The sequence below is a fragment of the Methylobacterium sp. AC832 genome (assembly GCF_979256025.1).
The window spans coordinates 1-112,848 of record NZ_CEEDMV010000001.1 but is presented as its reverse complement, the minus strand read 5'-3'; the positions used below and the strand labels follow the sequence as shown (position 1 = coordinate 112,848).

Below are 112,848 nucleotides of genomic sequence, written 5' to 3'. Positions count from 1 at the left end.
GCGACGTGGCCGAGCGCTTCCTGAGCAGCATCGCCGAGAGCCATACCGACCCGGCCAATCCGCCCGGCTGCCTTCTCGTCCAGGGCGGACTCGCCTGCGGCGCCGGCTCGGAGAACATCCCGTTCGAGCTGGCCTCGCGCCGGGCCGAGTCGGAGACGGAACTCCTCGGGCGTTTCATTCAGGCAAAGGCTGACGGCGATCTGCCGGAGGACGCGGATCCTGCGGCGCTGGCGCGATTCCTGTCGACGGTGGCCTCTGGCATGGGCGTCATCGCGTCGTCGGGGGCCAATCGCGAGGCTCTGCGAGAGGTGGCGCGCGTCTCGCTCGGGGCCTTCGCCAGGAGCGGTAGGGACTGAACGCTCGGTCGAACAGGGCTGCAGGCCGCAGATTCCGGCACTTTCCTTTCTGAAAGCTGCATGCCCGCAAACTACCCGCTCCGGCAGTAGAGAAGACCAGCAAGTCCCGACCCTACTCAGACCGACCTTGCAATACAGAGCATTGGCCGGAAGTGATTCGACGGGGTCACACTGGCGGCCGCAAGCGTAGCCCTAAAGCGGACCGAAGCATGGGCTCTTTTCGACAAAGGATACTGACCCGATTTCAGCCTTCAAGGCCGCATACTGCAACGCCTGGATTCGAGGCAAGGCGGAACTTCAATCATGCATCTCGAGTGCATCGCCAGTTTCAATATCAAAGGAGGCGAATTCACTTGAGCCGCCTAAGGAAATGCCTGTCCGCATAAAGGTGTTGATCCGCTGGGAGCCATATTTGGCATCTTGCAGTTACCTGGGAAGAAGCCTGTCATGGCGCGGAGGTAGAGCATCGTGAACAAGCTGGTGGCCAAGCGTGACGAGATCCGCGTAGCAATTGCTGATCGAATGGGATTGGGATCGCTGCAGACATTGAGCTCTGCGCAGACGGCGGATGTCGACCGGGAGGCGGACCAAGAGATCGCCAAATGTCGTGCGGCCATGAAACGTGAGAACACTTACCCTGAGGCGACCGACCTCGCTCCCTTTCAGCGTTTACTGGTCGATTACTGCAGGTTGGAGCGGGAGGAAAACGGTCCGGAGGATGGCGATGCTACGGAAGGATTTGGCGCTCGTCATTGAGGTGGTCCGCTGAGGCGTTTCTTGTCGTGCCACAGTGTTCGAGCATGCCACCACCCCATATATTCGCCCGAGGCGCTCACGATAATGATAATATCCTGGAAATAAGCATCTCATTCAAACGTGCTCGCTAGCTGTTCTTTCTTCACAGGGTGCTTCGCGTCCGCTACGCTTCGCGCGCCCAGGCCGGTGATCGCTATAATGCGCCATAGACGGTCGATCGGCCTGAGGAAAACGCCGTTCTCAGTGCTCGGAAGGCTGCAGAGTGTATGTTGGGGGTCGAACCCTACTCGTCTTGAGCCCAGGTGAAGCGGGCGTTGCCCAGACCTGTGCCGATGGTCAGGATGTCCCAGCGCTGAACATCACGCATGTAAGGAAACTCGCTCAAGCCCTGGACCATAGCATCGTTGTGCAAAACGATGACGGTTTCGGCGCCAGCAATGACTGGCAGGGCAGAGCGAACGCGTTCCGGGAGGTGGAAGCCGTCCGCCTCTCAGTCACCGGGAAGGTTCTGCGTACCGCAGGCGATGGTGCCGTCCGAGCGGATCTCTCCGGGGCGACCGATCCCAATGAAAGGAGCGAGCCGAACATCCGCCGCCATTGCTTTCTCGACCAACCGCCGGAGCATGTCGGTCAGGCGCTGCACGGTCCGGTCTCCTGGAATGCCTTGCTGCGCATTCTCACTCAAGGAGCGTGGCGAGGACGAGCGGCCGGTTGCAACCTTCCCTAAAAGGAAAGGCAAGAGAGACCGGAAGGCACGAAGGCTGAGAAGGCATCCGTCTAACCGTTGCCTTCAGCGCATTTAGGCGAGTTTGCTGCATAAGGCCGAGGCATACTTTTGCCGCCAGCGTTCGCGAATTTTTCCAGGGACTTTGGCCCAAATTGGCGGAAGCAAGACGAGTATCTCGTGAGCCAAAGGGCGCCACTCCAGCAGCATGGTGCAGCTCATTAAACGGGTCGTACGGCCTTGCGGAGATAGCAGGCCATCGGTCTAACCAGTGGGAAGGATTCGACTGCGTCTCCACAATCTTAACCTACCAAGTCGACCCCATTGGAATATCGCCCCGGCATCGATAGCCACCGCCTATTCCCTGCTGGAACGCGCTCTAACCGCTACCCATCGGTTTTGAGGCGCGGCGCCGCTTCGACCGCCTGGGCAACTGTCTCCACAGCTGACATCACTTCACTGGGAGCGGTATGATGCACCATATGACCGCAATCCTGCACGACATGCAGGCTGCTATTCTGTAGCACGCGATGCAGGCGCACGGCTTGAGTGGCAAGATCCACCATCTTGTCCCCAGCTCCGGCGACAATGGCCACCGGCATTGAGAGTTCGGCGTAGCGGTTTTGGACCGCCAGCGCATCTGGGATCATCAATGCAGACTCGGCCGCGCTGGCCCGCAACTGTGAGGGACGGATTGCCATCTCGGAGGGGACGCCTTCGAACGTGGCGGCCACCGGTGCAGGGCTGAACAGCTTCCGGATCATTGACGGCCAGAGAAGACGAGCGACGGGAGGCGAAACGGTGTAGCGCAGGATGTCGCCGATGAGCGGCAAGGCGGGACCGGACATCAGTACGACGTCCGCACGGACTGAACCGTAGTAGTACCCGCTCTCTAAGATAAGGCCCCGGACCATGTCCGGGTGGTCGAGCGCGAGGGCGATGGCGACAGAGGCACCCCAGGAGTGGCCCAGCACGAGGGAGTGCGAGACCCCAATTTGCTGCAGCGCCGTGCGAAGTAGATCTGCCTGGGCGGAGGGTGTCCAGATGGTGCTGCGGGGTCGCTCGGTATAACCATAGCCCGGTCGATCAAAGGCGATGACGCGATAGCGCTTGGCTGCTGCCTGGACGAAGCCGCTCGACATAAAATCTTGGAGCATGCTGCCGTTGCCGTGCAGGAGCACCAGAGGTTCGCCGTCGCCCACCTCGGCATAGTGAACTTGAAGGCCATCAACGTCGATGATCCGGCCGGTCGGCGGGTTGTCCCGCTCCGCCTGTCGTGCTCTCGCACTCACCACAACGGCGGTAAGACCGAGAGCCGCGGCTCCCAACGTCATGAGAGCAGCGGGACGTGCGAAGTCGCGGCTCTGAGCCATGGCAGGTGTCCGATCAAAGTGGCCAGCAGCATCAGCAGGCGGGTTCGCCCGTAGCACGCTGCAATGGAACGAACGGTCCTGGTATGCCGTCGTTCCGCGCGACGTAGGCGGATCGCCAGATCAGCTGTATTGCCTTTTTCCACACCGGATCATTCGGGCTATTAAGCCGGGGTAGCCGTGGCGAGAGCAGGACGGGTTAGCGGCCTCGCCGCGTCCCGGCATGGCGGCAGATCATCACGGTCACGAGGGGCTGGGCGGACGTCTCGAAGTGGGTGCATGCAAGTACGTAGACGGCAACGCATATGAGTTCGAACCCATCAATGCCGTAGCGTCCGCCAGCCGTGGGATTAGGTCGCGCCGGCCGCTTCATTGAGCCATGATGTGGTCCGAACCTCAGGCGCGACGTCTACGGTCCGCCTGTCTCGTCGGGACCGGAAAAGGCACCGGTGCAGCGGCCAGGATCGGCTTCCAGGTCACGTTCCATTCCTCCATTGGAGCGGGATCGGAGCGATGAACGAGGTCGAGGAAGGCTATGCCGGCTTCCATCGTCGCACGCTTCACCAGAGGGTTCAGCGGCCCGCCGTTCCTAAGGGATCGATCGGTGAAGACGCTATGCGAACCGCCCTGGAACACGACGAGGGCCTTTCGTGCCGTAGGGATGGCGTTGAAGACGTCGATGCGGTCCTGCACCGGCGAGAAACGGCCGGGGATGCGGATCGTGTCCTCGGTCGTGGTCACGTGGAGGGAGGGGACATCCGCGGAAGCGAGAACTGCCGCGAGGTCTGCCTCGCCGTAGAAGGGCGGGGCTGAGATCACGATACTCGCCGTGAAGCGTGGGTCCCGGCCCCCGATGGGCTTCCCGTTGCGGATCACCTGAGCGCCGGTCAGGATCAGGGTCGTGTTCGCCCCGTATGAGTGACCGGCCGCGACAACGCGTTTCCTGTCGATGGCGGCTTGGAAGGGATTGTCACGATGGAGCAGGCGGTCGAGGCCGAAGCTCACGTCCCGCGTCCGCTCTATGGCTTCCTGCTCGTCCGCTGCCCCATCGAGACGGTCGAGGAGCAGTATCGGGTTGCCCTCCCAAAGCGTCTGGTCGCTGCCGACGTGCTGGATGTGCAGGCTCGCGATCCCGCGCGCCGACCACCCCTCGCCGAGGTAGCTGTAGCCTTTTCGCGAACCGCCGAGCCCATGGGAGAAGACGATGAGCGGGACCGGTCCCTTCCGGGTCGCGGAGGCTGGCCAGTAGAGCCGCGCCGGCACCGCGCGGCCGCGTGTCGGATCGACCCATTCGAAGTCGATGACCCGGGCTTCCTCGGATGCCGGCAGCGCCTGGGCCGACAGGGACGAGAGCCAGGCTGCGGCACCCGACGCCAGGGCCATCGTGCCGAAGCGGCGGCGGCTGAGGCTACGATTCGTCGGTGCCGGGAAGGCGTCCGTGCGTTGCGGGACATCGGCGGTAATGGGCATGAACGTCTCACGGTGTTTGACGGCAGGTTGATCGGGCGAGAGCCTGGTGGCCTTCGTCGGAAGCATTCGGGGTCGGGATGGACATCTAGAGCTGCGCCCGACCACGTTGGGTCGGGACACATCTCTAAGCCTCTGTTTTGCCGCGCTCTTTTTCGCCGAACCGGCATCCACTTCGGCGGAGAGCGCTCTAGCCGTCATCCAGCGGCGCTTACGGTACACCCGTTCAAGACAAGCGATGGGACGCCGCAACCCCGCGCCCATGATGGGGTTGACCGACGACCTCGCCAACGACCGAGAATTTCCGCCGTTCGGTAAGCGCGTGGACGACCATCTCCCCGCTACGCCCCCTCAGAACATGCTGCCCCAAGGCCTCCGCCTCGATGCCGTCTGGAAGCACGGGAATCCTGCAGAGCACGGCTTCCGAGACGAGCACGGACCGGCTTGTCTCCCGGCACAGACCTTCCAGTCGGGCGGTTGCGTTCATGACGTCGCCGAAGTAGGCGATCTTGTGCCGGTCGATCCCTATCTCGGCCGTGACGACACTGCCGCCATGGAGCGCCGCGCGGAGTTCCGGGACGAGTCCGAATCTCCTAGTCCATCGGTAGCGGTCATCGCGGAGCATTCGTTGGATCGCGAAGATGCATTCGATGCACCTGGCCCGCTCGATGCCGCGCATCAGTGGCCAGGAGATGATCACCTGATCGCCAATGTAGTCGTCGATCTGACCGCGATGTCGGCGAACCGGTTCGGCAATCGTCTCGAACACGTCCTTCAGCAGTTCCTGCGCCGCGAAGTCCCCGTGCTTCTCCGCATAGGCGGTCGAGCCGACGAGATCGAGGAACAGGAAGATGCGCTCCTCGCTGCGCGGGCGATGATAGCGACCGAGGATCAGGTTGGTGAATGTGCTGCGGCCGATGAGGTCGCGCATGCGCAACACGCCGATCAGGAGCGCCGACACAGCCATCGCGTAGATGACAGCCTGGGGCCGAGGTATCACGACCTCCGCCAAGCTCTTGTCCGTCAGGCCTAGGGCTCGGACCACGATGCCCATCACGCCCATTCCTATGATGATCACGAGGAGCAAGCTCATCTCCGCCGCGGCGAAGTAGGCCAGAGAGGGCAGGCGCCGGAGGCAGGTCGTGTAACGCGGGAACAGGGCACCGCGCTCGTAGGCGATGGCGAGGACGCCGATGCACGTCCCATACGTAACGCCGAGTACGGCCGGCCCCTCGTGGAACAGGATGCCGTACAGGGCACCGAACGCGGCACTGGCGGCGGCGATGACGATCCAGAACGTGAGCGAGCCGTTCGACATCGTTTCCATCCAAGTGGGAGCTGCTCTGGAATGGCCGAGGAAGGCCACGGGCATGGGATCTTGGGAATTAGGCCGGTCGAGGCGACTTACTGTGCCCGACGGAGGGTCACCGTTTGGCCGGGCAGTGGGACGCCCAGGCATCCGGCGGCTCCTTCGCTTCGCTACGTATGATCGGGAAGGTCCGTCCGACGACCGGGATCTACTGGAACACCGCGCCGGACAGACGTTCGGATTCGGCCCATAACCGAGCCGCAACGGCCTCGTCCCGAGCTTGGACCGGAATGGCGGCGGGCCCCGGCGCGCCGCGGGTCTCACCCAGTCGCGTCGGACCGTAGTACCCCCCGCTCAAAGCAAATGGCGAGGACGCGGCATACAGGGTCGGCAATGCCCCCTGCGCTGCCGGCTGGAACAGGAACCACATGTAGGTTCGCATGATGCCGGCGAAGCTCCAGCGACCTGAGCCGTTCGGCAACAGGTCTGTCCGCGAGATCCCGGGATGCGCCGCAAGGCTGGTGACCCCCCAGCCGTTCGCTTCGCTGCGGCGCTGAAGTTCGAGCGCGAACATCAGGCAGGCGAGCTTGGACTGAGCGTAGGCCGCCATCGGGCGATAGGTGCGCTCCGTCTGCAGGTCGTCGAAGTCGATGCGGCCGCTATGGGCCGCCACGCTGGACAACGTGACCACGCGGGGTGTGCGCCCCCGGCGCAGCAACGGCAGCAGATGGGCGGTGAGCGCGAAGTGTCCGAGGTAGTTCGTGGCGAACTGCAACTCGAAGCCGTCGCCAGAGACCTTGCGCACCGGCGAATTCATCACTGCGGCATTGTTGATCAGTAAGTCGACGCCGTTGAGATCGCCCGCCATGCGCTGAGCGAAGGCAGCAATCGAAGCGAGGCTTGCCAGGTCGAGGATTTCGAAGCGAACCCTGGCGTCAGGCGACTTCTGCCGTATCAACTTGATGGCTTGTCCGCCCTTGTCCGAATTGCGCCCAGCGATGATAACCTCGCTCCCGCCCCGCGTGAGTGCGAGCGCATTCTCGAAGCCGAGGCCACCTGTCCCCGTCACGATGGCAACCCGTCCCGACTGGGAAGGAAGGTCTTTCAACGTCCAGCCAGACATCCAGGTCTTTCCCGCCCCACACGCTAAATCGCACTCGGTGCAAAGATATATTCGCACTGAGTGCAGTTTTGTATGTGCGAAATCGCATGCGAAAACGCTGGTATGGAAATCGTGTCATCAAAGCCGAGTGGCCTGCGCGCGCGTAAGCGTCAGGAGACGCTGGAGAGGATCGCGGAGACAGGCCTTAAGCTGTTCAGCCGGAACGGCTACGAGGCGACGACGCTGGATGCCATCGCCGAGGCGGCCGGCATCTCGCGTCGGACTTTCTTCTACTACTTTAAGTCGAAGGAGGAGATCCTGCTGGATTGGCAGATGCGGGGGTTCAGCGCATCCCTGCACAAGGCGATCCTGGCCCAGCCTTCCGACAAGGTGCCGGTGGATGCGGTCCGCGATGCGATGCTGACGCTATCCGCAGGCTTCCGGACCCAGGAGTTCATCAGCATCGACCGCGTCCTGCGGTCCAGCGAAACCCTCAGGGTGCGTAAGCAGGCAACCTACGGCCTGCATGAGCAGGCCCTGTATGCGACGCTTATCGAGCGGTGGCCGAGTCCCGATCGCAGCACGCCCTTACGCCTCCTCGCGATGGCCTCGCTCGGCGCCATGCGCCTGGCCATTGAGGACTGGATCCAGGTGGGCGGAGATCAGCCGCTGGACTCCTTCCTGCACGCCGCGTTTGATGGGCTCGCAGCTGAGTTCTGCCAACCCCTGCGATAGCTTCGCACCAACGTGCCGAAGATTCGGGCTGCCGAGATCCGACAGCTCCGGTACGCCCTCTACGTGACCTCCGCTTCGTGGAAGCTGACAGTCGCAAATCCACCCAGCCCGGTCTTGGAGCGGACGGACGGGTCCCGACCCAACCTAGTCGAAGACGCAACTTCCAATGGTCGCCGGAAGCATACGTTCGCTAGGCGAGCTAACGAGAGAGTGCCTCACAATAATCCCGTCCAGGCGATGATGACCCGGCCATGCGGCTCAGCCAGAGCCCCTACTTCATGGCATTGGTCGCCAGTTCATGGACGGCCAGCGTGAGGACTTCCGCGGCCTTTGGAGCCAGTAGGAGTTCCGGTCCGGAGAGACGGTACTGGTCGTCGTGCTCCGCCTGGCCCCCGATCTCTTCTCGGACCAGGGTGGCCAGACCCACGCCGGCATTGGCTGTTCGGGTGAGCAGCGCCTGCGTCCGGGCGAGTGCACGAAAGCGGCCCTCCAGGCGGTTACGGTAATCCTCGACGCTGTCTGCCGTGTCGCCCATCAGAGCGACAGCCCAAGGATATTAATCCGTCCACACAGCCCAGTTCGAGGCCGCCCGTTCCGAACACGAGCATCCGTGAATCACCTAGTATGTTCAAGAGATACTGAACCAAACTTCAAAAACGGGGTTCTTTTAGCGAAACAGGAGGTTCAATGGCTCCCATCGATAAAAAACCGTCACCGGTCAAAAGTAACCGCTTCGGCCTGATTGCGGCAGGTATCTTGTTCGCAGCGCTGGTGGCATACGCGATTTACTTTATCTCTATCCCATCGCCGTTGCCGCCGCAGTGAGGAGGACACCCAAATTAGGTGACGCCTCATGTCATCTTTAGCCAAATTCAAATTGATCACTCGCGCATGCACATAGGTAGTCTCCATCCGGTTAGGTGGTTTAGATTGCCTGCTTTTGGCGTGAATTCGCCCGGCCGCACATGAGCCCAAAGACCCTCAGCCGGACTACGCGTAAACGCCGTCGGCCCACCGAACTGCTTGGTAAGTTCCGATCGCACGCACGTGTAATCGGAACCGGAAAAGCCGTGGCCTTGGTTATCGGAGAGGGGTAGTAGGATTTTGATCGGATGGTGCGGCATCACGGGTCCATGGGGTCGGGCGAAGCTAGCAATAGGGGCTTTGTGCATCCGCCGCTATCTGGCGAAGGCCCTGGCACCTTGCATCTCAGGTCGCGCATGAAGAAAGGCCGCGATAGCCTTGGCAATCTTCTGCCCGCCTTTGACCGACGGCTCGATGGGGTTGGCAAAGTCAGCGTCCTCGTTGCACAGAACGCGCAGGTCGACCAGCGAGAGATCACGCGTGAAGGCCTCGCGCGTGATTACGTCATTCAGCAGCGTGAGGGCTGTCGTGATCAGCCGTCGTCGTTGAGGGTCTGGATAGCGTGGGTCGTAGATCGTGCAGAGTGCCGTGGGGCGTGCCGCCGCCAGGACCGTGTCCAGCATGGCGCTATACGCGGTCTGAAAGCGTTCTCTTACCTCAGCCAACAGGTAGAGAGCCTCAGCTACTGATCGGGTGGGATGCTCGATCACACCGGAGGCTCTCAGCGCGTCGTTACCGCCCACACTCACCACGAGGTGGGTCGCGCTGTCTGGAAGCCGGCTCAGCTGGCGCGGCACGTCCGTGATCACGTGACCATCGACGGCCAGCAATGTGGACTGTGAGCCCTCAGGCAGAACTGTTCGCAGTTGCTCTACCACATCTGGCGCTCCGCCCACGTAAGCAGAGTTATCAAAAACAGAGTCGCCGAGCAGTACAACGTGCAGCATGGATGTCTCACCTGATATGCACATCTAGTATGTGAGGGCAGAGGAAGTATCAGGGCCATTGCGGCCAAGTCTTGCTATGGCCGATAAGCAAGACCAGAGAACGCATCGCATGGTTTCCGAGCTATCACGAGCCCGCTTCCTTACACCCACCCCCGAAGCAGGGTATCAGTCGTGACGGTCTCGACCTGCTGGCCATATCGGCCATGGTAGAGGGTGAGCATCGCATCATGCGCCTCGTCCGAAGAGCTGCAGAGCCCGTCTGTGACGACGACAATGCGGTAGCCGCGATCGACAGCGCCTAACACGGCACTAAGCACGCACACGTCCGTCTCACCACCTGTAACCACGAGCGTGTCGATGCCCCGCCCGCGCAAACGTTCGTGCAGGTCTGTGCCCAACCATGGCGAGTAGACGTGCTTGTCGATCATCTCGGCAGGCGGCACGAAACGGCTAAGCTCTGGGACAAGGTTGACCCTGTCTACTCCGAGGTGCGCAATCGTCATAGAAGTCCAGCGCTCGTAGTAGCGCTTCCACGTTCCTTCCCCATTGCCCGGCATTTGAGCTGGCACGAAACGAGTGAACAGGGTCTCTTTGGGATGAGCCTCGACGATCTGCACCACCTTCGGCAGAACGCGAGGCATCCAGGGCGTGCACCAATCGGTTTGCTCAGCGAACATACGCTGCATGTCGACACACAGATGCGCGCAGCTACGGCCGAGTGGTCCGAAACGAAGCTCGTCGGTTCCTACCATATTGCGCCCGTCAGAAGTTGTTTCTCTCTGTGGGCTATGCAAACGGGAAGGGCTGGAGGAGAGTTCCGCAGCAAGCATCGGTCAAGCTACTGTCGCACAGCAGCACGGACGCATGTACTAGCAAGTGAATAAAGATCTCCTCGCAACACGCGGTAGCAGTTCAGGTTGTTTTCGGTCAGCGGGCCTCGCTGAGGGGTACACGAAGGGCGTCCACTGGCTGAGAAAGGTCATAGGCGCATTGTCAGCGTCCTACCCTTCTCATGGTGCAGCCAATGCGTTGCGCCAGGCAGCAACTCGGTTCTCTCTTGCACGCATAGGTTAAGGCTCTCGGCCGCGGGCTTAGAGCTGGATGCTAATTGCCCCATATCCAGGGTAGGTGAGCGGATCGGCCTCAACTCCGGCACCCGTTCGATCCGTCGGCATTGTCCCGCATCGGCGCCCTGATCATCTCGGCGTCAATGCCGCCCCGCCGATCGTAGGTTGCGTCGAAGAGCAATGCTGCTACCGACTAGTTCAAGCCCCAGGTGGCAGGATCGCCTGCTAAATTACTCCAAGCCCCGTTCTTGGCGAAGGCGCGGTTGGGCCTCATCGTGCGAAGCGCGCCGCCACCCGCGCGTCGGTAACGCAGCCCCGAGGCGGGCAAGCGCCTCCATGAGGAGTTCGATCGTGGATCAAGCATGTTTGCGAGCCACCACTCCGCTCCTTCCGCCCAGCGAGCGGGTCTTCTCCTCGTGGCCGGCAAAGCGCTCCTGCAGATCTTTTCTTCGATGGCGCGGACGTTTCCGTCGATGAAGACGAACTGCCGAACGGCCCCGTAGACTTTCACAGCAAACATTCGGTGTATCGAGTGCGCCAGCTTCGACCGGGCCGGTGACACCGAGGCCGATGCCAACGGAAGCTCGGGCAACTCACTCGTGCAGTGCTGCGAGTTTCCTACGGGCGATCATGGGCGGTGGATCTGCAACCATGGGCGAAACATCGGCCGCGCAGGCTCAACCGGAGTCGGCACAGTTCCCGGACCTGCTCGGCCCCATCGGCGGCCAGACGCAGCCGTTTGACGCGCAGCGGTTTTGAAGCCTGCTCACAAAACGCGGATGAGAGACCCTAACCGGCCAAAGCCTGCATCTCGGCTACGCCATCGTGGAGCACGTAGCCACGTCCCCAGACGGTCTCGATGTAGTTCTTGCCGGAGGAGGCGTTGGCCAGCTTCTTGCGCAGCTTGCAGATGAAGACGTCGATGATCTTGAGCTCGGGCTCGTCCATGCCGCCATAGAGGTGGTTGAGGAACATCTCTTTCGTAAGGGTCGTGCCCTTCCGCAGCGCGAGGAGTTCAAGGATCTGGTACTCCTTGCCGGTGAGGTTCACCCGGTTGCCCGCAATGGCCACCATCTTCTCGTCGAGGTTCACCGTCAGGTCACCGGTGGTAATGACCGATTGGGCATGGCCCTTCGAGCGGCGGACGATCGCGTGGATGCGGGCGACCAGCTCGTCCTTATGGAACGGCTTTGTGAGGTAATCGTCGGCTCCGAAGCCAAGGCCCTTCACCTTGTCCTCGATGCTGGCCATGCCGGAGAGGATCAGGATCGGTGTCTTGACCTTCGCCACGCGCAGATTGCGGAGCACCTCGTAGCCCGACATGTCGGGAAGGGTGAGGTCGAGCAGGATGATGTCGTAGTCGTAGAGCTTGCCGAGGTCGATACCTTCCTCGCCGAGATCCGTCGTGTAGGTGTTGAAGCTCTCCGACTTGAGCATCAGTTCGATGCTCGCGGCGATCGAAGCGTCGTCCTCAATCAGCAGCACGCGCATGGGAAGATCCTCAAAAGATTGAGACTTCCTAACCGGACGTTGGCAACAAACCGTTAAGGTGCGGGAGAAAGACTCGCTTCTCTATGCAGGCACGGCTCGGCTGCGCACCAGGCCACGGACGGCTCGGAACGGAAGCGTCACAACCGTGAGGCAGGCGCCCAGCGCCAGGACCACGATGACCGACAGGATCGCCGTCAGGATTTTGATCATAGGCTTGCTCACTCCGGCGTGCAGCGGCATACGCCCTGCACCACCGCCACGATCCTCCTGAAGTTCGGCGAGAGTGTGTGCGAGCCAACCCAAGCCATCGCGATGCGCGCATCGGCCCTACTGGCCAGCCACATCCACTCATCGGCATGACCAGGATTGATGCCCATACGAAAAACGCCCCAGGAGAAGCTCCTAGGGCGTCTGTTGGCCGAGCGGCCGGCTGGATCGGGCTGGGGATGCTCAGTCAGAGGATATAAGGCGAAGCGCCTTAGTAAGATCCGAACTTGTAGTTCAGGCCAGCGCGGACGACGGCGAACTCGCTCTCACGAGCGGTGACCGAACGGCTGAGCGTAAGAACGTTGGTGGCTGGGTTGAACACCGAGCGATTGCCGGCCCGGCCTTCGTTCTCGAGGTTCACGTACAGGCCTTCGACCTTCAGCGTCACTGCGGACGACTTGAAGAAGTTGAAGAACGAGTCGGTAGGCATCGCGTACTCGAAACCACCACCAGCGGTGTAGCCGGTGCGGAAGTCGTCGCCACCCGTGCCACCGTCGCCATAGGCAAAGCCGCCGGTGCCGTAGAACAGGACGCGATCGAACGCGTAGCCGAGGCGACCGCGGACGGTGCCGAAGAAGTTCATCTCGTTGCCCGGGACGCGGACACCGACGGGGCTGTTGAGAGCGCCGGCGACAGGGCTGATGGTGCCGGTCACGGTGCGGCTCTTGTTGCCGAAGTCGGTGTACTGGGCGTCCGCCTCAACACCGACGACCACGCCCGAACCCGGGGTGAACTGGTAGTTGTAGCCAACCTGACCACCGCCGACGAAGCCTTCGAGATCGTTGCCGCCGTTGGTGGAGACGACCACCGGGGTGCGGGTGAAGGAGTTCAGCACCGAACCACCCGGCAGGGCGTAGCGGTCGCTGTTGCTGCCGGCGTCGAAGCCGTAACCGGCGTTGATACCGAAGTAGGCACCCGTCCAGGTGAACACCGGCACCGGCACGAAGACCGGGGGAGCGGCGCGACGCGGAAGGTCGGCGGCCGAAGCGGCGCCAGCCAGGAGAGCGGTGGCCGCAGTGGTGAGGAGAAGCTTCTTGAACATGGAAGTCATTGGCCCGTGCGATGAATTTGAACGACACAGAGCCTCGAAAGCGTCAGCAGCGATAGTGCGATCTTGCAACACTGGGAATTTACAGCGTATCAACCGAGTGCCGATTCCCTATGTTGCAAAGACAAATACGCAGTGGCCCTCATATGGAATGCCATCATACTTAATCATTACTTAATATAGTGGGTGGCCACTGTGACTGTAAAATCCACGACAGACGTTGATTGTACCGTCGGCCTACGCATCGCAACGCTGCGAAAGGCGAAGGGATTGTCGCAGACTGAGCTAGGCCAGCACGTCGGCGTCACGTTTCAGCAGATCCAGAAATACGAAAAAGGGGCGAACCGCGTCAGCAACGGCCGGCTGCAGCAGATCGCTCAGTTCCTCGAAGTGCCGATGTCTACCCTGTTCGGCGATCATGAAGCCGAGGAGCACAACGATGCCTTCGGCTTCTTCCGCGAGGCCGGCGCTGTCGATCTGCTTCGTGCCTATGCCACCATCGAGAACGATCAACTGCGCTGCGACGTGCTGCAGCTCGTTCGTTCAGCGGTGGGCTTGAGGGCGAGGCAAACCCAAGGCGTGGAAGAACCTAACCAGATTGTTTTGACAGGTGACAGGCCAAACTCTCACTCCTGATCGCCCTTGGCCTTCTCCAGCCCAATCTCCCTGTCGGGCATTTCCCAACCCCGTTTCCAGGTGGCATGCTCCTCAGTGTCCAAGGGGTAAGGATTGGCGCTGCTTGGGTCGCCACGATCACGGGCGTGACGCCCTTCCTGGCTAACGGCTGAAGGCGATCGCTGAGGAAAAGACACGGTTGACCTCCTCGTCCGCCCCTACAGAACATGAACCGCACCGGGTTTCACGGAGGCCATTTGGTTTGGGTCAGGCCGCCAAGGCTTGGACCTCGGCCTGGGCATAGTAGCGCGCTTCGGCTTCGGCGGGAGGGATATTCCCGATGGGTTCGAGCAGCCGGCGGTGATTGAACCAGTCGACCCATTCGAGGGTAGCGAACTCGACGGCCTCGAAGCTCCGCCATGGGCCGCACCGATGGATGACTTCGGCTTTGAATAGGCCGTTGATCGTCTCGGCGAGGGCATTGTCGTAGGAGTCTCCGACGCTGCCGACGGAGGGCTCGACCCCGGCCTGGGCGAGCCGCTCGGTGTAGCGCAGAGCGAGGTATTGCGAGCCCCTGTCGCTATGGTGTGCACGAGCCCGCCGCCCTGGAGGGGGCGACGCTCGTGCAGGGCCTGCTCCAGGGCATCGAGCACGAAGGCAGCGTGAGCCGTCCGAGAGACCCGCCAGCCGACGATGCGGCGGGCGAAGACGTCGATCACGAAAGCCACGTAGACGAAGCAAGACCAAGTCGCGACGTAGGTGAAGTCGCTGACCCACAGGGCGTTGGGGCGCGGTGCCTTGAACTGTCGATTGACCCGGTCGAGCGGGCACAAAGCTGCCGGATCGGGGATCGTCGTCCGGACTGTCTTACCCCGCACGACACCCTTCAGTCCCATCGCCCGCATCAGCCTCGCCACGGTGCACCGAGCCACCACGATCCCTTCCCGGCCGAGCTGCCGCCAGACCTTGCGCACCCCGTAGACGTGGAAGTTCGCCTCGAACACGCGCTGGATCTCGACCATCAGCGCCGCGTCGCTCCTGGCTCGTGCCGGTAGCTTACCGGGATCGGCTCGCCGCGCGGCATGGGCATGGTACGTCGACGGGGCGATCGGCAGGACCTTGCAGATCGGCTCGACCCCGTAGGCATCGCGGTGCTCGTCGATGAACGCCTTCATCGTTTGAAAGGGCGGTCGAGCTCCGCCATCGCAAAATATGCGCTGGCCTTCCGGAGGATCTCGTTGGCCTGACGCAACTCGCGGTTCTCCCGCTCCAGCGCCTTGATCCGCTCGCGCTCCTCCGTGCTCGGGCCGCCCCGTTGTCCCGTGTCCCGCTCGGACTGACGGATCCAGTTCCGGAGCGTCTCGCCCGAACAGCCGATCTTGGCCGCAATCGAGCTGATCGCCGCCCATTGCGAGGCATGCTCGCCTTGATGGTCCAGCACCATCCGCACCGCGCGGGCACGGACCTCAGGAGAATACGGTGGGGTTCGCTTCGTCATGGCTCCATCCTCTCAGGAGTTGGAGCCTCCGGGAAACCCGGGGCGGTTCACCTTCCGGGGACGCGCCATCTGGGAGGCCGCCGTGTGAGACCCGGCCAGCCTAAGTCCGCCAGACAGCGTAACCTATTGCGCTTACACACGAAAGCGTGGTGCCGGCGGAGAGGATTGAACTCCCGACCTTCGGTTTACAAAACCGCTGCACTACCGCTGTGCTACGCCGGCCCGACGCGTTAGCTACCAGTCGGAGGCGCGGCATTCAACCGGGGATGACGGAGCGTCGGTGATCTGCCTTGCGACGCCCCTCCCGCAGGGGGCGATGCAGGGCATCCGCCTGCCGGGGCCTCGGATGGACTCATGTGGGCATGCCGTCTTGGCAACATGTTAATCTGTGGCTGCCATGCTGAAACACAGCGCTAGAAATCGGGCGAGTGACCAACGCCATGCACATTGTCATCGTCGACACGAGCCGTGTTGTCCTGAAGGTCGTCGCCGGACTTCTGGAACCGCAAGGCCATACGGTCGACGTCTTTACCGATTCTCAGGCAGCACTCGACTTCGTGACTTACACGACGACTGTGCGAGTCCTGATCACGAGCCTGGAAGTCCGCCCCTTGAGCGGGCTCGAACTGTGCTGGTCAGCGCGCCTGATCGCCGAGACCAATCGTCCTCTCTACGTGATCACCATGTCTTCGGCCCGTAACTCCCGCAATCTGGCCGAGGCCCTCGACAGCGGAGCCGACGATTTCATCGAGAAACCGCCCGGCGCCGAGGAACTGCATGCCCGCATGCGTGCCGCGGAACGGCTGACGACCATGCAAAGCGAGCTGATTCGCCTTGCCGAGACCGATCCGCTCACCGGTCTCCTCAATCGGCGCGCCTTCCTCCAGCGGGTGCGGGACGCTGCCGACCGCGTCGGCAACCACGGCGACATGTCGGCGATCCTGGTGGATATCGACCATTTCAAGCGCATCAACGACGAGTACGGCCACGATGTCGGCGATGCGGCGATCCAGAACGTCAGCAAGACTATCGCGGAGGAAGGCATCGTCGGGCGGCTCGGAGGCGAGGAGTTCGGCATCGTGCTTCCGCACCGGCCGGTGGCCGATGCCGAGGCTCTCGCGTCACGCCTGCGCCGCCTCGTCGAAGGCATGCGTATCCGTGGGGCACGCACGCCGATCCGGCTGACCTGCAGCTTCGGGGTCAGCCAATGGAGCGAGGGCGACACGATCGAGGCCATGATCAAGCGCGCCGACATCGCCCTCTACGAGGCCAAGACCACGGGCCGCAACCGGGTGATTTCCGCCGCCTCCGACCTCGTCCTCGCCCGGGCAGGCTGATCCCGGATCTCACTGCCCCCTACCGATGGGTCGGTGTCAGTGAGGCATGGAATGAGCCGATCCCATTTCGGACCGGGCTGTTCCTGATAGGGACAGGCGTGGTCGGTCGGCCAGCATGCATTCGCCCGCGTTAACCGAGATAAGGCGATTTTCGCGGCTGTTTTCGCGATATGCGTCCTTGTATTCATCGCGCGACGCGGAATCGCGACGAATAAACCGATGGAATGGGATTTGAACTGCTCTTGACCAGCCCGGGCGCGATGTATCGCGATGGGACAGAGGGGGGAGCGGCATGAACCAGGCCGTTGGAGTTTTGATCGTCGACGAACCCGTGGGGCTCGGGCCTGTCCTGAGGGCCTTCCTGGAGCATGAGCCCAGCCTGCATACGGTGAGCGAGGCCGATCTGCCGCTCGACGGTCCGGGAATCGAGAGCGTCGTCGCCCTGGTCTTCTTGCGAGAGAACGCAAGCGAGGCCGACCTCGCCCGGATCACCGCGCTGAAGAATCATCCGAGGCTGCGCGTGCTGGCGGCCTTCCAGAGCCTGCCCGCCGACACCCTGCGCCATCTGCTCGTGGCCGGTATCGATGCGGTGGTCGCCCAATCGGCGACCCCGCGGGAGATCAGCGCCACCATCGTCCGCTTGGCCCAGGCGGGCAAGGCGGACGCCCCGACCTCCAATGTCGAAACGTCCGATGCGGCGGATGCCGGGGAAGGGCTCACCCCCCGCGAGGCGGAAATCCTGCGGTTTCTCAGCGCCGGTTTCAGCAACAAGGAGGTGGCACGACGCCTCAGCCTCAGCGTCCGCACCGTGGAGACGCATCGGCTCAACCTTCGTCGCAAGACCCAGACGGGCCGGCTGAAAGACCTCGTCTGCCTCGCACGGCAACTGGGCCTCGCCCCCGTCGTCGAAAGCGAGATGCCGCGCCAAAGCAAGGGCGACAAGGGCAAGTCCGAGAAAGGCAAAAGCGAGACCGGCCTGCACGGCCGCTCGACCATCATCGAAGCGATGGCGCGACACTGAGGAAGCGTGACGGGACGGCTCGCGGGGTCGGCCGTACCCGCGCCCCCGAAGAAAATCCCGCCAGACGCAGGCAGGACCGGATTCGCCGAACGGGCGCTTTCGCGTCGATGCCAGCGGTAAAAATTCGACGTTGGGTGACCGCCGCTGGGAGCAGCCCGCTTTCAGCGTCGTTTATTTAACCGCAGTGGAACCCCCATCATCTCGAAACACGGCGATCCCGAGGTGCTCCAATCGTTGCCGAGCTTCCACGCAGCCGAAGGTCCGCTTCCAGGCAGATTGGTGGAACTGATGGTAGGGCCGAGTTGGGTAGGTTTGCGACCGTCCTACCGCGAGTTTCTCGAAGAGCGAAGCGGACATGGCCTGAGTCAACCGCGGGCCTCCGGCGAGGATCTTTACTCACCGGTGATTCACGTCAAAATCGGGCCGCGACACCGCCCATGATAGTGCGGGGTGTGCCTGGAGTGGCGTACCGGTTTTGCCAAGCGCGATCAAAATAGTTTGCGTCGAACAGGTTGTCGACGTTGAGGTAGACCCGCACCTGAGGCGTGATCCAGTAATACGAGATTAAGTTGAAGATCGTGTATTCCGGCAGGCGGAAGGTGGAAAGAGCGGTCCCAGCCACCCGCTGGCTGACATAGGTCATGCCGCCGCCAAGGCCGAGACCGCGCAGATCGGCGTTCTGAAACTCGTACACGCTTTGTAGAGCGACGCTATCGGCCGGGATGTTCGCGATGCGTGTCCCGACGGCCAATGTGTTGTCGCGCGTGACAGCGGCATCGGCATGAGTGTAGGTGCCGAATACCCGCCAGCCGGGGGTCAGATAGCCCGCGACGGTCAGATCGAAACCACGGCTGCGTACCTCGCCAGCCGCAACACTGAAGTTCGAATCGCCTGGATCGACGGTGAGGACATTGGTCCTGCGGATGTCGAACACGGCGGCCGTAGCGCTCAGGCTTCCGTCGAGCAGGCTAAGCTTCGCTCCGGCCTCGTATCCCTCACCCTGCTCGAAGGCAAAGGGGTTCCCGCTGCGGTCAGTGCCGGTGTTTGGGCGGAAAGAGCGACCATAATTGCCGTACAATGCGATTGCGTCGGTGAGATCGTAGACGAGGCCGAAACGCGGGGTCGCGACCGTCCCCTGCAGGCTGGTGGTGCGGCCAGTCCGATAATCGGTCGAGACGAGTCCGAGATCCTCCATGCGCACGCCGAGGAGGGCGTGAAGCCGCGGAGTTATATCGATCTGGTCCTGGATATAGCCTCCGTAGCTTTGAGTGTTTTGGAGGAAGTTGGTAATCGAGCCGAGCGGCGGCAGCGGAGATTGCCCGTAGCGAGGCGCGAGAAGGTCGAGGGTGAACGGATTGACGTTCACATTCGAGCGATCGAAGATCTCCCGGTAGCGATAGCTGTCGTACTCGAAGCCCATCAGCAGGGTGTGGCGGAAAGGTCCGGTCTCGAACTTGCCCGCGAGATTGAGCTGCAGGTTGAGATCCGACCAGCTCAAATCGCGGTGTTCGAAGGTGCGCCGCAGGGTGCGGCCGTCGCCCAGCACGTTCACAGCACCGACGCCGTTGCCGTAAAGCTGGCCGCCGAGCGCCTGCGCGCCCGCGCTCACCACCCAGTTCGAATCGAGCCGGTGCTCGATGCGGAGCTGCCCGAGCGCGTTGTCGTTGCGGACGGGCGGGATGCCGGGCTCGCCGATGAAGCGGCTGCGCGGCACCGCACGCAAGTTGCCGTTGATAGGCACGATACCTCGGTCGAAGGTCGCCGCGGTGCTCACCACCTCGCCCTCGAGCGTAATCGTGGTGTCGGCCGACGGCTTCCACGCGATTACGGGCGCGAGATAGTAACGGTCGCTATGCACGAAGTCTCGGAAGCTGCCGTTGTCCTCGACTGCACCTGTGACGCGGGCGAGCACGCGCCCCTCCTGATCGAGCGCACCGGTAGCATCGAAGGTGGTGCGTTTCTGATTGAAGCTTCCGAACTGTGTTCCGATGGCGAGAGAGCGTTCGGCCTGAGGCTGTTTGGTAACGATGTTGAAGGTGCCGCCTGGATCGCCACGACCATAGAGGAACGCCGAGGGGCCTTTCAGGACCTCAATCCGCTCGATCGAGACGACATCAGGCGAGTTTGGATAGCCACGGTTCATGGGGAAGCCGTTTCGATAGTACTCCCCCGTAGAGAAGCCGCGGATCGTAAATTCCGTCAGCCCGAGACCTGCGAAGTTATTCGCTCGGCCGACTCCGGCAAGATCGAGCGCCGCATCGACGCGGGTTGCGGCGACGTCCTTGAGGATCTGGTCTGGCACGACAACGACTGTTTGTGGCACCTCGCGCAGGGGCGTGTCAGTGCGCGTTGCGCTGACACTGTTTCTGGCGAGGTAACCATCCACTTTGCTTGCCGGCCCGCCATTGCCGACCACTGATAATTCGTCGAGCTGCACTTCCTGAGAGGAGTCTGCCGCAAGCTGTGCTAAAGCGGAACTTGGCCCGAAACCGTTCAATGATCCGGATTGCGCCACAAAACCAATGGCAACCGAAGTAACCAGCGGAAAGATTTTTTTATTGTTTTTGAAAGATTTGGACACGAACAAAAGCTAGCCTGTTATGGTTTTTCGTCCGTTACAATTCAGAAACATATGACGTCAAGCTTGATTTGCCCTGCGCGAGAAGTGACGTTTATAGGCATTTCAATCTGGATGCCAAAAAATCTAGAAGCATTATAAACTGAGACGCCCTTTTGACTATTTGTTGCACTGGGGTCACAGCACATCGACGCTATCTCATTGTAATTTACGCGACCTTCGGTTGAATAAATGAGATTTTACCAAACAAACCCGGGAGCCTTTAGGTAAGATTATATGGGCTGTCCGAGATTTTGTATGGGGCAGCTGCCGTTTTCAATATAGACATGTCGCTTATGGCGCATGCGCAGCGGCAATCACGGTCGAGGCGAAACGTCTGCTTCGGGACGTACCGTCAGAGTCCGCTTCCACTCATCGCGGACGTTCAGGGCGGATACCGTCCGGTAGATTTCGGTCATGCGATGTCCGGTCCCCGCCTATGCCGTCGCTCGGGCCTCGGGCTTCACCGAGCCGGAACGTCGCTTGCGCGACGTCACTTCGCCCGTCGCAGCCCCCATGGCCTTGGCCTTCGTCGAACTCTTGGCTTGCGTCGAACTCTTGGCCTTTACCTTGGCCGGCACCTTCGTCTTGACCGAGACGGTGCCCTTTGCCTTTTCGAGACGCGCCCGCAGCAATCCGAGAACCGCAGCCTCTTCGGGCTTCAACCGGGCGATATCGTCCCGCAACTCGTCCTCCACCGCATCCGCCACCTGGATCAGCAGCGCGCCCTCCAGATACCCGTCGAGAATTTCGGGGTGGATGTAGCATTTGCGGCAGATCGTCGGCGTGTTGCCGAGCCGCGCCGACACGCTCTCGATGGCCGCGCGCAGGTTCTTCTTGGCCTTGGCCTCGCTGTCGAACGCCTCGAATTCCTGCAAGGCCAGGGCGGCCAGCACCGTGCCGGCCCAGGTCCGGAAATCCTTGGCGGTGATCTCCTGCCCGGTGATCTCGCGAAGATAGGCGTTCACGTCGGCCGAGGTGACGTCGCGCGTCTCGCCCGCGTCGTCGATATACTGGAACAGTTCCTGGCCCGGCAGGTCCTGGCAGGATTTGACGATGCGGGCCACGCGCCGGTCCTTCACCGACAGGTTCCACATCTTGCCGCTCTTGCCCTTGAAGCGGAACGTCAGCTCCGCGCCAGCGACGGTCACATGGGGATCGCGCAGGGTGGTGAGGCCGTAGCTTTTGTTGGTGCGGGCATAATCGTCATTGCCGACACGGATGAGGGTCGTCTCCAGGAGATGGACGATAGTGGCGAGCACCTTCTCGCGGGACAGGCCGCGGCGGCTCATATCCTCGTCCACCCGCGCCCGGATGGCGGGCAGGGCGTCGGCGAAGGCCATGATGTGCTCGAACTTGGTCGAGTCGCGCGCCTGCCGGAAATCGGGGTGATAGCGATATTGCTTCCGCCCTTTGGCGTCCCGTCCCGTGGCCTGGATATGGCCGTCGGCGCGGGGGCAGATCCAGACATCGGTATAGGCGGGCGGGACCGCGAGGGACCGGACCCGCTTCAGGATCTTCGGGTCGCGGACGGGCTTGCCCTTGGCATCGCGATAGGAGAACCCGGTTCCGCTCCTGCGGCGCGTGAGCCCCGGACGGTCGGCATCGACATAGGTCAGGCCTGCCTCGATGGCCGCATCCCGCGGATCGGCGACAACGCCGTCCTCTTCGCGATCCATCGCCATCACCCGCCTCCCGTCGATCGTCAGGAACCGTCAACCGGCCGGGCACGGGCGGCGTTCCGAACCGGGGCGGCGGCGCGATGTCTCGCCGGGGCGATGCCTGACAGGCACGTCCTCGTTCAACCTGTCTCCCTCTTGCCATAACACTCCTGCCATTCGCCTCGCCCCGGAGCGGCGGCGTGCTACAGCCTCTCTCATGGCCACGTCCCCTTCGCCCTCCTCCGCGCCGATGAAGCGGCTCGTCTTCGTCGTCACCGAGGACTGGTTCTTCGCCTCGCACTTCCTGCCCATGGCGCGGGCCGCCGTGGCGATGGGCCTGTCCGTGGCGGTGGTGACCCGCGTGCGCGACCACCGGGCGGTGATCGAGGCGACGGGGGCGCGCGTGGTCGAGTTGGAGGCCGAGCGCTCCAGCCTCAACCCCATGGCGGCGGGTTATGCGGCGGGCCAGCTCGCGGCGATCCTGAAGGCGCTGAAGGCGGATATCGTCCATTGCATCGCGCTGCGCTCGATTCTCGTGGGCGGGACGGCGGCGGCGATGGCGGGTATCTCAGGCCGGATCTATGCCCTGACCGGGCTCGGCTTGATGGGCGCGCGCGCCGACGTCGCGGGACGCATGGCCCGCATCGCCCTGCGCCAGCTGATCCGTGGACCGCTCGCCTCGAAACAGACCCGGTTCCTGTTCGAAAACCCGGACGACGCCATCGCCCTCGGCCTCGATCCGGCCGACACGGCCGTCACCATCGTCGGCGGGGCCGGCATCGACCCGGCCTTGCTCGCAGAGACGCCGCAACCGCCCTCCCCGCCCCTGCGCATCGCCGTCGTGGCGCGGATGCTGTGGTCGAAGGGTATCGACACTGCCGTGGAGGCGACGCGCCTCGCACGCGCGGAGGGCGCGGCGGTGGAGCTCTCCCTCTACGGTGCTCCGGACGCCTCGAACCGGAGGGCGATCCCGCAAGAGACCCTGCGTTCCTGGAGCCGGGACGGCATCACCTGGCATGGCCCGACCCGCGATGTGAGCGCCGTCTGGGCGGAGCACCATGTCGGATGCCTGCCCTCCCGGGGCGGCGAAGGCCTGCCGCGTACGCTTCTGGAGGCGGCGTCCTGCGGGCGCGCCCTCCTCACCACCGACGTTCCCGGCTGCCGGACGCTGGTTCGCGAGGGAATCGAGGGCATGCTGGTCCCGCCGGACGATGCGCGGAGCCTCGCTGCCGCGATGATCCGGCTCGCCGCCGATCCGCTCCTCGTGGCGCGGATGGGAGAGGCCGCGCGGCGGCGCGTGGTCGAGGGCGGCTTCACGGAGGATGCGGTGATGCGGGCGGTCTCGGGGCTCTACGCGGATCTCATCCGCTCATGACGCCCTCGGTCGATCCACTTCGCTTCATCCGCGCCAATACGCGGCTTCTGCCCGTCCCCCACGCACCGGAGATCGTGCTGCATGTGGCCGACGAGGCCACCGATCTCTGGCAGAAGACGGAGGACGAGCTCGATTCCATCGGCCTGCCGCCACCGTTCTGGGCTTTTGCCTGGGCGGGCGGGCAAGCCCTGGCCCGGCATATCCTCGACCGTCCGGACCTCGTGGCCGGGCAGCGGATCCTCGATTTCGCCTCCGGCTCCGGGTTGGTGGCGATCGCGGCGACGCTGGCCGGCGCCACCCATGCGACGGCGAGCGACCTCGACGCCTTCGCGATCGCCGCCATCGGTCTCAATGCCGAGGCCAACGGCGTCGGCGACAGGATCACGCCCGTCCTCGACGACCTCATCGGTTCGCGGCCGGCCGATCTCGGCGTCACGACGATCCTCGTCGCGGACATCTTCTACGAGAGCGACATCGCCGGCCGGGTCACCGACTGGCTGGCGGCCCTGCACGAGCAGGGCGCCACCATCCTCATCGGCGATCCCGGCCGTTCCTACCTGCCGAGGGACCGGCTCGACATCCTCGCGACCTACGAGGTGCCGGTGAGCCGCTCCCTCGAGGATGCGGAGATCAAGCGCAGCAGCGTCTGGCGCTTCAGGGCTTAGGAGCCGGGGGCGTCGCCTCCGGTATCATGCCGGAGCCGGTGCCGGTGCCGGTGCCGGTGCCGGTGGGCACGGTCGAGCCGGGCGCCGTCGGGGCGGGTACATTCGGGGCAGGCGCATTCGCTGCGGGGGCCGTGGGGGCGGTGGTCGCTCCGGAGGCGTCGTCGCCCTTCAGGCAGGATTTGATGAAGGCATGCCGGTCGGCCTTGTCCACGCCGGCGGATTTCAACTCCTCCTTGCACGCCTTGAGCGCGTCGTCCCTGCAGGACTTCATGAACGTCTTGCGCTCGTCGCCCTTCAGGCCCTTGGCCTTCAGCTCCTGCTTGCAGGCGCCGATGCGGCCACCCACGGCGGCGGAGGCGTCCGTCATGGGCAATCCGGTGAGCATCCCGGCAAGCAGGACGAGTCGCAACGTCGAGTTCTTCATAATCGCACTCGCTTCAACGGATGGAGGGGGGGATGGGATCGCGACGGACCGGAGCGTGGCCGCGATCGGTGTGGCGACGCGCCCCGTGCGTCGGTCGTCGCACCACACTCCGTCATCGACCATGCCCGCCATGGATGCAACATCCGGCCCCCTGCCCTTCGCCCGCCCCCGGGCACATTCCCGTGAGGATCGGCCCCGGGACGGCGCGGTTCGGCCGAGAGGCGGGATCCGCGCTCACCCCGCCTGCGGGGCACGGATCTGGTCGAAATCGAGCAGGGCCGTCTCGATCACGATCTGGGTGCGGCTGATCACGTCGAGCTTGCGCAGGATCTCGGAGACATGCGCCTTGACGGTGGAATCCCCGACCTGAAGCTCGTGCGCGATCTGCTTGTTGAGCTTTCCCTGCCGGATCATCAGGAGGACCCGTAATTGCTGCGGCGTCAGGCGGGCGATCCGCTCGGCGAGCTGCGTCGCCGGAGGGGCCAGATCCGCCGCGGGCCCGGAAAGCGCCGCCGGGATCGACAGGCCACCACCCAGAACGTCCGCGATGGCACGGGTCAGCGTCGCCTTGTCGACCGCCTTCGGCACGAACCCGGCCGCGCCGTGCCGCAGCGCCTCGCGCATGATGCGCGGATCTTCCAGGCCGGACACGACGAGGATCGGAACGCGCGGAAAACGGGAGCGGATGGAGATCAGGCCGTCGAAGCCGACGACGCCCTGCATCGACAGGTCCAGCAGCACGAGATCGATTCGGCTGTCGGCCGTCAGGGCCGCCATGGCGCTGACGATCCCCTCGGCCTCCGCGATCGCCGCTTCGGGAAAGGCGAGCTTGACGGCGCTCGCCAACGCATCGCGGAACAGCGGATGGTCGTCGACGATCAAAAGACGCGTGGCCGCCCCGCCCCTGCCCTCTTCCCCCGGCATCGAACCCATCCCGCACCGATCTCGCACGCGAGCCCTGCGGTGACCCTACCAGATCGGTGTCGAACGCGCCAAAGCGAGGGGAAGCGCCGCGCCGACAACGGCATCGGAGGGGGCACCGAGGCCCCTCGTGCCGCATCCCCTCGCCCGGCCCGATCGGTGCTACTTTGCGGTGATCTTGACGCCGGTCTTCTCCACCTCGGCCCGTACCATCGTCTTGGTCTCCTGGGGAGCAACGGACCAGGCTACCGCACAGACCAGGCAGAGTGCAGCGAAGCTATAGGCAAGCCCGTGCATCACTCCCAGCAGTCCGAGCAGGAGAGGGATGAGAGATAGCGTCACTGCCATCGTCGAATTACCGGTCAGATAGTAAATCGAAACAAAAGCAATCACCGTCATGACGAGTGCTTTGAGGAAATTAGGCACTGACATCTCCGTTTCAAAAGTCGGATCTATGATCTTTCGGCCATAGACATGTATCTGCGGCGCCTTAACCCCAGAGGCTTCAAACGGTTAAGCTTATCGCAGTGCCATGACAATTCGACATTCCTCATACAGGCCATGCAAGAATCCCAGGGCCATGAATCCGAGGGCCATGAATCCGAGGGCCACGGCACGCCGGTCGACGTGACAATCCGCATGCCCGACGGCCGAAACGAATCTCCCATCATCCGTGACGCGCCTGGAAACCGGCCCTTCCCCGCCCCGTGAAACCACGGCTGCAATTCCCGCGCCGCGATGACGGAATCTCGCCCGGCAGCAACATGATCCCTCCGGGCGGCATCGCCCGAAAGCGTATTCGGACCCGCAATCCCTTCGTCCGGCCCGGCCGGAAAAGGAAATCGAGGCGAGCGGCCAAGGATGCCAATCGTCTCGATCGGGCGCGTCAGAGATCCCGAGACAGGGACTCGATCATGCCGAATGTCGAATTACGCACAAAGAACGCCAAAAACGCTCATAATCCACAAATCACCGCCTATCATTTGTTGGACCCGTGACGCAGTTGCTATGGTACGTTCGGCGTTTGGGGTTGATGAGCGGCGCGTAAACCGGACGCCGACTCTTCGGGGCAATTGCATGGTCATTCCTTCTCAAAAACACGTTCGCAACAGCCTTCTCTCCCGGATGCACCCCGACGATTATGCGGCCATCGAAACCGTTCTCGAGCCGGTCACGCTGAAGCGGAAGGACGTCCTCATCCAACCCGGCCAGCCCTTGACCCATATGCGTTTCATCGAGAGCGGCGTCGCCTCGGTGGTGGTCGGCACCCGCGAAGGCAGGCGCATCGAGGTGGGGATCATCGGCTCGGAGGGAGCCAGCGGCCTACCGCTGCTGTTCGACGTGGAATCCACGCCCCACGAAACCTTCATGCAGATCGACGGCGAAGCGCTGCAGGTGGACAAGGCCTCGTTCCGCAGCTTGGTCGAGGAAAGACCTGCCTTCCGCAAGTTGATGATGCGCTATGCTCACATCTTTCAGCTTCTCACCGCCCAGACAGCCTTGTCGCACGGTTCTTATACTTTGGAAGAACGGCTGGCTCGCTGGCTGCTGATGTGCCACGACCGTGTCTCGGGCGATGAGTTTCCCATCACGCACGAATTCCTGTCCGTCATGCTCGGCGTCCATCGCCCCGGGGTGACGACGACGATCCATATCCTCGAAGGCGCCGGCACGGTCCGGGCCCGGAGGTCTCACATCGAGATCGTCAATCGCGACAAGCTCAAGCTCATCGCGGGCGAAAGCTACGGCATACCGGAGGCGGAGTACCGCCGCCTCATCGCCGAGGATGCCGCGGAGAGTTGATCCCTGGACCGCCCCCAACGTGTTCAGGCTTCGATGAGCGTCGATCTCCCCTCCGGCGATGGTCATGATCCGTACCAAGCGTCTGGCCGACCTTATTCACCGCCTTCCTTTTGCGTATCACCGTCCTAGAATCGACATCTCGTCTTCGATATGATCGAGGCGCTCGCCCCGTGGCCTGAACTAGAACTTTCGCGATCGATGCCTCACCTTCCCTACAGCTGCTATCGGAGCCGTCTTTACGGTCATGTGGCCCACCAGGAGCTTTTGGCACTTTTGCGAGGACGTATAGTCAAAGAAGACGAGAGCATGCGGCAAATGATCATCCCCATGGATCTGGCGGTCGAGCAAGCCCCTTTCGCCTTGACGATCCACGGTTTCGGGAATCGATCAGTCACAGCAGGAGGTGGGGGCGGCGCCCGCCCGGCTCGAACCTCGCGTCGAACCGGGGCATGACTACGACTTTAGTACGAGAGCGATTATCTTAAGATAATCGCGGTTCGCGTCCTTCAATTGTCATAGATCATTGAAAGCGCGTTTCGAAGAATGCTACTTTTGGCGAAAGCCGATGTTGATCGCATAGAGATATCGACCATTGTCGCGGAATAGATTCTCGAATACGGCGGATAGCGTGTTCAATCCTCTGATCCAGAAGCTGGAAGGCTTCGTGGAACTGAGCGACGCCGATAGGGACGCGCTTCATCGGCTCGCGTCCGTCGCCCGCGACGTTCCCGCCCGCACCAACCTCGTCCGCGAAGGCGAGCCGCCGAGCGATATCATCTTCATCACCGAAGGGATCGGTTGCCGGTTCAAGCAACGCGCCAACGGCGCCCGACAGATCACGGCCTATCTCGTTCCGGGCGATACCTGCGATCTCGACATCGCCCTGCTGAACCGGCTCGACCATACGATCGCGACCCTATCCCCCTGCAAGGTCGCACGCGTTTCCGCCACGACCCTGAGAGAGATCACCGAGAACCATCCGGCGATCGCCCGGGCGATGCGCATCTCCGCCTTGATCGACGAGGCGACGTTGCGCGAATGGCTGGTGAATATCGGCTGCCGGTCGGCTCTGGAGCGGATCGCGCATCTCTTCTGCGAGTTCCTCGTCCGGCTGCGGGCTGTCGGCCTGGCCACGGAGGATAGCTGCGATCTCCCCATGACGCAGCACGAACTGGCGGACACGACGGGAATGACGACCGTCCACGTCAACCGCTCGCTGCAGGAGCTGAGACGGCGGGGGCTGATCGAACTCAAGGGCAAGAACCTGAAGGTCCTGGACTGGCCCAGGCTGAGGTCTCTTGCCGAATTCAAGGCCGGCTACCTTCGGGTGGATGGACAGACCATGTTCTGAGCAGGCTCGCCGCCCCCAAAGGCGGGGCTGCGTCCGGTTTCCTGCCCGTGGTTGCTTGCGTACATTTTCTTGCCTGCGGTTTCTTGCCTGCGGTTTCCTGCCCGATCTCCCTTGCGGCAGCCGCATGGCACACCCAGTCTAGGCTTGGCCGTTACGGTAGGAGATCGGCATGCCGCGATACTTTCTGAACCTGCGCGATCGCGACGGGCTCCATCTCGATCCGGACGGAGACGAGTTCGGCGGCCTGGACGACCTGCGCGACGAGGTCATGATCGGCGTCAAGCAGATCGTCGCCAACGCCCTCGTCAGTGGCTCCACCCTGAGCGACGCTCTGGATCGCTCGTTCGAAATCATCGACGAAGCGGGCGAAACCGTCCTGACGGTCCCGTTCTCCGAAGGTGTCGCGACGAACACCAAGCGATGACGCGACGGGACGTCGCCCGCCTTCGTGGCAAAGGAGGCGCGACGAGACGATTCCGAAGAAAGTTTCCGTCTCGACCCATTCAGGGTGGTTGACCGGAACGGACCAGCCGTTGTGTTGTCCCCGCCGACAACGAGGGGCTTTCGCGGATGACTTCGAGGCACGTGCCGACTTCGCCATTCTCTGACCAGAAGCCGGGGACGTCGGGCCTTCGCAAGAAGGTCCCGGTCTTCCAGCAGCCCCGCTACGTCGAGAATTTCGTCCAATCCATCTTCGACATCATCCCCGACCGCGAGGGCGCGACCCTGGTCGTGGGCGGCGATGGCCGCTTCTTCAACCGCGAGGTGGTGCAGACGACCCTGAAACTTGCCGCCGCCAACGGCTTCGCCCGGGTTCTCGTCGGCCAAGGTGGTCTCCTCTCCACACCGGCGGCCTCCTGCGTCATCCGCAAGCACGGCGCGATCGGCGGCATCGTCCTCTCGGCGAGCCACAATCCCGGCGGACCGGACGGAGATTTCGGGATCAAGTTCAACGCCGCCAATGGCGGTCCGGCCCCGGAATCCGTCACCGCCGCCATTTACGAGCGCACGAAGGCGATCACCCAGTATCGCATCGCCGACGTGCCGGATCTCGACCTCGATAGCGTGGGCGAAGCTCGGATCGACGGCATGGTCGTGTCCGTCATCGACCCGGTGGCCGATTACGCGGCCCTGATGCAGGAACTCGTCGATTTCGATGCGATCCGCCGCCTGTTCGCCTCCGGCTTCCGCATGCGGTTCGATGCCATGAGCGCGGTGACCGGTCCCTACGCCGTCGCCATCTTGGAAGGGGCGCTGGGCGCCCCTTCCGGCACGGTGGTGAACGGCACGCCGGAGGAGGATTTCGGCGGCCACCACCCCGACCCCAACCCGGTCCATGCCCACGAGCTCTACGAGCTGATGCTGAGCGCGGACGCGCCGGATTTCGGCGCGGCCTCGGACGGGGACGGCGACCGAAACATGATCGTGGCGCCCGGCCTCTTCGTCACCCCGAGCGACAGCCTGGCGATCCTTTCCGCCCATGCCCATCGCGCGCCGGGCTACGCCTCCGGCTTGGCGGGCATCGCCCGTTCGATGCCCACGAGCCGTGCCGCCGACCGGGTCGCCGCATCGCTCGGCATTCCCGCCTACGAGACCCCGACCGGGTGGAAGTTCTTCGGCACCCTGCTCGATGCCGGCCTCATCACCCTCTGCGGCGAGGAGAGCGCCGGCACCGGCTCGAACCACGTCCGCGAGAAGGATGGGCTCTGGGCCGTGCTGCTGTGGCTGAACATCCTGGCGGCGACGGGCAAGCGCGCCGACGCCATTGTGCGCGAGCATTGGGCCTCGTTCGGCCGCGATTACTACACCCGCCACGATTACGAGGAGATCGAGTCCGAGAGCGCCAACCGTCTCATGGAGGGGTTGCGCGCGCAGGTAGCGAGCCTGCCCGGCCGCCGGATCGGCGATCTCACCGTCTCCACGGCGGACGATTTTCGCTATGTCGACCCGGTCGACGGCTCCGTGACGGCGCAGCAGGGCATCCGTATCAGCTTCGCCGAGGATGCGCGCGTGGTCTACCGCCTCTCCGGCACCGGCACGGCGGGGGCGACGCTGAGGGTCTATATCGAGCGCTACGAGAGCGACCCGGACCGGCTCGACCTAGCGCCGGATGTCGTCCTCGCCCCTGTCGTCCAGGCGGCGCGCGACATCGCCGACATCGCCGGCATCACGGGGCGCAGCGAGCCCAGCGTCATCACCTGAGCCCGGAGAGGGACGTCCCTCCCCGCCGATGCCGCATTCCGGGAACCGCGTTTTCCTCGGCCCATTGTCCTGAAGATCACGGGTGATCGCCGGCCGCGCAATGGCCGCGCACCCCTTCTCGCACAGATGGGACAGACATGAAGTTGCAGGGCAAACGCGCTCTGATCACCGGGGCGGATTCCGGTATCGGACAGGCTGCGGCCGAGTTGTTCGCGCGCGAAGGCGCGGACGTGGCGATCACCTACAACACCGACGCGGACGGCGCGCGGGAGACCGCGCGCCGGGTCGAGGCCGCCGGGCGCAGATGCCTGGTGATCCAGGACGATGTCGGTGACCCGGCCTCCGTCGAGGCGACCTTCGCCAAGGTGGCGGCCGAGTTCGGCGTTCTCGACATCCTCGTCAACAATGCCGGCCAGGCCATGAGCGGGATGCCGGTGGCCGAGATGGATAACGGCAAGCTCGAACAGATCCTGCGGGTCAACCTGATGGGGCCGGTCTTCTGTGCCCGTGCCTTCATCAAGGTCCGGCGGGCCAATGGCGGGCGGGGGAAGATCGTCATCGTCTCGTCGGTGGCCCAGCACCTGCCGACGCCGGAAAGCGCGCCCTACGGCATGTCGAAGGCCGGTGTCGGCTCGCTCTGCCGGAGCCTGTCGCGCGAGCTCGCCGAGGACAAGATCAACGTCAACAACGTCGCCCCAGGCCTGATCGAGACGCCGATGACCAGCGACCGGTTCGAGAACCCGGAGAAGCTCGAAGCCTCCCTCGAACGCATCCCGTGGCACCGCGCCGGCCAGCCCGACGACATCGCCAAGGCGATCCTCTACCTCGCCTCGGACGACGCCGATTACGTCACCGGCCATACCCTCGTGGTGGATGGCGGCCTGACCATGCAATGGGGCGGCGCGTAGGGCGGGTCTCTCTTTGGGAACGGAATATCGAAAAGGGCCGGATCGCGATCGATCCGGCCCCTCTCAGGTCTGGTCTCACGTCGCCGCCTTGGGTTCGGCGGGTATTGCCGTTTACGCGGCCGGCGGAGCGGTGGCCTCGACCGCCGTGAACTCTTCGAGGATCGTGTAGGTGTGCTCGGCCTCGGCCGGGACGAGCCAGGAATCGCCGGGCTCCAGGGTCACGGTCTCGCCGCCGACCGTGAGTTCGGCGCGGCCGGAAATGACGTATCCCACCGTCTCGTAGGGTCGACTGGCACTCGGCTTGTCGTCCGTCGGCGGCTCGTGACGCCACATCCGCATGGCGACCCGCTCACCCTTGGCGAGGCGGATCTCGCCATGCGCATCCGCGCGGGCATTCGTCGTGGAGATCTTCGTGGTCATGGCGCTTGAAACCTCGTCGCGTTGCGGTGAATCCAACCGGGGAATGGCGGTGGCGTTCCTGATGAATCCTCAGGAGGGATGCCCGAGGAACGCCTCGGCCGAGCGGAGGGCCAGCGCCATGATGGTCAGGGCCGGATTGGCGGCCAGCGAACTCGGGAAGGTCGATCCGTCGCTGATCCAGAGGTTCGGAATCTCGAAGCTCCGGCCATGGGGATCGACCACGGCGCTGTCGCCATCCATGCCCATCCGGCAGGTGCCGATCGTGTGCGCGACGCGCTCCAGCACCCAGATGTCGGAGGCGCCGGCGGCTTCCCAGATCGCCTTCATGGTCCGCGTCGCATGGGCGTTCAGCCGATCCTCGTTGGAGGAATAGCCGAAATCGATCTGCGCCTTGCGCATCCCGAACGCGTCCACCTCGTCGGCGAGGACCAGCACGTTGGCGTCGCAGGGCAGGGTCTCACCGTTGATCCCGATGCCCGCCATGTGGTTGTAACGATTGAGATGTTCGGTCAGCGCCCGCCCCCACAGGCCGCGCCCCCGCGCCACCGAGTTGCCCCAGGTGACCGGCAGGACGCCGAGACTCTGCATCAGGTAGCCGCCCGCGAAATCCGCATCATCGGGCCGGACCATGTCCTCGCTGATGAGCGACGAGGGATAGCCGCGGTTCATCCGCATCTCGGCCTCGAACGTCCCCCAGACCTGGGTCGCCACATGGCCCATATAGTTGCGGCCGACCTGACCGCTGCCGTTGGCGAGCCCGAGATGCAGGAGGAGCCGGGGCGTCTCCACGGCCCCGGCGCAGAGGTAGACCGCCGCGCAACGCTGCCGATGATCGATGCCGCCATGCCGGTAGATCACCGACGTGATCCGGCCCTCACGGTCGCGCTCGAGCCCGTGCACGCGACAATCGGGGCGGATTTCCGCGCCATTGGAGACCGCATGCGGCAGGTAGGTCACATCCATGCTGGTCTTGGCGCCGGTGCGACAGCCCTGGTGGCAGTAGCCGCAACTGATGCAGCCCCGGCGCAGACCGCCGCCCTCCTGGGAGAAGTCGCGCGAGACGACGGCGGCAGGCGAATCCGCGGTCCGAATGCCGAGCCGGTCGCAGGCTTGGCCCATCACCTGCGCCGGCGCGTTGCGCGGGACCGGTGAGAGAGGATAGCGCCGGCCGGGATCCCAGGGGTACTGGGAGGAGCCGGACACGCCGATAAACGCCTCGACGCGCTCATAGAATGGTAGCAGGTCGTCGTAATCGAGCGGCCAATCCACGCCCATCCCGGTCTCGGAGTGAAGACGCAGGTCGCGCTCGTCGGCGCGCGGCGTGAAAGCCCCCCAATGCAGGGTGGAGCCACCAACCCCGGTCCCGCTGTTGTTGGCGCCGAAGGCCTCCGGTGTCGAACCGCCGCTGAGGCGCTCCTCGGTCCAGTAGATCTCATCCGCGAGCGTTTCGTCGAACGCGAACTGCGTAGGATCGAAATTCGGCCCCGCCTCCAGGGCGACGACGGTGAGCCCTGCCGCTGCGAGACGGGCGAGCACGGGCGCGCCGCCCGCCCCCGTGCCGATGACGACCACATCGACGATGTCATCGGTTGCGTAGCGACGCATCGCATCGAGCTTCACAGACCGATCTCCCCGCCGGTCTTACCCAGGGCGGCAGATTCCCATGGTTCCTGTTCTCCGATCCCCACCCGCACGAAGCCGGGCATACGATCAGTGTCGTCGCCACCCGCACCGATCCCGCCGAAGCCGATCCGCGCGAGGCTGGCGGGATGGGCCAGATATATCCGTACCGCGTCACTGCGCAGATCCTCGAACCACAGGTTCATTCTTTCGGCGTCGAACCCCTGCCTCGGTTCTTCGGGCGAGAGCCGCTCGCCGGCTGAGGCCGCGTGCAGGAGGGCGTCCTGATCGGCCCCGCCCAGGGACAGGAAACCCGTCTCGTGGACGGATCTCGCGGCGGCATCGAGCATGCTCAGCGCGACACGGTAAGCCTCGCCGTCCTCCGGCAGCTTGGCGAAGCGCCAACCATCCCCGGTTCCAGCAGCGAGCCGGGCCTCGATCCGCGCAGCGATGTCGATCCTGCCGGCATCGCCCTGCGGGAGCACCCGGTCGAGGACGGCGCGAAGGAGGGCGAGTTCCATCGGATCGAACCATGTGGACCGGTACTCCGAAGCATCGGGCTCGGCGCGAGCGAGGAGCGCCGCCCTCAGACGGCTATTCACCCGCTCGGAATCGATCAGCGCGCGGTAGGGCTGCGGCACCTCCGGTGAGGTAGACCGTCGCGCCGCCCCCTCCGCAACGAGATCTGTAATCAGCTCGGCCACCGCCTCCGGTCGCTCCAGGGGCAGGAGATGTCCTGCACCGTCGAGGGCAACGAGCCGGCCGGATGCCAGGTGAGGAAGCGTCATTGCCTCCTGCGCTGTAGCGCCGAGATCGGCATCCTCGGTTCCGCCCACGACCACGGCCGGTATGCGCAGGATGCCGATCCGGCGGCTCCAATCCTCTCGGGAGCCGTCGCGAAGCCATGCCGTCCAGGCGGCGGGAGCAGCACGCAGCACATCCTCGATCGCCCGGGTTCGACGCGGTTCGTCGAGGCGCGCACCGGTATTCTGGTCGATGAACTCTCCTGCCTTGCGACGGCGGGTCTCCGCATCCGCGGAAATCCAGTCCAACATCTCCTGCCGCTTGTCGTCGGACATCGGCTCGGGACTCGGTGGCGAACCGCCGAGAAGAACCAGCCCGGCGAGCCCCGCCAGATCCGGCGCCCCGTCCTCGGCGCGCCGGGCGAGGGCCAGGGCCACCTTGGCGCCCATGCTATGTCCGGCGAGATACCATCGTTCTCCGGGATCGGCGGCCGTAATGCGGGCGGCCACATAATCCGCCATCGCATCCACCGTGTAGCCCGGGACGTCAGCCGCATCTCCGAACCCCGGTAGGTCGAGCGCGACCAGACGAACGACGCCATCGAGACAGGCTGCGACCGGCCCCCATTCCCGCGCGCTTCCGCCGAGGAAATGCAGGCAGACCAAAGTGGATGGGCCGCCGGTACCCAGGCCCGCGATGGCCGGGGCAGCGGCGGTGGTATTGGAAGCGGGACGATTTGGCATCAGCCCGAACTCGGGCGCGTGCCCTCCCGATCAAGGGCTTAATCCCCCACCGGGCTTGCGGCATGGCGTCCGTCCACTCCGATCCGCATCGTGAGCGTCAGGGGGCCGACCCCTCTCTCAATCCCGATCTCAGTTCGAGGAAAGGGGCCTCCGAGATGGAATCGTAGCCCTAATACGGCCAGTCGATGGCGACGATCATCATCATGGCCAGAGCGATGGAGAAGGACAGGAGGCAGCTCATCAAGAGATGAGCCGTGAAATTTTCGACGCCGAACAGGACGGCGAAAGCGATCATCGAGATCGAGCCGAGAAGCACGACGGCCCAGACGATCCGGTCGACGCCATTGATGGCCAGATCGCTTCGTCCGCGATGGAGATCGTAGAGATCGTCGATGTGCTTGCGAAAGTCCTTCACCGTGAGAACGTCCGCCAGATCCTTCAGCGGCAGCGCTGCAGCATCGAGCCATAGGCGGTGGAGCACCCGAGTTGCTGCGACGGGCCGCTCCGCCCGTCTCATCTGGGGCCACTCCTCCTCGATCACCACCTGAACGTCAGTCGCCAGATGAGCAGGCATGGCAGCACGGTTCGGTTCGGGAAGGGTCGTCACCTCCCGCGCCAGTCTCGCGACTTTATCCGCCTCCTCGAAAACGAGGGTTTCGGCACGGTCCTTCCGCGTCATGACGGTGATCGCCAGGGAAGAGATCAAGATCGCGTAGATGACACCGACGACGGCGATGAAGAAGCCGGCGATACCGTTGTGGGACCGCCGACGATCCTTCTTCCAAACCCTGTCGACCATCAGGACGGCCGACACCGTGCCACCCACGGAGATGGAGCTGATGATGCAGGCCATCTGCCAGATCGGCGCGCCATAGAGGAAATTGACGAAATCCATCATGCTCCGAGCCAGCGGTCTCGCATCGGCACGACGTCGCCCTGGCAAAGTGACATTCCGGCAAGTTCCGGATTCGGCAGTGGCTCAAACGGGGGCTCACCTGCCCATGCGCACATCGACTGTGCAACCGAATGCGGTTGGGCGGAACAAACCCGCGCTCCTCGCACTTTCGCCTGTCGTCCCTTGAGGTTTTCAAGGATTTCAAGGATTTCGAGGATAGCCGGATACCCCTCGCCGGACCATGGCGAACCCGTTAAGATCTTGCGGCGCACCATCGGGTGTTGCCCATCTTCGCAGAGAGCCCGCTCCGTGCCGACCCGGCCGCCCTTCCTGTCCTCCGCCGAAGCATCGACATCCCTGCCGACGTTGCGCCGCGGCTCGCAGCTGCACGAGACCGAGCGCCGTCTGAACGCTGTGCTGAACAATGCGTCGGTGGCCATCTTCCTGATGGATGACAGGCAGCACTGCGTCTACATGAACCGCGCCGCCGAACTGCTCACCGGCTTCACCGTCGGGGAAGTGCTCGCGCGCGATTGCCCGCTTCACGACATCGTCCACCACACCTATCCCGACGGCCGCCCGTTCCCGCTGGAGGAATGCGCCATCGACCGTGCCTTCCCGGAGAACAACCAGGAGCGCGGCGAAGAGGTGTTCGTCCACAAGGACGGTCATTTCTACCCAGTCGGGTTCACCGCGAGCCCGATCCGTGACGACGCCGCCAAAATTATCGGCACGATCATCGAGGTCCGCGACATCACCGAGGAGAAGGCGGCAGCCGAGCGGCAGCGGCTGCTGACTAACGAACTGAACCACCGGGTGAAGAACACGCTGGCCACCGTCCAGTCCATCGCGGCGCAGACCTTCCGCGCCATTTCCGACCAGCCGGCCCGCGCCGTATTCGACGCTCGTGTCACGGCCTTGTCGAACGCTCACAACGTCCTGACCGAATCCAACTGGGAGAGCGCCAGCCTCATCGGCGTCGTCGAGCGGGCGATCGCGCCCCACGCGGTGGCGGAGGCCGACGCGAACCGGTTCCAGATCACCGGCCCGGATACCCGTCTTCATCCCAAGGTAGCTGTGACGCTGGCCATGGCGTTGCACGAACTGATGACGAACGCCGCCAAGTTCGGTGCTCTTTCCGTGCCCGAGGGCAGGGTCACCGTCGTTTGGACGCTGAAATCCGATGGGGCGCGCGAGCGCCTTTCCCTGACCTGGACGGAGACGGGTGGCCCGGAAGTGGCTCCCCCGACGCGCAGGGGTTTCGGTTCCCGTCTTGTCGAGCGACAATTGCCCTTGGAGTTCGACGGCAACGCCGCGATCGATTTCGCGCCAACCGGAGTTGTCTGTCGCCTCGATATCCCCCTGACGGCCTTGGGCTGGCATGGGCAGGAGATCGTGACGGGGCGACCGGGCTCATGAGCATGCTCGAGGGGCGCCGCGTCCTGCTGGTGGAAGACGAAAGCCTGGTGGCGATGCTCGCCGAGGACATGCTGCTCGATCTCGGCTGCGAGGTCGTGATCGCCATGCGCCTCGAACAGGCATTGAGGAACCTGCAAGCGGAGACATTCGATCTCGCTGTCCTGGACGTAAATCTCGGTGACGCGCGCAGTTATCCCGTAGCCGACAAGCTGTTCGAGCGCTGCATCCCGTTCCTCTTCGCCACAGGCTACGGGGCGGCCGGTGTCGAGCCCGCCTATCGCACCGTCCCGGTGATGCAGAAGCCCTACCAGAAGGACGACCTGGAGACGCTGTTGCAGCATCTCCTGACCTGCGAGACGTCGCAGCGGAAGACCGAAGCCGGATCGTTCGGTTGCAGTTGCACGCCCCACTTCAATGGGTCTGGCCGGAATCAGATCCGGGCAGACTGCCCCCCGGTTCCAACCTCCTAGCGCGCGTCGGTGCGCGATGCCGGCCGCCTAGTGGAAATCGGGCGGGGTATCGACGGCTTGCAAACCCTTCAATGAAGCTTCGAGCGTGCAGACCACGCCGGACATGCGGTAATCGAGGGAAACCTCACCGCCGAAATTGCCGGCCAAGCCGCGCGATATCAGCCGCGTGCCGAACCCCGTCCGCGTCGGCGGCTGCACTGGAGGCCCGCCGGCTTCGACCCAGCGCAGCAGCACCCGGTCGCTGCCGTCGCTCTCATGCGGGCGGATCTCCCAGAGGATGGTGATGCTACCCTTCGCGGCGGAGAGCGCGCCGTATTTGGCTGCGTTCGTCGCGAGTTCGTGGAGGATGAGAGCGAGCGACATCGCGGCCTTGGCGCCGACATTCAGCGCGGGTCCACGAACGGCGAACCGGTCCGGCTTGTCCTTGTGAGGCTCCAGCGTGCTCTCGATCAGCGTCTTGAGGGGCGTATCGCCGAGCGAGCCGCCGAGGAGCAGGTCGTGGGATTTGCCGAGAGCGATCAGACGACCCGCCAGCACGTCCTTCGCGGTGGCGATGTCGGTGGCGTTGCGCATGGTCTGCGTGGCGATGGATTGCACCATCGCCAGCATGTTCTTCATGCGATGGCTGAGTTCGAGGTTGAGCACGCGCTGCTGCGCTTCCGCCTCGATCCGCGCGATCGCAGCGCGGGTCCGGTCGGCGACGTTGCGGACGAAACCGATTTCCTCGGTCGTCCAGGAATGGGGCACGTCCTTGGCCGCGTACAGCAAGGCCATGAAACGTCCGTGCTCCATGACGGGCAAGTTCAAGAGCGATCGGATGCTAATGGAGATGAGCGAGGCTGCATCCGCCACCGTTCGCGGATCTGAGGTGACATCCTCAATCAGGACTGTCCCGCCGGTCTTCAGCTCATCGATGTACGAGCCGTATTCCCGGAAGTGATGAAGTCCGTCGATACGGGGAATATTCTGGGCGGACCAGCCCCGGCCGATGAGGATGGTCTCGCGATCCTGGTCCACCGCGCCGTAGCCGGCATGGGACAGTCCGAGGGTACGGCCAACGATCTCGGCCGCGGTGAAGGAGATCGTGACAGGATCGCTCAAATGGCGAAGGCGGTCACCGAGTTCCGCGATGGCGAGGCGGCGGGTCTCGTTCTGTGCGCGTTCGGTGACATCGAGAAAGAGACAACTGAAGCGCTGGTCGCTCTCATGGCCAGCTCGAACCTCGAAGCTGCGGTCGAGAGCGGCGACCGTGATCTCGAACAGGGTTGGCTCGCCCGTATCGACGACGGTCGCATAGCGGTCGATCACCCATTGCTCGATATCGGGCACGAGTTCGCGGATGGTCCGGCCGACACTGTCATCGGGAAGGCCCGATTGCCGAGCAAAAGCCTGGTTGATCTCCAGGAATCGGTAATCCAGCGGCCGTCCCGCCGCGTCGCGGATAAGCTCGGCAAGAAAGAAGCCTTCCTGCATGCTGGTAAACAGGCCGCGCCAGCGTGCCTCGCTGGCGCTGATCAGCTGCTCGGCATTCTTTTGGACGGTGATGTCGCGCGAGACCGACAGCAAACGCTCCGGCTGCCCTTCGGCGTCGAGGATCGGCGTAACCTGCACATCCCACCACCGGAGATTTCCCGCCATGGTGTTGGCGAGGCCCTGGAAATGGCCCGTGCGCCCGGCCTTGGCGGCAGCGACAGCCTCCCGAGCCTGGATGTGACCTTGATCTTGCCAGAAATCGGGCCAGGGACAGTTCTTGATCGCGTTGAAGTCGCTGACTTCCATCACGCGCATCCCGCCTTCGCTCATGAAGGTGAGCCTCGTGTCGAGGTCCAGGACCTTGATGCAATCGGCCGAGGAGGCCAGGACGCTGCGCATGAACTCGGCGTCGTTGTGCTGCTTCTGGCTCGCGAGACGCTGTTCCGTGCGATCCCGCAGGATCTTGATGAAGCCCTCGGGATTCCCGTCTTCGTTCCTCAGCGGCATCATCTCGCCGAGCCCCCAGAACAGGGACCCATCCTTCCGCTTGTGCCAGCGCTCGTCGCTGGCCCGGCCATGCATCAGCGCCGCTCCCATCTCCTGCTCGGGCAAGCCGTTCTCGACGTCCTCCACTGTGAAGAAGACATGGGCGTACTCGCCGCACATCTCCGCCTCGGTCCAGCCGAGGACGCGCTCCGCCCCGGTGTTCCAGCTCGTGACCTGGCCGGACAGGTCCATCGAGATGATGCCGTAATCGACAGCGCTCTCCAGGATCGCCTTGTTGAGCCGGTCGCTCTCGCGCCGGTCCTGTAGGGCCCGCCGTAGATCGAGGAGGGCCATCACCTGCTTGGCCAGCGTGCGCAGGATGAGCATCTGCGCTGGGGTGAGGCTGTTCGGCTTGGTGTCGAGGACGCACAGCGTTCCGAGGGTCACGCCGTCCGCCGTCTGCAGCGGTACGCCAGCATAGAAGCGAACGTGCGAATCGCCGGTAACAAGCGGGTTCGTGGCGGTCCGCTCGTCGCGGGTCGTGTCGGAAATCTCGAACACCGCGTCCTGTTCACTGACGGCATAGCGGCAGATCGAGGAAGAGATCGGAGTCTCCCTCTGGCCGAAACCGGTCTCGGCCTTGAACCATTGCCGTTCGCCATCGAGCAGGGAAATCAACGAGATCGGCACATTGCAGGCCGCCGACGCCGCTTTCACGATATCGTCGAAATCAGCCTCGGCCTCGGTATCGAGGATGCCATAGCGTGCGAGGGCCGCACGACGGTGGGCCTCGATGCCCGCACTGTTGTCGTCGTGGTCCACAGAGCTTTCCTGCCCGCATTCGTCTTATTCGGACCGAAAAGCCGAGATCCGCCGGTTCATGCGCCGAAATTCCAAGACGGGCAACCGGCTGCGATATGTCCCTCACCATGCTTATCATCAAGAGCGATCCAGGTCGAAAGCGGCGCAGGACGGCCGCTCTCGGACGACGGTTGGGTCGAGGAGCGAAACGACACCTCGCACTCATGGGCTCCCGGAAACCGGCCGGGAGCCTTCCGTCAGCAGTCGAGCGTGGTGTCGCGCTCCCACTGCGTCAGATGGCGCGAATAGGCGTTCCATTCCTCGGTCTTGAGCTTGAGGTAGCTGGGCACGAAGCTGCCGAGGGATTGAGCGAGGACGTCCGACTGTTCGAGCGCCCGCATGGCGTCGAGCATGTTGAGCGGCAGGCGCTTGACGCCCTCGACCATGTGACCGTCCGTGTACATGTTGATGTCGAGCCGCTTGCCCGGATCGCGCCGGTTGCGCAGGCCATCGAGGCCGGCAGCGAGGAGACCTGCCTGGAGCAGGTAAGGGTTCGCGGCGCCGTCGGCGAGACGGAACTCGAAGCGCCCGCCATCGGGGATGCGGATCATGTGGGTGCGGTTGTTACCCGTATAGGTCACCGTATTGGGGGCCCAGGTCGCGCCGGATGTGGTGCGCGGGGCGTTGATGCGCTTGTAGGAATTGACGCAAGGGTTGGTGATGGCAGCGAGCGCATCGGCCGAGTGAATCAGGCCGCCGATGAAGTGGTAGCCCTCCCGCGACATCCCGATCTCGTCCGACGGATCGGAGAAGACGTTGCGCTCCCCGTTCCACAGTGAGACGTGGGCGTGGCAGCCGGAGCCGGTCAGGTCCATGAAGGGCTTGGGCATGAAGGTCGCCCGAAGTCCGTGCTTCTCGGCGATCGAGCGGGTCATGTACTTGAAGAAAGCGTGCCGGTCGGCCGTGACGAGGGCGTCGTCGTAGTCCCAATTCATCTCGAACTGGCCGTTCGCGTCCTCATGGTCGTTCTGGTACGGCTTCCACCCGAGGGTCAGCATCGCATCGCAGATCTCGGTGATCACGTCGTAGCGGCGCATGAGGGCCGACTGGTCGTAACAGGGCTTCATCTGCCGGTCGGCCATATCGGCGGGTTCGGAACCGTCGGGCGTGATCAGGAAGAACTCGCACTCGACGCCGGTCTTCATCTGAAGGCCGTCCCGCGCCGCGTCCTTGATGAGACGCTTGAGGATGTTGCGCGGCCCCTGCTCCACGGGCTTGCCGCCCATGACGAGATCGGCGGGCAACCAGCCGACCTCAGGCTTCCAGGGTAACTGGATCAGGCCCGCCGCATCGGGGACGGCCAGGAGGTCGGCATCGGCCGGGCTCATGTCGAGCCATGTGGCGAAGCCTGCGAACCCCGCGCCGTTCCGACAGGTGCTGGCGATGGCGGCGGCCGGGACGAGCTTGGCGCGCTGGGTTCCGAACAGGTCCGTGTAGGATACGAGGAAATACTTGATGCCACGCTCTTTTGCGACGGCTTCGAGATCCGGGGTCATGGCGTCACCCTGCGTTGCGTCGTGCGGCCGATCGCGGCCATGCGGTGGAGAAAAGGCCGCCCTTCAGGGGCGGCCTTGCGTGGTCAGAAGCCGGTCTTTCCTGGAATCCAGCTGGTGCCGGCCATCGGAACCTGCGCCATGGCGGCAGCCTCGATGGTGAGCGCCACGAGGTCTTCGGGTTCGAGGTTGTGCAGGTGGCTCTTGCCGCAGGCACGCGCGATGGTCTGCGCTTCCAGCGTCATCACCGCGAGGTAATTGGCGAGACGCCGGCCAGCCAGAACCGGATCGAGGCGCTTGGCCAGTTCGGGATCCTGCGTCGTGATGCCGGCGGGATCCTTGCCCTCGTGCCAGTCGTCATAAGCGCCGGCGGTGGTGCCGAGGGCCTGGTAATCGGCCTCCCAGCGTGGATCGTTGTCGCCGAGGGCGATGAGCGCCGCCGTGCCGATGGCGACGGCATCCGCGCCCAGAGCCAGAGCCTTGGCCACATCGGCTCCCGAACGCACACCGCCCGAGACGACGAGCTGCACCTTCCGGTGCAGACCGAGATCCTGCAGCGCCTGCACTGCGGGGCGGATCGCCGCCAGGATCGGAATGCCCACATGCTCGATGAACACGTCCTGCGTCGCGGCTGTCCCGCCCTGCATGCCGTCGAGGACAACCACGTCGGCGCCGGACTTGGCTGCGAGCGCAGTGTCGTAATAGGGCCGCGAGGCGCCGACCTTCACGTAGATCGGCTTCTCACCATCGGTGATCTCGCGCAGTTCCTCGATCTTGATCTCGAGATCGTCCGGCCCGGTCCAGTCCGGGTGGCGGCAGGCCGAGCGCTGGTCGACGCCCGGGGGCAGGCAGCGCATGCCCGCGACACGCTCGGTGATCTTCTGGCCGAGTAGCATGCCGCCGCCGCCGGGCTTGGCGCCCTGGCCGATGACGATCTCGATCGCGTCCGCCTTCCGCAAGTCGTCCGGGTTCATGCCGTAGCGCGAGGGCAGGTACTGATAGACCAACGTCTGAGAATGCCCGCGCTCCTCCTGCGTCATGCCGCCGTCGCCGGTGGTGGTCGAGGTGCCGGCGAGCGTGGCTCCGCGCCCGAGGGCTTCCTTGGCCTGGGCGGAGAGCGAGCCGAAGCTCATTCCAGCGATGGTAATCGGTGTCTTGAGGTGGATCGGCTTCGAAGCGAAACGCGCGCCCAGCACCACCTCGGTGCCACAGCGTTCGCGGTACCCCTCCAATGGGTAGCGACTGATGGAGGCGCCGAGGAACAGGAGGTCATCGAAATGCGGCAGCTTGCGCTTCGCCCCGGCCCCCCGGATGTCATAGATGCCGGTGGCGGCGGCGCGGCGGATCTCGGACATCACGTCAGGCGTGTAGGTCGCTGAAAAGCGGGGCTTGGTGCGCGGCAAGGGGCGCGCATCCTTGAGGGTCGGGTCCTTGGGAGTCTCGGCCATCAGTAGGCTCCGGCGTTGTCGACGTTGAAATGATAGAGGCGGCGCGCGGAGCCGTAGCGCCGGAATTCCGACGGGCTCACCTCGCCCGCCAGTCCGGCGGCCTTGAGCTTGGCGTAAAGCTGTTCGCGGTGCTCGTCGCGCATCTCTTTCTCGATGCAATCGGCGCCGAGACTCTTGACCGAGCCGCGCACGTAGAGCCGCGCTTCGTAGAGGGAATCGCCCAAAGCCTCGCCGGCATCGCCCAGAACGGTCAGGGTTCCGGCCTGCGCCATGAAGGCCGACATGTGGCCGATCGAGCCCTTTACGACGATATCGACGCCCTTCATCGAGATGCCGCAGCGCGCGCCCGCATTGCCGTCGATCACCAGCAGGCCACCATGAGCCGTGGCGCCGGCCGATTGGCTGGCGTCGCCGCGCACATGGACGAAGCCCGACATCATGTTCTCGGCGACACCCACGCCCGCATTGCCGTTGATCACGACGCTGGCGAGCTTATTCATGCCGGCGCAGTAATAGCCGACATTCCCCTCGATCTCGACGGAGATCGGCGCATCGAGGCCCACCGCTATGGCGTGGCGGCCGTCCGGGCCGGTGATGGTCCAATGGGTCTCGTTGGTGTCGGGACGTAGGGCATGCAGCGCCCGGTTGAGGTCGCGCAGAGGCGCCTGATTGAGATCGTAGGACGACATCAGTGACGCTCCCAGGCGTAGACCTTGGCGGGTTCGGGTTCGAAGACGCGGGCGGAGGCGATGCCGGGCAGACCCACGAGGGCCCGGTATTCGGAGCCGAACGCCACGTAATCGTCGGTCTCGGCCATCACCGCAGGCTTGCAGGCGATCGGATCGCGCACGACGGCGAAGCCCGTCTCGGTCCCGACCACGAAAGTGAAGAAACCGTCGAGATCCGACAGGCTCGATTCCAGGGCCTGCTGGAGGGACGCCCCCTCGCGCATGCGCCAGCTCAGGTAGCCGGCGGCGACCTCGGTGTCGTTCTTGGTAGCGAAGGTGAGGCCCTCGCGCTCGAGGCGGCGGCGCATGTCGTTGTGGTTCGACAGCGAGCCGTTATGGACCAGGCATTCGTCGATGCCGGTAGAGAACGGGTGCGCGCCATTGGTGGTGACCGCGCTCTCCGTGGCCATGCGCGTATGACCGATCCCATGGGTGCCGGTCATGCCGGCGAGATCGAACCGCTCGGCCACGGAGGCCGGTAGCCCGACCTCCTTGTAGATCTCCATGCGCCGGCCGGCGCTGACCACGTCGATGCCGGGCGTCTCCTTCTTGAGCCACGCGCGGATCCGCCCCTCGCGCTCGGCGGGCACGGAAATGACGGTATGAGTGTCGCGTTCAATCTTGTCGAAGGTGAATGTGAGAGCCTCTTCCAGACCGGAGATCGCCTTTCGCAGCGCTGCCTGATCCGCACCACGAAGGGTGAGCTTCACGCCGTCACTGTCCGATCCGTAAACGGCGAAGCCAGCACTATCGGGACCGCGATCCGTCATGGTCGCGAGCATCTTGGACAGAAGCGAGCCAAGCTGCGGCTCAAGCTTTGAGTTCTTCAAGTACAACCCGACTATACCGCACATCGCACTTTCCCGCTTCCACCGAGCATGTTCATTGTTGCTCTCACATTCCAACCGACCCGTCAACTATCGGTCACAAAAAATTCTTCCTGGGAAATATTGGGGTGACCGATCATCTGCCGCCCGAACAGAGGCGCCTTTCTGTGAGGCACGTTGCGAAAATGACAAATGCTCGCAGCGAGATTCGCCTGGCCAGCACAGCGCCCTGCAAGTTTACCGCTCTGAAGAACTGTATCGCTGAGAACAAGGCGTCGTTACGATACGCCTATCCTCGTCAAATAGGTTCGACGCAACCTGTAGCGACGAGAACACCCGCTCGCCGGAACGACGAAAAATTCCCTTCAAGAAATAGGGTTTCGCGAAAAGCGTGAGGCCGTCAAGTCCTGACGAACGGAGAATGTGTCCCTTCATCATAAGAGAAAGTGATGGCTCACGAGCGAGTGACGAGGTCACCGCCCACCCCTCTCCACCATCAAGCGACGGCTGAGAAACAGTTGACTCTCTCAAGGGACAGGCAAGAAAGTTCAATACGCGTGCACTGCGCCACCAATTTAGGCATTGACAAGGGCCTATTCTCGGCAGGATCTTTCCAGAAAGGAACCCTGGGTTCTCAAAAAGAAAATTTATGAAGGAGGACATGCCGTGAATCAGGATCCCCGCATCTCATCCATGTTCAGACGCGACAGCGCAGCCGCCGCGTTCGCCGTGGTCGCGGTCTGGCTGATCTATGCCTTCACGTTCTGGAGCATGTGGAAAGCTTTCGAGAGCACCAACCTGCTCATTCCGATGGCGATCCTTGGCGCCATCGTGCTCTTCCTTAACACAGCATCCACCTTCGCGATGATCCGTCACTACAGTGAAGACAAGTCCGCAATCTACGGCACCGACATCTATTATCTTGACCAGATCCGCAAAGCGCGGCAGCACAAAGGAGCAACCGAATGAAAAAGGTTCCCTACGAGCCGCCGAGTCAGCCGATCATCGGGCAGATTTTCGATGCGATCCTGATGCTCATCCTTGTGTTCATCACACTCTACCTGCCGCTTTGGCTCAAACTGGCCGGCGGCGGCACGACCACGACGGAATATCCGAATCCATCCTGGGAATCACTGGGACAGAACGCGGTTATGGCGGCTCAGTGGGAGAAGCTGGGCATCGCGCCAGAGAAGGCCGCGACGATCATCGGGACCCGATTCGACTATAACTTCAACTGGACGGCCCTGGCATTCACGGCGCTGATCATCGTGGCCTACTTCGTCTTCATGTTCCGCTACTCTGACCATGAGTACCGCGAAGTCATCGCCGAGCGCTTCGGCGACGATGACCCGAGTAAGACAGTAGAGCCTCGCTGAGCCTCATTGGCCGCGGTCACAGTCAGCCCGTTCATTTCCTACGAGGATATCCGTCATGGTCGAGATCATGAACTGGAGTGCCTGGGCGATCGCCGGAGCCCTTGCGCTCTGGATGGCCGTCGATCTGGTGCGCACCAACCGAGCCTTCGGAGAGGACTACCTCCTCTCGTCCGAGGAGGGCGAGATCGTTGATGCCGATGTCGGCGAACAGGCAGCGAGGTCGTGATGCAGGATGTTCAGATCGCCACTCCGCCTGGATTCCAGCCCCCGAAAGTCTCGCTGCCAGACGTGTCGTCAGTATCGGCCGCTGTGCCCGCCAGGAAGATCGCGCTCTTGCGCGTGCTCGGGCCCGGCCATGTTTGGGCGCTCGGCGTCGGGATCGTGCTGGTGGGCGAGTTCATGGGTTGGAACTTCGCCGTCGGGAAGGGGGGGCCGGTCGCGGCGCTGACCGCCTGCTGGCTCGCCGGGATACTCTACACCTGCGTGGCCATGATCGATTCCGAGATTACCTCCACGGTGGCCGCCGCGGGCGGCCAGTACGCGCAGGCCAAGCACATCATCGGGCCGCTCGCGGCCTTCAATGTCGGCCTCTACCTTGTGATGGCCTACACGATGCTCGAGGTCTCGAACGCCATCGTGACCGGGGATCTGATCGAAGCGTTCATGGCCAATCTCGGCGTCGCGGGCACCGTCGACAAGCGCGCGTTCATGGTGCTCACCATCGTGGCCCTCGCCTTCCTGAACTATCGCGGCGTGCTCGCATCGTTGACGATGAACCTGCTGATCACGGCCGCTGCCTTCCTCGCCATCGTGGTGCTCTTCGTGGCGACCCAACCCTGGGCGCCGGGCGCAGTGCTGCAGCACGATGCCCTCTTGGTCGGCCTGCCCTACGGGAATCTCGGCATCCTCGCCGCCATGCATTTCGGCCTGTGGTTCTACCTCGGCATTGAGGGAACGACGCAGGCCGCGGAGGAGGTGCGCTCGCCCGCCCGTGCCCTGCCGCTGGGCACCATGACGGGGATGATGACCCTCCTGATCGCCGCGACGGCCACCTGGTACGTCTGCTCTGGGCTGATGCCCTGGGAATATCTCGGCCAGGCCGTGACGCCGCTCTACGATGCCGGGCGTCTCACGGGGAATCGCTGGCTCGAAGTGTTTCTGTTCTTCGGCACCCTGTTCGCCACCGTCGCCTCGGCCAATGGCTGCATCAACGACGCCTCGCGGGCCTGGTTCGCCATGGGGCGCGACCGTTACATGCCGGCCTGGTTCGGTGCGGTGCACCCCGCCTACCACACACCCTACCGGTCGATCGTCTTCTTCGTGCCGGTGGCGATCATGTTCGCGGTCTCGACGCCGCTCGACCAGACCATCACCTTCTCGATCCTGTCCGGGCTGCTCGGCTACACGCTGATGGCGCTCTCCATCGTCCTGTTCCGTCGGAAGTGGCCTCTCGGCACCATTCAGAGAGGCTACGTCCATCCGCTCCATCCGCTGCCGTGCCTTCTGCTTCTGCTTCTGTGCAGCGTCACCTACGTCGCGGTGTTTCTCGGCTACGGGACGCAGCTCGTTGCGATGATGACCTTCTACATCATCGCCTCCGCCTGGTTCGTGCTGCACCGCTACAAGTATGTCAGGCGCGGCGACCAGTTCACGATGCACTGGCCAAAGCCGCGCGGCTATTGAGGCCGGAATGATCGACCTCCTCGTCCTCCCGATGCTGGGTGCCGCCGGCTACGCGCTCTACCGGCGCGGCCGGACGGCCTCGGCGGAACGGGCCGGAATGCTCCGACCCTGCGAAGACCTTCTGGCGAAGCCGGTCCATGGCCGCGACCCGACGGGCTTCGGAACTCTCGCGGGCCGGTTCCTGGGCATGCCGGTCGAGATCAGGGTCATCCCGGAAGCCCTTGCCTTCCGGCGCCTTCCGCAGCTCTGGCTCAGCGTCTCGGTGCATCATGCGACAGGCGTTCGCGGCACGATCGACATCCTCAGGCGCGTGGTGGGTGCCGAATTCTATGCCCCGGCGGACAATCTCCCGGCGCGCTACAATGTGCCGGAAGGCTGGCCGGGCGAGACGCTGGTGCGGGGATCGCTCGGTGCCGCCCCCCTCCTTGCCCGTGCCTCCGGCACAATCGCGACCATTCTCGCCGAGCCACGCGTAAAGGAAGTGCTGCTCACGCCTCGGGGGATCCGGATCGTCAGCCAGCTCTGCCAGGGCGAACGCGGTGCCTACCTGCTCCTGCGCGAGAACCGTTTCCCCATGACGCAGATCGGTCCGGAGCAGTTGCGGCCTCTGCTCGCCCAAGCAACCGGCCTCGTCCGGAGCCTTACCGGAGAAGATGCAGTCCATGGATCCGAAGAAGCCCATGCGCGCGCCGCAGCCTAACCCCTATCTGGTCCTCGCGGCCGCCATCCTGCTGCCGGGCATGGGCCATGTGCTGCTCGGAAAGGCACAACGCGGCTTGGGATTCGCGTTCTTTACTCTGGTGGGGGCGTGGCTGACCACGAAATTCGCGTCGCCGGATGTGGATGTCATCGGTCGTCACGCCGCCGGCGTGTTCGTCTGGGCCCTCTCGATCCCCGACGCTTACCGGATCGCGCGCCTGCGTGCGGTGACATCCTATGGTTCCACGTCATGCTCGACCACTTCGGCATCCTGACCCACGGCCTGTGCGGGCGATCGTCCGGAAACGGGCGCCCGCCTTCACTCGAGGCAGGCTGGACGTCTTCTCCGAAGCAACGCGTCCGCTCGCACACCATCTTTTTTACACGGACGGGTTTCGCGGTTCGGCGCGCCTGATCGGCTGATGTGTCGGGCAAAGGAACCAACCGCACAGATTCCGCCATCGACAATCATGAGTCGGATCGCCTCACCGGCAATCGCGCAATCTGTTCGATGCGGTATTCCGGTGTTAGACGTGAATCTTGTGCCGACATGATGGCTCTTGAGCCCCGCGTCGTGCTCGATGCGTGTTGCGATGAGGGCGAGATCAGAAACCGGATGCTGAACACCGCCTCTAACGCACCGGTGGACGACAAGCGCACACTCGAGCGGGCACTTGGCCACCAGATCCGCCTGTTCCGGCGCGAGCGCGACCTCTCTGTAGCCGATCTCGGCACGGCGGCCGGGATATCACCCGGCATGATCTCCAAAATGGAGAACGGGCAGATTTCGCCGTCGCTGTCGTCGATCAACGCTGTGGCGAAGGCGTTGAACGTGCCCATCACCGTGTTGTTCTCGGCCTTCGAGGAGAGCCGCGACTGCTCCTTCGTCAAGCGCGGACAGGGCGTCGTCATCGAACGGCGCGGCACGAAGGCCGGGCATCTCTACGAACTGCTCGGGGCGGGCCTGCGCGGCGAGATCGTCGTCGAGCCCTATCTCATCACCCTGGAGAACGATGCCGAGTCCTATACGGAGTTTCGGCATGGCGGCACCGAGTTCATCTACATGCTGACCGGCGAAGTCATCTATCGCCATGACAAGCACGATTACACGCTGCAGCCAGGGGACTCGCTCCTGTTCGATTCGGCGGCCTCGCATGGGCCGGCCAAACTGATCAAGACCCCGATGACCTACCTGTCGGTCATCATCTACCCGCGCAGCTGAAGCATCCGGCCGGGGAACAGCCGGCTCCGCTCACGGCGCCGCGTTGCGAACGTCGTAGCCGAACTCAGCCGCGGCATGGCTCAACCACGACCAGACGCTGCCGGCGAAGCTGCGCGCCACGGCGAGGTCGTAGATGGGGGCTGCGTCCCGCTGCCAAACCTGCGCGCCCATATGCGCAAGGGCGGTGACGGCCACCTGCCCCGGCTGAAACGCACGGGGATGAAGGTCGATGGCGAGGCCTTTGGCGAGGAACGCCCGGGCGTCCGGCCCGGACACGCGGACGATCGCGCGGGCGTCGCTCTGGTCGGTGACCGCGGCAATACCCTGCAACGCCTCGCCGAGGCCCGCCATCTCCTGGCGCGTCTCGAAGAGAGCGAGCCATTGATCCGGTCCGGACCAGACCAATCCCCGCTCTCCCGTGAGGCTGGCAGTCCCCGTATCGGGCAGCGACCAGCCGAAGCGCTCGCCCAGAACCTGCTGCAGGGCGTCGGTCCGGCCCTTCACCGCGATCACGGTGGCAAGCCCGAATTCGTCGCGCAGGGTCAGGGTGAGACCGGGCTCGCCGCCCGGGCGGCCGTGCCGACCGACCGGCGCGATCCCCGCCCAGGCGCTCCTCGGCCGCCATGTCGTCTCGATAACATCAGACACGCAGCTTCTCCTCTTTCGGGTCGACGAAGACCGGTGAGCAGATCTCGACTTCGACATCCCCGTCGCGCACCGGATCGTAGGCGCGCACGCGCGTCCCATGGCGCTCGGCGCCGCGCCGGATCAACCCGAGCCCGATCCAGTGCCCGAGGCTCGGCGAATAGGCGACGGAGGTCATGACACCCTCATCGGCCGCGAGGCTCGGGGCGGCGCCGACGGCGAGGAACCGCGCCCCCGCGCGCAGGCGCTGGCTGCGGTCGACCGGGCGGAACCCCACGAGGATCGGCCGCTCGGGATCGACGAGGGCCGGGCGCTCCTTCATCACGCGGCCGATATAGTCCTTCTTTTTGGCGAGCATGCCGCCGAGGCCGATGTCGCGCGCCGTCGTCTGGCCGTTGATCTCGGCACCGGCCGCGTGGCCCTTCTCGATGCGCATCACCGAGAGCGCCTCCGAGCCGTAGGCCGTGATGCCGTGGGCCGAGCCGGCCGTCATGACCGCACGCCACGCGGCGTCGCCATAGGCGGCCGGCACAGCCAGTTCGTAGGCGAGTTCGCCCGAGAACGAGATGCGGAACAGCCGCGCGGGGATGCCCCCTCCGACCGTGATGTCGGCACAGGCCAGGAAGGGGAAGGCCTCGTTCGACAGGTCGAATCCGGGATCGACGATGCCCCGCAACGTGTCGCGAGCGCGCGGTCCGGCTACCGCATATTGCGCCCATTGCTCGCTCACAGAGACCATCTGCACGTCGAGCTCAGGCCACAGCCATTGGTGGCAGAATTCCAAGTGCTGCATGACCTTGGCAGCGTTGGCCGTGGAGGCCGTCATCACAAAATGGCTCTCGCCCAGCCGCGCGATGGTGCCATCGTCCAGGACGAAGCCGTCCTCACGTAGAAGTACGGCGTAGCGCGCCTTGCCCACGGGTAGCGTGCCGTACGGATTGGCGCAGACCCGCTCGATGAGAGCGAGGGCGTCCCGGCCCTGGATGTCGATCTTGCCCAACGTCGTCACGTCGCAGATGCCGACATGGGCGCGCACGGTATTCACCTCGCGATTGACCGTTTCCAGCCAGTCGCTCTCGCCGGCCTTGGGGAAATAGGCCGGACGAAGCCACAGGCCGGTCTCCACGAAGACCGCGCCCTGCTCCTCGCACCAGGCATGCGATGGGACATGCCGGGTCGCGCGGAAATCCTTGCCCCGGTGATGCCCGGCGAAAGCGCCGATGGCGACGGGGGTGAAGGGCGGCCGGAACATCGTGGTGCCGACGCTCGCGACCGGCTGGCCGGTGAGCTCCGCCATGATGCCGAGCCCGGCGAGGTTCGAGGTCTTGCCCTGGTCGGTGGCCATGCCGAGGGTGGTGTAGCGCTTCAGGAGCTCCACCGCGCGAAAGCCCTCGCGATGGGCGAGCTCCACATCGGAGGCGGCCACGTCGTTCTGGAAATCGACGAAGGCCTTGCCCCTCGATACCGGCACGCGCCACAGCGGCGTATGGGCGATGCTCTCGGGATCGGTCTTCGGGGTCTCGGGCGCGGCGCCGGCGAATCCGCAGGCTGAGGCAGCCTCCACACCGGCCCGGCCGCCGGTCTCCAGGCAGGAGGCGAGGGTGAAGGCCCCGCCCGCCGCCCCGACGGCCACCATGCCGGAGGGAAGCGCACCCGGCACGAAGGCGTGGATCGTCTCGTCCCAGATCGGGCGCCGGGACAGATGCGAATCGAGATGCACGATCGGGTTCCAGCCATTGGCCATGGCGAGGCAGTCGCAGGCGATAGTCTGGCGGCTGCCATAGGTGTCCACCACCTCGATCGCTTCCAGGCCGAGATGCCCCTTCGTACCGGTGACGTAGCCATCACAGATCACCTGCGCGCCGACGGCCTCGGCCGCCCGGCGCAGCTCGGCCGGCACCGATGCGCGGGAATCGATCACGGCCACCACCTGTCCGCCCGCCGCGGCGACATCGGCCACGGTGCGCCATCCGTCATCGCCCGAGGTGAAGATTGCGACGGCCCGGCCCGGGAGCACGCCGTATCGGTTGAGGTAGGTCCGCACCGCGCCGGCCAGCATCACGCCGGGCCGGTCGTTGCCGCCGAAGACGTGAGGGCGCTCGATGGCTCCGGCAGCGAGAATGGCTTGCTTTGCCGTGATCCGCCACAGGCGCTGGCGCGGCGCATGGACGGGGGGCACGGCGAGATGATCGCCGACGCGCTCGACCGCCCCGTAGGCTCCGTGATCGTAGACCCCGAACAGGGTGGTCCGGCTCAGAATGCGCACGTCCGGCATGCTCGCCAGTTCGGCGAGGGTGTCCGTCGCCCAGTCCGCACCGGATCGGCCGGCGATCTCGCGCCGGTCGGCAAGCAGGCGCCCCCCCGTCCGGTGATCCTCGTCGACGAGGATGACACGCGCGCCCGAGCGTCCGGCGGCCAGGGCCGCCGCAAGCCCGGCCGGTCCTGCCCCAATGACCAGCACGTCGCAGAAGGCGAAGGCCTTGTCGTAAGTGTCGGGATCCGGCGCATGGGCGGCCCGGCCGAGGCCGGCGGCGCGGCGGATCATCGGCTCGTAGAGCTTCTCCCACAGAGCAGCCGGCCACATGAATGTCTTGTAGTAGAAGCCCGCCGCGAAAACCGGCGCCGCCAGGGCGTTGACCGAGAGGGCGTCGTATTTCAGCGACGGCCAGCGATTTTGGCTCGACGCCTCAAGCCCCTCGTACAGTTCGGCCACGGTGGCGCGGGTGTTCGGCTCCCGGCGCGCGCCCGAACGCAGTTCGACGAGGGCGTTAGGCTCTTCCGAACCGGCGGTGAGGATGCCGCGCGGGCGGTGGTACTTGAACGACCGGGCGACGAGGCGCACGCCGTTGGCCAACAGCGCCGAGGCCAGGGTATCGCCCTGAAAACCGCTGTAGCGCTGGCCGTCGAAGGTGAAGTCCAGGGGGCGGCGCCGGTCGATCATGCCGCCGGTCGCGGTACGAAAGCCCTGCCCAACGGCCGTTGCCGGGGAGGCGCCGCTGGGGGAGGCGGTATCCCGAAGGGTGAGCGTGGTCATGCGACCTCTCCTGTCCGACGGCTCAGCGCGACCTCGCGGGCGGAGGACACCCCGGTGATCTCGTGGGTGCGCGTGTCTCGATCGACCACGAGCCAGGAGCGGCAGCCGGCGCCGTGATACCAGAGCTCGCGATGGGGGCCGGCCGGGTTGTCACGCAGGTAGACGTAGTCGTGCATGGCGGCGGGAGGCGCTTCCATGCCGTCGGGCCGGATCGGCGCGGCGTCGCCGAGATAGCTGAACTCGCCGTTGTCGCGGGGCCCGCAATGGGGGCATCGGATACGCATGATCGTCGTTCCCTCAATCCAGATCCGCGCTCAATGCAGGTTCGGTTGGGCGCCCATGCCCTTCTCGTCGATGAGATGGCCGGTGGCGAAACGGTCGAGCCGGTAGGCGGCGGCGTCCCCATGCGACGTGTCGCGGGCGATGAGATGGGCAAAGCAGAACCCCGCCGCCGGGGTCGCCTTGAAGCCGCCGTAACACCAGCCCGCATTGAGATAGAGGCCGTCGATCGGTGTACGGTCGATGATCGGGCTGCCATCCATGGACATGTCCATGATCCCGCCCCAGTGCCGCAGCAGGCGCAGGCGCCCGAGGCCCGGCCACAGGGCCATGCCGCCCTCCATCACGTCCTCGATCGTCGCGAGGTTGCCGCGCTGGGCGTAGGAATTGTAGCCGTCGATGTCGCCCCCGAAGACGAGGCCGCCCTTGTCCGACTGGCTGACGTAGAAATGGCCGGCCCCGAAGGTCATCACCGTGTCGATGAGAGGCTTCACGCCCTCGCTGACGAAGGCCTGGAGCACGTGGCTCTCGATCGGCAGGCGCAGATCGGCCATGGAGGCCAGCAGCGATGTCGAGCCCGCCACCGAGAGCGCAACCTTCTTCGCCCGGATGAAGCCACGGCTCGTCTCGACCCCGACCACCCGCCCATTCTCGCGGCGGATGCCGGTGACGGCGCAGTTCTGGACTATGTCGACGCCCCGGTCACTGGCCGCGCGGGCATAGCCCCAGGCCACGGCGTCGTGGCGCACCGTGCCGCCCCGGCGCTGCAGGAGACCGCCCTTCACGGGAAAGCGCGCATTGTCGAAATCGATGAACGGCACCATTCCCCGAACCCCCTCGCGGTCGAGGAGTTCGGCATCGATGCCCGCCATCCGCATGGCGTTGCCGCGCCGGGCATAGGCATCGCGTTGCGCATCCGAATGGTAAAGATTCAGCACGCCACGCTGGCTCACCATGGCGTTGTAGTTGATGTCCTGCTCCAGCCCCTCCCAGAGCTTCATCGACCGTTCGTAGAACGGGATGTTGCCGGCGAGCCCATAATTCGAGCGGACGATGGTGGTGTTGCGCCCGACATTGCCGGAGCCGACATGGCTCTTCTCCAGCACGGCGACGTTGGTGATGCCGTGCTCCTTGGCGAGATAATAGGCTGTCGCGAGACCGTGGCCGCCGCCACCGACGATGACGACATCATACTCGGCCTTGGGCGCGGCATCGCGCCATTGGGGCTTCCAATCACGCTGGCCGCGCAGGGCCTGACCCAGGACGCTGAGGAGGGAATAGCGCATGGCAGGACATGCTCCGGGGCTGGTTGCGGCGTGTGTCACCTTGAGTAGCGTATCGCCGGCTAACGCCCCTTGCATTTTGCGACGTCATTCGGACAATTTGCGCAGAAATGAACGGCCGTCCTCTAGCGCCAAAGTCCCCGAATCTTGCCCGATCTCGCCCTTGACGCCACGGCATCGGAAAAGCCGGCGCCGCTGACCGTCGGCTTCATCTTGCTGCCGGGCTTTCCGCTCATGTCCTACGCGGCCGCGGTCGAGCCCATGCGGGCGGCCAACACCCTTCTGGAAAGCGAAGTCTACCGCTGGTGGCATGCGGCACCGGGCGGAGGCGCCGTCCAGGCTTCCAACGGAATTGCGATCCTGCCTGATGTCGATGTCGGCGACACCAAGCTCGACGCCGACCGTGTCTTCGTCTGTGCGGGGGGAAATCCCGCCGCCTTCGACGACCCAGCCCTGACCGCTTGGCTTCGCCATCTCGCCCGGCGGGGGATCACGCTCGGCGGCATTTCCGGAGGGCCTTACCTGCTCGCCCGTGCGGGTCTGCTGACGGGGCGCCGTTGCACGCTCCACTGGGAGCATGTTCCCGCCTTCGAGGAACGCTACCCGGATATCGAGGTCGTGCGCTCCCTCTTCGAGATCCAGGACGATCGGATCACCTGCTCGGGCGGCATCGCCGCCCTCGACCTGATGCTCAACCTGATCGAGCGCGACCACGGTCCGGGCCTCGCCAACGGCGTCAGCGACTGGTTTTTGCACAACCAGATTCGCGAGGGCCTGACTCCGCAGAGGATGGACCTCCGCCTGCGGATCGGGGTGCGCGACCCGCGGCTGCTCCGGGTCCTCGCCGCGATGGAAGCGAATCTGGAAACGCCGCTCTCGCGGCAGGGACTGGCCGATCTCGCCCGCGTGTCGATCCGTCAGCTCGAGCTACTCTTCAGAAACCGGATCGGCATCAGTCTTCACCAGCATTATCTCGCCCTGCGGCTCGACCGGGCCCATCAGCTCCGCCGCGAGAGCGCGCTGAGCTCGGCGAATATCGCCATGGCGACGGGATTTGCCAATGCGGCCGAACTCGCCCGAGCCGAACGCCGGAGGCGCCTCAAGGCCACAACCCCGCCTAGCAAAACCGGCGAGGGGTGAGAGGGCCGTTCCGGGACGGGCGTCCGCGCCGGAACGGCCGCCTTCGAGGGGAGCGAAGGCTCAGCGCCCGTACGCGGTCCGATGGATGTCGAAGGCCGCGTCGGCCCGGACAGGATCGAGGCGGGGCGAGGCGGCGTGCCTGCGCAGCGCGCGACGAGCCGCGAAACGGTCCCGAGCCGCCTTGGCGGCCTTCTCGACGCTGGCGAAGACGAGCCCGTCGAGGGGGTCGAAATCGCGTTCGGACGAGAAGAACCGGACGCCGCCCCGTTCGGGCACAGCGATTCCGGCCGTCACGTCGCCGATTTCGATCACCCGTGGCGGCGGGGCGGTATGAAGGCGGTTACGGGCACGGGCCTCCAGATGATCCGCCCGGGCATCAGGCGTGTGCAATCGGTTCAACGCCCTGTGGGCGTCGCCCTGGTGAAAGTGGGGCATGGTGTCGAAGTCTCCTGGCGCGGCCTAACGGCCATCTGCTGAAAGCAATCGGATCTGACGGGTGGGTCAGCATCGACAGCGGGAGCAGGCACAAAAGAGACTTTGGAACGAGGGTCGATCAGTCACGGCAAGTCATCCTTTCGATGAAGGACCACGAGGCGCGAGCGCTCCGCAGTGCTTTAGCGTTTGATGACGCGGCGCAAGCTACACACTTCAAATCACCGCGACGGACCAAGCCATCCGGTCTGGAGCCGCACCTCTAAAATGAGAGCAACACGTCGCTTCGTCAACGGATGCATCTTCCGAATGCATGCAGTCTTGTGGCAGGAATGACGCCTGGACCCACGAAGCGCAGGCGATTTCTTCGGAGGGTAGTTTTTTTGGAGTGCGCCGCGGTCAAGCGGACGCGGCGGCCACGCGCCCGATCAGGCCGGCAAGGTCGCGATGATGCCCATAGACTCGTTCAGCACCGGCCGCGATCAAGTCCGCTCCCGTGGAATCGTGCAGCCAATGCCCTCCGCCGGTGAAGCCCAGGACGCGCATCCCCGCGGCGCGCGCCGCCGTGACACCAGGCACGCTATCCTCCACCACGAGGCATCGGCCAGGAGCGAAGCCCATCTCGGCAGCGGCAAGGAGGAACAGGTCGGGAGCCGGCTTGCCGCGGGAGACCATGGTCGCCGAGAAGATACGGCCCTCGAACAGGGGCAACAGGCCGGTGAGGCCGAGCGAATGGGCGAGCCGCGCCGGATCGCTGCTGGACGCGACGCAGCTCGGAAGCTCCAGTGACCGCACCGCCAGCGCGATCCCCTCCATGGCGCGCAGGTCGCGGTCGAAGGCGCGAAGGGTTTCGGCTTTCACCGCCTCGACGAAGCCGTCGGGCGCGGCGATCCCGTAATCGCGCTCGATATGCCCCATGATCGACGTCATGGATGTGCCGGCGAAGCGCTCCCTCACCGTATCCACATCGATGACCACTCCGATCCGATTGAGCCCGGCAGTCAGCGTCCCGAGACTCAGGGGCTCGCTATCGACCAGCACGCCGTCGCAATCGAAGATCACCAGTTCGGTGGGAGTTTCGGGTTCGGTCGGCAAAGCGCTGGTCCGCTGGAAATGTCTGGGCCGGGCTGTGCCACGGAGGCGTCTCGGGGCGCAATGGCAGTCCTCGCGCACTCATTGCCGGGACGGCGTGCGCCTCGGACACCTTGCGCCTCGCGACGGCGGCCCGTAATCCCGCAAGGCCGGCATGGGAGCCGGCTTGTGTGCAAGCCGCGATGCTCCGCTTTCTCAGCCGCCTCCTCGGATACGTCGTCCTCGCGGCGGGCTTTGTCGGCCTCGTCTATGATGGCGCGCGTTCGATCGCCAATAACGGCGTGCGCGTCACCAGCCTGAGCGACCTGCTGATGACACTGTTCAAGGAGCGCGGAAGCGCGCTTCAGGGCGCGGTGGAGAGCGTGGCGCCATGGCTTTGGCAAGCCCTCGTCCTGCCGCTGACCCTGGCCCCCGCCTGCCTCCTCGGCCTCGGCCTGGGGGCTTTCCTGCTCTGGCTCGGCCAGCCGCCCCGCGAGCCGATCGGCTTCCTCAGCCGGCCCTGACATCGACGTCCGGCGGCATGGCCGTTTCGACACGGGGCATTCAGGAACGGGGCCGGCACCCCATATAGGGGACATCCCGCCCTCTCATGGAGGCCCCCGATGCTCCAGTTCTTCCGCAAGCGTCCCGAGATGCCGAGCGCCACCGATGCGTTGCCCGGCCGGTCGACGCCGATTCCCACCACCGAGACCCATTTCGTCAACGGCAATCCGCTGAAAGGCCCTTATCCGGAGGGAACCGAGCAGATCGTCCTGGGACTCGGCTGCTTCTGGGGCACCGAGCGCAAGTTTTGGCAATTGCCGGACGGAATCGTCGTGACGGCGGTGGGGTACGCTGGCGGCTTCACGCCCAACCCGACTTACGAGGAGGTCTGCTCGGGCATGACCGGCCATAACGAGGTTGTCCTCGTCGTCTACGATCCGGCCGTGCGCCCTCTGGAGGCAGTGCTCAAGACGTTCTTCGAGAGCCATGACCCAACCCAGGGCATGCGCCAGGGCAACGATGTCGGCACGCAGTACCGTTCGGGAATCTACACGGCGAACGAGGCGCAGGCCGAGACCGCCCGACGCGTTCGGGAGGTCTACGGAGAGGCCTTGAAGGCACGCGGGTTCGGCGAGATCACGACGGAGATCGTCCCGCTCGATACGTTCTACTTCGCCGAGGGCTACCATCAGCAATACCTTGCCAAGAACCCGGCTGGCTATTGCGGTGTAGGCGGCACCGGAGTGACCTGTCCGGTCGGAACCGGGATCGCCGCCTGAGGCGCCCGGCTTATCCAAGCCCGAACCTTGTCGAGCTTGGCGGTACATGGCAAACCCCCGCCCGGTCGGACGGGGGTATTGGGACAGATGGTCGAACAGGTTTTCGAACGCGTACTTTTCGCGTGTCGCTGGCTGCTGGCGCCCTTCTATGCCGCACTGGGCATCGGCATCGTCGTGCTGCTGGTCAAGCTGCTGCAGGAACTCGCCCACTTCGTCTTGCACATGTGGAGCGCCACTGAGTCACAGATCATTCTCGGCGTGCTGACTCTGGTCGATCTGTCCTTCACCGCATCCTTGCTCATCATCGTGATGTTTTCGGGATACGAGAACTTCGTCTCGAAGATCGATCATACGGACCATAAGGACTGGCCCGAATGGATGGGGACGATCGACTTCACCGGACTGAAGCTGAAGCTGATGTCTTCGATCGTCGCCATCTCGGCGATCTCGCTGCTGAAAGCCTTCATGGACATCAAGGCGACGCCGGACCGAGAGCTGTACTGGCTCGTCGGTCTCCACATGGTCTTCGTCGTCTCCGGCATCCTGATGGCCCTGACGGATCGGATCGCCGCCGGGCATCACGACAAGTAGGAACGTTCCGGGAGTCGGCTCGATGACCCGCGCGGAAGCCGTCGGTGAAGCGCTTCGGATCCTTGCTCCGCGCCTTCCCGCCTTCGAGACGGATTCCGTCCTTGCCCGGGCGCTGGCCAGTCCTGGCCTACGGAATGCGAGCCCCGAGAATGCGGCATGGCTCGCCCTCGTCGCCTTCGCCCGCCACGTCTTCACCGAATACGAATCCTATCTCGAAGAGGGCTACGACCGGGACAGCGCCCGCCATTTCGTCCTCGACGAGCTCAACGAGACGTTGCGCGGCTGGGGCGTGCGCAGAACCGTGTCCGAGGACGTAGAACAACCGGACGAGGAGTGACCCCCGCGTCGGCCCCGCCCCGCAAGGGGGGCGTGGCGCCTGGCTTGACCCTTCGGATACGCGCCCTGCCGAAGTACATCTCTGCGGGAAACCTTTCCGGCGGCGCAACCGTTTCCACGATCGAGGGGGCCTCGACCGTTCACAGGACAGTGGCCATGCGCAGAATGCTCCCCATCATCGCCGGATTGGTGCTCGCATCCGGTGCGGGCCTCGCGGCCGACCGGGCATGGGCGCAGCAGGATGCCGATCCTGCCGCCTGTACCACGTTCGACTGGCCGATCCTGCGGGAGCAGGCCTGGTTCGAGGCGCCCTCCCTCCCCCGGCTCGATTCCGGCGCGACCCTCTCCGCGGAAATGCCGGGCGCCGTTCTGGCGCTCAAGCCGGTCGCGGGAGCCGATCTTCCCTTGACGCCTTCGCGGGAACCGAAGCCCGGCACGTTCGGCGGCAGCTTGCGGATCCCACCCGTCGTCACGCCCGGCCTGTATCAGGTGACGTTGTCGGACAATGCCTGGATCGACGTGAGCCAGGACGGCGCGACGACGCGCAAGCCCGTGGCGAGCACGATGCGGCCCGGATGTCCGGGCGTCTCGAAGAGCGTCCGGTTCCAGTTCGGTACCACTCCTATTCTCGTCGTCGTCAGTGGTGCGAAATCGGATTCGATCAAGATCGCGGTCGCACCGGCGGAATAGTCGAGAGCTCTCGACGGCCCGACGGCCGATAGACTAGGTTGGCGCCATGCACCTGACCTCTCGTCCATTCCGCCTCGCGGCCCTCGCCTTCCTCTTGTGTGGAGGGGCCGCACAGGCCCAGGATAGGGGCAGCGTAAATCCCAAGCCCCTTCCACCCCTGGCCGATCCCGATGCGCCGTCGACGCCGGCCAAAGCCCTGTTCGGGCGGGCGACGACACCGGCACCCGGCCCCGCCCGGCCCTATGGCTCTTATGCGAAGGGATGCTTTTCCGGCGGCGAGGCCCTGCCCAATGACGGACCGACCTGGCAAGTCATGCGCCTCTCCCGGAATCGGATGTGGGGCACACCGCATCTCGTGGATTTCATTGAGCGCCTAGCCGCCAAGGCTCCTCGCGTCGGATGGAACGGGCTTCTCGTGGGCGACATGTCCCAGCCTCGTGGCGGCCCGATGCTCACGGGCCACGCCTCGCATCAGCTCGGCCTCGACGCCGATGTCTGGCTCACGCCCATGCCCGACCACCGCATGACCCGTGCGGAGCGTGAGGAGACCTCTGCCACCAACGTGGTCCGCGCGGACCGCCTCGACATCGACCCGCAGGTCTGGACGCAGGAGCACCTCAAGCTGATCCGCCTCACGGCCCAACAGCCCGAAGTCGCGCGCCTCTTCGTCAACCCGGCGATCAAGAAGGCTTTGTGCCGGGAGGCGGGGGGCGACCGCTCCTGGCTCAACAAGGTGCGCCCGATGTACGGGCACAATTACCACTACCATATCCGCCTCTCCTGCCCGGCTGGGGACGACCAATGCGGAGACCAAGCGCCGCCGCCATCCGGCGACGGCTGCGGAGAGGAGCTCGCATACTGGTTCAGCGACGCCGTGCTGAACCCGCCGAAATCCACGAAGCCGGGGAAACCCAGACCGCCGATGACCATGGCGGCCCTTCCCGCAGCCTGCCGGATGGTGCTGAAGGCCCGGTAAGCTCAGCTTTCCCGCGAGCACATCGAGAATTCGTGTTTCGGGATCCACGCCGATGGGCGGGGATGCGCAGCGTCAGGCCGGATAGCCCATGCGATTCGGCATCACGGATGCCACATCCCGGAACAGTGGCACGCAACCGGGAGAGGCGGGTTCTACGCCCGACCTAATCGGCAACCGCATCGGCGGACCGGCTGTCGCGCGCGCGGCGCACGAAAGCGCGCGGCGGTTGTCCCGTGAGACGGCGGAACGTCTTCGACATCTGGCTCGCATCGCTGAACCCCGCCAGGGGGACAATCTCGCTCAGACTCATCGTTCCGGTTGCGATAAGGTCCTGCGCACGGTTCACCCGCTCGCGCAGGATGAACTGGTAGGGCGTCACCCCGAATGACGTACGGAAAGCGCGGACCAGATGACCGACGCTGATACCGACCGCATCCGCGAGGTACTGCAGGCTCAGCGGTTCGGTGAGGTGGGTGAGAATCAGCTCCCGAAGGATGGCGGCCTGCGTCGAAGTCAGGGTCGGACCATTGCGGTGTGGAGGCGCATCGGTGCCTGAGAACAGCTGCAGCAGCGTCGCCGATACGCTTTCTACCAGCAGAGGACCGTTGGCGCAGCCGGTCTCGAGGTCGGCCGAGACTGCCTGCAGGAGATGGCCCGCGGCGACTTGAGAGCGCGACGGGAAGAACTGCGTCCGGATGCGCGTCTTGGCCAGGGACAGATCGGTAATGCGCTCGACGGCCTCTGGAGCCAGCTTGAGGACCATGGTGCGAAACGCACCGGTCCAGTTCTCGATCACGGTCGCCCCCGGCTCGAGGACCACGATGTTGTCCTCGGAGAAATGATAGCTCTGCCCGGACCACAGGAAGTGCTGGCTTTGCGGGGCCAACGAGAGCGCGAAATGGATGCCCTGCTGGACTATGGACGCCGTCCCATGGCTACCGAGCATCAGGTCGCAGAACCCGATACCGGCCCAGCCGAGCCCCGTACTGGTCTGGAGCACTGCCTCGATCTCGCCATCGAGTTCGAGCGTGCAACCGAACTCACTCCGCTCAACCCGCATTCACGATTTCATGGTGCATGTGAAACCCTCGTGCTGCAGCCAGCTCAATGGATTGTGCCTTACCGAAGCGTCAGAACTTCCCAGCTCTGCCGCAGGATATTCCGGCAACAGGCAAAGGAGACTTCGGCAATGTGGTGTGTCATTTCGAAGAAAATCGCTCTGTCACTGTCCAACACGTCGCAGCCTCGGATGCAGAGATATGACACGCAACGAACCGATGCAAACAGAGCCGCTTGTTTAGAACTCCACTAATTGGACGCATCTTGTCCTTTTGCTTCGTCCATCGAAACGACTCATGGCGGCATGCACGCATTATCGAACAGGCGGAGCGTTTGCTCAGGCCTCGATTGAATTCTTCATCCGGTACACCTGATTTTGAAGGATCGTGAGATCATTGCGTCTATCGCCCCCAACATTGGGAGAAGCATTTTCCCCACAGTCAAGCCGAGCCCGTCTCTTCGAGACACATGCGACAAAATGTCAATTCTCTGAAAAAAGCTCTTTTGTTTCCAACACTTATGAACTGCAATACAAAATTCCAGCCTTGACTCCGATTTCGATCAACAATCGCCAAAAACGCCTGTCGCAGGCGATATGATACAGGATATTATGCACCGCCGCCGAAGGCATATAGATATAGATCATCAATCGCCAATATAGGTCTATCCGTTCCTCCCTAAGATCGAAGGGTCGAGATAGTGACTTGATGGATCGGGCAAGAGGTGTAGTCTGGATGACAGAAAGCAATCCCGAACGCTTTCAAACATAGAACGACGAGAAAACAATCGATCTGCCGAACACATCTTGGAGAGAAAATATGTCGACTGCCAATGACACTATTCGCCCCCTCGAAGCATCCGAGCTCGATGCTGTCGGCGGCGGCCTCTCCCTGGGACTTGACCTCGACCTCTCCAGCGAACTCGGTGCCGTATCCGGCACGGTCGATCAGGTCGGCGGGCTGGTAAGCGGTCTCGTAGGCGGCCTTCTCGGTGCCGTAGGCGGCGTTGTCGGCGGACTGCTCGGCGGCAAGTAACGCTGCCTTCGAACCAGCGTCCTGATTTCTCTAGGCCCGGCGCGAAACGAACGCGCGGCCTCATACCGGAGCTATGACATGACCCAGAACCTCGACACCATCCGCGAACTCGACGCCAAGGAACTCGACGCCGTCGGCGGCGGCCTCTCCCTCGGCCTGGAACTGGACCTCTCCAGCGAACTCGGCGCCGTCTCCGGCGTGGTCGGTCAGGTAGGCGGATTGGTCAGCGGTCTCGTCGGTGGCCTTCTTGGCGCGGTCGGCGGTCTTCTCGGCGGCCATTGAACCACGCCACGAACTCTCCGCATCCTTCCGATCGGTAAATGAGCGCGGCGGGCCTGTAGGCCCGCCGCGTCCTTCGTGCATATGAAGCCGCAGAGCCGAAGCACGCCATCTCTCGGCCAGGAGAACCACCGGACCCGATGACGTCGCCGCTTTTCCGCGCAGAGGTCGCCCAGGCGCGGCGGGATTCCTGGCTGGGCGAAGCCCAGATCGTGCAGCCGCTCTCGATCCGGCTGATGACTGCGATCACGATCCTGATCACGATCGCCGCGTTCCTCTACGTCGTCTTCGGCACCTATACGCGTCGCATCCACGCCTTCGGCATGCTCACGCCGGATGTCGGTCTCATCACCGTGGCAAGCCCGGTGGCAGGACGCGTTAGCGTCTCGGGGGTGAAGGAGGGCGACAGGGTCGTCCAGGGCCAGCTACTCTACACCCTCGATCTCGACGCCGTGTCGGCCAACGGTCCGACCCAGCAGCGCATCATCGATCAGCTGGCCCGGCAGAAGGAGACGATCGAGGCGCAATCTCGGTTGCGGTCGGCCATGGCGGCCACCGAGAAGCGCTCCCTCGCCGAGCAGATCGACAATCTGCAATCCCAGTCGCGGCAATTGGAGGAGCAGGTTCAGCTGCAGGAAAAGCTCGTACCGCCGCTGAAGGAGCGGGTCGATGTCCTCGCCAAGGCGGTGAGCGACGGCTTTGCCCGCTCAGCCGACCTCCAGAACCAGAATTACCTCTACCTGCAGGCGAGTTCCCAGCTTGCCCAGTTCCGCAACTCGCGTCTGCAGCTCATGGGCAAGGTCGGCGAGCTGCAAGCGACTCTCGCTACCTTCGACGACAAGCTCGCCCGCGACCTCGCCGAGATGGACCGCACCGCCGCCCAATTGGAGCAGCAGCGGGCCGAGAGCGAGGCACGCCGGGCCATCGAGGTGCGGGCGCCGGAGAAGGGCATCCTCACCTCCATCCGGGTCCAGGCCGGCCAGGGCGTGGCGGCGGGTGCCACGCTGCTCACCCTGCTGCCGAGCGAGGGCCGGCTCCAGGCGAACCTATTCGTGGAGTCCTCGGCCATCGGCTTCATCGATACGGGGGAGGCCGTGATGCTGCGCTACGCGGCCTTTCCCTTCCAGCGCTTCGGCCTCTATCGCGGCACCGTCACGGAGGTGACCCGCGCGCCCCTGGAGGCCGCCGACCTGCCGGAAGCCGCCGGCGCCAAAGCGAAGAACGGCGACGGCATCTACCGCATCATCGTGCGGCCGGACGAGAACAGCGTGATCGCCTATGGCGAGAGCCGGCGGCTGGAGGCCGGGATGCGGGTCGAGGCCGACATCGCCCTGGAGAAGCGCCCCCTCTACCGCTGGCTTCTCGACCCGCTCTACCGGGTAAAGCGCAGCGTCGATCTCGTGACCCGGGGCGGATGAAAGCGTGAGCCTGCTCAGCACCCTCCAGTTCGGCTTCGGCCGGCGCGTGCCCGTCCTGCTCCAGGCGGAGGCTGCCGAATGCGGCATGGCCTGCCTCGGCATGGTGCTGGGCTACCACGGCCGACATGTGGATCTCGGCGCCCTGCGCCGCCGGCATGCCCTGTCGCTCAAGGGCATGACCCTGCGCAACCTCATCGATCTGGCGGGCTCGATGGGCCTCGCCACCCGGGCCTTGCGGGCCGAGCTGAAGGATCTGCCCAAGCTCAAGACGCCGTGCATCCTGCATTGGGGGCTCAACCACTTCGTCGTGCTCACCGCCGTGAACGGCAGGGGGATCGTCATCCACGATCCCGCCCGTGGGCGGCGCAAGCTCACCTTCGCGGAGGCGTCGCGCGAGTTCACGGGCGTCGCGTTGGAGGCGAGCCCGACCACCAGCTTCGTGCGCGAGAAGCGCCGGCGCGGGCTGGCGCTGGGCGACCTCTTCCGCACGATGGGCGGCATCCGCCCGGCCCTCGCCCAGATCCTGGCCCTGTCCCTCGGCATCGAACTCGTCGCGATCCTGATGCCGATCGCATCGCAGATCGTCATCGACGAGGTCATCGTCAACGCCGATCTCGACCTGTTGCTGGTGGTGGCGGTGGGGCTCGCCCTTCTGCTCGTCGTCCAGCTCGTCCTCTCGGTGGCGCGGACCTGGGCGATCATGCTCACCGGAACCAAGCTGAACTATCAATGGTCGGGGAGCCTGTTCGACCACCTCTCGCGCCTGCCGCTGGACTATTTCGAGAAGCGGCACGTGGGCGACGTGATCTCGCGCTTCGGCTCCCTTGCGACGATCCAGAAGGGGCTCACCACCGATCTCGTCCAGGCCGTGCTCGACGGCATCATGTCCATCGGCATGCTCGCCATGCTGGTGGTCTATGGCGGATGGCTCTCCCTCCTCGTAGTCGCCTCGACGGCGCTCGCCGCGGCGCTGCGGATCGCCGCCTACGCCTCCTACCGCGAGGGCACCGAGGAGGCGATCGTCGCCGAGGCGCGCCAGCAGAGCCATTTCATCGAGACCGTGCGCGGCATGGCGAGCGTGAAGCTCCTCGACCTGCGCGAGCGCCGGCGCGGCACCTGGATGAACCACTTCGTGACCTCGCTGAATGCGCGGCTGCGGCTCCAGCGCCTCGATCTGATCTTCGGGCGGGCCAATGAGCTGCTGTTCGGTCTCGACCGGCTGCTCCTGCTCGTGCTCGGCGCGCGGGCGGTCATCGACCAGTCGATGACGCTCGGCATGTTGGTGGCCTTCCTTGCCTATCGCGACCAGTTCTCGCAGCGGATCGGCAACCTGATCCAGTCGGGCTTCCAGTTGCGCATGCTCAATGTCCAGACCGACCGGTTGTCGGACATCGTCATGAGCGAGCCCGAGGAGGGTTCCGGCTCCACCCTGGAACCGGCCGCCCCGGCGGTGATCCGGGCGGCGGAGGGGACGGGGAGTGTCGCCGTGAAGGAGCTCGCCCTGCGCTACGGCGCGGATGAGCCCTGGATCTTCCGCGATCTCAGCCTCGACGTGACGGCTTGGACGAGCTTCGCCATCACCGGCCCTTCGGGCTCAGGCAAGACCTCGTTGATGAAGATCATGATGGGCCTGTTGCCCGCGAGCGAGGGGCGCGTCCTCATCGACGGGCAGGAGATCCGCACCCTCGGGGCGGCCAGCTATCGCCGCCGGATCGCGGGCGTGATGCAGAATGACGGCCTCTTCGCCGGCTCCATCGCCGAGAACATCGCCAGTTTCGACGAGCGGCCCGATGCCGGCTGGATCGAGGAATGCGCCGCGCGCGCGGCCATCCTCGCCGACATCAAGCGCACCCCGATGGGATTCGAGACCCTGGTGGGCGATATGGGCTCTACGCTCTCGGGCGGCCAGAAGCAGCGGGTCATCCTGGCCCGCGCCCTCTATCGCAAACCGGAGATCCTGTTCCTCGACGAGGCGACGAGCCATCTCGACGAAGCGACGGAAGCCGTCATTGCCGAGGCTTTGCGCGACCTGCGCATGACCCGGATCATCGTCGCCCACCGCCCGGCCACCATTGCCGGAGCGGACCACGTCTTCACCCTGACGCCCTCCACATGAGGCCCCGTCGGGACGAGAGCCTCCGCACCCGCCCATCGAGGAGCCACCCTGGCGCGAGCGTCAAACCTCGCGGTATTGTTCGTCGGTGACCTGTTCCAACCACGTCACCGCCCGGCCGTCGCGCTGCTCTTGGATCGCGATATGCGTCAGGGCCGTCGTTGCCGTTGCCCCGTGCCAGTGTTTTTCACCCGGCTCGAACCAGACGACATCGCCCGGCGCGACAGCCTCCATCGGGCCGCCCTCCCGCTGAACCCAGCCTGCCCCGAAGGTGACGATGAGCGTCTGGCCGAGCGGATGCGTATGCCAGGCGGTGCGGGCGCCCGGCTCGAATGTCACGCTCGCTCCGGCGACCCGCGCCGGCTCGGGTGCGGAGAAAAGAGGGTCGATCCGCACGGTCCCGGTGAACCATTCGGACGGTCCCCTGCCGGACGGTCGCGACCCGCTGCGTGTGATGTCCATTCGCCTGCTCCTCCGTTTCCACCGGATCGACCGTCAAAGCGACCAGCCACCGTCGATCACCGTGGCGGCTCCGGTCACGAACCCACCGAGGTCCGAGCACATCCAGAGCACCGCTTCCGCGATCTCCTCCGGCTTGCCGAGGCGCCCTACCGGTTCGAGGTCGATCGCTTTCTGAACGTCGCCTCCCGTGAAACGGTCCATCATCGGCGTTTCGATGTTGCCGGGCAGGATAGCGTTCACCCGTATGTTCTTCCTGGCATAGTCCAGTGCCGCCGAGCGGGTCAGACCGATGATGGCGTGTTTGGAAGCGGCATAGGCCGCGCCGCCCGCGACACCGCGGATGCCGGCACCGGAAGAGGTGTTGACCACCACGCCGCCGCCCTGGCGCACCATCTGCGCCAGTTCGTACTTCATGCAGAGGAAGGTCCCCCTCAGGTTGATGCCGAGGATGCGGTCCCATTCGTCGAGTTCGATCTCGTGGACCGGCGTGGCCCTGTTCTCGACTCCGGCATTGTTGAAGGCGCAGTCGAGGCGTCCGAAGCGTTCGACGGTTCGGGCAATCGCCGCTTCCACCTCCTCCGGTAGAGACACGTCGCAACGGATCGCCAGTACCTCTCCGCCGGCCGCTTCAATCTCGGCCCGCAAGCGTTCCAGGGTCGCCTCACTCCGGTCGGCAATCGCCACACGAGCCCCTTCGGCCGCGAAAGCGAGGGCGGCGGCACGCCCGATGCCGCTGGCGGCACCGGTGACGAAAACGACCTTTTCGGTGAAACGGTGCGTGGTGAGCATGTCGGAAGCCTCCGGCTGGCCGTGATGGCGAGCCTTACCGCTCACCGATCAGCGAGAAGTAGGCTAACGGCGTCACTCCGATGACCCGCCATTGCTTCAACGGACCGATGAGCATGGCTCATCGCTGGGCGACATCGCGCCTACAGACCGAGCGGCCTAAGCTCGCGAACCAGATCGATGAGGAGCCGCAGGCCGGTCGGCACCTGGCGACGTCCCGGATAGTAAATGTGGAAGCCGGCTCCCGCGGGGGCCCAATCCGTCAGAACGACGCGCAGTTCACCGCGACTGACCGGCGACCTGACGCATGGTTCGGGGAGGTAGGCCAGTCCCCCGCCTGCCGTCGCGAGGGACAGCGCGAAGTGCGTGTTGTCGATGGTCACGGCGCCGGGCACGTCGAGCGCGAGCGGCTCACCGGCCCGTTCGAACTCCCAACCGTAGAGCCGTTCGTCGCCGAGGCGGATGCGCAGACACCGATGCGCCAACAGGTCGTGTGGATGCGCCGGCGTTCCATGCCGATCGAGATAGCAGGGTGCGCCGACCACCACCCAGCGCAGGTCGGCCGACAGGCGCTGGGCGATCATGTCCTGAGCGACGGTACCGCCATATCGGATGCCCGCATCGGCCCCGGCCTCCACGATGTCGAGCAGATCGTTGGAGACGCGGACGTCGATCTCAATCTGCGGATGGCGCTCGCTGAAGACGGGCAGCACGGGCGCGAGTAGCAGCATGCTCGCATGTTCGAGCACATTGAGACGAATGCGCCCCGCGGCGTTCCCTGGCTCCCGGTGGCGGTTGAGCCCATCGAGCGCCGAACCGATCGCCGCGAAGGGCGCATCGAGCGACGCCAGAAGCTCTTCGCCCGTTGCGGTCAGGGTGACGCTCCGGCTGGTGCGGTTGATCAGCCGCACGCCGAGGCGAGCCTCCATCGCCTTGAGGGCATGGCTGAGCGCGGAGGCGCTGACACCGAGTTCCAGCCCCGCACGCCGGAAGCTCAGATGACGAGCGATGGCGAGGAAGGTGCCGAGATCGGCAAGATCGGTCCGACTGGTCAGCATGAGGCAGGGGAACATTCGCTGGCGGGAAAGTGATCCGAGCCGGCCGCCGTCAGCACAGGCTCGCAGGCCGAGATTATCCAACGTCAGGCATTGCCCCTAGGGACTTCCGGTTCGACCGGGCACAATCGGCCGATGGGTCTGCTTCTCATCCTCTCCATCGGCCTCGTGGCGGGTGTCGTCAGCGGCATCATCGGCACCGGCTCCTCGATCATGCTGGTGCCGGTCCTCGCTTATGTCTACGGGCCCAAGGAGGCCATCCCGATCATGGCGGTCGCGGCCGTGATGGCGAACCTCTCCCGCATCCTGGCATGGTGGCGAGAGGTCGACTGGCGGGCCGTCGCCGCTTATGCGGCGACTGGAATTCCGGCGGCCATGCTCGGCGCTCGCACGATGCTGGTCCTGCCGCCACGGGCCGTCGATCTGGCGATCGGAGCGTTCCTTCTGGCGATGATCCCCGGACGCCGCTGGCTGGCCGACCGCCTCGTCAGGGTGCGGCTCCCCCACCTGGCGGTTGCAGGAGCAGTTATCGGCTTCCTGACCGGCATCGTCGCCTCGACCGGCCCGGCCTCGGTTCCGGTCTTCATCGGCTACGGCCTGACCAAGGGTGCGTTCATCGGCACGGAGGCCGCTGCGTCGCTGGCAATCTACCTGACCAAGACCCTGACCTTCCAGGGAACCGGCGCATTGCCGGTCGCGGATTTCGTCAGAGGCCTTGCCGTGGGCGCGGCTCTCATGGTGGGGGCGTTCGTGGCAAAGCCCTTCGTGCTTCGCCTCGCCCCGGAGACGTTCCGGTTCATGATGGACGGGCTTCTGGCGATCTCGGGCACGTGTCTCGTCTGGAATGGCCTCGGGTGACCCATCGCATCGAGGAACCAAGGCCATGCTCGACGCGAAAGGGGCTGCCGGGCCATTGCGGTCCGGCAGCCCCTTTCGGATCGTCTTCGAGCCGGCTGGATCGCCACCCGGCTCGAAGTCGGTACGGGCGTTACTCCGCAGCCTGGAGAACCGGCATCTCGGCTGCCAGAGGCATCGGGTTGCCGCCCAGTGCCGCCGCGAGTCTGACCTCGTCCACTTCACCTTCCCAGCGGGCGACCACGATGCAGGCCACGGCATTGCCGATGAAGTTGGTGAGCGCGCGGCACTCGGACATGAACCGGTCGACGCCGAGGATCAGCGCCATGCCGACGACGGGCACCGAGGGCACCACCGCGAGGGTCGCCGCCAGGGTGATGAAGCCCGAACCGGTGACGCCGGCCGCCCCCTTGGAGGAGAGCATGGCCACGAGGAGCAGGAGGCCCTGCTCGCCATAGGTGAGCGGCGTATCCGTGGCCTGCGCGATGAAGAGCGCCGCCATGGTCATGTAGATGTTGGTGCCGTCGAGGTTGAACGAGTAGCCGGTGGGGACCACGAGGCCGACGACGGGCTTCGAACAGCCGGCACGCTCCATCTTCTCGAGCAGCGAAGGCAGGGCCGACTCGGAGGACGAGGTGCCGAGCACCAGCATCAGCTCTTCCTTGATGTAGCGGATGAGCTTGATGATCGAGAAGCCGTTATAGCGGGCGACGAGGCCGAGCACGCCGAGCACGAAGATCGCCGAGGTCAGGTAGAAGGCGCCGACGAGGTAGGCGAGGTTGGCGAGCGAGGCGATGCCGTATTTGCCGATGGTGAAGGCCATGGCGCCGAAGGCACCGATGGGGGCGACCTTCATGATGATGTTGACGACGCCGAAGATGGCTTCCGACAGCACCTTGATGATGTCGAGCACCGGCTTGCCGCGATCGCCCAGGAAGGCGAGGCCGAAGCCGAACAGCACCGAGAAGAACAGGACCTGAAGGATCTCGCCGCCCGAGAACGCACCCACCGCCGTGGTCGGAATGATGTTCATGAGGAAGTCGGTGATCGACTGCGTCTTCGCCTTGTCGGCGTACATCGCGATCGATTTCGGATCGAGGGTCTTCGGATCGATATGCATGCCCGCGCCCGGCTGGACGAGGTTCGCCACGATCAGACCGACGATGAGGGCCAGGGTCGAGAAGGTGATGAAGTAGATGAGCGCCTTGCCGCCGACGCGGCCGACCTTCTCCAGGTTGGTCATGCCGGCGATGCCGGAGACGACCGTGAGGAAGATCACCGGCGCGATGATCATCTTGACGAGCTTGATGAAGGCATCGCCGAGCGGCTTCATGTCCGCGCCGACCTGCGGGTAGAAGTGACCGAGGGTGATGCCGATCGCCACGGCGACGAGCACCTGGAAATACAGCGTGCGATAGAGGGGCTTGGGCTTTGGCGGCGCGTGCGGCGCGGTCAGCGGAGACGGTATGGTGGCCATGGCGGGCTTCTCCCTGGAGATAGATAAAACTGGGTCGGATCGGTGCGCCGGTTCTGTCCGGGCATCGTCGTCTCTTGGTCTTGGCGTCGGGGCACCCGCCCCTTCGGCTTGCAGCCCTGCGAACAGCGCAGGCCTGCGTTTCGGTCTAGGAATGGCAACCCGCGTGCCAGCTTGGGAACTCCTGAAATATTTCGTTAAGATGTTGATTTCAGACATATTTCTCTTGTCGGCGTGGTTCCCATTCGCGGCCCCAGTGCGAAATTCCGCACGTAGCTGCCAAATTCCGTCCGGGAAATCGCACTGATGCGAAGCGCGTGAATCAGAATTCTTCTCTCCGCGGCGGAACCGAACCGCGATGGCGCGCGCGGTGGCATCGCACCCTCGTTCCGGTCGCCTGCCTGATTCTGGTTCTCGTTGGGGCATGGCTCGCTGGGCGGGCGGCCGAGCGCTGGGCGCTGACGGACCTTCGCCGTACGGCCCAGGCCGCCCTGGCGCTGCAGGTCGGCGCGTTGAGAGCCGAAATGCAGAAGCAGGCCTCGCTTCCGCTGGCCCTGGCCGCGGATCCTGAGATCGCAGCAGTCGCGGGTCCTGAGCCGGGGCAGCCCTTGGTCACCAGGGTCAACAGACGGCTCGCTCAGATCGCGGCGGCCACGGGCGCGGCGGTGATCTACGTCATCCGCTCCGATGGGATCACGGTGGCTGCGAGCAATGCAGGGTCGGAGCGCAGCTTTCTCGGCCGGGACTATGCTTTCAGGCCCTACTTTCGGCAGGCGATGACCGGCGGCGCCGGATCGCAATTCGCCCTGGGTACGGTGAGCGGCCGGGCGGGCCTCTACCTCTCGCGGCGGATCGACGAATCCGGCGGCGTGGTGGTGGTGAAGATCGAATTCCACGACGTCGAGGCCGCGTGGCGGCAATCGGGGGATGGGGTGTTCGTGGCGGATGCAAGGGGCATCGTCCTCGTGGCGAGTGATCCCACGTGGAACTTCGCGACTCTCCGCGAGGTCGGCGAGGACGAGCGAAAGCGCATCCGCGCGGCGCTGGAATTCGGCGACGCCCCGCTCACGGCGCTTCCGCTCCATCCGGTCGGGGGGATGCCGGATCTCGTCCGTGTCGGCCGGGGATCGCAGCCGGCGCGGACAGCCCTCGCCCTGGACGCCCCCATTCCGGGCACCGACTGGCGGCTCCATACCCTGACGCCCGTGGGCCCTGCCGTGGACCGCGAGCGGGTGCAGGCCTGGATCATCGCCGCCCTCGGCACCGGGCTGGCCTGTATTGGGATCGCGACCGTGGCGGGCCGCCGGCGACGGACACGCCAGCGCCTCGCTCAAGCCGCGACGCGCCGGGAAGAGTTGGAGAGGAGCGTCCGTGAGCGGACGATGGAACTCACCGACGCCAACAGGATGCTGCGGCTGGAAATCGAAGAGCGACGGAGGGCGGAGGAGGAGCGACGGCAGGCGGAAGCCGAGCGCGAACGCCTCGGCCGAGAACTCGCTCAGGCCGGGCGGCTCGCGGCCTTGGGCCAGTTCGCCGCCAGCATGGCGCACGAGATCAACCAGCCGCTGGCCGCCATCCGCTCCTACGCCGACAACGCGGCGATCCTGGTCCGACGGGGCCGGGGTGAGGAAGCGGCGGAGAACGCTTTCGCCATCGGCCGCCTCACCGACCGCATCGGCGGCCTGACGCGGCAGCTCAAGGGTTTCGCCCGGCGTTCATCACCCCGGCGCGAGCCCGTGCCCCTCGCCGATATCCTCGCCAACAGCCTGGAACTGGTGGAGGCACGGGCGAAGGCGGCCGGGATCGCGCTCACGGCGGAGACGCCGGCCCCTGGCCTCTGCGTTCTCGGTGACGGGCCGCGCCTCGAGCAGGTCGTGGTCAACCTGCTACAGAATGCCCTCGACGCGGCGGCGGGACACACCGAGCCGCGTGTCTCCATCCTGGTGCGGAACCTGCCCGGGGAGCGTGTGGCGGTCGAGGTGCGCGATACCGGGCCGGGCTTGCCTGACGCCATTCGGGCCCAGCTCTTCGACGCCTTCTTCACCACCAAGTCCGATGGGCTCGGGCTCGGGCTCGCCATCGCCCGCGGAATCGTCGAGGATTGCGGCGGCAGCCTGAACGCCCTGGACGATCCGGCCGGCGGGGCGGTGTTTCGGATGGAACTGGCCGAAGCCCCCGTGGAGACGACACCGTGAGCGTTGAAGAGGGTGCGGGCGGGTCGGCCGAACGGGTCGTCTTCATCGACGACGAGGCGGATGTCTGCCGCGCCAACCGCCAGAGCCTTGAGCTCGATGGGTTCACGGTGGAGACCTTCGGGGCCGCCGGACCGGCGCTGGCCGCCATCCTCGCCGATCCGCCCGGCCTTGTGGTTACCGACGTGCGCCTGCCCGATCTCGACGGCATCGCTCTGTTCGGGCGGATCAAGGCCATCGATGCGGAACTGCCGGTCATCCTGATCACCGGGCATGGCGACATCCGCATGGCGGTGAGTGCCATGCGCGACGGGGCCTACGATTTCCTGTCCAAACCCTATCCGGCCGAATCCCTCGTCGCCTCGGCGCGCCGCGCTCTGGAACGGCGCCGGCTCGTTCTTGAGAACCGCACCCTGCGCGCCCGGCTGGACGCGGCGGTGGAGGAGGACCCGGCCTTCCTCGGCATTTCCCCGGAGATGGTGCGCCTGCGCCGTCTCGTGCGGGATGTCGCCGATGCCGATGTGGACGTTCTCGTCTTCGGCGAGACCGGCTCGGGCAAGGAGGTGGTGGCGAGCGCCCTGCACCGCTGGAGCCGGCGCGCGAGCCGGAACTTCGTGGCGATGAATTGCGGCGCGCTACCCGACAGCGTCGTCGAGAGCGAACTCTTCGGCCATGAGGCCGGTGCCTTCACCGGCGCCCTCAAGCGCCGCGTCGGCCGGATTGAGCACGCTCAGGGCGGCACGCTGTTCCTCGACGAGATCGAGAGCATGCCATTGGGCCTGCAGGTGAAACTCCTGCGCGTCCTGCAGGAGCGGGCGGTGGAGCCGTTGGGCAGCAACGAGATCCGCGCCATCGACATGCGCGTGGTGGCCGCGACCAAGGTCGACCTCGGCCAGGCGGCGGCGCAGGGCACCTTCCGAGACGACCTCTACCACCGCCTCAACGTCATCACGATTGCGATTCCGCCCCTGCGCGAGCGGCGCGAGGACGTGATGCTGCTGTTCCAGGAGTTCCTGACCCGCGCGGCGACGCGCTTCGGCCGCGAGCCCGCGCCGATCACGCCGGCCGTGCGGGAGCACCTGCGCCGGCACGACTGGCCCGGCAACGTGCGCGAGCTCGGCCATTTCGCCGAGCGTCACGCCCTCGGCCTCGGCCAGCACGACGCGCCCTCACCGGAGGCCGCCAGCACCGGAACCCTGGCCGAGCAGGTCGACCGGTTCGAGCGTGGCCTGATCCGCGAGGAGCTGATCATGGCCGGCGGCGACGTCCGCATCGCCGCCGAATCCCTCGGCACGCCGCGCAAGACCCTCTACGACAAGATGGCCCGGCACGGCCTCACGCCCACCGATTATCGCTGAGCGAAAGGTCGGCCCGGATTCAGTGAAGCGGGTAGCGGCTCAGGATGTCGCCAGTCCGCTGGACGGTCTTGTCGTAGAGGCACGCGTAGGTCGCCGTTGTGGTCCCGCTGCCACTGTTCCACTCGCTGACGATCAGAGCCCCGCAATCGGCGTCGCGGAACGCGATCCAGGCACGCTGCGCCGCGGCGAGTTGCGCCTTCCACTCCGTCTTGGCCTTGGCATCCTTGCCGCTATCGTCCGCGTCGATCACCGAGAGCGCCTTCCGGTAGGCTGCGTTCAGCGCCTTGTCGGCGCCCTCCAGGGCTTTCTCCATGCATTCCGCCGTCTCGGGAGTGGAGTTCTCGGTCGTGCAGAGCTTCGCCGAGGGCTGAGCGGCGGACACGGCCGTCGCCGAACCTGCGAGCGCCAGCAGCACGGCGAGGACGAGAAAGCCGGAGCGACGGCTCGTCTCCCGCCCGCCATGGATCTCTTGGCCAGGCATCGTCATGCTGCGGAGATCCTTCGGAAGGGAACGGGAGGCGGCCGGAATCGCGGGAAGCGTGCGGTGTCAGAAACGGCGCTCCTTGCGGTCCGGGTTCGGGCCGGTCGTGTGATAGCTGGCCATGCAGGCGTGATAGATCTGCGAACCGAGGTCGTAGAGGCTGAGATTGCTCGGGTTGGCGGCGCTGAACACCTGCGCCCTGGCCTGCTCGCGGCAGGCTGCGTCCTGCGGGCTCTGGATCGGCGGCTCGTTCACCTGCTGGGCAAGGGCGGCACCCGTGAGGGCGATGAAGAGACATGCGGTCAGGGTCGTGCGCATCGTGTCGGATTCCGTCGTGGGAGAAGAGGAACGTGATGGGGCCTCACCGCCAGAAACCCGAGGTTTGTCAAGGCGATAGGGATGAACGTCCCGACCTGCCGGGATGCGGCGGTCAGGCGTTGCGCTCGACGATGGCGGCTGTGCCGTAGGCGACGACCTCCATCATGTTCTGGTCGGTTTCGGAGGAGTCGAACCGCATCGTCAGGACGGCGTTCGCGCCGAGCTGAGCTGCGTTCTGCGCCATGCGGTCGATGGCCTGGCCGCGCGCTTCCTCGATCAACCGGCTGTATTCGCCGACTTCGCCCCCGACGAGGGAGCGCAGGCCGGCGCTGAAATTCCCGACCGCGCCCCGGCTGCGGACAACGGCGCCGAAACAGGGGCCTCGCACTTCGCGAACCGTGCAACCCGGAATGGTTTCGGTGGTGACGATGATCATGCCGGAACGCTCCTCACGGATTCTCCCGTCCCGGAAGGCCAGGGAGAATCTCGCGCAGTCTGTGACCAATCTGTGCCGTGAGACCCCGAGCGGAGCAAGACGCGATCGACGGGCAGACTTTCCAATTCGGCGCGGGCCGCCCGGACCAGTTGTGCCAAAACGGCAGACCGTCACCGCCACGCGCACCCGGTTTCGACCGCCATCGGACGGGCCTTCGTGCGCCATCCGACACGCGAAATTAACGGCCCCCGTGCTTTTGAAATCCGTGGCCGTACCGCGCGATTCCGCCGCCGGCCTCGGACATGACGCGGACATCGCCATGCGGATGGCCACGGATTCCGCTTTTAGCCTGCCCCCGCACGGACGCCTCGCAGATGAACCCTTACCTCCTCCTTGCCTTCGCCATCAGCGCCGAGGTGACGGCGACCCTCGCCCTCAAGGCCGCCGACGGCCTGACCAAGCCACTGCCGACCATCGTCGTGGTGCTGGGCTACGGCACGGCGTTCTGGCTGATGTCGAACAGCATGAACATGCTGCCGATCGGGATCGTCTACGCGATCTGGGCCGGGGTCGGCATGGTCGGCGCGGCGGTCGGCGGCGCGCTCCTGTTCCAGGAGCCGATCACCCTGCCGATGATGATCGGGATCGCGGTGATCGCCGTCGGGGTGACGATCCTCGCCTCGGGCCAGACCGCGCCTCACTGAAGGACGGGGCTCCGCCGGCGGCCGGGGCCGGCCAAGAGGTGTACCGAGCGTCATGTCGAGATTGCACCGCCTCCGGCCCCGCTTCCGTCGGCCTTGGCTCGCCGGGGCGCTGATCTGCGCCGGGATGCTGGGTGGGATGGCTGCCGCCATTGGGCCGCTGCTCGGCGTGCCGAACCCGGTCACCCTGGCGGCCCTCGCCATCGTCGAGCCCTCCTCCGTCGGCACCTGGTTCGCGAGCCGTCCGGTGGCGGCCGGGCCCTCGTCCCGCGCCCTGCCCGCCCGGCCCCGCGCGATTCTCGGCCATGTCCCCTGGAAGGGACACAATGTTCCCCTGTCGCAGATGCTGGAGGCGACCCACACCAACGCCTTGCTGGTGACCCAGGACGGCGTCCTCGTCCATGAATGGTACCGCCCCGGTTCGGGCCAGGCGACGCTGTTTCCGTCCTGGTCGGTGGCGAAATCGGTGGTCTCGCTGCTGGTCGGGCAGACGATCGCCGAGGGCAAGCTCGCCGAGACGGACCACGTGGCGGCCCTGCTGCCGTATCTGCGGGGCGAGCCGGCCTTCGGCCGCATCACCGTCCGCGACCTCCTCGACATGACGAGCGGACTCGCGGTGCCGGAGAATTACGACCCGTGGAACCCCCTGGTGGGGACCGCCGGCATGTACCTCACCCGCGACATCCGCGATTTCGTGCGCGACCACGCCACCCTGTCGTCGAAGCCCGGCAGCACCGGCCAATACCGCAGCATCGACACCGAAATCCTCGGCCTGATCCTCGCGGAGGTTCAGAAGAAGCCCCTGGCCGACCTCCTCTCGGACGCGATCTGGAAGCCCATGGGCGCGGAGGCGAACGCGACCTGGAATCTCGACCGGCCGGGGGGAACGGAGAAGGCCTTCTGCTGCATCAACGCCGTGGCGCGGGACTTCGCCCGCCTGGGGCTGATGGTGGCCGACCATGGCCGCGTCGGCGGCACGAACATCGTTCCCCCGCGCTGGATCGAGCGGATCGAGACCCCGGCCCGCAGGGATGTCGACGGCTGGCCCTACTCTGCGCAATGGTGGCACGTGCCGGAGGGCGACGACGACATCTCCGCCATCGGCGTCTATGGCCAGTACATCTACATCAACCGCCAGACCGGCACGGTGATCGTCAAGCTCAGCGATCACGGCGCCGAGCAGGACGAAGAAGACACGCTGGCGGTGATGCTGGCGATCTCCCGCGCGCTGGCCGCGACCCGCCCGGCGCGCTGAGGCGAAGAACCGGGCGGCGGGACCACACGGCTCTCCCTGTCATCCGAGCCGAGGGTATAGGCCGATGATGCGCAATCTCAGTTGTTCGGCATGGACTTGCACAGACGCATCTTCAGCCCTGATGCCTATGCCGAGGGGCTGTTTTAATTTGCTTGTCCAGGATCTTAACCTCATCCTGAGGTGCCGCGTAGCGGCCTCGAAGGAGGCATCCAGGGATCGCTTCGGTGTCTGGAGGGCTCCTTCGAGGCCCGCTGACGCGGGCGCCTGAGGATGAGGTAAAGCCTTGGAACAACAACTTGAACAGGGCTACATCGATCCAGTGGGGAACATCTGACGTTTGGTACTTGCCGCAGGGTCCGCTTTCGACCCTTTGCAGACGTTGAGAAGGTCCGCCTCCAGGCAGCTTGGTGAAACAGAAGGTACGGCCGGGTTGGGTGGATTAGTGACTGCCCGTTCTTCAAAATTATCAGCGGCAAAGCCCACATTACTGAGGAACTTTTTCCGAGGCAGGCGTTTTTAGGTCTTCCGTCACATCGCCCAGGCGACGACAAGCCGACGCGCAACTACACGTTGGCTATTAAGCTTGCAGTCGTCATCGTCTTCCGGTCCTGCCCGTGCTCAGCCCCTAGGCATCCCGCAGCTTGCTCGATAATATCGAAGCGGCATACCCGCTGCTCGATCAAAACTGAACGGGCGAAACGGGCAGGCAGCGCTCTCCAGGCGCTAAGAACTGCTCGCCATCCCACGCCAGATGACTGCCTCCGAACCTACAGGACAAGATATCGAGTTTGGCTTAAATTTGAGTATTCACCTAAACGAATGGGAAGTCGGTTCTACGTAATCATTGGTTTCCTTAGGAATCGCAAATGAACTGGAACAGCCGAACAGTACGCATTTTCGTTGGAATCCTTTTACTCGGTGCCGCTATTCTTGCCGTGCTCCCGAGATTAACCGGGCACACCAGCCTTGATGGAACGGTGAACGCTCGCTTCACACTCGTCTCTGCGCCTATTGAAGGCGTTATCTCCGATACTCCTCCAAAAGTGGGAACGTCGCTACCGGAGGGTACTGAAGTCTTTCAAATCCACAACATGCGCATTGCTCGGACGGCCGAAGCTCAGCTAGACGCTGATCTTGGTGCGTCGCGCGAAAAATTAAAGGCGCTAGAGTCACAGTTGAGCCATCTAGCCGAGATGAAGAAGGAGCTTGTATCGCGACTTGCAGAGTATCAAAAGGCGAGTATCCAAAGCATTCAGCAAGAGATTGTTATTCGCCAGCAGCGGATTAGCACAGCTCAAGCAAATAAAGTGTCGGCGGACGCCGATTTAAGTCGTAAGCAGACTTTAGGTGCAACGGGTGTAGTGGCGAACAGTTCCGTCGAACAAGCGCGTGCTGCGTCAATTTCAGCAAGTAACGAGGGTACTATCGCAAAGGCCGAACTTGATCGCCTTGGGTACCAGCTGGAAGCACTAAAGCGGGGCACCTTCGTGGGCGAAGGACGGAACGATGTACCGTACAGCCAGCAGCGTACCGATGAAATTATGATTCAGATGGCTAACGTAGAGGCGCAAGCGATAACAGAGCGCGCTCGAATCCAGCAGCTGAGCAAACAATTGGTCATTGAACGAACTCGCAATGATCGGTTTTCGTACTCCCCCGTGCAAATGCCCTTCCAGGGAGTAATTTGGCGCAACAATGTTGTAGCTGGATCGAACGTCATTGCGGGCAACGAGCTGATGCGCCTGCTCGATTGCCGCGATCTCTTCGTAGATATCCTGGTCAATGAGGTGGATTACGATGAAATCAAGCCCGGCGAGGACGCAGAGGTCCGCCTGCTTGGAACATCGGAAGTGATCCCAGGAAAGGTTGTCTCAGTGCGAGGCGCAAGTGCGGCGGTCGAGGAGGTCACACTTGCAGCTGTTCCACCAGTCAGCCGCGGCAAGAGTGCGCGCATTCGCGTTGCCTTGGCAAAGAGTGAGATGCAAACGGATTATGCCAATTTCTGTCAGGTAGGCCGAACCGTACAGGTACGCATCGCGCGCGCTAGCAATAATATTCCAATGCTGCATTGGGTAAAGAGCCTGTGGTTCAGTATTACTTAGTCCTCGCACCGACGCTACTCGTTGCTGCCTTTTTCTTCATCTTTACACTGAACTGGCCGCGAAATAAAACGTGGGCTAGAGCAGTCACCTGCACGTTTGTTCTAGCCATAGCGGTGCGCTACCTTTGGTGGCGCTTCACTGCGACTGTCTTGCCGCACCCTCTGGATTACAGTTTTAGTTTTTTCTGGACGTGGTTCGTATTCTGTGTCGAGTTGGGGGCGTTCGCCGACATTCTCATCTTCTTGGTGACGATGGGGCGATATGTGGACCGCAGTACGGAAGCGGACCGCATGGAACGAGATTATTTTGCTCAGGACCCGGCGAGCCTCCCCACCGTTGACGTTTTCATCCCGACCTACAATGAGCCGCTCGATGTGCTCGAACGGACAATCATCGGCGCTTTAGCCCTCGATTACCCAAAGGACAAGCTCACCATCTATGTCTTAGATGACAAACGAAGGGGCTGGTTGCGCGAGTACTGCCAGGAGAAGGGCGTCATTCACGTCACTCGGCCGGATAATTCGCACGCGAAAGCGGGCAACATGAACAACGGGCTGAAAGTCTCGCGCGGGGATTACATCGCCATCTTTGATGCAGATTTTGTGCCATACCGGAACTTCCTGCGACGCACTGTGCCGTTCTTTCAGGATCCAACTATTGGCGTTGTTCAGACGCCGCAGCACTTCTTCAACAAGGATCCAGTACAATCAAATCTTAGCTTGGAGAAGGTTTGGCCCGATGAGCAGCGACTGTTCTTCGACGAGATGGCAGCAAGCCGCGATGCATGGGATGTAAGCTTCTGCTGCGGGTCATGCTCTATTGCTCGTAGAGCAGCTGTGGAGGTTATCGGCGGGTTCCCGCATGACTCAATCACGGAAGACCTTCTGACTACCCTATCGATGCTCAATAAGGGCTATAAGACCCGCTATCTCAACGAACGATTGTCAATGGGCCTCGCCGCGGAAAATCTGAAGGGCTACTTCGTGCAGCGAGGCCGCTGGTGCCGGGGTGGAATCCAGACGATCTACCTGCATAACGGGCCACTTCGGGGGCCGGGACTAAATCTTTTTCAGCGTATTATGTTCATTCCGCTCTCATGGCTCGTGCAATACACGGTCCGTCTTGTAATACTTCTCGTTCCCGCAGTTTACCTATGGACCGGCACGGCACCGCTTTTCTTTACGGGCACTGAGGATATTATCTACTATCAAGTTCCTGTGCTAGCGGCCTACTTTCTACTGATGGGATGGCTCACGCCAACCCGCTATCTGCCCCTGGTTTCCAGTGCTGTAGGAGCATTCGCCACATTCCGCATGCTGCCAGTGGTGATCTCAAGCCTTGTCAAGCCATTTGGGGTACCATTCAAGGTCACACCCAAAGGCTCGGGCAACGAGGATTCAGAATTCGACGCCTACACCTTTTTCTCTATTGCGATCTTGATCGCAGTTACCGCGCTCGGCCTCATAGTGAACATCGTGCCAGAATGGTCTCGCATCGGCGAGGGGGAGTTCTCAGTCGTCTCCGCATATTGGGCTGTCATCAACATCGTTGTCCTGATGGTTGCTGCGCTCATCTGCTTCGAGAAGCCCCGCCCATTGTCTGAGAGCTTCGCTACGGACGAGGCTGCACATATCGTTGGTCCTGGTGCTCGCTACCACGCCGCACGGATCGTCAGCCTATCTTTGGAAAGTGGAATTGCCGAGTTCGAGTTCGATCCTAAGTTTAGCCTAGGCCAGACTATAACCGTTAAGACCGAAGGATTCCCACTTCTTCACTGCACAATCGAGAAAGTTTCTGAGATTTTGGCGAATCGCCCATATACAGTGAAATTTATATTTAAGGTTTCCGGCAGAGAGAGAGATAGAATGATTGTGGAGCTTTATACCGGCCGCTACAGTCAGGACATTCATGATCTTGACAAATCCGCTATAGTGGGTGGCGTCTGGTCACGTATGTTCGGAAAATCGGCCCAGACGGCTTAAGGTACGAATTGTCATCACAGCTCCTCGTTCGCTGAGCCTCCACGCCCAGTATTAGAGGCGGAACGTCCGCTTCGGGGCGAGAGGCCAGAGTCCACTCTCCACCCATCTCGGACACTCAGGACGGGTACCATCCGTCAGACTTCGACCACTCCATCAACGACATCCCGGAAAAACGCGGGAGCGCCGGCTCTATCCACCCGCCATCGTTGATCCGCGTCCTGATACGATACGGTTCGCCAGGACGTGTGCGTGAGAAAGGCCGGCGGCCGGTGCCATGGCGGCGGACGACGTGGAGGTCGTCGAGCGGCAGGAATGGAACCCGGCCGTCGTCACCGACCACCGGAAGCGGTTCTTGTCGCTCCGGCACGCTGAAACGGCGACGCTGTGGCTGGGTACCATGGGGATCTGCATGTCCCCATCGCGCCAGAGTCGCCCGAACCTTCCGGGGTCGGGTCGTCCCCATCGGATGTCAGACCAACCCACTGCCCTCCGCCGGCCTATGACGCCGGGGAGCGCCGTCGGGCGAGGCTTCGCATCCGCGCCACCGCCTCGGCGCGCCAGTTGCGCAGGAGCCGCCGCTTCACGCCGTTCCAGCCGATCGCCTGGACCGGCGAGACGGGATCGATCAGGGCGCTGAGCGCCCGCGAATAATCGAGCACGAGACCCGGCGTCCATGTCATCGCGCCCGCACCGTTGCGCAGGAGCGCGGCTGCCCAGAATTCCGGGCTCATCGCCGCCTGGGCGAGGGTGCGCCACGGCTTGCCGTTCCGGTTGAACGCGCCCTCGACGGCGGCGTCGAGGGCACAGGCCACCGTCGTCGAGCAGTTCCGCGCGACGAGGTTGTAGGTCGTGTCGCGACGATAGGCGGCCCAGAAGCGCCTCAGGCGCGCGCCGTCGATTCCGTGGAGGGTGACCGTCACGGTGGCCTCGCACCAATCGTCCGCCTCCTCGCGGTAGCTCGGCAGGAAGCGGCCCGGCACGTCGTTTTCCGGGCCGGCGCGCAGGGTCGCGCGGAGATGGTCGGGCGAGCGGTCGATCTCCACGGCGGGGTAGTGGCTCACATAGAGCACCCCCTCCTCGCCCGGCTCGCCGAGCTCCAGGGCGGCATGGCCGGTGGAGATGTGGCCGTGCCCGTTCACCGAGATGACGTAGCGGTGCACCAGGCGCTGCCGGACCGGGATCGACGCCGTTCCGGTCGGCGTCCAGACATGGACGGTCAGCGCTTCCGGGCCGGTCCCGGCCAAAGGCGGCTCAGGAACTAAGTGCGGCTCGGGAGCCAAGTTTTGTTCAGGCGCCACGGGAGGGCGCCGCAACCGCAGCCCGAGGATCGCCACCTTGATCCCGCTCAGGATCAGGAAGGCGCCGATGCAGAACCCGACCGTGCCGGCATACCAGGTGGGCCAGGGTTGCAGCGTGACGATGCCGAGGGCGACTCCCAACAACCCGTGCGCCGCCGACAGGCGCCAGCCCGGAAAGCGCAGCACATTCGAGAGTGCGAAGCGCGACAGGCCATCGAACAGGAAGGCGGCCCCGAACAGCATCGCGAGCAGGAACGTGCTCGCGGGCGAGGCCAGCATCGTCAGCACCGCCACCACGAGGAGGAGCACCGCCTTGAGGAGGCGCAGCCGACGCGCGGCGCCGGTGGCGACGAGGCCGCGGACGAACGAGCCCACCGCCTCGAACACGAGGAGGAGACCGAACCAGCGGTCGGGAATGTGGAGGGCCCCGTCGAAGGCGTCGATCACGAGCGCGAGGCCGAACGCCGTCCAGACGAGCCCCGCCCCCGTCACGATGCCCCACCGCTTGTGAACCGCGTCGCGCCCGACCAGCAGCAGCCAGAGCGGGAGCGCCATCTGGCGCGAGGGAGCCTCGGAGGCGGCGAGGAGATCGTCGACGGGGTTGCCGCTTCCCTTGCGCAGGGCAAGGCTCAGCACCCCCTGTTCCTTGGGGCTCAGCCGTTCCGGGCCGGCGGCGCCATCGAGGGGGGACGCCTCCGTCGCGGAGCCGTCGTGGTATGGTTGAGGCCGTATGGTCACGGGTGATCGCCCCTCGGAACGCGACGTCTCCTACCCCCAGAGGCCAGAACAAGGCAAAGGTTCGCTTAAGACCGCCGCATCGTCGCGGTGTTTTCTCAAATTGACCGCGTGTCCTCCACCGTGCAGCAAGCCCTTGGCGCGGCCAAAGCGGAGGACCGGCGACCGAGCGATCGGATGAGGCTCATCGTTCTGAAAAGCCGATGGCGCCGTTTTCCCGGGATGCGGCCGCCGACTTACGGCGTCGATCTCGTCGGCACACCCGGGTGAAGGGGTCAACGCGTTTCGCGCAGCCACTTCCAGACGTGCTGCACCGTCCCCTGACCGCTGGTCTGCTGGACCACCCGGCGCTCGCCCCGCCAGGCCTGGGGTGGCGCGCCGAAGCGGTTGCGGAAGCTGCGGCTGAGCTGCGAGGCACTGCTGAAGCCGAAGACCTCGGCCAGACGGGCAAGCGTGCGCGTCTCCATCGGATCGGCCAGCGCGTCGCGCATGGCCTTCAGACGCTCGCCTTGCACGAAGTGCATCACGCCCCCTTCCGGCTCGAACAGCCGGTAGAGCGTGGCCCGCGAGACCCGCATCTGTCCGCCGATGAAGGCGGGCGACAGATCGGACCGGGACAGGTTTTCCTGCACGATCATCCTGGCCAGCGCCATCAGGCCGCCGTCGAGGTCGCGGCCTTCGAGCACGTCCTTGGCCCGCGAGGGATCGAGCAGGCGGCGCAGGAAGCCGACGAACTCGACGGCGAGAGCCGGGGCGTCGTCGAGGCTCGTGGTCGGCAAGCGGCGGTAGAGGTCCAGAATGCGGGCGGAGAGCAACCGGTTGCGGGCCGCATCGAAGAGCATCTCATGATCTTCCAGCGGCAACCCATGGAGGCGGGCGCAGGGGACGACGATGCCGGTCGTATCGGCGCGGTCGAGCATGCCATCGAGCAGGTGACGGCGGCCGATGAAGGTCACGGTGCCGGCCGAGGCCGCGATCGCTTTACCCGCGACGGTGCCCTGAAATCGGCCGGACCTGTAGAGTTGGACGGTGTACTGGTCGGACCCGGCATCGACACGTCGGCGATCGCGCTGGAGCCGCTGGGTCGAGAGCAGGGTGCGATGAGCGACGAGGTCGTCGATCGGGTACGCGATGTTGGTGCCGAAAGGCAGGACGGCGGAGCGCGTCGTCGGACTGACCTCGTACATCGGCGCAAGGAGCGTGCGCCATCGCTCGAAGGCCTCTCCGGGTGGCAAGCCCGACGTCGTCAGGCAGAAGTACGGCAGGCCCGGTTCAGCCGTCGTGTCATCTGCACCCAACGAGCCAAATCCTTCGTCACCCGACCCGTCGAAGCAACGACGTTAGGCATGAAGTCCTTGATGAGGCAACCGAAATGCACGTCGGTGGTCCGTGGAGCGTAAAAGCGTCGCAACCCGGCCGGAGAACCGCTTCGGGCGACACCCCATGTCGGCTACTCCGGCGAGATCGGGTGGGAGTCGGACTATCCGCGTGCCGCCGCGCCGCCGACATCCTTTTGCCGCCCGAAGCGAATCTGTGATCAGGCCCTCGACATCAGAATTCGACCGATGGAAACCGTGAGTCTGCGATCCCGGCCCGGGACCGTCCATGGCAAACCCGCCCTTCCCGTGAGTATCGGACCTCTCATCGGCGGGCCGGTTGTCGAGGCCGCCGGCTGCTGCCATGGTCGCGGAATGGCATATGCACCTCCCTCCCGTTACTCGCCGGCCGAATTGATCGAACAATTGCGCGAAGCCGCCGAGGAGATCGCGCCCGAACTTCCTGGCATCCGGGCGGAGGAGACGCTGGAGGGCGAGGCGGCCCAGACCATCGAGGAGATGGCCGAAGCCCTGATGCGGATCGCGAACGGCGCGCCGCGCCCCCAGGACCTCGCCCGCGCCGCCCTGGAGGCCAAGGCTCCCCTGAAGCCGATCGGCCGCCCCAAGAGCACCGTCGTCAAGATGCAGAAGCCGACGCGCCGCTGATACCAAGCCTCACTGATCCTGACCTATAGGTCAGGATCAGTGAGATCCGGCAGACGACCGCTGCCGCGCCGTCGCGCGGGCAGACCTCGATGAGTCAAGCTCATCGAGGTCTGGTATGGGACGAGCCAAATCCCCGCGCGGCGAGGCCTCACCTCAAGCCGCAGCGCTCGCGCCCGCGAAGCCCTCCACCTGCAAGATCTCGGCGGCGATGCCGGTGGACGCCAGGTTCTTGCCCTTCGCCTCGATCTCGAAATCGGCCCAGGCGAGGTGCCGGGCCACGAGGGCGTTGAGCGCCCGGTTGCCCATCAGGTGCGAATGGGCCGCGATGTCGCGCCAATTGTGCCCGGCTCCCACCAGGGCGGCGTAATCGGGCAGCGTGTCCGGGTCGTGCCCCTCCAGCAAAGCCTCGCGCGAGAGGCTGATATGGGCGATCGGGCGCACGCCGCGCCAGGAGGCGCGGATGCGGGCGATCCGCTCGTCATCGGGCTCGATATAGACGCCGCCGCTCTGGACCCAGTGGTGGTGCAGGTCGAGCACCACCGGCACGCGGTCGGCCAGGTCCAGCACGGTGTCGAGGCCGAAGGCGTTCTCGTCGTTCTCCACCGTCAGCAGGTCGCGCGCGGTCTGCGAGAGCTTGGGCAGGCTGGCGCGAAACCCGTCGATGCCGGGGTCGCGGGCGCCCACATGAATGTTGATATGGGCGCCATGCGGGTGCCAGCCGGCGCCATACCCCATCATCGCCATCAGCTCGGCATGGTATTCGAGTTCGGAGATGCCGTTGCGCTCGGCATTGGGGTTGCGCGAGGCGATGACGCAGAACGGCCCGGGATGGAAGCTGAGGCGCACGCCGCCCTCCCGCGCCCGCTCGCCGACCCGCGCGAGACCGGCCTCCACGAGGGCGACCATCTCGGGCTCGGCATAGATCGCCCGCGCGACCTCGTGGGTGTAGCCGGGCAGGACGTTGCTCGCCATGCGCAGCAGGCGCTCCAGGGGCGGCCGCGCCGCCACCCAGGCGATCTGCCGCTCCAGCGCCGCGAGGTTGTGCCGGGCGAGGCTCTCGAGCTTGGCCCGCCGCGCCGACGGCGCGAGCTTGTCGAGATGACTCATGGTGGTGTGCGACAGGTTCATGTGAAGCGTCGCCTCGCGGGCGGCCTTCAGCGTCTTGAAGCTGGCAGGATCGTCGTCGAGCACGAAATTGCAGCAGAAACCGAGGCGGGGCGTGTCCATCATCATGGGGGGATAACGGCGAGGCCCGGCTTTGGTGTCGCCGGTCCCGGCGGATTCGGGACGCCCCGTGGTCCCTCGCGGCGAGGGTCAATCCAGGCAATGGGTAAAGTACAGCTGCCTGATCCGCTCCAGGGCCTGGAACCCCTCGGCGCGCGGGTTGAGGAGTTCCGGCCCCTCCGGGACGCGGCCGAAGAACGCGCTCGACGGATCGGCCACGAAGCCGCGCTCGCCGATATAGAGCCCGTCCCGGTTCTTCACGTTGACCGAGCCGCAGATCCACCCGCCCTCCGCCTTGCGCAACGCCGTCACCTTCGGGTCGAGCGCGCCGAAACGCTCCCCCACCATGCCGAGAATCGTCGCCGCCACGGCCTTGCCGATGACGACGTCGGACCCGTCCTCGACCCGCTGCGCCAATGCGGGGCCGGACAGGGCTGCCAGCAAGACGAACGCCCCCGCGACGAGACTCTTTGAGCGGCCGGTCATCGGCCGTGGCCGAACCATGACGCGACGGCCCTTACTGCGCCGGACCCGTTCCGCTGCCAGCGGTCGCCGGTTTGGCATCGGCGATCAAAATGTCGAGGGATTGGCGCACGATCTCCAGGGCGCTCACGCCCTTGGTCGCGGCCTCCGCCTCGACCTTCGCCCGGTCGGCGGACGGCATCCCATCGAAAATCGCCTGCGCGACCCCGACCGATGCATGCTTGTGATGTTCGCCCACGATCAAACCCGCCGGATGATGGTGAGGCCAAAGCTCTCATTGGATACTAATAAGTATTTCATGAGAACACCCGGAGCCTGCACTCGGAAAAGATAGGCTCTCTTCTTCCTTACATTGCAGCCGAGATCAACTCGTTTCAGGGTGGAGGTTGGGGGGAGCTGTTTGCCCGTCAGCAGGATGACGGAGGAACCTGTGGGTGGGCGTGACCGTGTGCGTGTTCTCCGCCCCTCGGGGCTGCGTTCGACCCGGAGCGGCAGCATTCCGTAGACCGTAGGACGGGTTCAGGCGTTCGTGAGCGTCCAGGGACGCATCGCCTCGGGGCCGATGATGTCGGGTGGCGGCTTGAAATCACGGGCCGCGCCCCGCATCGCCTCGGGACGCCGTGGGAAGCCGCTCCGGCGGCGGTAATCGCGTCGGACCTTGTCGGACGGGGCAAGGAGTGCTTCCGAAAGGCTCCGCGCACAGATCACATCGACGGCTGTGACGCCGACGAGTGCCACAAGGGCGATCAACACGTTGTCCTTGCGCGAATTCTGCGGATCGAGCCCAGGCAGAACCGTAGCGATATCGAGGGCGTCTCCTGCGACGCGGGCCGACACCCAAGGGGTCGGATCATGCGAGCCCAGGATCCCGGCGCCCTGCACGAGTTCACGCACACCGTAGGCTCGGATGACCGGAGCGACGCGCGGCATCCCGAGCCAGCGAGCCAGGGCGTCGGCACACACCACTTCGGTCAGCCCAAGGCCGACCGAGAACCAACCCAACCCGCGGGTGAGTTCCCTGGTCCCGGGATCGGGTCTTCGACGCGACTCCGAGACGAGATAACTCGGCAGAGTCGAGCGCTCGGAAGCGCGGTTCTGGTCGCGGTGAGACATGCGGACGTCCTCCCTGCCGCAGTGGGGCCAAGCCAGCCCGTCCCGCCGAGACGGGCCGGGGACACAATCAGGGTCTGAGCACCACCTTGATGCAGTTGTCCTTCTTGTCACGGAAGGTCTTGTACATCTCCGGCCCTTGTTCGAGCTTGGCCCGGTGCGTGATGACGAAGGAGGGATCGATCTGCCCGTCGTCGATGCGCTTGACGAGGTCGTCCGTCCACCGGTTCACGTGGGTCTGGCCGGTGCGGATGGTCAGACCCTTGTTCATCAGGGCTCCCATCGGCATCTTGTCGACGAGCCCGCCATAGACGCCCGGAATCGAGAGGATTCCGGCGGGCCGACAGACGTAGATCATCTCGCGCAGCACTGCGGCGCGGTCGCTCTCCAGCATCACCGCCTGCTTCAGCCGGTCGTAGGCGTGTTCGAGGGCGCGGGGGGAATGCGCTTCCATGCCGACGGCATCGATGCACTTCTCCGGGCCCTTGCCGCTCGTCAGCTCGTTCAATCGTTCGACCGCGCTGTCCTGGCTATTGTCGATGGTGATCGCACCGCCGGCGCGCGCCATCTCGAGGCGCTCGGGTACGCTGTCGATACAGACTACCTGTCTGGCCCCGAGCAGAAGGGCGGAGCGCAGCGCCATCTGACCGACGGGGCCGGCACCCCAGATTGCAACCGTATCGGTCGGCTGGATATCGGCCTGCACCGCCGCTTGCCAGCCGGTGGGGAAGATATCACCGAGAAACAGCACCTGCTCGTCGCTGAGATTCTCGGGCACCTTGATGTGCGTCTTATCGGCGAACGGCACGCGGACGTATTCGGCTTGGCCGCCCTGGTAACCACCGGTGAGATGGGTGTACCCGAACAAGCCCGCGGTGGTGTGCCCGAAAACCTTGTCGGCGATGTCCTTGTTGCGATTCGTGCGCTCGCAGACGGAGAAGTAACCGCGCTTGCACTGGTCGCACTCGCCGCAGATGATCGTGAAGGGCACGACGATGCGCTCACCTTTTCTGAGCGCACCGTTGACGCCTTTGCCTGTCTCGACGACCTCGCCCATGAACTCGTGGCCCATGACGTCGCCCTTCTCCATGCCGGGCATGAAATGGTCGTAGAGGTGCAGGTCCGAACCGCAGATCGCGCAAGCGGTTACCTTGATGATCGCATCTCGATCATCTTCGATCTTGGGATCCGGAACCGTATCGCAGCGGATATCCTGAGTCCCGTGCCAAACCAGTGCTCTCATGGAACGTCTCCCTAAAGCGCAGGAAGGATTTCAAGCCCGTGGAACGATGTGCCTAACTAATAGATATCCGATCCAAAATCGATTTGTGGCGCAACAACATATGATGCAGCCAGAATGACATTCCATTTCGTATATTATGTTGGTTTTCACCGATGTTAATCACGCAGGCTGGACAATGAATAGCCTCTCCATGACTGGATTGACCTTGGAATGCGGCGGGCCACGTCCAGCGAAGATGAAATGATCCGGATTGTCTCGAGGACACGGACGGCACATTGACTGTCCGGCGGCCCTTATTGGGTTTCGTTCCTCGCATGTGCTCCCGGTGGATAGCGCGATACGATCCACGGCGGCGCGGGCAACGATCAGGTCGCGGGAGGCTCGGGGGCCGACACGATGTCGGACACGTCCGGCGTGAACCTCATCCTCGGTGAAGCCGGAACCGATCTGATCATCTTCGCCGATACAGCGAGCGGCGAGGCGGATGGAGGAGCGGACGACGACGCATTGTTGGACACGTCATCCACACGGTTGCCGACGTCTCGATCGCGATCAGGGGCCTTCGGGGGCTTCACCCCCGCAGGGCCGCGAGGCTCCGGCGCTGGCGGCCCGCGTCGTCGAAATTCTCCGGCGCGAGCCAGGCGGCGAAGGCCTCCCGCAGGCGGGGCCAGTCCGCATCGGTCACCGCGAACCAGGCCGTGTCGCGGGAGCGGCCCTTGGTGACGATGGCGTTGCGGAAGATGCCCTCGAAGGTGAAGCCGTAGCGCAGGGCCGCCGCGCGGGAGGGCGCGTTGAGGCTGTCGCATTTCCACTCGTAGCGGCGATATCCGAGGTCGAAGGCGCGGGCCATCATCAGGGCCATCGCCTCGGTGGCGGCCGGGTTCCGGGCGAGGCCGGGGCCGAACTGGAGATGGCCGACCTCGATACAGCCATGGGCCGGCTCGATCCTGAGATAGGCCGCGAGGCCCAGCGCGCGGCCGGTGGCGGCGTCGAGGATCGCGTGATGCATCGGGTCGCGGCTGCGGGCGATCTCGACCAGTCGAGCGCGATACTCCGCCTCGTCCGCCGGGGGCTCTCCGGGCAGGTAGGTCCAGCGCGCCGGGTCGTACGCCAGGGCGGTGAAGAGGTCGCCCGCATGGCGCTCGGCGTCGAGAGGCTCGATCCGGCAGAACTGGCCCTGCAACGCCTCGCGCGGCGGGGGCGGCGGCGGGCTCCATTCCGGGAGGGCGGGGCCGATCGGCTGGCCGTAACGGTTCACGTGCTCGCTCATGCCCGCTGTCCCATTCTGTCGACGAGATCCGCCATCGCGTCGTCGCCGCCCGCATCGCGGCGCAAGCCCGCCGCGACGCCGGCGCGGTCCGCCTCCGGACGGTTCTGGCTGACCTTCCATTTGCCGGTGAGCCGCGCAATCGGAATCTCGATGCCGACGATCCCCCTGATCTGCGCCGCCGTGAAGGCCGGCGGCGCGTCCGCCACCGACCAGGGCGCGTCCCGCCCCGCCTCCCGCATCCGCGTCAGGTCGTCGATCTGCCGGCGCAGCCAGGCCTCGTCCTCGATGACGCGCGGGCGGCCCCGTGCCTGCACGGTGGCGTAGTTCCAGGTCGGCACGACCTTACCGGTCTCGCGCTTCGTCGCGTACCAGGAGGGCGTGACGTAGCGGTCGGGGCCCTGGAACACGACGAGGCATTCGGCGAGCCCGTCGAGGTCGCGCCAGTGCGGGTTGGCGCGGGCGAGATGGGCCCGGAGCGTGCCCGCCTCCCCCGCCTCGCGGTCGAGCAGGAACGGAACCGGGTTGGCCATCAGCCCGCCGGCGCCCGCGCTCAAGAGGAGGCCGAGCGGACAGGCGCGGATGAGGGCGGCCTGGGCTTCGAGATCGTCGCACCGGAAATGGGGCGGCTCGTACATGATGATCCTCGGCGGGGCGTGGTGTTCGCCGCCTCTGTTGACGCGAAGCGGATCATGCGGAAGATCCAGTTTCCGCATCCCGACTGGACCAGTTCGACGACGACCCGGCGCCGCCCTCCCCTTCCTCTCCAACTCGCCCTCGACCCGCCGCCGGCCGGCGGGCCCCGGCGAGTGGAGACGAGCCTGCACGGGCGCGTGCGGGAGGCCGTGCGCGACGCGATCCTGTCGGGCCGCCTGCCGCCCGGAGAGCGCCTGCCCTCCTCCCGCAGCCTCGCGGAGGATCTCGGCTGCGCACGCGGCACGATCCTCCTCGCCATCGAGCAGCTCGTGGCCGAAGGCTACCTCACTACGCGTGCGGGCTCCGGCACCCGCGTCGCCGAGACCCTGCCCGACGATCTCCTCGCCCCACGCAATCCGGATTCCCCCGCCCGCCCCTCGCCCGCGACGGCGGTGCTCTCGCGCCGCGGGGCCGCCATGGCCTCGGCACGGGGCGACGCCCCTCCGATCCCCGACGCCTTCGCCCTCGGCCGTCCCGCCCTCGATGCGTTTCCACGTGAAACCTGGGCGCGCCTGCTCCAGGCCGAATGGCGGGCCGGCCCTCCCGCGCTGCTCCACCCCTTGGGCGAGCCGCGCCTTCGCCGAGCCCTGGCCGCCTATCTGTCGGCCGGGCGCGGGGTCGCCTGTCACCAGGAGGCGGTGATCGTCACGAGCAGCATCCGCCAGAGCCTCCGCCTCCTGGCCGAACTTCTGCTCGAGCCCGGCGAGGCGGCCTATCTGGAGGAGCCGGGCTTTCCCGGCCTCGCCCATGCCCTGCGGGCGGCGGGCCTGCGCACGGTCCCGGTGCCCTGCGACGCGGCGGGATTCTCGATCGCGCGGGCGCGGTCCATCGATCCCGGAGCGCGGCTGGCGGTGGTGACGCCGGCCCAGGGCCACCCCCTCGGCGCCACGATGAGCCTGGAGAACCGCCTCGCCCTCCTCGCCTGGGCGGAGGCGCAGGGTGGCTGGATCGTCGAGGACGATTACGACGGCGAGTACCGCTATGCCGGGCGGCCGCTGGCGCCGCTCCACGCCCTCGACCGGGCCGGACGCGTTCTCTACGTCGGCAGCGTCTCGAAGGTGCTCATGCCGGCCCTGCAGATGAGCTACCTCGTCCTGCCGGAAACCCTGGTGGAGCCAGTCCGGCGCGCCCTCACGGGCAGCGGCGGCTTCGCCTCGATCCTCGGACAGGGCGCGCTGGCCCGCTTCATCGACGAGGGCCATTTCGGCGCGCATCTGCGCCGGACGCGGCGTCTCTACGGGCAGCGACAGGCCGCCCTCGTCGCGGCAGCCCGCGATCTCCTCGGCGGGCTGCTGGAGGTGCCGCCCCGCGACGGCGGCATGCATCTGGTGGCCCGGCCCCCGGCCGGGGCGGCCTTCGACGATCTCGCGGCGGTGGAAGCCTGCGCGCGTGCCGGCATCGCCACGACAGCGCTCTCGCCGCATTTCGCCGATCCGGCGCGCGCCGAGCAGGGGCTGCTTCTCGGCTATGCCTGCGTGCCGGAGCGTGCCGTCCCCCTGGCCGTGAAACGGATGGCCGAGGCGCTGAAGCCGAGAGGAGGCAAGGCCTGACGGCGGTGTGCCGGCCTTGTCCCGAGACGGTCGACAGCCGGCGCGGATGCCGTCCGCCAAACATTCCGTTCAAGCAAGCAACTAGCAGAATGGACAGCGGACAATTCATGCAACTCAAGGCATGCACGCGCTGCTCTCGAAATCATCGACAGAACTCATTCATCGCATTCATAACATTTTTAAAGCATTCATTATGTGTTTTCGCCGAAAAGATCGAAGCATCTTGGCCGATCAGGGTGCCGGCATGTCTTCCAAGTGGTTCAATACGCTCCGCGCCCGCATCGTTGCGGTCGCCCTGGCACCGTGTCTCGCTTTCGGAGCCGTGACGGCGATCGCGGTCTCTGATCGGGCGACGCAGCGCAACGAGATGATCCGCGTCGAGGCGCTGGCCGGCCTCGCCACGCGGATCAGCGCCTTCCTGCACGAGGTCCAGCGCGAGCGCGGCGCGTCGAGCCTGTTCATCGGCTCGACGGGGAGCCAGTTCGCGCCCGAACTCGCGGCCCAGCGCGGCCGGACCGATGCCGGCATCCGCGACGTGAGAGCGGCCTTGGACGACCCGGCCTTCGGACGCCGCCGGCAGGCGCTCGAACAGGATCTGGCTCGGCTGGCGGACCAGCGCCGTCGCATCGACGCGCTGGAACTGGCCGGGCCGCAAGCCGCCGCCTTCTATACCGGACTGGTCTCGGAAGGCCTCGCCATCGTCCGCGAGATGGCGGGTCTCGTCGGCAATGCCGCCATCGCGGGGCGGGCCTCGGCCTATTCGGCCTTCCTCACCCTGAAGGAGCAGGCGGGCCAGGAGCGCGCGGCGGGGGCCGCCGCCTTTTCGGCGGGTCGCCTCGACCAACCGGCCCTCGTCCGGCTCGCCGGCCTGGGCGGCGGACAGAGCTCCGCCGAGGCACGGTTCCGCGCCGGAGCGGAGGCTGACCAGGCGGCTCTGCTCGACGCGGTGGAAGCCTCCGAGGCCTCCCGTGAGACGGCGCGCCTGCGCAACCTCGCGCTGGACACGGCTTTGGGCGAAAGGTGTCCTTCCGCGACGCGCCGCTCTGGTTCCAGCTCGCGTCGAAGCGGATCGACGGCCTGAAGGGGGTCGAGGACCGCCTGAGCGCCGATCTGGTCGCCGCCGCCGCTGCGAACCGGACGGGGGCGGAGAGCGCGCTGCTGGCCTGGCTGGTCGCCGGCCTTGCCACGTTCCTGCTCTCGGTGAGCCTCGCCTTCGGGCTGGGCGGAGCCATCGCCCGCCCGTTGACCCGGATGGCCTCGGTGCTCGATGCGATCGGCCGGGGGGACGAGGATGTCGCCGTGCCCCAGGGCGGCCCGCGCGAGGTCAGGGCCCTGTCGAAGGCGGCGGAAGCCTTCCGCGACAGCGTCGTCGAGCGCCGGCTGCATCGCGCCGAGCAGGAGCGTCTGGCGGCCTCGGTGGCGGCCCGGCAGCGGCAGGCCATGCTCAGTCTCGCCGACGAACTCGAAGCGGCGGTGGGCGGCATCGTCGTCACGGTCTCGTCCTCGGCGACCGAGCTTCAGGCCACCGCCCGCAGCATGAGCGCCACGGCGACGCAGACGGCGGCCCAATCCACCAGCGTCGCCGCGGCGGCCGAGGAGGCGGCGGCCAATGTCGGCACCGTGGCGGCGGCGGCCGAGGAACTCGGCGCCTCGGTGAGCGAGATCAGCCGGCAGGTCGACGGCTCGGCCGAGCTCGCCCGCCGGGCGGTCAGCGAAGCGAACCGGACGGCCGACCTCGTCCAGGCGCTCGACGGCTCGGTCTCCCGCATCGGCGACGTGGTCGTCCTGATCTCGCAGATCGCCGGCCAGACCAATCTTCTGGCCCTCAACGCCACGATCGAGGCGGCGCGGGCCGGCGAGGCCGGTCGCGGCTTCGCGGTGGTCGCCGCGGAGGTCAAGGAACTCGCCAACCAGACCGCACGGGCCACGGACGAGATCGGCGCGGCGGCGAGCCAGGTGCTTTCGGCCGCCGCCGAACTGTCCCGCCAGGCGGACCGCCTCGGCACCGACGTCGCCCGCTTCCTCGCGACCGTGCGGGCCGCCTGAGGGGGCGGGCCGGTCTTCCTGGGGCGCATCGCGGCATCGTCGTTGGGGCGGGCGCGAAAAGCGGGTATCCTGTGCCGACACTCGGATGGACAGCATCAGGACGCGCGATGGACAAGGACCCGACACATTCCAGCACGGCCGCCCATGCGGTGTTCGACGTCGCCGCCGCCGTGGCAACCCTGCCGGAGGCCTGTTCCACCATGGTGGCCGACCATCGGTTCGTCGACGTTCCAGCGGCGAGCGCGCGGGTGTTCCGGGTCTATTCACCGACGCCGCCGCACAGCCACGCCTCCTGCGACGAGTATCTCTACGTGCTCTCCGGCCGCTGCATGATGAAGTTCGCCGACGAACCCGCCGTCGAGGTGGGGCCGGGCAAGCTGGTGATGTTCCAGCGCGGCGTGGTGCATTCGGTGCCGGAGATCCTGGAGGAGCCGATGGTGTTCCTCTCCGTCGACACCCCCCGTCGCGAACCGCGCGACATCCGCTTCGTCTCGGACGGCACCGGCACACCCGACAGCTTCATGCGCCAATCGCAGCAGGCCCAGCAGCAATAGGGAACGCGCCCCCCCTCTCCCCGCCGGGCGGGGAGAGGACGTCGTCCTCCCCTTGCCGGGAGGCGACGTGAGCCCGTCAGGGCGAGGGTGAGGGGGTATCTCCGGATGCGGCTCCACCGGACGCGCCCCCTCACCCTCGGCTGCCGCCTCGCCGCGCTCCCCAACGAGGGGGAGACGCGGCCCTCTCCCCGCGTACGGGGAGAGGGAATGCGCGCCGGCCTTCGAGTCCAACAGTCTGAGGGCACGTCCCTACTCAAAAGAGGCGGGGTTCCCCCTCTCCCCGCGGGCGGGGAGAGGACGTCGTCCTCCCCTCGTCGGGAGGCGACGTGAGCCTGGCAGGGCGAGGGTGAGGGGGTATCTCCGGATGCGGCTCCTTCGGACGCGCCCCCTCACCCTCGGCTGCCGCCTTGCCGCGCCGACGACGGGGTCGTCGCGGCCCTCTCCCCGCGTGCGGGGAGAGGGGAATGCGTGCCGGCCTTCAGGGTCAGCCGCCGCCAGCCGATGACGAGCCCTGTGATCACCAAGGCTCCGGCGAGCAGGTTCAGCAGCCATTGTGCCGCGTCCCTCGCCGGCGGGTGGCCGACGAGGACCGGCAGGTCGAGGCGGTGGAGCGCTGTGAACAGCCAGCGGTTGACGCGGCCGGAGCGGTCGAGCCGGTTGAGGATCTCGCCGCTCCGCGGGTCGACATGCAGCCAGGTGGCGGACGGGTCGGCAAAGCGCAGGCGCAGGATGGGGAGCGTCCCGCTCGTGAGCGGCGACCAGTAGAGGTCGTGGGATTCCAGGCGCTCGACGCCCTCCAGTTGCGCACCCGCCATGGCGAGACGGGCCGCCGCCGCGATCCGGGCGGTCGAGGGTGCGTCTCCGATCGCCCGTTTGCCGGTGCGGTCGAGCCCCATCGCGACCCAGTGTCCGCCGATCCGCGCGAGATGCAGGCCGAGGGGCGCATGGGCGGCCATCGCCCGCAGTCTCTCTGTCTCGATGCCGACAGGGTTGTCCGCCCCGGCATAGGCCTCGCGCAGGTCGGCGGTCGGCGCGAGGGAGGTGAACCAGCGGTTCGGGTTCATCGAGAGCCAGCCGCTGAGGATGAAGGTGGTGAGCCCGATCCCGCCGATAAGCCCGGCGAAATGGTGCCAGCGTGCCATCCCGCGATAGGGCGTGACGCGCCCTCGCGCGTAGCGCCGCCTCAGGCGCAGGCGCCAGATCCCCAGGACGAGGCCGGTGAGCGCCGTGAAGGCGGCGATGCCGGAGAGCCACAGCACCACGTCGCGCCACAACTCCGCGCGGGCACGCAACGGCGTGAGATAGACCCAGTGGGTGACGGCGCCGACCCAGTTCCAGCCGCGCTCGAACCGCGTCGTGTCGAGCACGATCTCCCCCGTCCCTTGCGAGACGTAGAGCTCCGTGCCGGCCGCGTCGTTCAATGCGACCTTGTGGAAGGGCCGCAGGGGATCGTAGCGGGCCGTCACCGTCCATTGGTCGCGCGCGACCTCCTCCACGGACGCGCCGGGCCCGGCCCCGGCGAGGCGCCGGGCCGCCTCGGCATCGACCGGCCCGGCCGGCGTGCCGGTCCGCGCCGAGAGGGTGATGCGGCGGCCGTCGCCGGACGATATCCGGTAGACCGGCTCGTCGCCGCGCATTTCCAGATCGAGGCTGCGGGGCATGCCGTGCAGCCCGGCGGCGGCCAGGGCGCCGTCCGGCGAGACCGCGACTGCCTCCCACGCCATCGGGCGAAGACGCGCGAGGCGCTCCGTCTCCGTCAAGCTCGGGAACGGCACATAGAGCATCACCAGCCCGGAGCCGATCCAGAGGGCGAAGAGCAGCCCGGTGCCGATGCCGAGCCAGCGATGGCCGAGGACCAGCCACCGCTTGCCCTGCTTGAACAGGCTCACCACGCGAAGCTGTAGGCGACCTCGAACGAGCGCGGTCGCCCGAGGATCCAGTTGGTACCGATCCCGTCCACGGCGTTGCCGCTGATCGCGTAGGTTGTGTCGAACAGGTTGTAGACGCGAAGGCTCAGGCGCGAGGCCGGGGTGACCTGATGGTCGAGGCCGAGATGGGCCAGGGTGTAGTCGGGCCGCGGCGCGGTGTTGGAGAAGTCGCTGAAGACCCGGCCGACATTCTGCAGCCCGATCCGCGCCTCCCAGTCGTGGGCGAAGGCCCAATTGAGCCAGACATTGGCGACGCGCTCCGGCACGTCGATGGGCTGGTTGCCCGCATAGGACACCGCTCCCTCCCGGAACTCGTCATATTGCGCATGCAGGAGGGCGAGGTTGGCGTCGATGCGCCAGCCATCGGGCAGGCGCAGGGCGAGCGCCCCCTCCACCCCGTGCGAGGATTGCCGGCCGACCTGGGTCGAGACATTGGGCTGGCCCGGCACCGCCGAGATCAGGTTGTCCTTGACGATGCGGTAGCCCGCCACCGTCCATTCGAGGGCGCCGTTCAGCGCGAGGCCCTTGGCCCCGACCTCGATCTGCTCGCCGGTGGAGAGATCGAAATTGGCGTTCGTTTGCGACAGGCTGATGAGGCTCCCCACCGGATCGGTGGCGGTGGCGTATTGCACGTAGAGGGCCGAATCCGGCGTCGGGTTGTAGACGAGGCCGAACCGGTAGCTCAGGGCCTCGAACGAGCGCGCGAAGGTGTCGCCGGTCTGCAGGTTGCGGCGGTGCAGGGTCGGCGCATCGAAACGCATTCCGGTGAGGAAGGAGAGTTGGTCGCTGAGGATCAGCCGGTTCTCGGCGAAGACAGAGGCCTGGTTGGTGCTGGTGGCATAGGCCGGGCTGGCGCGGCCATTGGCCGGGAACAGGCCCGGATCGTAGGTGAACGGATCGACGCTGGTGACGAGGCCGCCGCCTGCGCTGGAGAAGTTGCTGGTGTGGCGGAAATCCACGTGGTTGACGTCGAACCCGATGGCGAACTCGTTGCGGAAGCCGAACAGGTTGCCCTTGAAGGCGGCGTCGAAGCGGTTCCCGACCTGCTCCTGGCTGTGGTAGATTTCAAGGTAGTCGGACCTGTCGATCCGTCCCGTACCGCTATTGAACCGGTACTGCTCGACATCGAGCCAGTGGCGACGGCTCTGCAGCCGGTAGGCGGTGTTGCGGATGGTGATGTCGGCGCTCGGCGTCCACTCGGTCTTGAGCTGGGTCCAGTTGTCGGCCCAGACGATCTTCGCGCCGTCGACATTGTAGTTGTTGTTGCGCAGGGACTGGACGATCCGGCCATCGACCAGCGGCGTGCCCCAGTAGCGCGCGGGCTCCTGGTAGCCGAGATCATGGCTGAGCGTCACCGCGAGATCGGGGTTGAGCTGGAACAGCAGCGCGCCCGAGACCGCGAGGTTGCGGAAATCCCCATTCGGGCTGGTCCAGCCGCCGTCGCGGTTGCCGCTGACATTGAGGCGGTAGGCCACCGCATCGCCGATGGGACCGCCGAGATCGACGGCAAGGCGCGCGAGCCCGTCCGACCCGGTAGCGGCGCGGGCGGCATGGATCGGCGTGAAGCTCGGTTTCTTCGAGACCACGTTGACCACGCCGCCGATGGCGCCGTCGCCATAGAGGACGGAGGCCGGGCCGCGCAGCACCTCGATCCGCTCCACGTTCCAGGTGTCGAACGGGAAGGTCACCGTGCCGGCGCCCACGAACAGCCGCGTGCCGTCATAGAGCTGCTGGATCGAGTTCGGGCCGGCGAAGCCCCGGCTGGAGAAGGCGCCGTTGCCGTTGCCCGGCGACGCGATGGTGGTGATGCCGGTGGCGTTCTGCGTCACCGCCTCGACCACCGTGTTCTGGCCGCGGATTCGGGCGGTCTCGCCGCTGATGACATCGATACTGGCGGGGGTCTCCAGCGGCGTCAGGCCGAGGCGACTGGCGCTGCGAGAGGGGGTCGAGAGGTTGAGCCCGACCGGGTTGGCGCGAGTCAGGCCGACCCCGCTCCCCTCCACGGTGAGCTGGTCGAGGGTGACGGCATTCTGGCCGATGGAATCCTGGGCGCGGACCTCGCCCGCGAGCAGGGTCGAGCCGAGGAGCGATGCGAGCAGGGCGGTGGCGCGGGCCGGGGAGATCCGCCCGGGGGCGCGGTGGGTGACCTGTGTGGGCATGTTCGTTTTGGCAAACCGGAGTGATCGCTGGCCGAATGCCGCGCCCCCTCTGCTAGATCGTATGTTATAACGTTACAATACGTCGAACCGGGCAAAATGCCTGCGCGGAGGACCAAACGGTCTCGCCGAGGGCAAGATGTAGAGCGAGTCTGCAATGGAAGGAACAGGGACGATCGGGCATCGCGGGCGAACGGCAGGCGCGGCTCAGCGCAGTGGCACGTCACCGCGAACGAAGCCGATCCCCACGCGAGCGCGGGCCCCGACACCCCACCAGGACACCCCGCCCGATGCGTTTCGCGTGTGACCACGACTGACGGCAGGTCTCCTGGCTCGCGGGTCGACGCCCTCTCATCGTCTTCCCAGGCCCGAAGACCCAGTGACGTGTTGATGATGGGCTCGCCGCTTACAGTTGCGGGGGCAGCCGCGGCATCGGACAAAACGTCCTCACCGCGTTCCCTTTTGATCCCCCGAAGGGGAACCGTCATCGTCAGGCTAGTCGAGGACGAGAGACCGCGTCAACGACGTGACGGCAACAGCCCAAAAGAAAAGCCCCGGACCGTTCGATCCGGGGCCGATCTCATCGGATGCGTATCGCCTACCAGCGGTAGGTGACGGAGCCCGTCACGCGGCGGCCTTCGCCATAATTGCAGCCGACGAAATTGACCTGTTGCGAGCAGGTGCCGACATAGACGCGGTCCGTGATGTTGTTGGCCGCCACCTGGAAGCGCCAGTTCTCGTATGTGTAACGGAGCGATGCGTCGAAGAGGACGTAGTCCGGCACGCGGATGTTGTTCTGGGGATCGCCGAACGATTCCCCGATGTAGCGGACACCGCCGCCGATCCCGAGTCCGCGGAACATGCCGGTCTGGATCGTGTAATCCAGCCAGGTCGCAGCAGTGAAGTTCGGCACCTGGATCGGCCGCTTCCCAACCGCGCTGGGATTGCCGTCCGGCGCATTGTCCTTCGTCACTTCGGCCTGCAGGACCGTGAATGACGAGATGAGCTTCAGGCCGTCGAGGAGGTCCACGGTGGCCTCGCTCTCGAAGCCTTTCACCTCGACTTCGCCGTTCTGATAGAAGGCCTGCTGCAACGGATCGCTGGGGTTAAAGAACAAGGCGTTGGTCTTCTTCGTATTGAACACGGAGAAAAGAACCGAGGTGGCTTGGCCCGGCGGCTGGAACTTCACGCCGGCCTCGATGGTCTCGCCGATCTCGGGCTTGGCCGGGGTGATGTTGTAGGTGAGCGGCACCGCACCGATGCCGGGCACGACCGCGATCGTGCTGTTCTGGAGGAAGACCGGCAACACATTGAACGAGCGCGCGGCCGAGACATAGGGCGTCAGGCCGTTGTCGAAGAGATACGAGAGCCCGACCCGGCCGCTATAGGATTGCGCGTCCTGGTTCGCGCCGAAGCTCGTGGGAATGCCGTTCGGGAACGGGACGGCGTTGAGCATTTGGCGCACGGTATCGATGACCGGGTTCTGAGCATCGGTCTTCGTCGTCACCCAATCGTAGCGGGCGTTCATGCTGAGCAGCCAGCGATCGTAGAACTTGACCTGATCCTGAGCGTAGACGCCGACTTGCTCCTGCTGCAACCGTGACAGGAGGGAGCGCGGAAGTTGCGCGACGGGCTGGCCGTAGACCGGATTGAGGATGTTGAGCGGGCCGACGAACGGGCCGATCCCGAGCAGGCCGAAGCTCGTACCGCCGTACTGGTCGCTCTTGTTGTTGATCTTGCTGTAATCGACCCCAAGCAGCGCGGTGTTCTTGATGTTGCCGAACTGCGCATCGTGCTGGATCTGGGTATCGACGGTGAAGACGCCGTAATCCTCAAGCCAGGTCTGAGCCTCGCGGGTGACGGTGTTGGGCATCGCCGGATTGGTGACGCCCGTGGAGTAGATCGCGTTGTAGTCGGTCGAGGCATGGGCGTAGCGCAGGTTCTGGCGCACGGTCCAATGGTCGTCGAACCGGTGTGAGAACTGGTAGCCGCCCTCGAAATGCTCGGCGAGGAAGCGCGAGAAGCCCGGCTCCCCGAGGAAGCGGCTGCGCATTTCCGACTTATTGGGATTACTGCCCCGGGTGTATTCGCGCGGGATGGCACGGAACGTGTCGCCGGTGCGGTCTCTCTGATAATTGCCGAGCACCGTCAGGCTGGTATCCGCCGAAGGCGCGAAGGTCACCGCGGGCGCGATGTAGATTCGGTCCAGCGGCGTGTAATCCACTTGCGTGCCGCCTTCGCGCAGCAGGCCGGTGATCCGGTAGAGGATCGTCTTCTCAGGGTTGAGCGGGCCGCTCAGGTCGAAGCCGAACTGCTTGCGGTTGAAGCTGCCATAGGAACTAAAGATTTCCCGCAGCGGCTCGACCGTCGGCTTCTTGGTGATGAAGTTGACGAGGCCCCCCGGATCGTTGAGCCCAAAAAGGCCCGAGGTCGGGCCGCGCAGCACGTCGATGCGCTCCACGCCGTAGGGCTCGATCGGGAAGCCGGAAAAGCTCGTCTGTGGCAGACGCATCCCGTCCTTGTAGATGCCGCGCTGTGTCTGGTCGAAGCCACGGATGATCAGCTGGTCGAAGCGGCCATCCTGCCCCTGGGGCGACGCGAGGATGCCGGCGCTGTAGGCGAGCGCATCGGCCAGGTTCTCTGCGCCGCGATCCTCGAGCTGCTTCTGCGTGACCACGGACACCGACTGGGGAATCTCCCGCAGGGTCGCGTTGGTCTTCGTTCCCGACATGCTCCTGGGCACGACGTAGGAATTGGCGGCCGTCACGCCACCGCCATTGCCGCCTCCCGAACCATTTCCGGAGCCCTGCACCGACAAGGTATCGAGCTGCACCGCCGCCGTGCCGCCCGAAGCGGCCTGGGCGGAGGCCTGCCCGCTCCACAGGGCGGGAACCATGGCGAGCAGCGCCACGGTCGAGACGCCGGCGAGGCAGCGCATGCCACTCACGGCTTTGTGAGAGAACGTGCCAGAAGAGAGCAACATGCCATCAGACATAGGGAAGACCTTGATCGTCGGAAATACGGCGCAGACCTGATTGGTAAAGAACGAGATTTCCTTGTCGATGCATCGCGTAGAACGATTCAAAAACAAGATCGGGTCTCGACAAGACGAATCCACACGGCGTCTTTGTCAGCAAGTCAAAGTTGAGATTTAATGACAAAAGTTGCGGCGGCGTTGCCTAAGAAACACAACCCTTCTTTGGAACAATTCAATTCAAGCGCCGCAAAAAACTTGTCGAAAGACGATCAACGGCGGGCCAGCAGCCACATCAGGAACGGCCCGCCGACGAGGGTCGCCACCAATCCGGCGGGAAGCTGGTAGGGGAAGAACGCCATCCGTCCGACGAAATCCGCCGCGACCATGATCAGCGCCCCTGCGATGGCCGCACCGGCGAGTTGCGGCGCGGCCCGGGTCAGGCCCGCCAAGCGCGCCACCTGCGGCCCGACGAGGCCGACGAAGCTCAACGGCCCCGCCACCAGGGTCGCCGCGGTGGTGAGGATCGCCGCCAAGGCCAGGATGACGAGACGGCTGCGGCGCAGGCCGAGCCCCAGCGAGCGGCCCGTCGGAGCGCCGAGGGGAAGCAGCTCGAGCCAGCGGGTCAGGGCGGGAAGGCAGGCGACTCCGAGGACGAGGATGGCGATGGCAGCGACGGCATCCTCCGGCGCCACCCGCGCCGTGGACCCCGCCGTCCACCCGAGCAGCATCACCACGGAGGGATCGCCGCTGATCATCAGGATGGTGAGGAGCGCGCCGAACCCGGTGGTGAGGCCGATGCCAGCCAGCAGCATCTGCTCGGGCACGGTGTCGGCACGGCGGCCGAGGCTCGCGATGGCCAGGAGGGTCGCGAGGGCCCCGAGGCTGCCGGCGCCGAGCAACGCCATCCGGTCCGGCGTTCCGAGGACGATGGTGACGGCAACGAGGCCGAGGGCGGCCCCGGAACTGATCCCGAGCACTTCGGGGCTCGCCAGGGAATTGCCGGTGAGCCGCTGCAGCAGGGTGCCGGCTATGGCCAGCATTGCGCCGGCCGCGAGCGAGGCGGCGATACGGGGCAGGCGCCAGGGAAGCAGTTCTTCGAGGCCAGCCCCGAGGCTCCAGTGCCAGCCGGCCGGGTCGCGGCCGAGGGTCAGCGCGACGAAGACGAGGAGGGCCAGCGACACCGCACCGGCCAGGATCAGGCGCCAGGGTCGTGCGAGCCGGGCCGAGGCGCCGCCCTCCGGGCGATGCAGCGCGCCGACGCCACGCAGGCGCGGCAGCAGCCAGAGCAGCATTGGCACGCCGACGAGGGAGGCCAGCGCCCCCGTCGGCACCTGTGCGATGGGGGCGAGCGCCAGGACCACGGAATCGGTGAGCCAGATCAGGGCCGCCCCGAGCAGGGGCGCGGCGATGAGACGGGCGCGCAGCGTGCGCGTGCCGGTGAGCCGGACGAGGATCGGCGCGGCGAACCCCACGAAACCGATGACGCCCACCCCCGCCACCACGAAGCCGCCGAGCGCCACCGCGACGGCCACGGCGAGGAACCGGACCCGGCCGAGGGAGAGCCCGAGGCTCTTCGCGTTCGCCTCGTCGAGGTCGAGCAATGCGAGCGGCCTCGCCATCAGCGCCACCAGGAGGGCGGCGACGGCGAGGCGGGGCGCGAGATAGGCCGGCGCGCTCCAATCGTTCATGGCGAGCGAGCCTGCCCCCCAGACGAACAGGCCGAACAGCCGCTCCTGGTGCAGGATCACGAGGAGGGTCTGGATCGCCCCGCAATAGAGCTCGACCACGAGCCCGGCCAGCAGCAGCCCCAGGGGCGCGAAGCCCTTGGCACGCCCCAACGCGAAGACCGCCAGCACCGCCAGGGCGGAGCCGGTGAGCGCCACGGCCTCCCGGCCCTGCGAGAAGAGGCCGGGCGCGAACAGCGAGGCCAGGGCCAAGGCGAGCTGCGCCCCGGCCGAGATGCCCAGCGTCGAGGGCGAAGCGAGGGGATTGCGCAGCACCTGCTGCAGCACCAGCCCCGACAAAGCGAGGGCGCCGCCGGCGAGCCATGCGGTGACGATCCGCGGCAGCACGCTCTCATGCAGGATGACCTGCGCGATGTCGGTCCAGTCGGGACTCCACAAGGCTTTCAGCGCGAGGCCGAGCGGCATGTCGGCCGTGAGCGTGCGCAGGGTGAGGAGCCCGGCCACGAGGGCCACCGCGCCGATGAGAAGCCATGTTCCGCCGATCCGCGAGCGGCGCGGCGCGGGGGCGGCCAGGCCTAGTTCAGCCAAGTTTGGTTCACCCAAGTCCGATTCACCCAAGCCCGATCCGGCCAGTTTCGCATCAGCCACGGGGGCAATCCCGCTTGGAGAGATCGGTCATCAGTTCGGCGAAGCGCGCGATGGCCGGCAGCCCACCGTAGAACCAGACCGGCGGCACGACGTCGACATGGTGCTCGCGCACCGCCGGCAGCGTCTGCCAGAGCCGGCTTCCGGCCAGCGCCTTGGCCGCATCCGACCGGATCGGCCCGACATGGACCATGCGGGCATCGGCCGGACCGGTAGCGAGCTGCTCGATCCCCACCGCCGTGAAGCCGGATGCGTTGCTGGCGCCGGTCCACGCATTCTCGATGCGGAGGCGGTCGAGCACGGTCTGGAACAGGCTGGTGCGGCCGTAGACCACGATGTTGCGGTGATCGACGATCCAGACGAGGAAGGTCGGGTGCCTCTCGGCTGGGCAGGCGCTCGCCCCCGCCGCGGCGAGAATCGCCTCGGTGCGTGCTTCCAGGGCCTTGGCTTCATCGACGCGGCCGAGACGCAGGGCGATGCGCATGGTCTCCGCCTTCGCCCGCTCGTAGGGATCGCCCCCGGCATTGGCGATGGAGACCGCCTCCGTCGGGGCGATGCGCGACAGGAAGCTCCCTTGCGTCGCCACCTGGATCGGGTTGGCGAGGATGAGGTCCGGTTTCAGGCCCGCCAGTAGTTCGAGGTTGGGCTCCACCACGAGGCCGAGATCGACCACGCCTTCGGGGAGCGCCGGCTCCACCACGGTGCGGTTGTAGTTCTCGGGCTGAGTCACCGCGATCGGCACGATGCCGAGGCCGAGGAGGAGTTCCACGGCGCTCCAGTCCAGGGCCGCAACGCGCGGCTGCGCGGGCATCTTTTTCTCCGCGCGCGCGGGCAGACAGGCCAGCACGAAGAAGCAGGCCGCCAAGCCGACAACGGCCCTTCTAGCGCGCATCGACGGCAGCCAGGGCGAGATCGCCGGCCTTCCTTTTCGCCTCCGGAGCGAGGCTCGCATCCCGCAGGGCGGGCGTGAGTGCCGCAATGGCGGCGGTGGCGGCGAGGCAGAGGCCGCCACCCGCCGCCATGGCGATCCGCGCCGAGGCGAGATAGGCCGTGGTGCCCGCCTGCATCCCCCCCAGAGCCGGCCCGATCGTCTCCTCCAGCACCCACAGGCTCGACACCCGGCCCAGCATCGCGTCCGGCGTCGCGCGCTGGATCAGGGCCGCGCGCAGGATGCCGGCGAGGCTCGCGGCGGCGCCGAGAGTGGCGAGACAGAACAGGGCGGGAGCCATGCCCTCACTGAAGCCCAGCGCGATGCAGGCGCAGGCCCAGACAGCGACGCAGGCCACGAGCCAACGCCCGGCGAACGGGCTCGCGCCGGCTCGTCCCGATGCCAGGGCGCCGAGGAGTGCGCCGGCCGAGGGGGCGGCATAGAGCAGGCCGATGCTGTCGGGCCCTCCGCCGAGCCCATGCGTCGCTAGTTCGGGCAGCAGCACGTAGGGCACGGCGAAGACCAGGGCGACGAGATCGACGAGGAGCAGGCTCAGCACCAGGGGCGAGCGGGCGATGTAGCGCAGGCCCCCCATGAAGCCGGCTTCGTCGGCGGCGAGCGCGGGGAGGGGCGCCTCGGCGGACGGGCCGGCCAGCGGCGGCAGCGGAGGCAGGAACCCGAGCACGATCGGCGTGATGCCGGAGATGAGCGCGACAACGCCGTAGCACGCGACGAGCCCCGCGCCGGCGGTGATCGCCCCGGCCAGGAACGGTCCGGCGATGGCGCCCGCCTGCGCCGCCACGGCGGTGAGCGCGGCGGCCCCCGACAGGTGCTCGCGCCCGACGAGCGCCGGGGTCGCGGCCATGATCGCCGGCATGCCGAAGCCGAAGGTCGAGCCGCCGACCACGGCCGCCGCGTAGATCGGCCAGACCATCGGCGCCGCGAGGGCCGCGTTGGCCATGAGGATCAGGATGGTGAGGAGATGCGCCGTGCGCGACCAGACCATGACCGCGCGGCGGTCGTAGCTGTCGGCGAGCCAGCCGCCGACGATGAGCGCCAGCGCCATCGATCCCGCGACGGCCGCGTTGAGGAACGCCACCTGCAGCGACGAAGCGGTCAGCGCGTACATCTGCAGGCTCACGGCGACGCCCAGCACCCCGAAGGCGAGGAACGAGGCAGCCCGCGCCGCATAGAGCAGCTGGAACCCGCGGCTCGCCCGCAGGGGAGACAGGTCGAGCATCATGGAATCATGCCGCCTCGGATGACGCTCTTTGACATCACGCTTCAATCCTCGTCCTTGGCGTCTTCGTCGGCGCCGCGCCGCCAATAGGCCACGGCGAGATGCTGGTCACGGGTGAGGCCACAGGTCTTGCGCCAATGCGCCCGCAGGGCCTTGAACGCATCGAATTCCGAGCCGGCCCAGGCGAAGACCGTGCGATCCTGCGGGAACGGGATCGCCCGGACCGCATCCGCCAGGAGCGTGGTCGTGCCGGGCGGTGCACCGTTGCGGTGGAGCCAGCGCAGCTCCACCCCCTCGGGCCGGTCGAGCGCCTGCTCGTCGGCCGGCCCATCGACCTCGATCACCGCGACCCCGCCGACATGGCCCGGCAACCGCCCGAGGATGCGACCGATGGCCGGCAGGCCGGTCTCGTCGGCGGCGAGACAATACCACTCCGCCGCGCCGACGCTGCGGCCCCCGGGGCCGAGCAGCCCGACCACGTCCCCGACCTTGGCGCGCTTCGCGAAGGACGCGCCGGGACCGGCGTCGTGATGCATGACGAAGTCGATGTCGATCTCGCCCGCAGCCGCGTCGATACGGCGGATCGTGTAGGTCCGCATGGAGGGCGCGCTCTCCCCCTGCGGCCAGACCGGGATGCCGTCGATTCCCGGCACGGGCCATTGCGGCGCGTGGCCGGCGGGCGGGATGATGACATGCACATGCATGTCGAACGCGTCGTAGCGGGCCAGGTCCGCGCCGATGAAGGTGACCCTGCGCATATGCGGCGTGAGATCGACGACGCGCCGGACCGTCACCTCGCGCAGGCTCGGAATGGTCTCGTCGGCGCAGCCGTCGCCGGTCCAGACGATGGAGGCGTCCGTCGCGCCGGGAAGCTCCTGCAGATGCGAGGCGAGCATGAACTTGACGACGGCGAGGGAGGTCTCGTCGGCGGCCTCCGCCTTGAGGGCGAGCAGGCCTTCGGCGGCGACGAGGGTTCCGGTCCCGACATCGAAATCGACCCGGCCGCGTCCCGGCTCGTGAAGCACGGGGATGTCGTGTTCGAGGAAATGCTCGCACAGGTCCGCGATGTAGCGCCCGGCATCGGCGAGGCGGACCTGGGCTTCGGAAGCCATGGCTATCACGAGATGTTCTCCACGAGAGCGGGGCGAGATGAGGCCGAGCCTCGATTTGATCGATGACCGTAAAGAGCTGAGCAACGCAAGGCAGCGCTTGAATATTCCGACACCTTCATCGGTTCAAACCACCATGTATAGTATGGATCTCGACCCGGATCATGAGCATGATACTCGGACCTGTATTGGATTCACGCCACGCCCACAACCCAGGGGTGAGTCTGGGGCGATCGGGCTCTCCGCATCTCAGGTGTCGGTGTGGCTTCAAGGCAGGGGATGGTGCCAGCCTGACGGAGCGCCGTTCGAACTGGGCAGGTAGAGATCCAGTCGACCTGCCATGTCGAGGTAAATCTTTCCAGTCGCATCTATATCCGGCACGGATTTTCATCATTCCATTTGCAAGATAGATTCGTTCTCTACTGAGATATGGACAAACCGAAATGAAACCCCATATCCTTGGGCGTTCGCAGCCTGACCCGATCAATACTCTTGCTGCATAAAGCCTTATTTTTATGAGACTCTTCTTGGAGAATGCATGACGGGAATCGCCTTTCGCGAGATACTCGACGCCCATTGCCTGATGCAGTCGGGCTGTTACGTCTCGGATGTCGAAACCGCGCCCGATGGCGGACGCTACCTCTGGTCCGCCACCATTCCGGAACCGGGCTTCAATGTCGGCGTCGAGACCACCGACCTGTCCTGGGTCCGGGCGGCTTCCGCGAAACACGAACGCCTGCCGGCCCTTCTCGTCACCGAGGACCGGGACCGCGAGAGGCTCGGAACCCGTCCCGACCTGCAGGCGGCCTTCCCGACGCGCTGGATGGTCCGCGACTGCAGGCAGGCGCAGACGCCGGTCATGCCGGGCGGGCTGACCCTCGCGGCGGAGGCGAAGGCCGTGCCCGGCGAGGCGTATCTGTCGGTCTGTCGCGGCCTCTACGACGACGAGGGCGTGAACGCGATCGCCGAGGCGGTGTTCCTGCCGGTGCTGCGGGAGGCCCGGCCGGTCGAGGGGGTGGAGGCGCATCATCTCACGGTGAGCGAGGACGGCGTCCCGGTCGCCTGCGCCTCGCTCTACCGCTCGGGAGGCCTCGCGGGCCTCTACAATGTCGGCAGTCTCGCGAGCCGCCGCGGGCGCGGTCTCGGCGCCCTGGTCACGCGGGCGGCGATCGAGACGGCCAGACAGGAGGGCGCCGAGACGGTGATGCTGCAATGTGTGGCCGGCGGCCATGTGGAGCGGCTCTATGCCGGCCTCGGCTTCACCGTGGCGGCGAGCCCGACGCTGATGGTGTTCTCGCATGGCGACGCGTCCGCGGAATGACGCGATAGCGGTCTCGCCCCTCACAGCGAGGCCGCGAAACTGTCGTGGAACATCGTGGAATCCACGATCTCCCGGTGGGTGACGTCGGGGATCACGGTCACCTGTTCCACCCGGTTGGAGTAGCGCCCCCAATCCACATGGTTGAGGCCACGCTCCACCGAGCGGCCGGCGAGCCAGACCCGGATCGGGCAATCGAATTTGTCCGCCTGGTAGCGGCGGTACAGCAGCGTGTTGTCGACGAAGGTCCAGAGTTCGTATTCCTTGCTGCCGACGCCCGGCCCGTCGAGGGGTAGCGGATCGGGGGCGGCCGCCACATAGGCGAGGAACTGCTCGTGGAGTTCCGGGTCCATGCGCCGGAACAGGTCCTCCCAATCGGCCCTCATCGGCGAGCGCTCCAGCCAGGACGCGACGTTCTCCTGAAGGTGGCGGCGATGCTCCGGCGTCAGCACCGGCAGGGCGCCGACGGCGAAGCTCACATCGATGTCGCAGACGTCGAGCATACCGACGAAGCCGAGGTCGACGCGCGAGCCCAGCATCCGCGCCGCCTCGTAGGCGAGGACGCCGCCCCAGGACCAGCCGAGCATGGTGCAGGGGCGTCCGGCGCTCTCCTTCTCGATGATTTCCGCGTAGCGCGCGGCGATGTCCTCCACCGAGACCACGCTCTTGCGCGCGTCGGTGAGGGAGTAGCAGACGAAGCCGGTGACCGGCTGGTCCGGCCCGAGGCGGCGGACCAGCGGCGCGTATTCGCGGGTGTTCACCATCAGGCCGGGGAAGCAGTAGAGCATCGGCCGGTCGCCGGTCGTCCGTAGGCGCACCACCTGCGCGGTGCCGACCGCATCGGCGGTGAGCGCGGCGGCCAGGGTCTCGACGCTCTGGTTGTTGAAGATGTCGGCGATGGTGGGGCTACGCTCCGGGAAGGCCGTGCCTAGGGCGGTGAGGACGCGCAGGGCGGTGAGCGAGTTCGCCCCCGCCTCGAAGAAGTTCCGGTCGGGGGGGATGGCGGGGAGGCCGAGCGCCTTGGCCCAGATGTCAGCCACCACGGT

Annotated in this window: 103 protein-coding genes, 1 tRNA gene, 2 pseudogenes, 1 riboswitch and 1 other annotated feature (1 of these 108 only partly in view); of the genes and pseudogenes, 48 read left to right on the top strand and 58 right to left on the bottom strand. The window is 65.4% G+C overall.

What is annotated here, in order from left to right; translation table 11 throughout:
- On the top strand, positions 1–356 hold the 3' portion of the coding sequence (locus AC0IXR_RS00530; protein WP_471759375.1) for a TetR/AcrR family transcriptional regulator. 244 nt of this gene lie to the left of the window's left edge; 356 of the gene's 600 nt are visible here — the last part of the coding sequence; its start codon lies off the left edge, out of view; the stop codon is at positions 354–356.
- Positions 357–824: 468 nt separating this feature from the next.
- Entirely contained in the window at positions 825–1,112 is a 288-nt protein-coding gene (locus AC0IXR_RS00525) for a hypothetical protein (protein WP_471759374.1), read from the top strand.
- A gap of 490 nt (positions 1,113–1,602) precedes the next feature.
- On the opposite strand, the gene AC0IXR_RS00520 is transcribed toward AC0IXR_RS00525, so the two are convergent.
- The 5 genes from AC0IXR_RS00520 to AC0IXR_RS00500 all read right to left on the bottom strand — a co-directional run bounded on the left by AC0IXR_RS00520 (position 1,603) and on the right by AC0IXR_RS00500 (position 7,105).
- On the bottom strand, positions 1,603–1,755 hold the full coding sequence (locus AC0IXR_RS00520) for a hypothetical protein (RefSeq protein ID WP_471759373.1): 153 nt from the start codon (positions 1,753–1,755) through the stop codon (positions 1,603–1,605).
- A gap of 467 nt (positions 1,756–2,222) precedes the next feature.
- On the bottom strand, positions 2,223–3,209 hold the full coding sequence (locus tag AC0IXR_RS00515; protein ID WP_311275979.1) for an alpha/beta fold hydrolase: 987 nt from the start codon (positions 3,207–3,209) through the stop codon (positions 2,223–2,225).
- Between the two features lie 393 nt (positions 3,210–3,602).
- Entirely contained in the window at positions 3,603–4,676 is a 1,074-nt protein-coding gene (locus AC0IXR_RS00510) for an alpha/beta hydrolase family protein (RefSeq protein WP_471759372.1), read from the bottom strand.
- Positions 4,677–4,899: 223 nt separating this feature from the next.
- The gene (locus AC0IXR_RS00505) at positions 4,900–5,991 is read right to left on the bottom strand and encodes an adenylate/guanylate cyclase domain-containing protein (protein WP_471759371.1); all 1,092 of its coding nucleotides are present in this window, start codon (positions 5,989–5,991) and stop codon (positions 4,900–4,902) included.
- Positions 5,992–6,190: 199 nt separating this feature from the next.
- Entirely contained in the window at positions 6,191–7,105 is a 915-nt protein-coding gene (locus AC0IXR_RS00500) for an SDR family oxidoreductase (protein ID WP_471759370.1), read from the bottom strand.
- A 102-nt stretch (positions 7,106–7,207) separates the two neighbouring features.
- Here AC0IXR_RS00500 and AC0IXR_RS00495 point away from each other — a divergent pair, with 102 nt between their 5' ends.
- Complete coding sequence (locus AC0IXR_RS00495; RefSeq protein WP_471759369.1) at positions 7,208–7,819, top strand: TetR/AcrR family transcriptional regulator; 612 nt, start codon at positions 7,208–7,210, stop codon at positions 7,817–7,819.
- A 271-nt stretch (positions 7,820–8,090) separates the two neighbouring features.
- Here the strand turns inward: AC0IXR_RS00495 and AC0IXR_RS00490 are convergent, their stop codons facing one another.
- Positions 8,091–8,354: an HWE histidine kinase domain-containing protein gene (locus tag AC0IXR_RS00490; RefSeq protein WP_471759368.1), complete on the bottom strand. Its 264-nt coding sequence runs from the start codon at positions 8,352–8,354 to the stop codon at positions 8,091–8,093.
- Positions 8,355–8,506: 152 nt separating this feature from the next.
- On the opposite strand from AC0IXR_RS00490, the gene AC0IXR_RS00485 reads away from it, so the two are divergent.
- Positions 8,507–8,644 (top strand): hypothetical protein, encoded by a 138-nt coding sequence (locus tag AC0IXR_RS00485; RefSeq protein WP_156467779.1) that lies wholly within the window; start codon positions 8,507–8,509, stop codon positions 8,642–8,644.
- 353 nt (positions 8,645–8,997) lie between these two features.
- Here AC0IXR_RS00485 and AC0IXR_RS00480 read toward each other — a convergent pair whose 3' ends face one another.
- The 5 genes from AC0IXR_RS00480 to AC0IXR_RS00460 form a co-directional block, all read right to left on the bottom strand.
- Positions 8,998–9,630, bottom strand: a complete 633-nt coding sequence (locus AC0IXR_RS00480; RefSeq protein ID WP_082470232.1) for an SGNH/GDSL hydrolase family protein — start codon at positions 9,628–9,630, stop codon at positions 8,998–9,000.
- A gap of 140 nt (positions 9,631–9,770) precedes the next feature.
- The gene (locus AC0IXR_RS00475; RefSeq protein WP_056428355.1) at positions 9,771–10,382 is read right to left on the bottom strand and encodes a cysteine hydrolase family protein; all 612 of its coding nucleotides are present in this window, start codon (positions 10,380–10,382) and stop codon (positions 9,771–9,773) included.
- A gap of 1,104 nt (positions 10,383–11,486) precedes the next feature.
- Positions 11,487–12,188: a response regulator transcription factor CtrA gene (gene ctrA, locus AC0IXR_RS00470; RefSeq protein WP_056428356.1), complete on the bottom strand. Its 702-nt coding sequence runs from the start codon at positions 12,186–12,188 to the stop codon at positions 11,487–11,489.
- An 81-nt stretch (positions 12,189–12,269) separates the two neighbouring features.
- Complete coding sequence (locus tag AC0IXR_RS00465; protein ID WP_280136556.1) at positions 12,270–12,398, bottom strand: hypothetical protein; 129 nt, start codon at positions 12,396–12,398, stop codon at positions 12,270–12,272.
- A 268-nt stretch (positions 12,399–12,666) separates the two neighbouring features.
- The gene (locus AC0IXR_RS00460) at positions 12,667–13,497 is read right to left on the bottom strand and encodes an outer membrane protein (protein ID WP_056428359.1); all 831 of its coding nucleotides are present in this window, start codon (positions 13,495–13,497) and stop codon (positions 12,667–12,669) included.
- A gap of 201 nt (positions 13,498–13,698) precedes the next feature.
- Between AC0IXR_RS00460 and AC0IXR_RS00455 the strand changes: the two genes are divergently transcribed.
- Positions 13,699–14,139 (top strand): helix-turn-helix domain-containing protein, encoded by a 441-nt coding sequence (locus AC0IXR_RS00455; protein WP_471760205.1) that lies wholly within the window; start codon positions 13,699–13,701, stop codon positions 14,137–14,139.
- A 246-nt stretch (positions 14,140–14,385) separates the two neighbouring features.
- Here AC0IXR_RS00455 and AC0IXR_RS00450 read toward each other — a convergent pair.
- Both AC0IXR_RS00450 and AC0IXR_RS00445 read right to left on the bottom strand, forming a co-directional pair.
- Positions 14,386–15,616: pseudogene (locus AC0IXR_RS00450) on the bottom strand (IS3 family transposase).
- Positions 15,219–15,335: a sequence feature (AL1L pseudoknot), on the bottom strand. Its footprint overlaps the pseudogene before it by 117 nt.
- A gap of 147 nt (positions 15,617–15,763) precedes the next feature.
- A tRNA-Thr gene (locus tag AC0IXR_RS00445) sits at positions 15,764–15,838 on the bottom strand.
- A gap of 218 nt (positions 15,839–16,056) precedes the next feature.
- On the opposite strand from AC0IXR_RS00445, the gene AC0IXR_RS00440 reads away from it, so the two are divergent.
- Together AC0IXR_RS00440 and AC0IXR_RS00435 are read left to right on the top strand one after the other, a co-directional pair.
- Complete coding sequence (locus tag AC0IXR_RS00440) at positions 16,057–16,953, top strand: GGDEF domain-containing response regulator (RefSeq protein WP_207410917.1); 897 nt, start codon at positions 16,057–16,059, stop codon at positions 16,951–16,953.
- A 292-nt stretch (positions 16,954–17,245) separates the two neighbouring features.
- Positions 17,246–17,974 carry a helix-turn-helix transcriptional regulator gene (locus tag AC0IXR_RS00435; protein ID WP_471759367.1) on the top strand — a complete coding sequence of 243 codons (729 nt, stop codon included), beginning with the start codon at positions 17,246–17,248 and terminating at the stop codon, positions 17,972–17,974.
- 412 nt (positions 17,975–18,386) lie between these two features.
- Here AC0IXR_RS00435 and AC0IXR_RS00430 read toward each other — a convergent pair whose 3' ends face one another.
- Together AC0IXR_RS00430 and AC0IXR_RS00425 are read right to left on the bottom strand one after the other, a co-directional pair.
- Positions 18,387–20,471: a TonB-dependent siderophore receptor gene (locus AC0IXR_RS00430; RefSeq protein WP_471760203.1), complete on the bottom strand. Its 2,085-nt coding sequence runs from the start codon at positions 20,469–20,471 to the stop codon at positions 18,387–18,389.
- A gap of 557 nt (positions 20,472–21,028) precedes the next feature.
- Positions 21,029–22,276: a DNA topoisomerase IB gene (locus tag AC0IXR_RS00425; protein WP_471759366.1), complete on the bottom strand. Its 1,248-nt coding sequence runs from the start codon at positions 22,274–22,276 to the stop codon at positions 21,029–21,031.
- Positions 22,277–22,469: 193 nt separating this feature from the next.
- Here AC0IXR_RS00425 and AC0IXR_RS00420 point away from each other — a divergent pair, with 193 nt between their 5' ends.
- Both AC0IXR_RS00420 and AC0IXR_RS00415 read left to right on the top strand, forming a co-directional pair.
- Positions 22,470–23,627, top strand: a complete 1,158-nt coding sequence (locus AC0IXR_RS00420) for a glycosyltransferase family 4 protein (protein ID WP_471759365.1) — start codon at positions 22,470–22,472, stop codon at positions 23,625–23,627.
- Positions 23,624–24,292 carry a class I SAM-dependent methyltransferase gene (locus AC0IXR_RS00415; protein ID WP_471759364.1) on the top strand — a complete coding sequence of 223 codons (669 nt, stop codon included), beginning with the start codon at positions 23,624–23,626 and terminating at the stop codon, positions 24,290–24,292. Before AC0IXR_RS00420 ends, AC0IXR_RS00415 begins: the two co-directional genes overlap by 4 nt.
- On the opposite strand, the gene AC0IXR_RS00410 is transcribed toward AC0IXR_RS00415, so the two are convergent.
- The 3 genes from AC0IXR_RS00410 to AC0IXR_RS00400 all read right to left on the bottom strand — a co-directional run bounded on the left by AC0IXR_RS00410 (position 24,282) and on the right by AC0IXR_RS00400 (position 26,063).
- Positions 24,282–24,716: a PsiF family protein gene (locus AC0IXR_RS00410; RefSeq protein WP_471759363.1), complete on the bottom strand. Its 435-nt coding sequence runs from the start codon at positions 24,714–24,716 to the stop codon at positions 24,282–24,284. The two genes, AC0IXR_RS00415 and AC0IXR_RS00410, sit on opposite strands and share 11 nt — an antisense overlap.
- 234 nt (positions 24,717–24,950) lie before the next feature.
- A complete protein-coding gene (locus AC0IXR_RS00405) occupies positions 24,951–25,640 on the bottom strand; it encodes a response regulator (RefSeq protein ID WP_207410910.1) in 690 nt (229 codons plus the stop codon).
- A gap of 159 nt (positions 25,641–25,799) precedes the next feature.
- Entirely contained in the window at positions 25,800–26,063 is a 264-nt protein-coding gene (locus AC0IXR_RS00400; protein WP_156652676.1) for a hypothetical protein, read from the bottom strand.
- Positions 26,064–26,558: 495 nt separating this feature from the next.
- Here AC0IXR_RS00400 and AC0IXR_RS00395 point away from each other — a divergent pair, with 495 nt between their 5' ends.
- The 5 genes from AC0IXR_RS00395 (at position 26,559) to AC0IXR_RS00375 (ending at position 31,901) form a co-directional block, all read left to right on the top strand.
- Positions 26,559–27,440: a Crp/Fnr family transcriptional regulator gene (locus tag AC0IXR_RS00395; RefSeq protein WP_246747780.1), complete on the top strand. Its 882-nt coding sequence runs from the start codon at positions 26,559–26,561 to the stop codon at positions 27,438–27,440.
- Between the two features lie 628 nt (positions 27,441–28,068).
- Positions 28,069–28,791 (top strand): Crp/Fnr family transcriptional regulator, encoded by a 723-nt coding sequence (locus AC0IXR_RS00390; RefSeq protein WP_244478163.1) that lies wholly within the window; start codon positions 28,069–28,071, stop codon positions 28,789–28,791.
- A 169-nt stretch (positions 28,792–28,960) separates the two neighbouring features.
- Complete coding sequence (locus AC0IXR_RS00385; protein WP_056428385.1) at positions 28,961–29,215, top strand: DUF6894 family protein; 255 nt, start codon at positions 28,961–28,963, stop codon at positions 29,213–29,215.
- 146 nt (positions 29,216–29,361) lie between these two features.
- Positions 29,362–30,993 (top strand): alpha-D-glucose phosphate-specific phosphoglucomutase, encoded by a 1,632-nt coding sequence (locus tag AC0IXR_RS00380; RefSeq protein ID WP_056454420.1) that lies wholly within the window; start codon positions 29,362–29,364, stop codon positions 30,991–30,993.
- Positions 30,994–31,130: 137 nt separating this feature from the next.
- Positions 31,131–31,901: an SDR family NAD(P)-dependent oxidoreductase gene (locus AC0IXR_RS00375; RefSeq protein WP_311276529.1), complete on the top strand. Its 771-nt coding sequence runs from the start codon at positions 31,131–31,133 to the stop codon at positions 31,899–31,901.
- Between the two features lie 111 nt (positions 31,902–32,012).
- Here the strand turns inward: AC0IXR_RS00375 and AC0IXR_RS00370 are convergent, their stop codons facing one another.
- The 4 genes from AC0IXR_RS00370 to AC0IXR_RS00355 form a co-directional block, all read right to left on the bottom strand.
- The gene (locus AC0IXR_RS00370) at positions 32,013–32,321 is read right to left on the bottom strand and encodes a cupin domain-containing protein (protein ID WP_056428392.1); all 309 of its coding nucleotides are present in this window, start codon (positions 32,319–32,321) and stop codon (positions 32,013–32,015) included.
- A gap of 69 nt (positions 32,322–32,390) precedes the next feature.
- Positions 32,391–33,941: a GMC family oxidoreductase gene (locus tag AC0IXR_RS00365; protein ID WP_082490410.1), complete on the bottom strand. Its 1,551-nt coding sequence runs from the start codon at positions 33,939–33,941 to the stop codon at positions 32,391–32,393.
- Positions 33,938–35,428: an alpha/beta hydrolase gene (locus AC0IXR_RS00360; protein WP_471759362.1), complete on the bottom strand. Its 1,491-nt coding sequence runs from the start codon at positions 35,426–35,428 to the stop codon at positions 33,938–33,940. Before AC0IXR_RS00360 ends, AC0IXR_RS00365 begins: the two co-directional genes overlap by 4 nt.
- Positions 35,429–35,597: 169 nt before the next feature.
- Entirely contained in the window at positions 35,598–36,326 is a 729-nt protein-coding gene (locus AC0IXR_RS00355) for a bestrophin-like domain (protein WP_471759361.1), read from the bottom strand.
- Between the two features lie 306 nt (positions 36,327–36,632).
- Between AC0IXR_RS00355 and AC0IXR_RS00350 the strand changes: the two genes are divergently transcribed.
- A complete protein-coding gene (locus AC0IXR_RS00350; RefSeq protein WP_461235026.1) occupies positions 36,633–37,742 on the top strand; it encodes a sensor histidine kinase in 1,110 nt (369 codons plus the stop codon).
- Positions 37,739–38,212: a response regulator gene (locus tag AC0IXR_RS00345; RefSeq protein ID WP_471759360.1), complete on the top strand. Its 474-nt coding sequence runs from the start codon at positions 37,739–37,741 to the stop codon at positions 38,210–38,212. Before AC0IXR_RS00350 ends, AC0IXR_RS00345 begins: the two co-directional genes overlap by 4 nt.
- A 27-nt stretch (positions 38,213–38,239) precedes the next feature.
- Here the strand turns inward: AC0IXR_RS00345 and AC0IXR_RS00340 are convergent, their stop codons facing one another.
- From AC0IXR_RS00340 to AC0IXR_RS00320, 5 genes are all read right to left on the bottom strand, one after another.
- Complete coding sequence (locus AC0IXR_RS00340; protein ID WP_471759359.1) at positions 38,240–40,993, bottom strand: PAS domain-containing protein; 2,754 nt, start codon at positions 40,991–40,993, stop codon at positions 38,240–38,242.
- A gap of 236 nt (positions 40,994–41,229) precedes the next feature.
- Positions 41,230–42,528 (bottom strand): type III glutamate--ammonia ligase, encoded by a 1,299-nt coding sequence (gene glnT, locus AC0IXR_RS00335; protein WP_056428409.1) that lies wholly within the window; start codon positions 42,526–42,528, stop codon positions 41,230–41,232.
- 83 nt (positions 42,529–42,611) lie between these two features.
- Positions 42,612–43,973, bottom strand: a complete 1,362-nt coding sequence (locus AC0IXR_RS00330) for an FMN-binding glutamate synthase family protein (RefSeq protein WP_056428413.1) — start codon at positions 43,971–43,973, stop codon at positions 42,612–42,614.
- Entirely contained in the window at positions 43,973–44,662 is a 690-nt protein-coding gene (locus AC0IXR_RS00325) for a GltB/FmdC/FwdC-like GXGXG domain-containing protein (protein WP_056428416.1), read from the bottom strand. Before AC0IXR_RS00325 ends, AC0IXR_RS00330 begins: the two co-directional genes overlap by 1 nt.
- Positions 44,662–45,555, bottom strand: a complete 894-nt coding sequence (locus tag AC0IXR_RS00320) for a class II glutamine amidotransferase (protein WP_471759358.1) — start codon at positions 45,553–45,555, stop codon at positions 44,662–44,664. Before AC0IXR_RS00320 ends, AC0IXR_RS00325 begins: the two co-directional genes overlap by 1 nt.
- Before the next feature lie 639 nt (positions 45,556–46,194).
- On the opposite strand from AC0IXR_RS00320, the gene AC0IXR_RS00315 reads away from it, so the two are divergent.
- The 7 genes from AC0IXR_RS00315 (at position 46,195) to AC0IXR_RS00285 (ending at position 50,508) form a co-directional block, all read left to right on the top strand.
- The gene (locus tag AC0IXR_RS00315; protein ID WP_244478164.1) at positions 46,195–46,497 is read left to right on the top strand and encodes a hypothetical protein; all 303 of its coding nucleotides are present in this window, start codon (positions 46,195–46,197) and stop codon (positions 46,495–46,497) included.
- Positions 46,494–46,904: a hypothetical protein gene (locus AC0IXR_RS00310; protein ID WP_311276537.1), complete on the top strand. Its 411-nt coding sequence runs from the start codon at positions 46,494–46,496 to the stop codon at positions 46,902–46,904. Before AC0IXR_RS00315 ends, AC0IXR_RS00310 begins: the two co-directional genes overlap by 4 nt.
- A gap of 55 nt (positions 46,905–46,959) precedes the next feature.
- Positions 46,960–47,130 carry a hypothetical protein gene (locus AC0IXR_RS00305; protein WP_200919106.1) on the top strand — a complete coding sequence of 57 codons (171 nt, stop codon included), beginning with the start codon at positions 46,960–46,962 and terminating at the stop codon, positions 47,128–47,130.
- Positions 47,130–48,587, top strand: a complete 1,458-nt coding sequence (locus tag AC0IXR_RS00300) for an APC family permease (RefSeq protein ID WP_082490412.1) — start codon at positions 47,130–47,132, stop codon at positions 48,585–48,587. Before AC0IXR_RS00305 ends, AC0IXR_RS00300 begins: the two co-directional genes overlap by 1 nt.
- A 7-nt stretch (positions 48,588–48,594) precedes the next feature.
- Positions 48,595–49,287, top strand: coding sequence for a hypothetical protein (locus tag AC0IXR_RS00295; RefSeq protein WP_056454441.1), 693 nt, complete (start codon positions 48,595–48,597; stop codon positions 49,285–49,287).
- Entirely contained in the window at positions 49,250–49,561 is a 312-nt protein-coding gene (locus tag AC0IXR_RS00290; RefSeq protein WP_244478166.1) for a hypothetical protein, read from the top strand. The genes AC0IXR_RS00295 and AC0IXR_RS00290 overlap by 38 nt, the downstream gene beginning before the upstream one ends.
- Before the next feature lie 341 nt (positions 49,562–49,902).
- Positions 49,903–50,508 (top strand): helix-turn-helix domain-containing protein, encoded by a 606-nt coding sequence (locus AC0IXR_RS00285; RefSeq protein ID WP_056454447.1) that lies wholly within the window; start codon positions 49,903–49,905, stop codon positions 50,506–50,508.
- Positions 50,509–50,538: 30 nt separating this feature from the next.
- Here the strand turns inward: AC0IXR_RS00285 and AC0IXR_RS00280 are convergent, their stop codons facing one another.
- From AC0IXR_RS00280 to AC0IXR_RS00265, 4 genes are read right to left on the bottom strand one after another with little or no spacing between them, the layout of a single operon-like run.
- The gene (locus AC0IXR_RS00280; RefSeq protein WP_461235020.1) at positions 50,539–51,156 is read right to left on the bottom strand and encodes a sarcosine oxidase subunit gamma; all 618 of its coding nucleotides are present in this window, start codon (positions 51,154–51,156) and stop codon (positions 50,539–50,541) included.
- Entirely contained in the window at positions 51,149–54,187 is a 3,039-nt protein-coding gene (locus tag AC0IXR_RS00275) for a sarcosine oxidase subunit alpha family protein (protein ID WP_471759357.1), read from the bottom strand. The genes AC0IXR_RS00280 and AC0IXR_RS00275 overlap by 8 nt, the downstream gene beginning before the upstream one ends.
- Positions 54,184–54,471, bottom strand: coding sequence for a sarcosine oxidase subunit delta (locus AC0IXR_RS00270; protein WP_056428443.1), 288 nt, complete (start codon positions 54,469–54,471; stop codon positions 54,184–54,186). Before AC0IXR_RS00270 ends, AC0IXR_RS00275 begins: the two co-directional genes overlap by 4 nt.
- A 30-nt stretch (positions 54,472–54,501) precedes the next feature.
- Positions 54,502–55,752: a sarcosine oxidase subunit beta family protein gene (locus AC0IXR_RS00265; RefSeq protein ID WP_311276542.1), complete on the bottom strand. Its 1,251-nt coding sequence runs from the start codon at positions 55,750–55,752 to the stop codon at positions 54,502–54,504.
- Positions 55,753–55,983: 231 nt separating this feature from the next.
- Here AC0IXR_RS00265 and AC0IXR_RS00260 point away from each other — a divergent pair, with 231 nt between their 5' ends.
- Complete coding sequence (locus AC0IXR_RS00260) at positions 55,984–56,889, top strand: GlxA family transcriptional regulator (RefSeq protein WP_244478213.1); 906 nt, start codon at positions 55,984–55,986, stop codon at positions 56,887–56,889.
- 60 nt (positions 56,890–56,949) lie between these two features.
- Here the strand turns inward: AC0IXR_RS00260 and AC0IXR_RS00255 are convergent, their stop codons facing one another.
- Positions 56,950–57,324 (bottom strand): hypothetical protein, encoded by a 375-nt coding sequence (locus tag AC0IXR_RS00255; protein ID WP_405030684.1) that lies wholly within the window; start codon positions 57,322–57,324, stop codon positions 56,950–56,952.
- A 396-nt stretch (positions 57,325–57,720) separates the two neighbouring features.
- On the bottom strand, positions 57,721–58,416 hold the full coding sequence (locus tag AC0IXR_RS00250; protein ID WP_056428456.1) for an HAD family hydrolase: 696 nt from the start codon (positions 58,414–58,416) through the stop codon (positions 57,721–57,723).
- Between the two features lie 179 nt (positions 58,417–58,595).
- Here AC0IXR_RS00250 and AC0IXR_RS00245 point away from each other — a divergent pair, with 179 nt between their 5' ends.
- The 6 genes from AC0IXR_RS00245 to mepA all read left to right on the top strand — a co-directional run bounded on the left by AC0IXR_RS00245 (position 58,596) and on the right by mepA (position 62,268).
- Complete coding sequence (locus AC0IXR_RS00245; protein ID WP_056428459.1) at positions 58,596–58,916, top strand: hypothetical protein; 321 nt, start codon at positions 58,596–58,598, stop codon at positions 58,914–58,916.
- A 99-nt stretch (positions 58,917–59,015) separates the two neighbouring features.
- Entirely contained in the window at positions 59,016–59,675 is a 660-nt protein-coding gene (gene msrA, locus AC0IXR_RS00240; RefSeq protein ID WP_419953407.1) for a peptide-methionine (S)-S-oxide reductase MsrA, read from the top strand.
- A gap of 87 nt (positions 59,676–59,762) precedes the next feature.
- The gene (locus AC0IXR_RS00235) at positions 59,763–60,266 is read left to right on the top strand and encodes a TIGR00645 family protein (protein WP_207410888.1); all 504 of its coding nucleotides are present in this window, start codon (positions 59,763–59,765) and stop codon (positions 60,264–60,266) included.
- A gap of 22 nt (positions 60,267–60,288) precedes the next feature.
- Positions 60,289–60,603: a DUF2293 domain-containing protein gene (locus tag AC0IXR_RS00230; protein ID WP_471759356.1), complete on the top strand. Its 315-nt coding sequence runs from the start codon at positions 60,289–60,291 to the stop codon at positions 60,601–60,603.
- A gap of 155 nt (positions 60,604–60,758) precedes the next feature.
- Positions 60,759–61,292: a hypothetical protein gene (locus AC0IXR_RS00225; protein WP_056428471.1), complete on the top strand. Its 534-nt coding sequence runs from the start codon at positions 60,759–60,761 to the stop codon at positions 61,290–61,292.
- Between the two features lie 46 nt (positions 61,293–61,338).
- Positions 61,339–62,268, top strand: a complete 930-nt coding sequence (mepA, locus tag AC0IXR_RS00220; protein ID WP_156467782.1) for a penicillin-insensitive murein endopeptidase — start codon at positions 61,339–61,341, stop codon at positions 62,266–62,268.
- A gap of 163 nt (positions 62,269–62,431) precedes the next feature.
- Here the strand turns inward: mepA and AC0IXR_RS00215 are convergent, their stop codons facing one another.
- Positions 62,432–63,328 (bottom strand): helix-turn-helix domain-containing protein, encoded by an 897-nt coding sequence (locus tag AC0IXR_RS00215; RefSeq protein WP_056428474.1) that lies wholly within the window; start codon positions 63,326–63,328, stop codon positions 62,432–62,434.
- Positions 63,329–64,145: 817 nt separating this feature from the next.
- Here AC0IXR_RS00215 and AC0IXR_RS00210 point away from each other — a divergent pair.
- The 4 genes from AC0IXR_RS00210 to AC0IXR_RS00195 all read left to right on the top strand — a co-directional run bounded on the left by AC0IXR_RS00210 (position 64,146) and on the right by AC0IXR_RS00195 (position 68,174).
- Positions 64,146–64,361, top strand: coding sequence for a hypothetical protein (locus tag AC0IXR_RS00210; protein ID WP_056428477.1), 216 nt, complete (start codon positions 64,146–64,148; stop codon positions 64,359–64,361).
- 78 nt (positions 64,362–64,439) lie between these two features.
- Positions 64,440–64,643, top strand: a complete 204-nt coding sequence (locus AC0IXR_RS00205; protein WP_056428480.1) for a hypothetical protein — start codon at positions 64,440–64,442, stop codon at positions 64,641–64,643.
- Positions 64,644–64,780: 137 nt separating this feature from the next.
- The gene (locus tag AC0IXR_RS00200; RefSeq protein ID WP_471759355.1) at positions 64,781–66,058 is read left to right on the top strand and encodes an HlyD family secretion protein; all 1,278 of its coding nucleotides are present in this window, start codon (positions 64,781–64,783) and stop codon (positions 66,056–66,058) included.
- A 4-nt stretch (positions 66,059–66,062) separates the two neighbouring features.
- Positions 66,063–68,174, top strand: coding sequence for a peptidase domain-containing ABC transporter (locus tag AC0IXR_RS00195; protein ID WP_471759354.1), 2,112 nt, complete (start codon positions 66,063–66,065; stop codon positions 68,172–68,174).
- A gap of 60 nt (positions 68,175–68,234) precedes the next feature.
- Here AC0IXR_RS00195 and AC0IXR_RS00190 read toward each other — a convergent pair whose 3' ends face one another.
- The 3 genes from AC0IXR_RS00190 to AC0IXR_RS00180 all read right to left on the bottom strand — a co-directional run bounded on the left by AC0IXR_RS00190 (position 68,235) and on the right by AC0IXR_RS00180 (position 70,477).
- On the bottom strand, positions 68,235–68,633 hold the full coding sequence (locus AC0IXR_RS00190; protein WP_461228996.1) for a (R)-mandelonitrile lyase: 399 nt from the start codon (positions 68,631–68,633) through the stop codon (positions 68,235–68,237).
- Between the two features lie 33 nt (positions 68,634–68,666).
- Positions 68,667–69,422 (bottom strand): glucose 1-dehydrogenase, encoded by a 756-nt coding sequence (locus AC0IXR_RS00185; RefSeq protein ID WP_471759353.1) that lies wholly within the window; start codon positions 69,420–69,422, stop codon positions 68,667–68,669.
- A 140-nt stretch (positions 69,423–69,562) separates the two neighbouring features.
- A complete protein-coding gene (locus AC0IXR_RS00180) occupies positions 69,563–70,477 on the bottom strand; it encodes a LysR family transcriptional regulator (protein ID WP_471759352.1) in 915 nt (304 codons plus the stop codon).
- A gap of 132 nt (positions 70,478–70,609) precedes the next feature.
- Here AC0IXR_RS00180 and AC0IXR_RS00175 point away from each other — a divergent pair, with 132 nt between their 5' ends.
- Positions 70,610–71,332, top strand: coding sequence for a sulfite exporter TauE/SafE family protein (locus tag AC0IXR_RS00175; RefSeq protein WP_311276550.1), 723 nt, complete (start codon positions 70,610–70,612; stop codon positions 71,330–71,332).
- A 130-nt stretch (positions 71,333–71,462) separates the two neighbouring features.
- Here the strand turns inward: AC0IXR_RS00175 and AC0IXR_RS00170 are convergent, their stop codons facing one another.
- Positions 71,463–72,806, bottom strand: a complete 1,344-nt coding sequence (locus tag AC0IXR_RS00170) for a dicarboxylate/amino acid:cation symporter (RefSeq protein ID WP_471759351.1) — start codon at positions 72,804–72,806, stop codon at positions 71,463–71,465.
- Positions 72,807–73,120: 314 nt separating this feature from the next.
- Here AC0IXR_RS00170 and AC0IXR_RS00165 point away from each other — a divergent pair, with 314 nt between their 5' ends.
- Positions 73,121–74,998 carry a sensor histidine kinase gene (locus AC0IXR_RS00165; RefSeq protein WP_471759350.1) on the top strand — a complete coding sequence of 626 codons (1,878 nt, stop codon included), beginning with the start codon at positions 73,121–73,123 and terminating at the stop codon, positions 74,996–74,998.
- On the top strand, positions 74,995–76,353 hold the full coding sequence (locus AC0IXR_RS00160; RefSeq protein ID WP_471759349.1) for a sigma-54-dependent transcriptional regulator: 1,359 nt from the start codon (positions 74,995–74,997) through the stop codon (positions 76,351–76,353). The genes AC0IXR_RS00165 and AC0IXR_RS00160 overlap by 4 nt, the downstream gene beginning before the upstream one ends.
- Before the next feature lie 19 nt (positions 76,354–76,372).
- Here the strand turns inward: AC0IXR_RS00160 and AC0IXR_RS00155 are convergent, their stop codons facing one another.
- From AC0IXR_RS00155 to AC0IXR_RS00145, 3 genes are all read right to left on the bottom strand, one after another.
- Positions 76,373–76,840 carry a lysozyme inhibitor LprI family protein gene (locus AC0IXR_RS00155; protein WP_424753474.1) on the bottom strand — a complete coding sequence of 156 codons (468 nt, stop codon included), beginning with the start codon at positions 76,838–76,840 and terminating at the stop codon, positions 76,373–76,375.
- 60 nt (positions 76,841–76,900) lie between these two features.
- Positions 76,901–77,152 (bottom strand): hypothetical protein, encoded by a 252-nt coding sequence (locus AC0IXR_RS00150; RefSeq protein WP_056428507.1) that lies wholly within the window; start codon positions 77,150–77,152, stop codon positions 76,901–76,903.
- A 112-nt stretch (positions 77,153–77,264) separates the two neighbouring features.
- Entirely contained in the window at positions 77,265–77,588 is a 324-nt protein-coding gene (locus AC0IXR_RS00145; RefSeq protein WP_056428511.1) for a YbjQ family protein, read from the bottom strand.
- Positions 77,589–77,962: 374 nt separating this feature from the next.
- On the opposite strand from AC0IXR_RS00145, the gene AC0IXR_RS00140 reads away from it, so the two are divergent.
- The 4 genes from AC0IXR_RS00140 (at position 77,963) to AC0IXR_RS00125 (ending at position 83,628) form a co-directional block, all read left to right on the top strand.
- Positions 77,963–78,292: a DMT family transporter gene (locus AC0IXR_RS00140; protein WP_056428514.1), complete on the top strand. Its 330-nt coding sequence runs from the start codon at positions 77,963–77,965 to the stop codon at positions 78,290–78,292.
- Positions 78,293–78,344: 52 nt separating this feature from the next.
- Positions 78,345–79,544 carry a serine hydrolase domain-containing protein gene (locus tag AC0IXR_RS00135; protein WP_471759348.1) on the top strand — a complete coding sequence of 400 codons (1,200 nt, stop codon included), beginning with the start codon at positions 78,345–78,347 and terminating at the stop codon, positions 79,542–79,544.
- Positions 79,545–80,410: 866 nt separating this feature from the next.
- Entirely contained in the window at positions 80,411–81,646 is a 1,236-nt protein-coding gene (locus AC0IXR_RS00130; RefSeq protein WP_471759347.1) for an HlyD family secretion protein, read from the top strand.
- Complete coding sequence (locus tag AC0IXR_RS00125) at positions 81,628–83,628, top strand: glycosyltransferase family 2 protein (protein WP_471759346.1); 2,001 nt, start codon at positions 81,628–81,630, stop codon at positions 83,626–83,628. The genes AC0IXR_RS00130 and AC0IXR_RS00125 overlap by 19 nt, the downstream gene beginning before the upstream one ends.
- A gap of 497 nt (positions 83,629–84,125) precedes the next feature.
- Here the strand turns inward: AC0IXR_RS00125 and AC0IXR_RS00120 are convergent, their stop codons facing one another.
- Positions 84,126–85,664 carry an HdeD family acid-resistance protein gene (locus tag AC0IXR_RS00120; protein ID WP_471759345.1) on the bottom strand — a complete coding sequence of 513 codons (1,539 nt, stop codon included), beginning with the start codon at positions 85,662–85,664 and terminating at the stop codon, positions 84,126–84,128.
- 272 nt (positions 85,665–85,936) lie between these two features.
- Complete coding sequence (locus tag AC0IXR_RS00115) at positions 85,937–86,959, bottom strand: helix-turn-helix domain-containing protein (protein WP_424753469.1); 1,023 nt, start codon at positions 86,957–86,959, stop codon at positions 85,937–85,939.
- A gap of 393 nt (positions 86,960–87,352) precedes the next feature.
- Here AC0IXR_RS00115 and AC0IXR_RS00110 point away from each other — a divergent pair, with 393 nt between their 5' ends.
- Positions 87,353–87,643, top strand: coding sequence for a hypothetical protein (locus tag AC0IXR_RS00110; RefSeq protein WP_056428532.1), 291 nt, complete (start codon positions 87,353–87,355; stop codon positions 87,641–87,643).
- A gap of 153 nt (positions 87,644–87,796) precedes the next feature.
- Here AC0IXR_RS00110 and AC0IXR_RS00105 read toward each other — a convergent pair whose 3' ends face one another.
- From AC0IXR_RS00105 to AC0IXR_RS00085, 5 genes are all read right to left on the bottom strand, one after another.
- Entirely contained in the window at positions 87,797–88,876 is a 1,080-nt protein-coding gene (locus tag AC0IXR_RS00105; RefSeq protein WP_471759344.1) for a UV damage endonuclease UvsE, read from the bottom strand.
- 81 nt (positions 88,877–88,957) lie between these two features.
- Positions 88,958–89,353 carry a hypothetical protein gene (locus AC0IXR_RS00100; protein WP_056454880.1) on the bottom strand — a complete coding sequence of 132 codons (396 nt, stop codon included), beginning with the start codon at positions 89,351–89,353 and terminating at the stop codon, positions 88,958–88,960.
- A 31-nt stretch (positions 89,354–89,384) separates the two neighbouring features.
- Positions 89,385–89,531 (bottom strand): hypothetical protein, encoded by a 147-nt coding sequence (locus AC0IXR_RS00095; RefSeq protein ID WP_471759343.1) that lies wholly within the window; start codon positions 89,529–89,531, stop codon positions 89,385–89,387.
- Between the two features lie 338 nt (positions 89,532–89,869).
- Positions 89,870–90,463 carry a cyclase dehydrase gene (locus tag AC0IXR_RS00090; protein ID WP_471759342.1) on the bottom strand — a complete coding sequence of 198 codons (594 nt, stop codon included), beginning with the start codon at positions 90,461–90,463 and terminating at the stop codon, positions 89,870–89,872.
- Positions 90,464–90,530: 67 nt separating this feature from the next.
- Entirely contained in the window at positions 90,531–91,703 is a 1,173-nt protein-coding gene (locus AC0IXR_RS00085; protein ID WP_419953394.1) for a zinc-dependent alcohol dehydrogenase, read from the bottom strand.
- 339 nt (positions 91,704–92,042) lie between these two features.
- Here AC0IXR_RS00085 and AC0IXR_RS00080 point away from each other — a divergent pair.
- A pseudogene (locus tag AC0IXR_RS00080) lies at positions 92,043–92,147 on the top strand (hypothetical protein); the annotation flags it as partial.
- Positions 92,148–92,274: 127 nt separating this feature from the next.
- Here AC0IXR_RS00080 and AC0IXR_RS00075 read toward each other — a convergent pair.
- Together AC0IXR_RS00075 and AC0IXR_RS00070 are read right to left on the bottom strand one after the other, a co-directional pair.
- Complete coding sequence (locus AC0IXR_RS00075; protein WP_471759341.1) at positions 92,275–92,973, bottom strand: GNAT family N-acetyltransferase; 699 nt, start codon at positions 92,971–92,973, stop codon at positions 92,275–92,277.
- Complete coding sequence (locus AC0IXR_RS00070; RefSeq protein WP_471759340.1) at positions 92,970–93,608, bottom strand: FMN-binding negative transcriptional regulator; 639 nt, start codon at positions 93,606–93,608, stop codon at positions 92,970–92,972. The genes AC0IXR_RS00075 and AC0IXR_RS00070 overlap by 4 nt, the downstream gene beginning before the upstream one ends.
- A 54-nt stretch (positions 93,609–93,662) precedes the next feature.
- Here AC0IXR_RS00070 and pdxR point away from each other — a divergent pair, with 54 nt between their 5' ends.
- The 4 genes from pdxR to AC0IXR_RS00050 all read left to right on the top strand — a co-directional run bounded on the left by pdxR (position 93,663) and on the right by AC0IXR_RS00050 (position 97,816).
- Positions 93,663–95,216 carry a MocR-like pyridoxine biosynthesis transcription factor PdxR gene (pdxR, locus tag AC0IXR_RS00065; RefSeq protein WP_471759339.1) on the top strand — a complete coding sequence of 518 codons (1,554 nt, stop codon included), beginning with the start codon at positions 93,663–93,665 and terminating at the stop codon, positions 95,214–95,216.
- 244 nt (positions 95,217–95,460) lie between these two features.
- A complete protein-coding gene (locus AC0IXR_RS00060; RefSeq protein ID WP_471759338.1) occupies positions 95,461–96,297 on the top strand; it encodes a nitrate- and nitrite sensing domain-containing protein in 837 nt (278 codons plus the stop codon).
- On the top strand, positions 96,237–97,262 hold the full coding sequence (locus AC0IXR_RS00055) for a methyl-accepting chemotaxis protein (protein WP_471759337.1): 1,026 nt from the start codon (positions 96,237–96,239) through the stop codon (positions 97,260–97,262). Before AC0IXR_RS00060 ends, AC0IXR_RS00055 begins: the two co-directional genes overlap by 61 nt.
- Before the next feature lie 107 nt (positions 97,263–97,369).
- Positions 97,370–97,816, top strand: coding sequence for a cupin domain-containing protein (locus AC0IXR_RS00050; RefSeq protein ID WP_056428555.1), 447 nt, complete (start codon positions 97,370–97,372; stop codon positions 97,814–97,816).
- 389 nt (positions 97,817–98,205) lie between these two features.
- Here AC0IXR_RS00050 and AC0IXR_RS00045 read toward each other — a convergent pair whose 3' ends face one another.
- The 7 genes from AC0IXR_RS00045 to AC0IXR_RS00015 all read right to left on the bottom strand — a co-directional run bounded on the left by AC0IXR_RS00045 (position 98,206) and on the right by AC0IXR_RS00015 (position 110,487).
- Positions 98,206–99,708 (bottom strand): PepSY domain-containing protein, encoded by a 1,503-nt coding sequence (locus AC0IXR_RS00045; protein WP_471759336.1) that lies wholly within the window; start codon positions 99,706–99,708, stop codon positions 98,206–98,208.
- Entirely contained in the window at positions 99,702–101,903 is a 2,202-nt protein-coding gene (locus AC0IXR_RS00040; RefSeq protein ID WP_471759335.1) for a TonB-dependent receptor, read from the bottom strand. Before AC0IXR_RS00040 ends, AC0IXR_RS00045 begins: the two co-directional genes overlap by 7 nt.
- Before the next feature lie 298 nt (positions 101,904–102,201).
- Positions 102,202–102,401: riboswitch (cobalamin riboswitch) on the bottom strand.
- Between the two features lie 97 nt (positions 102,402–102,498).
- The gene (locus tag AC0IXR_RS00035) at positions 102,499–104,838 is read right to left on the bottom strand and encodes a TonB-dependent siderophore receptor (protein WP_471759334.1); all 2,340 of its coding nucleotides are present in this window, start codon (positions 104,836–104,838) and stop codon (positions 102,499–102,501) included.
- Positions 104,839–105,146: 308 nt separating this feature from the next.
- Positions 105,147–107,150 (bottom strand): Fe(3+)-hydroxamate ABC transporter permease FhuB, encoded by a 2,004-nt coding sequence (gene fhuB / locus AC0IXR_RS00030; RefSeq protein ID WP_471759333.1) that lies wholly within the window; start codon positions 107,148–107,150, stop codon positions 105,147–105,149.
- Positions 107,151–107,202: 52 nt separating this feature from the next.
- Positions 107,203–108,018: an ABC transporter substrate-binding protein gene (locus tag AC0IXR_RS00025; protein ID WP_471759332.1), complete on the bottom strand. Its 816-nt coding sequence runs from the start codon at positions 108,016–108,018 to the stop codon at positions 107,203–107,205.
- Positions 108,019–108,088: 70 nt separating this feature from the next.
- A complete protein-coding gene (locus AC0IXR_RS00020) occupies positions 108,089–109,378 on the bottom strand; it encodes an MFS transporter (protein WP_471759331.1) in 1,290 nt (429 codons plus the stop codon).
- 41 nt (positions 109,379–109,419) lie between these two features.
- On the bottom strand, positions 109,420–110,487 hold the full coding sequence (locus AC0IXR_RS00015; RefSeq protein ID WP_471759330.1) for a DUF2218 domain-containing protein: 1,068 nt from the start codon (positions 110,485–110,487) through the stop codon (positions 109,420–109,422).
- Between the two features lie 535 nt (positions 110,488–111,022).
- Here AC0IXR_RS00015 and AC0IXR_RS00010 point away from each other — a divergent pair.
- On the top strand, positions 111,023–111,805 hold the full coding sequence (locus AC0IXR_RS00010; protein ID WP_471759329.1) for a GNAT family N-acetyltransferase: 783 nt from the start codon (positions 111,023–111,025) through the stop codon (positions 111,803–111,805).
- A 20-nt stretch (positions 111,806–111,825) separates the two neighbouring features.
- Here AC0IXR_RS00010 and AC0IXR_RS00005 read toward each other — a convergent pair.
- Positions 111,826–112,848: thioesterase domain-containing protein (locus tag AC0IXR_RS00005; protein ID WP_471759328.1), on the bottom strand; the 1,023-nt coding region annotated here is incomplete at its 5' end.

Bases quoted from the DNA above. Each gene is read 5' to 3' on its own strand.
- AC0IXR_RS00515 (WP_311275979.1), bottom strand. From the start codon at position 3,209: ATGGCTCAGAGCCGCGACTTCGCACGTCCCGCTGCTCTCATGACGTTG.
- AC0IXR_RS00510 (WP_471759372.1), bottom strand. From the start codon at position 4,676: ATGCCCATTACCGCCGATGTCCCGCAACGCACGGACGCCTTCCCGGCA.
- AC0IXR_RS00505 (WP_471759371.1), bottom strand. From the start codon at position 5,991: ATGTCGAACGGCTCGCTCACGTTCTGGATCGTCATCGCCGCCGCCAGT.
- AC0IXR_RS00500 (WP_471759370.1), bottom strand. From the start codon at position 7,105: ATGTCTGGCTGGACGTTGAAAGACCTTCCTTCCCAGTCGGGACGGGTT.
- AC0IXR_RS00495 (WP_471759369.1), top strand. From the start codon at position 7,208: ATGGAAATCGTGTCATCAAAGCCGAGTGGCCTGCGCGCGCGTAAGCGT.
- AC0IXR_RS00490 (WP_471759368.1), bottom strand. From the start codon at position 8,354: ATGGGCGACACGGCAGACAGCGTCGAGGATTACCGTAACCGCCTGGAG.
- AC0IXR_RS00485 (WP_156467779.1), top strand. From the start codon at position 8,507: ATGGCTCCCATCGATAAAAAACCGTCACCGGTCAAAAGTAACCGCTTC.
- AC0IXR_RS00480 (WP_082470232.1), bottom strand. From the start codon at position 9,630: ATGCTGCACGTTGTACTGCTCGGCGACTCTGTTTTTGATAACTCTGCT.
- AC0IXR_RS00475 (WP_056428355.1), bottom strand. From the start codon at position 10,382: ATGGTAGGAACCGACGAGCTTCGTTTCGGACCACTCGGCCGTAGCTGC.
- ctrA (WP_056428356.1), bottom strand. From the start codon at position 12,188: ATGCGCGTGCTGCTGATTGAGGACGACGCTTCGATCGCCGCGAGCATC.
- AC0IXR_RS00465 (WP_280136556.1), bottom strand. From the start codon at position 12,398: ATGATCAAAATCCTGACGGCGATCCTGTCGGTCATCGTGGTCCTGGCG.
- AC0IXR_RS00460 (WP_056428359.1), bottom strand. From the start codon at position 13,497: ATGTTCAAGAAGCTTCTCCTCACCACTGCGGCCACCGCTCTCCTGGCT.
- AC0IXR_RS00440 (WP_207410917.1), top strand. From the start codon at position 16,057: ATGCACATTGTCATCGTCGACACGAGCCGTGTTGTCCTGAAGGTCGTC.
- AC0IXR_RS00435 (WP_471759367.1), top strand. From the start codon at position 17,246: ATGAACCAGGCCGTTGGAGTTTTGATCGTCGACGAACCCGTGGGGCTC.
- AC0IXR_RS00425 (WP_471759366.1), bottom strand. From the start codon at position 22,276: ATGGCGATGGATCGCGAAGAGGACGGCGTTGTCGCCGATCCGCGGGAT.
- AC0IXR_RS00420 (WP_471759365.1), top strand. From the start codon at position 22,470: ATGGCCACGTCCCCTTCGCCCTCCTCCGCGCCGATGAAGCGGCTCGTC.
- AC0IXR_RS00415 (WP_471759364.1), top strand. From the start codon at position 23,624: ATGACGCCCTCGGTCGATCCACTTCGCTTCATCCGCGCCAATACGCGG.
- AC0IXR_RS00410 (WP_471759363.1), bottom strand. From the start codon at position 24,716: ATGAAGAACTCGACGTTGCGACTCGTCCTGCTTGCCGGGATGCTCACC.
- AC0IXR_RS00405 (WP_207410910.1), bottom strand. From the start codon at position 25,640: ATGCCGGGGGAAGAGGGCAGGGGCGGGGCGGCCACGCGTCTTTTGATC.
- AC0IXR_RS00395 (WP_246747780.1), top strand. From the start codon at position 26,559: ATGTCGAATTACGCACAAAGAACGCCAAAAACGCTCATAATCCACAAA.
- AC0IXR_RS00385 (WP_056428385.1), top strand. From the start codon at position 28,961: ATGCCGCGATACTTTCTGAACCTGCGCGATCGCGACGGGCTCCATCTC.
- AC0IXR_RS00380 (WP_056454420.1), top strand. From the start codon at position 29,362: ATGACTTCGAGGCACGTGCCGACTTCGCCATTCTCTGACCAGAAGCCG.
- AC0IXR_RS00375 (WP_311276529.1), top strand. From the start codon at position 31,131: ATGAAGTTGCAGGGCAAACGCGCTCTGATCACCGGGGCGGATTCCGGT.
- AC0IXR_RS00370 (WP_056428392.1), bottom strand. From the start codon at position 32,321: ATGACCACGAAGATCTCCACGACGAATGCCCGCGCGGATGCGCATGGC.
- AC0IXR_RS00360 (WP_471759362.1), bottom strand. From the start codon at position 35,428: ATGCCAAATCGTCCCGCTTCCAATACCACCGCCGCTGCCCCGGCCATC.
- AC0IXR_RS00355 (WP_471759361.1), bottom strand. From the start codon at position 36,326: ATGATGGATTTCGTCAATTTCCTCTATGGCGCGCCGATCTGGCAGATG.
- AC0IXR_RS00345 (WP_471759360.1), top strand. From the start codon at position 37,739: ATGAGCATGCTCGAGGGGCGCCGCGTCCTGCTGGTGGAAGACGAAAGC.
- glnT (WP_056428409.1), bottom strand. From the start codon at position 42,528: ATGACCCCGGATCTCGAAGCCGTCGCAAAAGAGCGTGGCATCAAGTAT.
- AC0IXR_RS00330 (WP_056428413.1), bottom strand. From the start codon at position 43,973: ATGGCCGAGACTCCCAAGGACCCGACCCTCAAGGATGCGCGCCCCTTG.
- AC0IXR_RS00325 (WP_056428416.1), bottom strand. From the start codon at position 44,662: ATGTCGTCCTACGATCTCAATCAGGCGCCTCTGCGCGACCTCAACCGG.
- AC0IXR_RS00320 (WP_471759358.1), bottom strand. From the start codon at position 45,555: ATGTGCGGTATAGTCGGGTTGTACTTGAAGAACTCAAAGCTTGAGCCG.
- AC0IXR_RS00310 (WP_311276537.1), top strand. From the start codon at position 46,494: ATGAAAAAGGTTCCCTACGAGCCGCCGAGTCAGCCGATCATCGGGCAG.
- AC0IXR_RS00305 (WP_200919106.1), top strand. From the start codon at position 46,960: ATGGTCGAGATCATGAACTGGAGTGCCTGGGCGATCGCCGGAGCCCTT.
- AC0IXR_RS00300 (WP_082490412.1), top strand. From the start codon at position 47,130: ATGCAGGATGTTCAGATCGCCACTCCGCCTGGATTCCAGCCCCCGAAA.
- AC0IXR_RS00295 (WP_056454441.1), top strand. From the start codon at position 48,595: ATGATCGACCTCCTCGTCCTCCCGATGCTGGGTGCCGCCGGCTACGCG.
- AC0IXR_RS00290 (WP_244478166.1), top strand. From the start codon at position 49,250: ATGGATCCGAAGAAGCCCATGCGCGCGCCGCAGCCTAACCCCTATCTG.
- AC0IXR_RS00285 (WP_056454447.1), top strand. From the start codon at position 49,903: ATGCTGAACACCGCCTCTAACGCACCGGTGGACGACAAGCGCACACTC.
- AC0IXR_RS00275 (WP_471759357.1), bottom strand. From the start codon at position 54,187: ATGACCACGCTCACCCTTCGGGATACCGCCTCCCCCAGCGGCGCCTCC.
- AC0IXR_RS00270 (WP_056428443.1), bottom strand. From the start codon at position 54,471: ATGCGTATCCGATGCCCCCATTGCGGGCCCCGCGACAACGGCGAGTTC.
- AC0IXR_RS00265 (WP_311276542.1), bottom strand. From the start codon at position 55,752: ATGCGCTATTCCCTCCTCAGCGTCCTGGGTCAGGCCCTGCGCGGCCAG.
- AC0IXR_RS00260 (WP_244478213.1), top strand. From the start codon at position 55,984: ATGTCCTACGCGGCCGCGGTCGAGCCCATGCGGGCGGCCAACACCCTT.
- AC0IXR_RS00255 (WP_405030684.1), bottom strand. From the start codon at position 57,324: ATGCCCCACTTTCACCAGGGCGACGCCCACAGGGCGTTGAACCGATTG.
- AC0IXR_RS00245 (WP_056428459.1), top strand. From the start codon at position 58,596: ATGCTCCGCTTTCTCAGCCGCCTCCTCGGATACGTCGTCCTCGCGGCG.
- msrA (WP_419953407.1), top strand. From the start codon at position 59,016: ATGCTCCAGTTCTTCCGCAAGCGTCCCGAGATGCCGAGCGCCACCGAT.
- AC0IXR_RS00235 (WP_207410888.1), top strand. From the start codon at position 59,763: ATGGTCGAACAGGTTTTCGAACGCGTACTTTTCGCGTGTCGCTGGCTG.
- AC0IXR_RS00230 (WP_471759356.1), top strand. From the start codon at position 60,289: ATGACCCGCGCGGAAGCCGTCGGTGAAGCGCTTCGGATCCTTGCTCCG.
- AC0IXR_RS00225 (WP_056428471.1), top strand. From the start codon at position 60,759: ATGCGCAGAATGCTCCCCATCATCGCCGGATTGGTGCTCGCATCCGGT.
- mepA (WP_156467782.1), top strand. From the start codon at position 61,339: ATGCACCTGACCTCTCGTCCATTCCGCCTCGCGGCCCTCGCCTTCCTC.
- AC0IXR_RS00215 (WP_056428474.1), bottom strand. From the start codon at position 63,328: ATGCGGGTTGAGCGGAGTGAGTTCGGTTGCACGCTCGAACTCGATGGC.
- AC0IXR_RS00210 (WP_056428477.1), top strand. From the start codon at position 64,146: ATGTCGACTGCCAATGACACTATTCGCCCCCTCGAAGCATCCGAGCTC.
- AC0IXR_RS00205 (WP_056428480.1), top strand. From the start codon at position 64,440: ATGACCCAGAACCTCGACACCATCCGCGAACTCGACGCCAAGGAACTC.
- AC0IXR_RS00200 (WP_471759355.1), top strand. From the start codon at position 64,781: ATGACGTCGCCGCTTTTCCGCGCAGAGGTCGCCCAGGCGCGGCGGGAT.
- AC0IXR_RS00190 (WP_461228996.1), bottom strand. From the start codon at position 68,633: ATGGACATCACACGCAGCGGGTCGCGACCGTCCGGCAGGGGACCGTCC.
- AC0IXR_RS00185 (WP_471759353.1), bottom strand. From the start codon at position 69,422: ATGCTCACCACGCACCGTTTCACCGAAAAGGTCGTTTTCGTCACCGGT.
- AC0IXR_RS00180 (WP_471759352.1), bottom strand. From the start codon at position 70,477: ATGCTGACCAGTCGGACCGATCTTGCCGATCTCGGCACCTTCCTCGCC.
- AC0IXR_RS00175 (WP_311276550.1), top strand. From the start codon at position 70,610: ATGGGTCTGCTTCTCATCCTCTCCATCGGCCTCGTGGCGGGTGTCGTC.
- AC0IXR_RS00170 (WP_471759351.1), bottom strand. From the start codon at position 72,806: ATGGCCACCATACCGTCTCCGCTGACCGCGCCGCACGCGCCGCCAAAG.
- AC0IXR_RS00155 (WP_424753474.1), bottom strand. From the start codon at position 76,840: ATGACGATGCCTGGCCAAGAGATCCATGGCGGGCGGGAGACGAGCCGT.
- AC0IXR_RS00150 (WP_056428507.1), bottom strand. From the start codon at position 77,152: ATGCGCACGACCCTGACCGCATGTCTCTTCATCGCCCTCACGGGTGCC.
- AC0IXR_RS00145 (WP_056428511.1), bottom strand. From the start codon at position 77,588: ATGATCATCGTCACCACCGAAACCATTCCGGGTTGCACGGTTCGCGAA.
- AC0IXR_RS00140 (WP_056428514.1), top strand. From the start codon at position 77,963: ATGAACCCTTACCTCCTCCTTGCCTTCGCCATCAGCGCCGAGGTGACG.
- AC0IXR_RS00135 (WP_471759348.1), top strand. From the start codon at position 78,345: ATGTCGAGATTGCACCGCCTCCGGCCCCGCTTCCGTCGGCCTTGGCTC.
- AC0IXR_RS00130 (WP_471759347.1), top strand. From the start codon at position 80,411: ATGAACTGGAACAGCCGAACAGTACGCATTTTCGTTGGAATCCTTTTA.
- AC0IXR_RS00110 (WP_056428532.1), top strand. From the start codon at position 87,353: ATGGCATATGCACCTCCCTCCCGTTACTCGCCGGCCGAATTGATCGAA.
- AC0IXR_RS00105 (WP_471759344.1), bottom strand. From the start codon at position 88,876: ATGATGATGGACACGCCCCGCCTCGGTTTCTGCTGCAATTTCGTGCTC.
- AC0IXR_RS00100 (WP_056454880.1), bottom strand. From the start codon at position 89,353: ATGACCGGCCGCTCAAAGAGTCTCGTCGCGGGGGCGTTCGTCTTGCTG.
- AC0IXR_RS00095 (WP_471759343.1), bottom strand. From the start codon at position 89,531: ATGCCGTCCGCCGACCGGGCGAAGGTCGAGGCGGAGGCCGCGACCAAG.
- AC0IXR_RS00090 (WP_471759342.1), bottom strand. From the start codon at position 90,463: ATGTCTCACCGCGACCAGAACCGCGCTTCCGAGCGCTCGACTCTGCCG.
- AC0IXR_RS00085 (WP_419953394.1), bottom strand. From the start codon at position 91,703: ATGAGAGCACTGGTTTGGCACGGGACTCAGGATATCCGCTGCGATACG.
- AC0IXR_RS00075 (WP_471759341.1), bottom strand. From the start codon at position 92,973: ATGAGCGAGCACGTGAACCGTTACGGCCAGCCGATCGGCCCCGCCCTC.
- AC0IXR_RS00070 (WP_471759340.1), bottom strand. From the start codon at position 93,608: ATGTACGAGCCGCCCCATTTCCGGTGCGACGATCTCGAAGCCCAGGCC.
- pdxR (WP_471759339.1), top strand. From the start codon at position 93,663: ATGCGGAAGATCCAGTTTCCGCATCCCGACTGGACCAGTTCGACGACG.
- AC0IXR_RS00060 (WP_471759338.1), top strand. From the start codon at position 95,461: ATGTCTTCCAAGTGGTTCAATACGCTCCGCGCCCGCATCGTTGCGGTC.
- AC0IXR_RS00050 (WP_056428555.1), top strand. From the start codon at position 97,370: ATGGACAAGGACCCGACACATTCCAGCACGGCCGCCCATGCGGTGTTC.
- AC0IXR_RS00040 (WP_471759335.1), bottom strand. From the start codon at position 101,903: ATGCCCACACAGGTCACCCACCGCGCCCCCGGGCGGATCTCCCCGGCC.
- AC0IXR_RS00035 (WP_471759334.1), bottom strand. From the start codon at position 104,838: ATGCGCTGCCTCGCCGGCGTCTCGACCGTGGCGCTGCTCGCCATGGTT.
- AC0IXR_RS00025 (WP_471759332.1), bottom strand. From the start codon at position 108,018: ATGCCCGCGCAGCCGCGCGTTGCGGCCCTGGACTGGAGCGCCGTGGAA.
- AC0IXR_RS00020 (WP_471759331.1), bottom strand. From the start codon at position 109,378: ATGATGCTCGACCTGTCTCCCCTGCGGGCGAGCCGCGGGTTCCAGCTG.
- AC0IXR_RS00015 (WP_471759330.1), bottom strand. From the start codon at position 110,487: ATGGCTTCCGAAGCCCAGGTCCGCCTCGCCGATGCCGGGCGCTACATC.
- AC0IXR_RS00010 (WP_471759329.1), top strand. From the start codon at position 111,023: ATGACGGGAATCGCCTTTCGCGAGATACTCGACGCCCATTGCCTGATG.